General features: G+C 63.3%; 105 protein-coding genes, 1 pseudogene and 1 riboswitch (2 of these 107 running past the window's edge). Of the genes and pseudogenes, 40 read left to right on the forward strand and 66 right to left on the reverse strand.

What is annotated here, in order from left to right:
• On the forward strand, window positions 1-1,118 hold the 3' portion of the coding sequence (locus ABH939_RS13670; RefSeq protein ID WP_003941745.1) for a tripartite tricarboxylate transporter permease. Its footprint begins 265 nt before the window's first position; the window shows 1,118 of its 1,383 coding nt (coding positions 266-1,383); its start codon lies beyond the left edge, outside the window; its stop codon occupies window positions 1,116-1,118.
• Window positions 1,119-1,179: 61 nt separating this feature from the next.
• On the opposite strand, the gene ABH939_RS13675 is transcribed toward ABH939_RS13670, so the two are convergent.
• The 3 genes from ABH939_RS13675 to ABH939_RS13685 all read right to left on the reverse strand — a co-directional run bounded on the left by ABH939_RS13675 (window position 1,180) and on the right by ABH939_RS13685 (window position 4,605).
• Complete coding sequence (locus tag ABH939_RS13675; protein ID WP_404649714.1) at window positions 1,180-2,592, reverse strand: diguanylate cyclase; 1,413 nt, start codon at window positions 2,590-2,592, stop codon at window positions 1,180-1,182.
• A 187-nt stretch (window positions 2,593-2,779) separates the two neighbouring features.
• A complete protein-coding gene (gene bioD, locus ABH939_RS13680; protein WP_209447522.1) occupies window positions 2,780-3,463 on the reverse strand; it encodes a dethiobiotin synthase in 684 nt (227 codons plus the stop codon).
• Complete coding sequence (locus tag ABH939_RS13685) at window positions 3,460-4,605, reverse strand: 8-amino-7-oxononanoate synthase (RefSeq protein ID WP_064113304.1); 1,146 nt, start codon at window positions 4,603-4,605, stop codon at window positions 3,460-3,462. Before ABH939_RS13685 ends, bioD begins: the two co-directional genes overlap by 4 nt.
• 38 nt (window positions 4,606-4,643) lie before the next feature.
• Here ABH939_RS13685 and ABH939_RS13690 point away from each other — a divergent pair, with 38 nt between their 5' ends.
• From ABH939_RS13690 to ABH939_RS13710, 5 genes are all read left to right on the forward strand, one after another.
• The gene (locus ABH939_RS13690) at window positions 4,644-5,936 is read left to right on the forward strand and encodes an adenosylmethionine--8-amino-7-oxononanoate transaminase (protein WP_083058769.1); all 1,293 of its coding nucleotides are present in this window, start codon (window positions 4,644-4,646) and stop codon (window positions 5,934-5,936) included.
• Between the two features lie 57 nt (window positions 5,937-5,993).
• Window positions 5,994-8,348, forward strand: coding sequence for a glycogen debranching protein GlgX (glgX, locus tag ABH939_RS13695; RefSeq protein WP_209447523.1), 2,355 nt, complete (start codon window positions 5,994-5,996; stop codon window positions 8,346-8,348).
• A gap of 13 nt (window positions 8,349-8,361) precedes the next feature.
• Window positions 8,362-10,728, forward strand: coding sequence for a malto-oligosyltrehalose synthase (gene treY, locus ABH939_RS13700; RefSeq protein WP_209447524.1), 2,367 nt, complete (start codon window positions 8,362-8,364; stop codon window positions 10,726-10,728).
• Window positions 10,729-10,822: 94 nt separating this feature from the next.
• Window positions 10,823-11,635 (forward strand): mycofactocin-coupled SDR family oxidoreductase, encoded by an 813-nt coding sequence (locus ABH939_RS13705; RefSeq protein ID WP_007733124.1) that lies wholly within the window; start codon window positions 10,823-10,825, stop codon window positions 11,633-11,635.
• Between the two features lie 66 nt (window positions 11,636-11,701).
• Window positions 11,702-12,631 (forward strand): NADP-dependent oxidoreductase, encoded by a 930-nt coding sequence (locus ABH939_RS13710; RefSeq protein ID WP_404649715.1) that lies wholly within the window; start codon window positions 11,702-11,704, stop codon window positions 12,629-12,631.
• On the opposite strand, the gene ABH939_RS13715 is transcribed toward ABH939_RS13710, so the two are convergent.
• Window positions 12,621-13,067 (reverse strand): PaaI family thioesterase, encoded by a 447-nt coding sequence (locus tag ABH939_RS13715; protein ID WP_231915215.1) that lies wholly within the window; start codon window positions 13,065-13,067, stop codon window positions 12,621-12,623. The genes ABH939_RS13710 and ABH939_RS13715 overlap by 11 nt on opposite strands.
• 55 nt (window positions 13,068-13,122) lie before the next feature.
• On the opposite strand from ABH939_RS13715, the gene ABH939_RS13720 reads away from it, so the two are divergent.
• On the forward strand, window positions 13,123-13,716 hold the full coding sequence (locus ABH939_RS13720; RefSeq protein WP_064075431.1) for a TetR/AcrR family transcriptional regulator: 594 nt from the start codon (window positions 13,123-13,125) through the stop codon (window positions 13,714-13,716).
• A gap of 34 nt (window positions 13,717-13,750) precedes the next feature.
• Here ABH939_RS13720 and ABH939_RS13725 read toward each other — a convergent pair whose 3' ends face one another.
• Window positions 13,751-14,659, reverse strand: a complete 909-nt coding sequence (locus tag ABH939_RS13725; RefSeq protein ID WP_047270118.1) for a DMT family transporter — start codon at window positions 14,657-14,659, stop codon at window positions 13,751-13,753.
• A gap of 83 nt (window positions 14,660-14,742) precedes the next feature.
• Between ABH939_RS13725 and ABH939_RS13730 the strand changes: the two genes are divergently transcribed.
• Window positions 14,743-15,633: a LysR family transcriptional regulator gene (locus tag ABH939_RS13730; protein ID WP_042921818.1), complete on the forward strand. Its 891-nt coding sequence runs from the start codon at window positions 14,743-14,745 to the stop codon at window positions 15,631-15,633.
• A 1-nt stretch (window position 15,634) separates the two neighbouring features.
• Here the strand turns inward: ABH939_RS13730 and ABH939_RS13735 are convergent, their stop codons facing one another.
• The 3 genes from ABH939_RS13735 to ABH939_RS13745 are packed head-to-tail and all read right to left on the reverse strand — an operon-like array spanning window position 15,635 to window position 16,924.
• Window positions 15,635-15,991 (reverse strand): PLD nuclease N-terminal domain-containing protein, encoded by a 357-nt coding sequence (locus ABH939_RS13735; protein ID WP_003941757.1) that lies wholly within the window; start codon window positions 15,989-15,991, stop codon window positions 15,635-15,637.
• 57 nt (window positions 15,992-16,048) lie between these two features.
• Window positions 16,049-16,672: a TetR/AcrR family transcriptional regulator gene (locus ABH939_RS13740; protein ID WP_030537114.1), complete on the reverse strand. Its 624-nt coding sequence runs from the start codon at window positions 16,670-16,672 to the stop codon at window positions 16,049-16,051.
• Window positions 16,673-16,729: 57 nt separating this feature from the next.
• Window positions 16,730-16,924, reverse strand: coding sequence for a DUF1918 domain-containing protein (locus ABH939_RS13745; protein WP_003941743.1), 195 nt, complete (start codon window positions 16,922-16,924; stop codon window positions 16,730-16,732).
• Between the two features lie 179 nt (window positions 16,925-17,103).
• Here ABH939_RS13745 and ABH939_RS13750 point away from each other — a divergent pair, with 179 nt between their 5' ends.
• The 4 genes from ABH939_RS13750 to ABH939_RS13765 all read left to right on the forward strand — a co-directional run bounded on the left by ABH939_RS13750 (window position 17,104) and on the right by ABH939_RS13765 (window position 20,337).
• Window positions 17,104-19,116: an MFS transporter gene (locus ABH939_RS13750; protein ID WP_030537115.1), complete on the forward strand. Its 2,013-nt coding sequence runs from the start codon at window positions 17,104-17,106 to the stop codon at window positions 19,114-19,116.
• Window positions 19,117-19,168: 52 nt separating this feature from the next.
• The gene (locus ABH939_RS13755) at window positions 19,169-19,759 is read left to right on the forward strand and encodes a TetR/AcrR family transcriptional regulator (protein ID WP_003941800.1); all 591 of its coding nucleotides are present in this window, start codon (window positions 19,169-19,171) and stop codon (window positions 19,757-19,759) included.
• Window positions 19,756-19,887, forward strand: a complete 132-nt coding sequence (locus tag ABH939_RS13760) for a hypothetical protein (protein ID WP_256082667.1) — start codon at window positions 19,756-19,758, stop codon at window positions 19,885-19,887. Before ABH939_RS13755 ends, ABH939_RS13760 begins: the two co-directional genes overlap by 4 nt.
• 123 nt (window positions 19,888-20,010) lie before the next feature.
• Window positions 20,011-20,337, forward strand: a complete 327-nt coding sequence (locus ABH939_RS13765) for a VOC family protein (protein ID WP_404649756.1) — start codon at window positions 20,011-20,013, stop codon at window positions 20,335-20,337.
• Here ABH939_RS13765 and ABH939_RS13770 read toward each other — a convergent pair.
• The 4 genes and pseudogenes from ABH939_RS13770 to ABH939_RS13785 all read right to left on the reverse strand — a co-directional run.
• Window positions 20,336-20,725 (reverse strand): annotated as a pseudogene (locus tag ABH939_RS13770) (arsenate reductase ArsC); the annotation flags it as partial. The gene ABH939_RS13765 and the pseudogene ABH939_RS13770 sit on opposite strands and share 2 nt — an antisense overlap.
• Window positions 20,722-21,825 carry an ACR3 family arsenite efflux transporter gene (gene arsB, locus ABH939_RS13775; protein WP_404649716.1) on the reverse strand — a complete coding sequence of 368 codons (1,104 nt, stop codon included), beginning with the start codon at window positions 21,823-21,825 and terminating at the stop codon, window positions 20,722-20,724. The pseudogene ABH939_RS13770 and the gene arsB, both read right to left, overlap by 4 nt.
• Entirely contained in the window at window positions 21,822-22,208 is a 387-nt protein-coding gene (locus tag ABH939_RS13780) for a helix-turn-helix transcriptional regulator (RefSeq protein ID WP_003941739.1), read from the reverse strand. Before ABH939_RS13780 ends, arsB begins: the two co-directional genes overlap by 4 nt.
• A gap of 64 nt (window positions 22,209-22,272) precedes the next feature.
• Complete coding sequence (locus ABH939_RS13785) at window positions 22,273-23,157, reverse strand: metalloregulator ArsR/SmtB family transcription factor (protein ID WP_064075434.1); 885 nt, start codon at window positions 23,155-23,157, stop codon at window positions 22,273-22,275.
• A gap of 95 nt (window positions 23,158-23,252) precedes the next feature.
• Between ABH939_RS13785 and ABH939_RS13790 the strand changes: the two genes are divergently transcribed.
• Window positions 23,253-24,614, forward strand: a complete 1,362-nt coding sequence (locus tag ABH939_RS13790; protein ID WP_050655316.1) for an NAD(P)-binding domain-containing protein — start codon at window positions 23,253-23,255, stop codon at window positions 24,612-24,614.
• A gap of 69 nt (window positions 24,615-24,683) precedes the next feature.
• On the forward strand, window positions 24,684-26,405 hold the full coding sequence (gene treZ, locus ABH939_RS13795) for a malto-oligosyltrehalose trehalohydrolase (protein ID WP_063316136.1): 1,722 nt from the start codon (window positions 24,684-24,686) through the stop codon (window positions 26,403-26,405).
• 21 nt (window positions 26,406-26,426) lie between these two features.
• On the opposite strand, the gene ABH939_RS13800 is transcribed toward treZ, so the two are convergent.
• Window positions 26,427-27,968, reverse strand: coding sequence for an MFS transporter (locus tag ABH939_RS13800; protein ID WP_042452853.1), 1,542 nt, complete (start codon window positions 27,966-27,968; stop codon window positions 26,427-26,429).
• A gap of 128 nt (window positions 27,969-28,096) precedes the next feature.
• On the opposite strand from ABH939_RS13800, the gene ABH939_RS13805 reads away from it, so the two are divergent.
• On the forward strand, window positions 28,097-28,618 hold the full coding sequence (locus ABH939_RS13805) for a TetR/AcrR family transcriptional regulator (RefSeq protein WP_007733148.1): 522 nt from the start codon (window positions 28,097-28,099) through the stop codon (window positions 28,616-28,618).
• A gap of 13 nt (window positions 28,619-28,631) precedes the next feature.
• Here the strand turns inward: ABH939_RS13805 and ilvA are convergent, their stop codons facing one another.
• The 3 genes from ilvA to ABH939_RS13820 form a co-directional block, all read right to left on the reverse strand.
• The gene (gene ilvA / locus ABH939_RS13810) at window positions 28,632-29,987 is read right to left on the reverse strand and encodes a threonine ammonia-lyase IlvA (RefSeq protein WP_007733150.1); all 1,356 of its coding nucleotides are present in this window, start codon (window positions 29,985-29,987) and stop codon (window positions 28,632-28,634) included.
• A gap of 78 nt (window positions 29,988-30,065) precedes the next feature.
• Window positions 30,066-31,841 carry a pyruvate dehydrogenase gene (locus tag ABH939_RS13815; protein WP_020969844.1) on the reverse strand — a complete coding sequence of 592 codons (1,776 nt, stop codon included), beginning with the start codon at window positions 31,839-31,841 and terminating at the stop codon, window positions 30,066-30,068.
• Window positions 31,842-31,938: 97 nt separating this feature from the next.
• Window positions 31,939-32,373, reverse strand: a complete 435-nt coding sequence (locus ABH939_RS13820) for a nitroreductase family deazaflavin-dependent oxidoreductase (protein WP_003941666.1) — start codon at window positions 32,371-32,373, stop codon at window positions 31,939-31,941.
• A 186-nt stretch (window positions 32,374-32,559) separates the two neighbouring features.
• On the opposite strand from ABH939_RS13820, the gene ABH939_RS13825 reads away from it, so the two are divergent.
• Window positions 32,560-32,808, forward strand: coding sequence for a hypothetical protein (locus ABH939_RS13825; RefSeq protein ID WP_404649717.1), 249 nt, complete (start codon window positions 32,560-32,562; stop codon window positions 32,806-32,808).
• 92 nt (window positions 32,809-32,900) lie between these two features.
• Here the strand turns inward: ABH939_RS13825 and dnaE are convergent, their stop codons facing one another.
• The 5 genes from dnaE to lspA form a co-directional block, all read right to left on the reverse strand.
• Window positions 32,901-36,437, reverse strand: a complete 3,537-nt coding sequence (dnaE, locus tag ABH939_RS13830; protein WP_404649718.1) for a DNA polymerase III subunit alpha — start codon at window positions 36,435-36,437, stop codon at window positions 32,901-32,903.
• A gap of 99 nt (window positions 36,438-36,536) precedes the next feature.
• Complete coding sequence (gene rarD / locus ABH939_RS13835) at window positions 36,537-37,490, reverse strand: EamA family transporter RarD (protein ID WP_007733157.1); 954 nt, start codon at window positions 37,488-37,490, stop codon at window positions 36,537-36,539.
• On the reverse strand, window positions 37,487-38,170 hold the full coding sequence (locus tag ABH939_RS13840; protein WP_083058789.1) for a hypothetical protein: 684 nt from the start codon (window positions 38,168-38,170) through the stop codon (window positions 37,487-37,489). The genes rarD and ABH939_RS13840 overlap by 4 nt, the downstream gene beginning before the upstream one ends.
• On the reverse strand, window positions 38,167-39,093 hold the full coding sequence (locus tag ABH939_RS13845) for an RluA family pseudouridine synthase (protein WP_007733161.1): 927 nt from the start codon (window positions 39,091-39,093) through the stop codon (window positions 38,167-38,169). Before ABH939_RS13845 ends, ABH939_RS13840 begins: the two co-directional genes overlap by 4 nt.
• Window positions 39,090-39,776 carry a signal peptidase II gene (lspA, locus tag ABH939_RS13850; RefSeq protein WP_003941684.1) on the reverse strand — a complete coding sequence of 229 codons (687 nt, stop codon included), beginning with the start codon at window positions 39,774-39,776 and terminating at the stop codon, window positions 39,090-39,092. Before lspA ends, ABH939_RS13845 begins: the two co-directional genes overlap by 4 nt.
• A 68-nt stretch (window positions 39,777-39,844) precedes the next feature.
• Here lspA and ABH939_RS13855 point away from each other — a divergent pair, with 68 nt between their 5' ends.
• Both ABH939_RS13855 and ABH939_RS13860 read left to right on the forward strand, forming a co-directional pair.
• Window positions 39,845-40,771, forward strand: coding sequence for a hypothetical protein (locus ABH939_RS13855; RefSeq protein ID WP_063316140.1), 927 nt, complete (start codon window positions 39,845-39,847; stop codon window positions 40,769-40,771).
• Window positions 40,768-41,535 carry a sensor domain-containing protein gene (locus ABH939_RS13860; RefSeq protein WP_404649719.1) on the forward strand — a complete coding sequence of 256 codons (768 nt, stop codon included), beginning with the start codon at window positions 40,768-40,770 and terminating at the stop codon, window positions 41,533-41,535. The genes ABH939_RS13855 and ABH939_RS13860 overlap by 4 nt, the downstream gene beginning before the upstream one ends.
• Before the next feature lie 364 nt (window positions 41,536-41,899).
• Here ABH939_RS13860 and ABH939_RS13865 read toward each other — a convergent pair whose 3' ends face one another.
• From ABH939_RS13865 to ABH939_RS13875, 3 genes are all read right to left on the reverse strand, one after another.
• Window positions 41,900-42,550 (reverse strand): NAD(P)-binding protein, encoded by a 651-nt coding sequence (locus ABH939_RS13865; RefSeq protein ID WP_404649720.1) that lies wholly within the window; start codon window positions 42,548-42,550, stop codon window positions 41,900-41,902.
• A gap of 228 nt (window positions 42,551-42,778) precedes the next feature.
• Entirely contained in the window at window positions 42,779-44,194 is a 1,416-nt protein-coding gene (locus tag ABH939_RS13870; protein ID WP_404649721.1) for a DUF1254 domain-containing protein, read from the reverse strand.
• Window positions 44,195-44,479: 285 nt separating this feature from the next.
• Entirely contained in the window at window positions 44,480-45,421 is a 942-nt protein-coding gene (locus ABH939_RS13875) for a helix-turn-helix domain-containing protein (RefSeq protein WP_404649722.1), read from the reverse strand.
• 275 nt (window positions 45,422-45,696) lie between these two features.
• Here ABH939_RS13875 and ABH939_RS13880 point away from each other — a divergent pair, with 275 nt between their 5' ends.
• The 5 genes from ABH939_RS13880 (at window position 45,697) to ABH939_RS13900 (ending at window position 50,783) form a co-directional block, all read left to right on the forward strand.
• Window positions 45,697-47,175: an MFS transporter gene (locus ABH939_RS13880; RefSeq protein WP_391590856.1), complete on the forward strand. Its 1,479-nt coding sequence runs from the start codon at window positions 45,697-45,699 to the stop codon at window positions 47,173-47,175.
• Entirely contained in the window at window positions 47,159-47,992 is an 834-nt protein-coding gene (locus ABH939_RS13885; RefSeq protein WP_063316146.1) for an SDR family NAD(P)-dependent oxidoreductase, read from the forward strand. Before ABH939_RS13880 ends, ABH939_RS13885 begins: the two co-directional genes overlap by 17 nt.
• On the forward strand, window positions 47,989-48,351 hold the full coding sequence (locus ABH939_RS13890) for a YidH family protein (RefSeq protein ID WP_404649723.1): 363 nt from the start codon (window positions 47,989-47,991) through the stop codon (window positions 48,349-48,351). The genes ABH939_RS13885 and ABH939_RS13890 overlap by 4 nt, the downstream gene beginning before the upstream one ends.
• Window positions 48,348-48,680: a DUF202 domain-containing protein gene (locus ABH939_RS13895; protein ID WP_218694883.1), complete on the forward strand. Its 333-nt coding sequence runs from the start codon at window positions 48,348-48,350 to the stop codon at window positions 48,678-48,680. Before ABH939_RS13890 ends, ABH939_RS13895 begins: the two co-directional genes overlap by 4 nt.
• 711 nt (window positions 48,681-49,391) lie before the next feature.
• Entirely contained in the window at window positions 49,392-50,783 is a 1,392-nt protein-coding gene (locus ABH939_RS13900; RefSeq protein ID WP_042921836.1) for a glutamate decarboxylase, read from the forward strand.
• A gap of 83 nt (window positions 50,784-50,866) precedes the next feature.
• On the opposite strand, the gene ABH939_RS13905 is transcribed toward ABH939_RS13900, so the two are convergent.
• From ABH939_RS13905 to ABH939_RS14025, 25 genes are all read right to left on the reverse strand, one after another.
• Window positions 50,867-51,361, reverse strand: a complete 495-nt coding sequence (locus tag ABH939_RS13905) for a hypothetical protein (protein WP_223304502.1) — start codon at window positions 51,359-51,361, stop codon at window positions 50,867-50,869.
• 131 nt (window positions 51,362-51,492) lie between these two features.
• Window positions 51,493-52,857: a DNA polymerase IV gene (locus ABH939_RS13910; RefSeq protein WP_042452844.1), complete on the reverse strand. Its 1,365-nt coding sequence runs from the start codon at window positions 52,855-52,857 to the stop codon at window positions 51,493-51,495.
• Between the two features lie 36 nt (window positions 52,858-52,893).
• Window positions 52,894-53,232, reverse strand: coding sequence for a TfoX/Sxy family protein (locus ABH939_RS13915; RefSeq protein ID WP_073512221.1), 339 nt, complete (start codon window positions 53,230-53,232; stop codon window positions 52,894-52,896).
• 68 nt (window positions 53,233-53,300) lie between these two features.
• Window positions 53,301-56,414: an isoleucine--tRNA ligase gene (gene ileS / locus ABH939_RS13920; RefSeq protein WP_404649724.1), complete on the reverse strand. Its 3,114-nt coding sequence runs from the start codon at window positions 56,412-56,414 to the stop codon at window positions 53,301-53,303.
• A gap of 281 nt (window positions 56,415-56,695) precedes the next feature.
• Entirely contained in the window at window positions 56,696-57,010 is a 315-nt protein-coding gene (locus ABH939_RS13925; RefSeq protein WP_007733197.1) for a hypothetical protein, read from the reverse strand.
• Between the two features lie 49 nt (window positions 57,011-57,059).
• The gene (locus ABH939_RS13930; RefSeq protein ID WP_003941722.1) at window positions 57,060-57,887 is read right to left on the reverse strand and encodes a DivIVA domain-containing protein; all 828 of its coding nucleotides are present in this window, start codon (window positions 57,885-57,887) and stop codon (window positions 57,060-57,062) included.
• A gap of 126 nt (window positions 57,888-58,013) precedes the next feature.
• Window positions 58,014-58,292 carry a YggT family protein gene (locus tag ABH939_RS13935; protein WP_003941780.1) on the reverse strand — a complete coding sequence of 93 codons (279 nt, stop codon included), beginning with the start codon at window positions 58,290-58,292 and terminating at the stop codon, window positions 58,014-58,016.
• Window positions 58,293-58,481: 189 nt separating this feature from the next.
• Entirely contained in the window at window positions 58,482-59,132 is a 651-nt protein-coding gene (locus ABH939_RS13940) for a cell division protein SepF (RefSeq protein WP_003941752.1), read from the reverse strand.
• An 85-nt stretch (window positions 59,133-59,217) separates the two neighbouring features.
• Window positions 59,218-59,967, reverse strand: a complete 750-nt coding sequence (locus ABH939_RS13945) for a YggS family pyridoxal phosphate-dependent enzyme (protein WP_047270104.1) — start codon at window positions 59,965-59,967, stop codon at window positions 59,218-59,220.
• A gap of 6 nt (window positions 59,968-59,973) precedes the next feature.
• The gene (gene pgeF, locus ABH939_RS13950; protein ID WP_007733207.1) at window positions 59,974-60,741 is read right to left on the reverse strand and encodes a peptidoglycan editing factor PgeF; all 768 of its coding nucleotides are present in this window, start codon (window positions 60,739-60,741) and stop codon (window positions 59,974-59,976) included.
• A gap of 108 nt (window positions 60,742-60,849) precedes the next feature.
• Window positions 60,850-62,037, reverse strand: a complete 1,188-nt coding sequence (gene ftsZ, locus ABH939_RS13955) for a cell division protein FtsZ (RefSeq protein ID WP_003941788.1) — start codon at window positions 62,035-62,037, stop codon at window positions 60,850-60,852.
• A gap of 239 nt (window positions 62,038-62,276) precedes the next feature.
• Window positions 62,277-62,915, reverse strand: coding sequence for a cell division protein FtsQ/DivIB (locus ABH939_RS13960; RefSeq protein ID WP_007733212.1), 639 nt, complete (start codon window positions 62,913-62,915; stop codon window positions 62,277-62,279).
• Between the two features lie 164 nt (window positions 62,916-63,079).
• Window positions 63,080-64,588 (reverse strand): UDP-N-acetylmuramate--L-alanine ligase, encoded by a 1,509-nt coding sequence (gene murC / locus ABH939_RS13965; RefSeq protein WP_030537033.1) that lies wholly within the window; start codon window positions 64,586-64,588, stop codon window positions 63,080-63,082.
• On the reverse strand, window positions 64,585-65,754 hold the full coding sequence (gene murG / locus ABH939_RS13970; RefSeq protein ID WP_003941767.1) for an undecaprenyldiphospho-muramoylpentapeptide beta-N-acetylglucosaminyltransferase: 1,170 nt from the start codon (window positions 65,752-65,754) through the stop codon (window positions 64,585-64,587). The genes murC and murG overlap by 4 nt, the downstream gene beginning before the upstream one ends.
• The gene (ftsW, locus tag ABH939_RS13975) at window positions 65,751-67,229 is read right to left on the reverse strand and encodes a putative lipid II flippase FtsW (RefSeq protein ID WP_007730088.1); all 1,479 of its coding nucleotides are present in this window, start codon (window positions 67,227-67,229) and stop codon (window positions 65,751-65,753) included. The genes murG and ftsW overlap by 4 nt, the downstream gene beginning before the upstream one ends.
• Window positions 67,226-68,749: a UDP-N-acetylmuramoyl-L-alanine--D-glutamate ligase gene (gene murD / locus ABH939_RS13980; RefSeq protein ID WP_047270101.1), complete on the reverse strand. Its 1,524-nt coding sequence runs from the start codon at window positions 68,747-68,749 to the stop codon at window positions 67,226-67,228. Before murD ends, ftsW begins: the two co-directional genes overlap by 4 nt.
• Before the next feature lie 5 nt (window positions 68,750-68,754).
• Window positions 68,755-69,837 carry a phospho-N-acetylmuramoyl-pentapeptide-transferase gene (mraY, locus tag ABH939_RS13985; RefSeq protein WP_065456586.1) on the reverse strand — a complete coding sequence of 361 codons (1,083 nt, stop codon included), beginning with the start codon at window positions 69,835-69,837 and terminating at the stop codon, window positions 68,755-68,757.
• Complete coding sequence (murF, locus tag ABH939_RS13990; RefSeq protein ID WP_065456587.1) at window positions 69,834-71,387, reverse strand: UDP-N-acetylmuramoyl-tripeptide--D-alanyl-D-alanine ligase; 1,554 nt, start codon at window positions 71,385-71,387, stop codon at window positions 69,834-69,836. Before murF ends, mraY begins: the two co-directional genes overlap by 4 nt.
• Window positions 71,384-73,018, reverse strand: a complete 1,635-nt coding sequence (locus ABH939_RS13995) for a UDP-N-acetylmuramoyl-L-alanyl-D-glutamate--2,6-diaminopimelate ligase (RefSeq protein WP_065456588.1) — start codon at window positions 73,016-73,018, stop codon at window positions 71,384-71,386. The genes murF and ABH939_RS13995 overlap by 4 nt, the downstream gene beginning before the upstream one ends.
• Window positions 73,019-73,201: 183 nt before the next feature.
• A complete protein-coding gene (locus ABH939_RS14000) occupies window positions 73,202-75,076 on the reverse strand; it encodes a penicillin-binding protein 2 (protein ID WP_003941764.1) in 1,875 nt (624 codons plus the stop codon).
• Window positions 75,073-75,717: a hypothetical protein gene (locus ABH939_RS14005; RefSeq protein WP_003941715.1), complete on the reverse strand. Its 645-nt coding sequence runs from the start codon at window positions 75,715-75,717 to the stop codon at window positions 75,073-75,075. The genes ABH939_RS14000 and ABH939_RS14005 overlap by 4 nt, the downstream gene beginning before the upstream one ends.
• Window positions 75,714-76,727 (reverse strand): 16S rRNA (cytosine(1402)-N(4))-methyltransferase RsmH, encoded by a 1,014-nt coding sequence (gene rsmH / locus ABH939_RS14010; protein WP_007730079.1) that lies wholly within the window; start codon window positions 76,725-76,727, stop codon window positions 75,714-75,716. Before rsmH ends, ABH939_RS14005 begins: the two co-directional genes overlap by 4 nt.
• A gap of 190 nt (window positions 76,728-76,917) precedes the next feature.
• The gene (mraZ, locus tag ABH939_RS14015; protein WP_003941779.1) at window positions 76,918-77,349 is read right to left on the reverse strand and encodes a division/cell wall cluster transcriptional repressor MraZ; all 432 of its coding nucleotides are present in this window, start codon (window positions 77,347-77,349) and stop codon (window positions 76,918-76,920) included.
• Window positions 77,350-77,943: 594 nt separating this feature from the next.
• Window positions 77,944-78,390 (reverse strand): DUF3040 domain-containing protein, encoded by a 447-nt coding sequence (locus tag ABH939_RS14020; protein WP_404649725.1) that lies wholly within the window; start codon window positions 78,388-78,390, stop codon window positions 77,944-77,946.
• Window positions 78,391-78,627: 237 nt separating this feature from the next.
• Window positions 78,628-79,179, reverse strand: coding sequence for an SAV_6107 family HEPN domain-containing protein (locus ABH939_RS14025; protein ID WP_231783463.1), 552 nt, complete (start codon window positions 79,177-79,179; stop codon window positions 78,628-78,630).
• Window positions 79,180-79,326: 147 nt separating this feature from the next.
• Between ABH939_RS14025 and ABH939_RS14030 the strand changes: the two genes are divergently transcribed.
• The 3 genes from ABH939_RS14030 (at window position 79,327) to ABH939_RS14040 (ending at window position 82,392) form a co-directional block, all read left to right on the forward strand.
• Window positions 79,327-79,932, forward strand: coding sequence for an N-acetyltransferase (locus ABH939_RS14030; RefSeq protein WP_042452829.1), 606 nt, complete (start codon window positions 79,327-79,329; stop codon window positions 79,930-79,932).
• Window positions 79,929-81,527 carry an NAD(P)/FAD-dependent oxidoreductase gene (locus ABH939_RS14035; protein ID WP_218748054.1) on the forward strand — a complete coding sequence of 533 codons (1,599 nt, stop codon included), beginning with the start codon at window positions 79,929-79,931 and terminating at the stop codon, window positions 81,525-81,527. The genes ABH939_RS14030 and ABH939_RS14035 overlap by 4 nt, the downstream gene beginning before the upstream one ends.
• Window positions 81,528-81,597: 70 nt before the next feature.
• Window positions 81,598-82,392 (forward strand): LppM family (lipo)protein, encoded by a 795-nt coding sequence (locus ABH939_RS14040; protein ID WP_064444269.1) that lies wholly within the window; start codon window positions 81,598-81,600, stop codon window positions 82,390-82,392.
• 49 nt (window positions 82,393-82,441) lie between these two features.
• Here ABH939_RS14040 and ABH939_RS14045 read toward each other — a convergent pair whose 3' ends face one another.
• Entirely contained in the window at window positions 82,442-83,431 is a 990-nt protein-coding gene (locus tag ABH939_RS14045; RefSeq protein ID WP_003941803.1) for a methylenetetrahydrofolate reductase, read from the reverse strand.
• Window positions 83,432-83,601: 170 nt separating this feature from the next.
• Here ABH939_RS14045 and ABH939_RS14050 point away from each other — a divergent pair, with 170 nt between their 5' ends.
• From ABH939_RS14050 to ABH939_RS14065, 4 genes are all read left to right on the forward strand, one after another.
• Window positions 83,602-84,741, forward strand: coding sequence for a polyprenyl synthetase family protein (locus ABH939_RS14050; RefSeq protein WP_080712766.1), 1,140 nt, complete (start codon window positions 83,602-83,604; stop codon window positions 84,739-84,741).
• Window positions 84,742-84,743: 2 nt separating this feature from the next.
• Window positions 84,744-86,336 (forward strand): phytoene desaturase family protein, encoded by a 1,593-nt coding sequence (crtI, locus tag ABH939_RS14055; protein WP_404649726.1) that lies wholly within the window; start codon window positions 84,744-84,746, stop codon window positions 86,334-86,336.
• A 98-nt stretch (window positions 86,337-86,434) separates the two neighbouring features.
• On the forward strand, window positions 86,435-88,012 hold the full coding sequence (locus ABH939_RS14060) for an alpha-(1->6)-mannopyranosyltransferase A (RefSeq protein ID WP_003941737.1): 1,578 nt from the start codon (window positions 86,435-86,437) through the stop codon (window positions 88,010-88,012).
• A 10-nt stretch (window positions 88,013-88,022) separates the two neighbouring features.
• Window positions 88,023-88,967, forward strand: coding sequence for a phytoene/squalene synthase family protein (locus ABH939_RS14065; RefSeq protein WP_315873787.1), 945 nt, complete (start codon window positions 88,023-88,025; stop codon window positions 88,965-88,967).
• A gap of 20 nt (window positions 88,968-88,987) precedes the next feature.
• Here ABH939_RS14065 and ABH939_RS14070 read toward each other — a convergent pair whose 3' ends face one another.
• Entirely contained in the window at window positions 88,988-89,356 is a 369-nt protein-coding gene (locus tag ABH939_RS14070; RefSeq protein WP_065456591.1) for an Rv2175c family DNA-binding protein, read from the reverse strand.
• A gap of 303 nt (window positions 89,357-89,659) precedes the next feature.
• Here ABH939_RS14070 and pknB point away from each other — a divergent pair, with 303 nt between their 5' ends.
• Both pknB and ABH939_RS14080 read left to right on the forward strand, forming a co-directional pair.
• Complete coding sequence (gene pknB / locus ABH939_RS14075) at window positions 89,660-91,723, forward strand: Stk1 family PASTA domain-containing Ser/Thr kinase (protein ID WP_003941667.1); 2,064 nt, start codon at window positions 89,660-89,662, stop codon at window positions 91,721-91,723.
• A gap of 27 nt (window positions 91,724-91,750) precedes the next feature.
• Window positions 91,751-92,179: a protein-tyrosine phosphatase family protein gene (locus ABH939_RS14080; protein ID WP_404649727.1), complete on the forward strand. Its 429-nt coding sequence runs from the start codon at window positions 91,751-91,753 to the stop codon at window positions 92,177-92,179.
• An 84-nt stretch (window positions 92,180-92,263) separates the two neighbouring features.
• On the opposite strand, the gene ABH939_RS14085 is transcribed toward ABH939_RS14080, so the two are convergent.
• The 8 genes from ABH939_RS14085 to ABH939_RS14120 form a co-directional block, all read right to left on the reverse strand.
• Window positions 92,264-93,649, reverse strand: coding sequence for a class II 3-deoxy-7-phosphoheptulonate synthase (locus ABH939_RS14085; RefSeq protein ID WP_007730070.1), 1,386 nt, complete (start codon window positions 93,647-93,649; stop codon window positions 92,264-92,266).
• A gap of 90 nt (window positions 93,650-93,739) precedes the next feature.
• Window positions 93,740-94,231 carry a polyadenylate-specific 3'-exoribonuclease AS gene (locus ABH939_RS14090; protein ID WP_003941683.1) on the reverse strand — a complete coding sequence of 164 codons (492 nt, stop codon included), beginning with the start codon at window positions 94,229-94,231 and terminating at the stop codon, window positions 93,740-93,742.
• A gap of 66 nt (window positions 94,232-94,297) precedes the next feature.
• A complete protein-coding gene (locus ABH939_RS14095; RefSeq protein ID WP_058039455.1) occupies window positions 94,298-95,104 on the reverse strand; it encodes a 1-acyl-sn-glycerol-3-phosphate acyltransferase in 807 nt (268 codons plus the stop codon).
• A 94-nt stretch (window positions 95,105-95,198) separates the two neighbouring features.
• Entirely contained in the window at window positions 95,199-96,239 is a 1,041-nt protein-coding gene (locus ABH939_RS14100) for an ROK family protein (RefSeq protein WP_020969875.1), read from the reverse strand.
• Window positions 96,240-96,363: 124 nt separating this feature from the next.
• The gene (locus ABH939_RS14105; protein ID WP_042453569.1) at window positions 96,364-96,759 is read right to left on the reverse strand and encodes a hypothetical protein; all 396 of its coding nucleotides are present in this window, start codon (window positions 96,757-96,759) and stop codon (window positions 96,364-96,366) included.
• Window positions 96,756-98,006 (reverse strand): ArsA family ATPase, encoded by a 1,251-nt coding sequence (locus ABH939_RS14110; RefSeq protein ID WP_404649728.1) that lies wholly within the window; start codon window positions 98,004-98,006, stop codon window positions 96,756-96,758. The genes ABH939_RS14105 and ABH939_RS14110 overlap by 4 nt, the downstream gene beginning before the upstream one ends.
• Complete coding sequence (locus ABH939_RS14115; protein ID WP_003941701.1) at window positions 98,007-98,444, reverse strand: SRPBCC family protein; 438 nt, start codon at window positions 98,442-98,444, stop codon at window positions 98,007-98,009. It lies immediately after the preceding gene.
• 63 nt (window positions 98,445-98,507) lie between these two features.
• Window positions 98,508-98,894 carry a hypothetical protein gene (locus ABH939_RS14120; protein ID WP_003941776.1) on the reverse strand — a complete coding sequence of 129 codons (387 nt, stop codon included), beginning with the start codon at window positions 98,892-98,894 and terminating at the stop codon, window positions 98,508-98,510.
• 159 nt (window positions 98,895-99,053) lie between these two features.
• Between ABH939_RS14120 and ABH939_RS14125 the strand changes: the two genes are divergently transcribed.
• Window positions 99,054-100,865, forward strand: a complete 1,812-nt coding sequence (locus ABH939_RS14125; protein ID WP_003941777.1) for a long-chain fatty acid--CoA ligase — start codon at window positions 99,054-99,056, stop codon at window positions 100,863-100,865.
• A 96-nt stretch (window positions 100,866-100,961) separates the two neighbouring features.
• Here the strand turns inward: ABH939_RS14125 and ABH939_RS14130 are convergent, their stop codons facing one another.
• The 4 genes from ABH939_RS14130 to ABH939_RS14145 all read right to left on the reverse strand — a co-directional run bounded on the left by ABH939_RS14130 (window position 100,962) and on the right by ABH939_RS14145 (window position 105,535).
• Window positions 100,962-102,089 (reverse strand): glycosyltransferase family 4 protein, encoded by a 1,128-nt coding sequence (locus tag ABH939_RS14130; RefSeq protein ID WP_003941734.1) that lies wholly within the window; start codon window positions 102,087-102,089, stop codon window positions 100,962-100,964.
• Window positions 102,090-102,167: 78 nt separating this feature from the next.
• Entirely contained in the window at window positions 102,168-103,526 is a 1,359-nt protein-coding gene (locus ABH939_RS14135; RefSeq protein ID WP_230691661.1) for a peptidase MA family metallohydrolase, read from the reverse strand.
• 74 nt (window positions 103,527-103,600) lie between these two features.
• Window positions 103,601-104,653, reverse strand: coding sequence for a C40 family peptidase (locus ABH939_RS14140; RefSeq protein WP_003941704.1), 1,053 nt, complete (start codon window positions 104,651-104,653; stop codon window positions 103,601-103,603).
• A 324-nt stretch (window positions 104,654-104,977) separates the two neighbouring features.
• On the reverse strand, window positions 104,978-105,535 hold the full coding sequence (locus ABH939_RS14145; RefSeq protein ID WP_003941754.1) for a C40 family peptidase: 558 nt from the start codon (window positions 105,533-105,535) through the stop codon (window positions 104,978-104,980).
• 14 nt (window positions 105,536-105,549) lie between these two features.
• Window positions 105,550-105,728: riboswitch (cyclic di-AMP (ydaO/yuaA leader) on the reverse strand.
• Between the two features lie 521 nt (window positions 105,729-106,249).
• On the opposite strand from ABH939_RS14145, the gene ABH939_RS14150 reads away from it, so the two are divergent.
• The gene (locus ABH939_RS14150) at window positions 106,250-108,010 is read left to right on the forward strand and encodes a DEDD exonuclease domain-containing protein (protein WP_404649729.1); all 1,761 of its coding nucleotides are present in this window, start codon (window positions 106,250-106,252) and stop codon (window positions 108,008-108,010) included.
• Between the two features lie 78 nt (window positions 108,011-108,088).
• Window positions 108,089-108,364: an Lrp/AsnC family transcriptional regulator gene (locus tag ABH939_RS14155; protein WP_003941677.1), complete on the forward strand. Its 276-nt coding sequence runs from the start codon at window positions 108,089-108,091 to the stop codon at window positions 108,362-108,364.
• An 8-nt stretch (window positions 108,365-108,372) separates the two neighbouring features.
• Here ABH939_RS14155 and trpD read toward each other — a convergent pair whose 3' ends face one another.
• Window positions 108,373-109,464 carry an anthranilate phosphoribosyltransferase gene (gene trpD, locus ABH939_RS14160; protein ID WP_003941751.1) on the reverse strand — a complete coding sequence of 364 codons (1,092 nt, stop codon included), beginning with the start codon at window positions 109,462-109,464 and terminating at the stop codon, window positions 108,373-108,375.
• Window positions 109,465-109,603: 139 nt separating this feature from the next.
• Entirely contained in the window at window positions 109,604-110,092 is a 489-nt protein-coding gene (locus ABH939_RS14165; protein ID WP_042453564.1) for a hypothetical protein, read from the reverse strand.
• A gap of 127 nt (window positions 110,093-110,219) precedes the next feature.
• Here ABH939_RS14165 and ABH939_RS14170 point away from each other — a divergent pair, with 127 nt between their 5' ends.
• The 4 genes from ABH939_RS14170 to ABH939_RS14185 all read left to right on the forward strand — a co-directional run bounded on the left by ABH939_RS14170 (window position 110,220) and on the right by ABH939_RS14185 (window position 114,550).
• Window positions 110,220-110,831 (forward strand): heme-copper oxidase subunit III, encoded by a 612-nt coding sequence (locus ABH939_RS14170; protein WP_007730060.1) that lies wholly within the window; start codon window positions 110,220-110,222, stop codon window positions 110,829-110,831.
• 64 nt (window positions 110,832-110,895) lie between these two features.
• Window positions 110,896-111,747, forward strand: coding sequence for a cytochrome c (locus ABH939_RS14175; protein WP_003941682.1), 852 nt, complete (start codon window positions 110,896-110,898; stop codon window positions 111,745-111,747).
• Window positions 111,744-112,886 carry a ubiquinol-cytochrome c reductase iron-sulfur subunit gene (locus ABH939_RS14180; RefSeq protein WP_007730058.1) on the forward strand — a complete coding sequence of 381 codons (1,143 nt, stop codon included), beginning with the start codon at window positions 111,744-111,746 and terminating at the stop codon, window positions 112,884-112,886. The genes ABH939_RS14175 and ABH939_RS14180 overlap by 4 nt, the downstream gene beginning before the upstream one ends.
• Window positions 112,887-112,945: 59 nt before the next feature.
• Window positions 112,946-114,550 carry a cytochrome bc complex cytochrome b subunit gene (locus tag ABH939_RS14185; protein ID WP_007730057.1) on the forward strand — a complete coding sequence of 535 codons (1,605 nt, stop codon included), beginning with the start codon at window positions 112,946-112,948 and terminating at the stop codon, window positions 114,548-114,550.
• A 149-nt stretch (window positions 114,551-114,699) separates the two neighbouring features.
• Here the strand turns inward: ABH939_RS14185 and ABH939_RS14190 are convergent, their stop codons facing one another.
• Complete coding sequence (locus ABH939_RS14190; RefSeq protein ID WP_019748908.1) at window positions 114,700-114,996, reverse strand: antibiotic biosynthesis monooxygenase; 297 nt, start codon at window positions 114,994-114,996, stop codon at window positions 114,700-114,702.
• Window positions 114,997-115,062: 66 nt separating this feature from the next.
• On the opposite strand from ABH939_RS14190, the gene ABH939_RS14195 reads away from it, so the two are divergent.
• Window positions 115,063-115,343, forward strand: the 5' portion of a protein-coding gene (locus ABH939_RS14195) for a DUF3224 domain-containing protein (protein WP_404649730.1). 109 nt of this gene lie beyond the right edge of the window; only the first 281 of its 390 coding nucleotides appear in the window; it begins with the start codon at window positions 115,063-115,065; its stop codon lies off the right edge, out of view.

A 115,343-nucleotide genomic window follows, 5' to 3' on the forward strand; every position in this document is an offset into this window, starting at 1 on the left:
TGCCGGAAGCGCAGATGATGCGCTCACTCGGCATCCCGCACATCGCACTCCGCAAGGCGATCTCGGGAGCAGTGATCTCGGCGTTCGTCGCTGTGCCGGTTGCCGTTTTGTTCGCGACCATCCTCGCGCCGTTCGCGGACACCGTTCAGTCGATAGCACCGTGGCTGTTCCTGGTCGCCGCCATCGGCATCGCCTACGCCTCACCAGGCCGCTGGGCCGGGGTTGTCGCCCTCGTTCCCTTCGTCATCTTGATCCTCGGCGCCCGCGCGTTGACGTCGAATTACGATGTGTCGCTGAACATCAGCTACTTCCTTGCGATCGCAGTCGGGCCGCTGATCGCGGACCTCGCATTGACCTTGGGCCCGTCGAGCCGTAAGGACATGGAACGCAGTGAACCCAAAACCGTTGCATTGGCCCCGGACATCAAAGGATGGAAGGGATACTTCCCCAATCCTCTGAAGGTCCTCGATCGCAAGCAGATCGGTTACACCGCCGCCGCTTCCACGGTGTCGAGCGCAACCTTCGTCTTCAGCCCGGTCGCCATGACTGTTCTGATGGGTGAGCTGGTAGGTGCGCGGATCAAGAACGGCTATCACCGACTGACCACAATGGTCTCGGCGAAGAACGGTACGACGGAATCCACCTACATCGCGGAAACCCTCATCCCACTCGTCGCTTTCGGCCTTCCGCTCAGCCCGCTCGCGGCAGGCCCCGCAGCCCCTCTGTTCAACGCTCCACCGGTGTTCGAGACCAATCAGGAAACCGGAGTGATCAACAATCTCTCCACGTACCTGACGCAGTGGGAGTTCCTGCTCTACGGCCTGCTCGCTGTGGTCACGGCGACGGTCATCGCATACCCGTTTGCCATGAACTACGCGTACCGCGCTGCGTCAGCGGTGGTCAAGCACATCAGTCACGAAGCTGTGATCGCGGTGTTCACGGGACTGGTCGTGGTCATCAGCATCTGGGAGGGCGGCATCCTCGGGCTTCTGATCACCGTGACGGTCGGCCTGGTCGGTGGTCTTCTCGGGCGCCTGTTCAAGATTCACGGCGGAGTTCTTTTCATGGGTTACTACGTAGCGCTGTTCAGTGTTCCTGCCCTGATCAATCTGTTCTGAATCGGTCGACTCCACCACCACGTGCGGACCCGCAACAAACTGCGGGTCCGCACGTATTTCTTCAGCTACCGACCGTGAGCGCCACGGTTCGATTGCGGTCCAACTTCTTCGCTCGATACAACGCCTCGTCAGCGCAATCGACCAATTGCGTCAGGTCTGCGTCGCCGTGGGGTGAACACGCGACACCGATGCTGACCGTCGGCCCGAAGTCGCCCAATACTGCCGACGAATTCTCCGCTTGCGCGCGTCGAATCATCTCGGCTGTTTCGGTCGCACCCTCGAGATCGACGCCGGCCATCAGTACGACGAACTCCTCGCCGCCCAATCGGGCGAAGAGATGCTTGTCATCGAGGTGCCGCCGCACCTGATCGGCAAAACTCACCAACGCCGTATCGCCGGCACGATGACCGAGGTTGTCGTTCACCATCTTGAAGTGATCCAGATCCATCATCAGGACGCTGACCGGACGTCCAGAGTGGCGACGCGGATCGGTCGCACCCGTCACGCTGCCGCCTCGCCGCAGGAATTCGTCCCGGCGCAACGCACCGGTGAGATCGTCGTGGGTGACGGCCTGGGTGAGTGCCTCGAGCGCGCGGCGACGCTCGAGGATCACGCAGGCCACCGCGATCGGCGCTACCGCCAGCAGCGACAATCCGATCTGGACCGACGCGCTGACCGGCGAGACGCCCTCGCTGGACAATCCGAGATGGCCGTCGGCCGTCAGTACCAACGTCCAGGCAGTTGACACAGCGGTGAGCACCGACGTGACAAATACATTGGTGAGCAAGGCTGCAGTCACCAGCGCCGGCATGGCAAACGCGATCGCTCCGGCACCGCCTATCACCCACTCCAAGATGATGCAGACGGCCAGCAGCGCCGTCGGAACGACTGATCGACGCACAAGCGTGGCAACAGCTTTCGGTTCTCGATCCACTCGTCGAAGCGAAGGGAATGTCAGCACCAAGGGGACGATGGTCATGTAGTTGACGAACTCACTCGAGAACCAGAGCAACCAGCCGTCCCACCACTGCCCGCCGAACAGCACGCGGTTCGCGATTCCGCCCACGAGCGCCGCCATCGACGCGGCGGCGACAGTCATCGACACGAGATAGCCGACGGACTGAATACTGGTCAGTCGACGGTCCTCACTGTCGACCCAGCGAAAGGCGTAGAAGCCGCTCGCAACCCCGACGATGTTGGCCGCGTTGAGCCACACCGTGGACTCCCATGCCCCACCGGTGATCAGGTCGGCTCCGACATAACCGAATACGACGCAGATCCAGGTGAGCAGTGTGGCGGAACGCGGCGACCGAAAGAGGATCCCGAGTAGCAGCGCGTTCGCCGGCCAGAAGACTGCAAGCGTGCCCGGCAGACGGCTCAGAATTCCGACCAGGCACGAGACGAAGACGACTACGCCGATAAGCAGTGCGCGACGTACGGCCGATGACGACAACGACTTTTCGACCGTGCTCACCACCTACATTCGACTGACCTACTCACAATTCGACAACCACTGTCGGTGACCAAGGCGCCCCGGATGCAGGGTCGCCGCAAGACACCCGTCGAAATATACCGACCGGAATCGTACGCGAGGGACGTCGAAACCCGAGGCGCCCCACTGTGCCTTGGCTATCGATGCGGACAAATCGGATGTTACGTCGTCAGTTGGTCAAATGAAGTTCACCGAGCGTGATCGAAGCGGTGCGAGCAAACTCTCGGACACTCGCGCCTCCACTTCCGGCAGGCATTACCCCGAGAAGGGGAACACCGCTGACCGAGACCAGATCCTCGCGATTGCATTTCTCGGCGAGGTCCGGTTCCTGCGGCCACGAACCGATCACCAATCCGGCGCAGTCCACGCCGGATGCACGTAGGGCTTCCACGGTCAGTGCCGTGTGATTGAGCGTGCCCAGGCCGGACGCAACCACCAGCACCACTGGCACTGCCAGAGCCGCGGCAAGATCGCGAGCGGTGAACCCGTCGACGCCCAAGCGGACCAGCAAGCCGCCGGCGCCTTCGATCAGGGTCAAGTCGTGGGTGGTGTCCAGGTCGCGAGCAACTCGGACTACTTCGTCGAGCGCCAACAACGGCAGACCACTTCGACGGGCAGCAGTATCCGGCGCCAAAGGTTCGGGATACCGCGCCAACTCGACCAGCGTCACGCCGCCACCGGTCAGACGCTCGATCTCGGCCAGATCACCCGCACCGTCCACGTCGACGCCGGTCTGGGCCGGTTTGAGCACTGCAACCGACTTGCCCGACTGCAAGGCCACCGATGCCAATGCGGCTGTCACCACTGTTTTTCCGACGTCGGTCGACGTTCCGGTCACCAGGAAAATGCTCATGCTCGGGCTCCGGCCAATACTTCGCGCAGTACGAGAGCGATCTGCTCCATCTCGGATGCGGACAGCGTCGCTCGTGCGGTCAGACGCAGCCGTGACGTTCCTTCCGGAACCGACGGCGGGCGGAAGCAACCGACATGCAACCCCTGATCCCGGCACGCCGACGCGGCATCGAACGCCCGCTGCGGATCACCGAGAACGACTGAGACGACAGCAGATTCAGGCGACGGAGCACCGGTGACGTCCGCCAACTCGGATGCCCGGGCCAGGACGTCGAGCGCTCGCGTCGGCTCACGCTGGAGTACGGCGAGTGCAGCCCTGGCCGCGCCTACGGCGGCCGGTGCGAGACCGGTGTCGAAGATGAACGTTCTTGCCGCGTCGATGAGATGCGCGCGGATCTTGTTGTCACCGAGCACAACTCCGCCCTGGCTGGCGAGCGACTTGGACAGTGTTGCCGTCACGACGACGTCGGGTTCACCGGCCAGGCCAGACTCGTGGACGAGTCCACGTCCACCGGCACCGCGCACACCGATGCCATGCGCCTCGTCGACCAACAGGATCGCCCCGTACTCGCGGCACACCTGATGCATCTGCCGCAGTGGCGCGAGGTCTCCGTCGGCACTGAAGACCGAATCGGTGACGACCAGCGCTCGCTCTTCCACTCTGCTGCGCAACGTGTCGGCGAGAAAGCCCACGTCCGAATGCGGAGCAACGGCGACCCGAGCACGTGACAGGCGGCAGGCATCCACCAGCGAGGCATGCGATCCCGCATCGGAGACGATCAACGACCCTGGACCCGAGAGCGCCGTCACCGCGCCGAGATTGGCTGTGTAACCGGAGGAGAAGACAAGTCCGGAGTCCGCCCCGACGAACTCGGCCAGTTCGACTTCGAGCAGTTCGTGTTCGGTGGTGGTGCCGGTGACCAGACGCGAGCCCGTGGCGCCCGCGCCCCAACGGCGCAGAGCCGCCGTGGCACCCTCGATCACATCGGGGTGCCGCACGAGTCCGAGGTAATCGTTCGACGCCAGGTCGATCAACGGGGAGTCGACCGTGCGAGGACGGAGTTCGCGACGCAGTCCAGCGGCCCTGCGGTCCGCTTCGACGGCCGTCAGCCAATTCAGCGAGGTGTTCACTTTTCCGACCATACTTGAACACCGTTCAACTCAATGGTTAGGGTGCATCCGTGCTCACAACCGGACTTGATCCTCATGACGTCTCCGCCATCGATGCCGATGTCCTCTGGCATCCGTACGGATCGTTTCCCGCGTCGACTCGTCCGCTGATCGTCGACTCTGCGCAGGGGGCTACCCTGACGCTCTCCGACGGCCGCCGATTGGTCGACGGGATGAGCTCGTGGTGGGCCGCCATTCACGGCTACCGCAATCCCGTGCTCGACACCGCCGCCGCACGGCAGCTCGGCAAAATGAGCCATGTCATGTTCGGCGGACTGACGCACGAACCCGCCGCTCGCCTCGGGCGACTGCTCGTCGACATCACACCACCTCACCTCGACAAGGTGTTCCTCTCCGACTCCGGTTCGGTGGCCGTCGAAGTCGCAGTGAAGATGTGCCTGCAGTACTGGCGGAGCCTCGGAAAGCCGTCGAAGAATCGTTTGATGACCTGGCGCGGCGGATACCACGGTGACACCTTCACCCCCATGAGCGTCTGCGATCCCGACGGCGGCATGCATACTCTCTGGACCGACGTCCTGCGCCCTCAGGTCTTCGCGCAGGCTCCCCCGGCGGGCTATCTCCCCGAATACGTGCAGGAGTTGGAATCGCTCTTGGCCGAGCATCACGAGCACCTCGCAGCGGTGATCGTGGAACCAGTGGTCCAAGGTGCCGGCGGAATGCGTTTCCACGATCCCGCGTACCTGATCGACCTGCGTAACCTCTGCGACAAGTACCAAGTCCTCCTGGTCTTCGACGAAATCGCGACCGGATTCGGACGCACCGGAGAATTGTTCGCCGCCGATCACGCCGGCGTCAGTCCCGACGTCATGTGCGTCGGCAAGGCACTGACCGGCGGGTACATGAGTCTGGCGGCAACGCTGTGCACCACGGAGATCGCGGAGACCATCACTGCCGGTGAGGGCGGCGGGCTGATGCACGGCCCCACCTTCATGGGCAATCCACTCGCGTGCGCCGTCGCGGTGGCGTCGACCGAACTTCTGCTTGCGATGGACTGGCGGCGTGACGTCGCAACCCTCGAACGTGGCCTCGCTCGAGGCCTCGCCGAAGCCGTCACAATTCCCGGGGTCGTCGACGTCCGCGTCAAAGGCGGAATCGGAGTGATCGAACTCGAACAGCCGGTCGACATGCAGAGCGCGACCGATGCAGCCGTCGACGCCGGCGTCTGGCTCCGGCCGTTCCGCAACCTCGTGTACGCGATGCCTCCGTACCTGTGTTCGGAGGCAGAGGTGGAACAGATCACAGCCGGAATGCTTGCAACCGCCCGCAGCCAGGCGAAACGGTGATCGGCACCGTAGACAGTCGACGAGATTCGATCGGCTGCACCCGATAGGGTCTGATTCATGGATCAACCGCCGAGCGAGACCTCAGCCACTCCCATCCCGGTATGGCCTGGCAGTGCGTACCCACTCGGTGCCACCTACGACGGCGCGGGGACCAATTTCTCGCTCTTCTCCGAGGTCGCCGAGGCCGTCGAGCTGTGCCTGATCGCCAAGGACGGAACCGAAACCCGCATTCGGATGGACGAGGTCGACGGTTACGTCTGGCATGCGTACCTTCCGTCGGTATCCCCCGGCCAGCGATACGGCTACCGCGTACACGGGCCGTACGATCCGGCTGCAGGTCTGCGATGCGATCCGAGCAAGCTCCTGCTGGACCCGTACGGAAAAGCGTTCGACGGAGACTTCGACGGAGACCGTTCGCTGTTCTCGTACGACGTCGAATCGGCGGCGGACCCCGAACCTTCAGGAGACGACGAATCTCCCGCCGTGGAGCCGCAAGAGGCTACCGACGACACGAGTTCGGAAGCCGAATCGGACGAGGTGGGCCTCGAAGACGACTCGCCCACGGGCGATCAGGAATCGGACGAGATCCTCGAGCCCGAACCCTTCGAGCCCGAACCCTTCGAGCCGGAACCACTCGTCGACGAACCCGCCACCATCCCTTTCCCCCAACATGATTCGCTCGGCCATACGATGTCGACCGTCGTCATCAACCCGTTCTTCGATTGGGCGTCCGACCACTCGCCGAAGCGTCCGTATCACGAGACGGTCATCTACGAAGCGCACGTCAAGGGTATGACCGCGACGCATCCCGGAGTTCCGGAGGAATTGCGCGGCACGTACGCGGGGCTCGCTCATCCGGTGATCATCGAGCACCTCACCGATCTGGGTGTCACGGCGATCGAACTGATGCCGGTCCACCAGTTCATGCACGATCAGGTGCTTCTCGACCAAGGTCTGCGAAACTACTGGGGTTACAACACCTTCGGCTTTCTCGCTCCGCACACCGACTACTCCTCGGCCACGAAACCCGATGCGGCCGTAGCGGAATTCAAAGCCATGGTGCGCAGCTTCCACCAGGCGGGTATCGAAGTGATCCTCGACGTGGTCTACAACCACACCGCCGAGGGCAATCACATGGGGCCGACCATCAGCTTCCGCGGAATCGACAATGCCGCCTACTACCGCCTGGTCGACGGCGACGAAGAGCACTACATGGACTACACCGGAACGGGCAACAGCCTCAACGCCCGTCATCCGCATACGCTGCAATTGATCATGGACTCTCTGCGGTACTGGGTCACGGAGATGCACGTCGACGGTTTCCGCTTCGACCTCGCCTCGACACTCGCCCGTGAACTGCACGACGTGGACCGCCTTTCGGCCTTCTTCGATCTCGTGCAACAGGATCCGATCGTCAGTCAGGTGAAGCTGATCGCCGAACCGTGGGACGTCGGCGAAGGCGGTTACCAGGTCGGCAACTTCCCCGGCCTGTGGACCGAATGGAACGGCAAATACCGCGACACCGTCCGCGACTACTGGCGTGGTGAGCCGGCAACGCTGGGGGAGTTCGCCTCCCGTCTCACCGGATCCTCTGATCTCTACGAGGCCACCGGACGTCGCCCTGGCGCGAGCATCAACTTCGTCATCGCTCACGACGGTTTCACCCTGCACGACCTCGTCTCGTACAACGAGAAGCACAACGAAGCCAACGGCGAGAACAACAACGACGGCGAATCGCACAACCGATCTTGGAACTGCGGGGTCGAAGGCCCCACCGACGACCCGGAAATCCTCGAACTGCGTGGCCGTCAGAGCCGGAACATACTGGCTACGCTGATGCTCAGCCAGGGCACCCCGATGCTTGCTCACGGCGACGAGATGGGCCGAACTCAGCAGGGTAACAACAACGTTTACTGCCAGGATTCGGAACTGTCATGGATGGATTGGACTCTCGCGGAAACCAACGCCGACCTCGTCGAGTTCACCAAGCGCGCAATTGCCTTGCGCGCCAAGAACCCGGTCTTCCGGCGTCGTCGATTCTTCGAGGGGCGACCTATTCGAAGCGGCGATCAGAGTCGCGACATCGCCTGGCTCACGCCGTCTGGCGAAGAGATGACTCCGGCCGACTGGGACAGCGGTTTCGGCAAGTCGTTGGCTGTCTTTCTCAACGGTGACGCGATCCCGGAACCGAACTACCGTGGCGAGCGCGTCACCGGAGATTCGTTCCTTCTCTGCTTCAACGCCCACTACGAAGATCTCGAATTCTCCACCCCCAACGCGGACTACGCGTCGGAGTGGACCGTCGTACTCGACACCTCGGTCCCCACCGGTGAGAGCGATACCGTGATCAAAGCCGGAACAACATTGGATGTAAAAGCGCGAGCATTGACGGTACTTCGCAGAACCGCTTGAGGGAGACGTGCACATGGCCCCGATAACCAGCACCTACCGACTGCAGTTGCGACCGGATGCATTCACTCTTCGTGATGCGGCCGCACAGGTGGACTACTTCGAGGCATTGGGGGTCTCACATCTCTATCTCTCCCCCATCCTCACGGCAACGTCCGGATCGACGCACGGCTACGACGTCACCGATCCGACAACCGTGTCCGAAGGACTTGGTGGCCGCGAGGCCCTGGTGGAGCTCTCGCGCGCCGTTCGATCACGTGGGATGGGCCTGATCGTCGATCTGGTCCCCAACCATGTCGGTGTCGCCAAACCTCGCGAAAATGCTTGGTGGTGGGACGTTCTCACGCACGGGCAGTCGTCGGAGTACGCGCATTTCTTCGACATCGATTGGGCCGAGGACAACGGAGCCAACGGCGCCGACGGCAAACTCTCACTCCCGGTACTGGGCAGCCCGGACGATCTCGACGCACTGACTGTCGAGAAAGATGGCGAGGAAACACTTCTCGCGTTCTACGAGCACCGCTTCCCCATCGCTGCCGGTACTGAATTCGGATCTCCACAGGAGGTGCACTCCAGGCAGTCGTACCGACTCGTACCGTGGAACGCCGGGATCGTCAATTACCGACGGTTCTTCGCCGTCAACGAACTCGCTGCGCTGCGCCAGGAGGACCCCCAAGTCTTCGAACTCTGCCATCGGCAAGTGAAGTCGTGGGTCGACGAAGGACTGATCGACGGCGTTCGCATCGATCACCCGGACGGACTCGCGAATCCGGCGGAATATCTCGGGCGCCTGCGAGAACTGATCGGACCGGATCAGTGGCTCGTGATCGAAAAGATCCTCGGCCATACGGAACCACTCGATCCGATGCTCCCGATCGACGGCACCACCGGATACGACGCCCTCAATCAGCTGGGCGGCGTTTTCGTCGATCCCGCCGCCGAACTCGAATTGACCGAACTCTCGGCAGATCTGACCGGCGACGACGGGGACAGTGCATGGTTGCATCACACCGAACGTCAGTTCAAACGCGACACCGGGCGCGGTGACCTTGCACCGGAGGTTCGCAGGCTCGTGCGTGCAATCCGACGCGAAACCGGAAGTCGTTGCAGTGAGACCGAACTGAACGACGCAGTTGTCGTCGCGATCGCTCGGATGCCGGTGTACCGATCCGACTACAGTCCCCTCGCCGGTTTGGCCGCTCGGATCGTCGGCGACATGCACGAATTGGCTCCCGGACATGAACCATCGTTCAACGTGTTGGCGCAATCCCTGGTGAACAGCGGTGAAGCCTCAGTTCGCTTCCAGCAGGTGTGTGGCGCTGTCATGGCCAAGTCCGTCGAAGATCGACTCTTCTATCGGACGGCGCGCCTGGTCTCACGTCAGGAAGTCGGCGGCAACCCGGCATCGCTTGCCGTCTCCGTCGCCGAATTCCATCTCCACAACGCGGACCGAGCGAAGCGGTGGCCGCGCGCGATGACGAGTCTGTCCACTCACGACACCAAACGCGGCGAGGACGTGCGGGCACGGATCGGTGTTGTGTCTCAGGTGCCGACGCTGTGGGCCCGGCTGATTCGCGAGTGGGAAGACGTGTGCCCCAGCCCTGATCCGCTTACCGGATTGTTCTTGTGGCAGAACATCATCGGTGTGTGGCCGGCGGACGGCCGCTCGGCAGCCTCGGTTCCAGAGCTGCGCGAGCGTTTGCACGCCTATGCGGAGAAAGCCGTCCGCGAGTCCGGCGCCAGAACTTCCTGGAACGATCCGGACGTCGACTTCGAGTCGGCAGTGCACCGCTGGATCGACGAGGTGATCGACGGCCCGGTCGGTGATTCGGTCAGCGAATTCGTCGGCCGGATCGCGCGTCACGGCTGGTCGGACTCTCTGGGCCAAAAGCTGCTCCAACTTCTCGGGCCCGGCGTTCCCGACGTCTACCAGGGCACTGAGCTGTGGGAGGACTCGTTGGTCGATCCGGACAACCGGCGGCTTGTCGACTACGGAACGAGGCGATCACTGCTCGATTCCGGCGCCGCGCCGATCGACGCAACAGGAACCGCAAAGTTGCACCTCGTTCGCACGGCACTGACACTGCGGCGGGAGAACCCCTCGTGGTTCGATCACGGTGAGTACCGGCCGGTCTTCGCTTCAGGTTCCGGATCCGGTCATCTGGTCGGCTTCTCGCGCGGCCCGGCAGGTGATCCGCCTATGGTCGTTGCTCTGGCGACGCGACATTCGCTCAGACTCTCGTCGCACGGTTGGAGAGATACGCGAGTGGACCTGCCAGATGGCGAATGGGTCGACGCACTGAGCGGACAACCCGTCTTGTCTTCGGATGCGCGGGACATCTTCGCTGCCGGGCCATGTGCCCTGTTGACCAGGGTGCGCTGAGCGGTTTCCGCTGACTGGGCATTCACCCCCGAAAAGAACTTCGTCGCGCTAACTTCCGAAGAGCAGATCATCACCACTAGTCGGAGGTTTGAGCATGGCCGCCAGTCGATTCACCGGAAAAGTTGCCTTCATCACCGGAGCCGCCCGTGGTCAGGGGCGCGCCGAAGCTGTCCGGCTGGCAGAAGAGGGCGCAGACATCATCGCCGTCGACGCGTGTGTTCAATTCGAATCCACCTCGTATGCCGGCGCCACCGACGACGACCTGGCCGAGACAGTCGAACTGGTCAAGGCCCTGGACCGTCGAATTGTCGCTACCAAGACCGACGTTCGCGACTTCTCTGCGCTGTCCGCGGCGCTCGCGGCCGGCATCGACGAATTGGGGCGACTTGACGTCGTCGTCGCGAACGCCGGAATCTGTTCTGCCAACATGTCCTGGGAAATCACGCCCGAGCAGTGGCAGGAAACGCTCGACGTCAACCTGACCGGCGTCTTCCACACCGCCAAGGCAGCGATCCCGCACCTGATCAAGCAAGGCACCGGTGGCTCGATCATCTTCACCAGCTCCGTCGCCGGCCTGCGCGGCCTCCCCTTCCTCGGCCATTACGTCGCGAGCAAACACGGCATCACCGGTCTGGCCAAGACGATGGCCTCGGAGTTGGGGCAGTACAACATTCGGGTCAACACCATCCACCCACACGGCGTGGAAACCGGAATGCAGATGACGGACATGCGGCCGCTCATCGACGCCAACGCCCACACACTCGGTCCGATCTTCATGCAGACCTTGCCCGACCCGGTCAGCCAGCCGGAGGACATCGCCGCCGCCGTCGCGTTCCTCGGTTCCGACGAGGCCCATCACATCACCGGCATCGCGATGCCGCTCGATCTGGGCACCCTGATCCGCTGATCGAATCTTCTCGAGTTTTTCCCGTCCTCGGGGAATATCGCTTCCCCGAGGACGGTTGCGCGAGACATGACCAAAACTGTTGTAGCGCAGACGTACGGCACGCCCGAGGTCCTGAAGCTGGTGGACGTCGATTTACCGTCACCGAAATCAGGTGAAGTCCTGGTCGACGTGAAGGCGATCGGCGTCAATCCCTTCGACTTCAAGCTCTACAGCGGCGCTTTCGGCACCGACCCCGAGAAACTTCCCATCGGCCTCGGCGGCGAGGCAGCGGGCGTCGTCTCGGCTGTCGGCGACGGCGTCACAAATGTGAACGTCGGCGACGAAGTGATCGTCAGCCCCGGCAACGGCCTCTACTCCGAACAAGTAGTCGTGCCGGTCTCCTCTGTCACCGCGAAGCCCGCAGGCATCAGCTGGGAACAGGCAGCCGGCCTCCTTCTGGTCGGCGGAACTGCAGTCGACGCCCTCGACACCATTCGGGTCGGTTCCGGCGACACCGTTCTCATCCACGGCGCGTCCGGCGGCGTCGGCGCGATCGCTGTTCAGTTGGCAGTTGGTCGCGGAGCTACGGTGATCGGCACTGCGGGAGCCTCGAATCAGGATTACGTGCGCTCGCTCGGCGCCACGCCTGTGCTCTACGGCCACGGCCTCGAAGCGCGTGTCCGTGAACTCGCGCCGAACGGCGTCGATGCGGCGTTCGACATCGCCGGAACGGACGAAGCCGTCGATGCATCTCTGGCTTTGGTCACCGACAAGAGTCGCATCGTCACCATCGTCGCGTTCGGACGCGCCCAGACCGACGGCTTCGCGTCTGTCGGCGGAGGCAATCCGGCAAGTGCCGAAGCACGTTTGAAGGCTCGATCCGAGCTGGTCGAACAAGCCGGTTCCGGACATCTCACCGTGAAGATCGCCAAGACTTTCCCACTAACGGACGTCGCGCTCGCTCACACCGAGTTGCAGAGCTCCCATCCCGCCGGGAAGTTCATCCTCATTCCCTGACGTTGCTTGCGGTTCCCTGTGTCTGAGGGGCGAGTGGAACCAACAGGGTGGTGCCGAACGCGACGAGCACGGATTCGCCTTCGCGTTCGGCATGTAACTCGGCAGTGACGAACACCTGCTTGCGCCCGGCCTTGACCGAGCGCGCCGTAGCGACAAATGCGGTTCCGACGCCCGGACTCACGAAATTGACCGCGCAGTTGGACGCCGCCACGACACCTACCTGGGTGAAAGCAGCAAATCCGCACGCGGTGTCGACGAGTCCCGCCACGAGCGCAGCGTGCAGGTGTCCCGAGTACTGGCCCAGATCCTCACGCCATTCGAGCCGCAGACAAACGCGACCCGGTTCGGCCTCCGTGACTTCGAATCCGGCCCACCGGTTGAAGGCCGCCGAGGCGTTGACCGCCCGCAACTGTTCGAGCATTTCAGAATTTCCCATGTAGACCAGTCTACATAGATTGTGGTGGATCGCTGGGGTGTTTAAGCTCCAACTCGTGGCGACTCCCCCGAAACACCGCGAAGCACTCGTACGAGCTGCGGCCGATCTGTTTCGCCGCCAGGGGTATGCGGCAACGGGCCTCAACGAGATCCTCAAGTCGAGCGGGGCGCCGAAAGGTTCGCTGTACCACTACTTTCCCGGCGGCAAAGAGCAGATCGGCGAAGAGGTCGTCCGCGTCGGCGGGCAGTTGGTCACCGACACCCTGACCGAACTCGCCGACAGCCAATCGGACGCCGGGTCGCTGCTGCGCGAGTACGCGCGGTTGCTCGCCGGATGGGTGAGCGATTCGGATTTCCACGAAGGCTCGCCGATCACGACGGTGTTGTTGGAACTTGCCCCCGATTCGGAGAGCGTGACAGCCGCCGGACAGGCGGTGTATCGACAGTGGACTTCGCTACTGCGCGACACACTGATCGCGTCCGGGGTCGGACGTGCGCGAGCGGAACGGCTTGCCATCCTGGCAGTGTCCGCGCTCGAGGGCTCGCTGGTGCGGGCTCGCGTCGAACGATCCGGTCAGCCGATTCTCGATTCCCTCGGCGAGGTCGCCGACGTGTTCGACGGAGCAATCGCCGCGGCGCACTCTCGCTGAGCGAACGCGATCTGAGCGAACGGCACTCTCGGTCTCATGAAGGCGCCGAAAGGTACGTTCGCTCGGAATCGGAGGGTGGCTCAGTCGGCTTCCGGGCGCCATCCCGAGCACCACCTCGAGCACCACCGCGGGCCGCGCCGATCCCTGCGACGACGACGCACGCGATACCTGCCACGGCCAGAACACTCGGAACCTGTTGCAGCACAACCAGACCGATAAGCTGCGCGAAAGCAGGCTCGAGACTCATCAGCGTGCCGAACGCCGCCGTGGACAGCCTTCGCAACGAGACCATCTCCAGAACGAACGGCACGACGGGCAGCAAGATCGCGAGTCCGAGGCCCACGAGAATCAGATGCGGAGTCAGCCGCCCGATAGCCGAGTGGCCTACGGCAATTGTCGCGGCCAACCCGGCTACCGCCATCGACACCGCCAGCCCGTTGATCCCGGCAACCTCGTCGCCGACGCGCTGGGTGAGCAGTATGTACATCGCCCAGCAGAGCGCCGCACCGAGTGCGTACGCCACACCGACCAGATCGACTGTCCCTGCCCATGGTTCGGTGAGAAGCACGACGCCCACGCCTGCCAGAACCGGCCACAGAACGCGGCCACGCCCCCGGAGCAATGCAACCGTCAGCGGACCCAAGAATTCCAATGCGCTTGCTGTTCCCAGCGGAAGGCGCTCCACCGCTGCCATGAACAGGAGCGTCATGCCTGCGGTGACCACACCCAGAACCACGCAAGCCAGAAACGCCTTGCGAGTGAACGCCGAAGGGCGGGGCCTGACGATGATCAGAAGAATGATGCCTGCCCAGGCGAGTCGTAGCCACGCCGCTCCGTCTGCGCCGAGCTGATCGATCAGGCCCACCGACACGGCGAGCCCGAGCTGCACGCACAACATCGCCAAAACAGCCAGGCCCACTCCGGCCCGCGCTTTCGTATCCATAGCTGAATTGAACGGGAGGCCAACCGTTCGTGTCCACGCGATTTTGACCTACATTATGTTCACGATTAGTGAATGATCGAAGGATGGAAACCCGTCGACTCCATCTCCTCCTCGAACTCTCCCGCTTGGGTTCGATGCGTGCGGTCGCCGAAGCGCACAACCTCACGACGTCGACAGTGTCCCAACAACTCGCGGCCTTGACCGCGGAGACCGGTACCGCACTGATCGAGCCCGACGGTCGCCGGGTGCGGCTGACGCCGGCCGGTCAACGACTGGCCGATCATGCCGTCACCATCCTGGCAGCCGTCGATGCAGCTCGCCTGGACCTCGATCCGGACGCGGAACCGGTGGGGACCCTGCGAGTCGGCGGATTCGCAACTGCGATCAGAACCGCGATGCTCCCCGTCGCTCGAAGCCTGCAACGCAGTCACCCGCAGGTGGACGTGATGATCTACGAATACGAACCCGTCGAGGCTTTTGCACTCCTCGAACGCGACGATCTAGACCTCGCACTTACGTACGACTACAACCTTGCCCCCGCGTCGCCGAGCCCACTACTCGAAGCAATTCCGCTCTGGTCGACGCCCTGGGGACTGTGTGTTCCCGACGACGCCAAAGCTCCCGACAAGTCCACAGAATCCGGAATCGATCTCCGCGCCTTCGCCGACACGTCATGGATAGTGAACTCACGCAACACGGCAGACGAGCGCGCTGTGCGAACCCTCGCGTCGCTGGCCGGGTTCACCCCTCGGATCACTCACCAGATCGACAGTCTCGACTTGGTCGAACTCTTGATCCTCAGTGGTTACGGCGTGGGGCTGATGCCGCTCGAACGCAAGACTCGCGAAGGCGTGCGCGTCGAACCACTCGTCGATCCGCCCGTCATCCTCACTGCCTATGCGGTGACGCGTCGCGGCCGATCGTCGTGGCCGCCGCTTCGGCTCGTGTTGGACCGACTCACGGCCTACCGATAACTCACATCCGATCAGCGTCGCCGTCGCGGCGCTGCTGCTTGGCAATTCGACGCTGCTCTTCCGCCCGCTCGCGGCACTGACGCAAGAAGGCTTCGTCCGCCGCCGGATCCTGCGCAACGGCACGTCCCGGGCGCTCGTATTCGCCGTACCCGGTTGGGCCGACGTATCCGCGGGGCGCGTTCTGTCCGCGCCCGACCACCAGCCACAGAACCGATCCCAAAGTAGGAAGGAAGATGATGATCAGAATCCAGACGACCTTGGGTAGGTACTGGATGTAGGCGTCATCTCTCGTGATGGCGTCGACGATGCAGAAAATCCACAGCAACATCGTGATGAGGCCGAACAAGGCATAGGGCACGCTGGCGATTCCTCCCGAGAATAAAAAACCCTCGCCATGCTAACGAAAACAGACCAATTAGTACATTAGATTCTGGCGAATGTTGAACTCGAGCCATCCTCGGTACGCATCGACGTCCCATCCACTGACCCGACGCAATTGCTGATGAAGCTGAGGCGAGACGAAAGCGGCAAGTATGCCCGCAGCTTTCTCGAGCGAAATCTCAGGCCTCAACAAGCCATGCTCGGAGAGACCCTCGGCTATCGACATCGCATTGACGGCCGACTGATCCGACGACTCCTCGGATAGTCGACGCATGTCGGCATCCGCACCCGAGGATTCGACCGCGACCATCATCAGAGCGCCGGCACGTTCGAGCAGTCCGATGCCCTGAGCCACGATCTGGGAGACGATCCGGCGAACGTCATCGGGGTCCGAGGCCAGGTTCGGCGCGCCGAGTGGAACCTCTTCGGCATCGAGCGCCGCAGCGAGGGCCGCTTCGAAGATCTCGAGTTTCCCGCCAGGGAAGGCTGTGAACACCGTCCGATCGGCGACGCCGGCCGAGGCGGCAATCTGCTTGACGGTGGCACTGACATACCCGTCTCGAACAAACAAGGCCGTCGCCGCATCACGAATGAGTTCACGCGTTCGCTGCGCGGAAGCTTCACGCACGCGGGAGTGGTACTGGCGTCTGCCCTCCATTGCGCACACTTTAGCCGCATTCGATGCAACGACCATGCATGGAAAGAATCGTGCAGCTCAGGAGCCTTTTCCGGGGTGGTCTATCCAGCCGTCGCTACCGGGAAACACCAACGCCTCGTGGCCGTTGTCGTACCTGACCAGATAGGGAGGACCGCCGTCCTCGCCGTGCACCTCGAGAACCTCGGCAGTTACCTCCGCCTGCCCCACAACGCGCCCCTGGACGTGGAGACGGTCACCCACTTCGGCATGCATCACTCCTCCTCGCTGCCCGCTCGCGCAGGCGCAGACCAACCACTGACGTTGTTCCCGCCATGCCGACTCGGAAACCCTGGGGCGAGTTGCCGTCGTGAGAAATCGCATATTCACCGAAGGTGACAGTGACGGGTGAACAGTGGTTCACTCATGGGTGAATTCCCGTTCACCATCGCCGCGTGAAGGACCGTCTCTTGGCATTGCACTCGTCTCCGACCACTCGCCGTTCAAGTCGGCTCATTACCGCAATTCTCTGTCTTTCCGGCACCGTGGTCGCGCTGCAACAAACGATGGTCATTCCGTTGTTGCCCGATTTCCCGAAGATCCTCGGCGTCAGCGCTGACGACGCCTCCTGGCTCGTCACAGTCACGCTCCTCACGAGTGCCGTCGCCACTCCGATCGTCTCCCGCCTGGCAGACATGTTCGGAAAACGACGCATGATGCTGATCTCGATGACGATGATCGTGGTCGGATCACTGGTCGCGGCGATCGGCGGCAACTTTGTCGCCCTGCTGATCGGACGTGGTCTCCAGGGCTTCGCGATCTCGATGATCCCCGTCGGAATCAGCATCATGCGCGACGAACTGCCCAAGGAGAAGGTGGCGTCGGCAACAGCGTTGATGAGTGCCACTCTCGGAATCGGCAGCGCACTCGGGCTCCCGCTGTCCGGGTTGATCTTCGAGCATCTGGGCTGGCCCGCCATCTTCTGGCTCTCGGCGATCGTGGGCGTCCTGCTGATCATCGCGGTAGCCGTCGTCGTCCCGGAATCGAGTGTTCGTACCCGCGGCAAATTCGACTTCCTGGGCGCGGTCATGCTTTCGACAGCACTCACGGCGATCCTCCTCGCCATCTCCAAGGGCGCCCGTTGGGGATGGACGAGCGAACTGACATTGCTGATGTTCGTCATCGGAATCGTGACTCTCGCATTGTGGTTCCCTTACGAACTCCGCGTCACCCAGCCGATGGTCGATCTACGAACGTCTGCCAAGCGGCCTGTTCTGCTGACCAACGTCGCCTCGATCCTCGTCGGCTTCTCGATGTACGCGAACAACCTCTCCACCACCCAACAACTTCAGATGCCGAAGATCTCCGGCTACGGCTTCGAACTGGGCGTGATGGCGGCCGGACTGTGCATGATTCCGGCAGGCCTCGCGATGGTCTTCTTCGCGCCCGTCTCCGCGAACATCACGAAGCGATTCGGAGCCAAGATCACCCTGATCGTCGGCGGCACGGTGCTCGCGCTCGCCTACATCGCGCGAGTGTTCCTGACCGGTTCGATAGCACTGATCATCATCAGCGCGGCGGTGGTCAGCATCGGAACCGCAATCGCCTACTCCGCGATGCCGATGCTGATCATGCGATCGGTTCCGATTACCGAAACCGCGTCGGCAAACGGCCTCAATTCGCTGCTCCGCTCAGTCGGTACTTCCACGTCCAGCGCGGTGGTTGCCGCCATGCTCACTTCGATGGTCATCCCGTCCGGGCCGGGCGAGGGCCTTCCGTCGATCGACGCCTTCAAGAACATCTTCTGGCTGGCCGCCCTCGCCGCCGTGGCTGCTGCCGCTGCCGCTGCGTTCATTCCTCGCCGCGGCGCAAAACCGGAAGCGGCACTTCGCCCGGTGACCCCGGAAGGGTTCGAGCTTCCCGACGCCGCCGTGTCCGAAACGGAAATTGTGGTTGCCGGTCGTGTGATCCGGGCCGACAGCCGACCGATCCGGCAGGCCGTTGTTACCGTGATGGACATGGAGGGTCGACCGATCGACTGGAGTCGCGCCGACAACGAGGGCAACTTTTCCCTCGCCCTACCCCGGCCCGGACGGTATTTGGTAGTGACGAGTGCCGACGGCTGGTCCCCTCGGTCGCAGGTGATCGCTTTCGACAGTGCGCAATCGACGCACACCGTCGAACTCGGTGACCGCCTCACCATCTCCGGCAAGGTCGGAGTCGGCGGCCGAACAACCTCGGGAACCGTCGTCACACTCACGAAACCGACCGGCGAATTCGTCGCATCCACGGTCACCGACGGAACCGGGCACTACGGAATCGCACTTCCCACATCCGGCCGGTACATCCTGACCGCGCTGACCGAGAGCGGACACGGCACATTGGCTCGTCAGATAGCGGTCATCGCGCAGTCCACCGTCGTCGACTTCGACGTACCCGTCGATGCCGAGCCGTTGACGACAGTATGAACGCCAGTACGAGCAACCGAACGCATGGCGATCGGGTATCGAGGCGAGCGACATGAGCAGCGGCGAAGCCAGCATCCTCACAGCAGCGAAAGCCTTGTTCGCGGAACGAGGTTACGCATCGACGACCATCAAGGACATCGCGGTCGCAGCCGGCTACTCCCCTGCCCTGGTCATGAAGATCTACGGCAGCAAAGCTCGGCTGTACTCGGCTGCGATCCCGTCCGCACCTCCGATGGACGAGGATCCGAATGCCGACGCCACCGGAGACATCGGCTGTCAACTGGTCGAGAAACTTGTCGCTCGTAGAGAATCCGATGAAACCGATCCGTGGGCAATGCTCGCAGTACACGTTCACGAGGCGCCAGATCCGGCCGCCGCTCGGGCCGAGATCAAGCAACGATACGTTCACGGGATCGCGCGCCGCATCGGCGACACGGAGCCCGGTTTGGTACGCAGCCAGATCGTCGTCTCACTGCTGCTCGGACTGGCCACCGGCATGCGGACGCTCGAACTCCTCGGTGAGGATTCACTGTCGTCGGAGGATCTGATCCGGCGCTACGGAAGGCTGATTCAAATAGCCGTCGACGAAATCGAACCGGTATCCGAGCACGAATCGTTCATCAGTGACACGGTGGAGGAATGACTACTTACCGATACCTCGACGCCGACCGGAATCTCCTCGAAGAGAAAGATTTCGAAACCGAGCAGGACGCACAGGAATACCGACTCTCCGTCCTCGGTGCCGAACACATCGAGCCCACCGACGAATGACGCCTCCGCAAAGGAAGCCGAAGCAAGGCATTCTGTAGCGTCGAGACCATGCCTGTAGCTCGCTTGGGATCGATCACCCTCGATTGCAGTGATCCACAACGCCTTGCGGAATTCTGGCGAAATATGCTGGGCGGCGAAATCACGTACAACACTGAGAAGTTTGCGACCGTCAGCACAGGCGGTGGCCAGATTACCGCAATCCGCATCGACGAACACCGCCCGAGCACGTGGCCGATGACTGCAATACCGAAGCAGATTCATCTGGATTTAGTGGTCGGTGATCTGGACATCGCACAGGAGCAAGCTGTCAGCCTCGGTGCTCAAATCGGTAGCCGGCAGAACGCGCCGGAGCGTTGCCGGGTTCTACTCGATCCCGCTGGTCATCCGTTCTGTTTGTGTCTGGCGGGTCCGAATCTGTCGCCGTGGTCAATGCCTGGCGAATCTGCGTGAGTTCGTCGATCAGAGCTTGAACGCGCCGCTCGATTTCGTCACGGATCGGGCGAACTGCCTCAAGGCCCTGTCCGGCCGGGTCGTCGAGAACCCAGTCTCGGTAACTCTTGCCGGGGAAGATCGGGCACGTGTCGCCGCAGCCCATGGAGATGACGACATCCGAATCCTGGACGGCGTCGACAGTGAGGATCTTCGGAGACTGCGCTGAGATGTCGATACCGCGCTCTGCCATCGCCTCGACCGCTACCGAATTGACGGTCTCGGCGGGTGCGGATCCGGCGGAACGGACCTCGATGGCGTCACCCGCGAGATGGCTCAGGAATCCCGCGGCCATCTGAGATCGACCGGCATTGTGGACGCAGACGAACAACACCGATGGTTTGCTCATGACCTCGCTCTTTCTCGACTGGATGAAACCTCTTCGACTGCAAAGCGTTTGCGTAGAGCAAGGGAGACATAGACCAGCCCGACGAGCACCGGTACCTCGATCAGCGGGCCGACGACACCGGCAAGAGCTTGCCCCGAGGTGGCGCCGTAGGTGGCGATGGCTACCGCGATCGCGAGTTCGAAGTTGTTGCCCGCGGCGGTGAACGCCAGGGTCGTGGTGCGTTCATAGCCCAATCCGATTGCGGCGCCGAGGATGTAGCCTCCGCCCCACATGAGCGCGAAGTACGCGAGCAAGGGCAGCGCGATCCGGACGACATCCCAAGGCTGGGAGGTGATCTGTTCGCCCTGCATCGAGAAGAGCACGACGATGGTGAACAGCAGACCGTAGAGCGCCCAGGGGCTGATCTTGGGGATGAACTTGTTGTCGTACCAGTCGCGGCCTTTGGCGCGTTCGCCGAAGAAGCGGGACAGAAAACCTGCCAGCAGCGGGATACCGAGGAAGATCAGGACCGATTTCGCAATCTGCCAGGGCGAGGTGTCGATGGTGGTCTGTTCGATGCCGAGCCACCCGGGCAGGACCGAGAGGTAGAACCAACCGAGCACGGCGAACATGATCACCTGGAACACCGAATTGATGGCGACCAGCACCGCGGCGGCTTCGCGGTCTCCGCAGGCCAGGTCGTTCCAGATGATCACCATCGCGATGCACCGAGCGAGACCGACGATGATCAAACCGGTTCGGTATTCCGGCAGGTCAGGCAGAAACAGCCAGGCGAGGGCGAACATCAGCGCCGGGCCGAGAACCCAGTTCAGGAACAGGGAGCCGGCGAGGAGTTTCTTGTCCCCGGTGACTGTGTCGAGGCGGTCGAAGCGGACCTTCGCCAGGACCGGGTACATCATGATCAGCAGACCGAGGGCGATCGGTAGCGAGATGCCGTCGATCTGCACCTTGTCCAGGGCAGTGTTCACACCGGGGATCCAGCGTCCAACCAGCAGGCCGACGACCATGGCCACGCCGATCCAGACCGCCAGATAGCGGTCGAGGGTGGAGAGTTTTCCGACGACTTCGGGGTGTTCGGTGGTGGCAGCGGTGTTGCTCATGCGGTGACCTCAGCGCAAGCGTCCGCGGCACTCACGCTCGCACCTTCAACCAGCAGAACGGCGGAAAGCTGTTGCAGCGCAGCCGGAATAACCCAGTAGTACACCCAGGTCCCGCGTCGTTCACAATCGAGCAGCCCGGCCTGGCGCAACACCTTCAGGTGATGCGAGATAGTCGGCTGAGACAAGTCGAACGAGTCGGAGATGTCGCAGACGCAGGCTTCACCACCCTCGTGACTTGCCACCAAGCTGAGCAAGCGGAGACGAACCGGATCGCCGAGGGCCTTGAACATCCGAGACAAGTCGCCGGCCCAATCCTCGGTCAACGGTTCACGAACGAGCGGGGTGCAGCAAGCCTCGGAGTCCGGCAGCTCTTGATTCGACATTCTTCGATATTGACAGATATCGAATCAACGCGCAATCGGGCATCCGGTCAGCCGGATCCCGGACTCATCCCTCGGCGATCGCCGTTCGACGCTCGAGCAGAACAGTGTCGCGCCACACGCCGTCGAGTTCGGCGATCTTCTCGCGAAGGCCGACCGTTCGAAACCCGGCCGAATGATGGAGCGAGATGGAGGCACGGCTCTCCGGGAACATCGACGTCTGCAGAGTCCAGAGTCCGTCGGCGTCGGCGGCCATGACTTGCTTGCGCAACAACGCCTTTCCGACGCCACGACCACGCATGCCGTCCGCAACGTACACGGAGTTCTCGGCAACCCCGCGGTAGCAGTCACGCTCGGAAACCGGACTCAACGCAGCCCATCCGACAACAACACCCCCGATAGTCGCCACCCATCGATGCTGCGGCAGCCACCGTTCGTGGAGATGCTCACGCGAGGGGACCTCAGCGGCAAAGGTGGCATTTCGGGTGTCGATACCCTCGCCGTAAATACGGCGAACCGCATCCCAGTCGTCGTCGATCATGGCCCGGACAGAGACATCGTCGGGCAAATCACTCGGGCAGCACGGACGCGGAGCAAGGACTCCCATCACCACATCCGCCGCCTGCGGCAAGGCAACGCAACACGTCGGACTCATCGCGACGACCGTGCTCGTCCCTTCCTTACGCATGGTCACAAAACCCACATCGGCGAGCTTGCGCAGGTGGTGCGACACCGTCGGTTGCCCGATCCCCAACGCCTCGGCGAGCGCTCCGACGGTAATACCACCGACCGCGCTCGCTACCCGGTGAAGCAATCGGACGCGCATCGGCTCGGCAAGGCAGGCGAACCACTGCGCGTAGGTATCGGCATCGCCCTGCGCGAGGACGGAAGAACGGATCTGATCCGGGTCCGAATCTCCGACTCGTACCGTCGGAGTCTGCAGCGAAGTCATCTCTCCACTATATCGACAGCTGTCGATGGTTGCTTATATTGATGATCGTCGATACAGTTCCCGTAGATCGATAATCGTCGATGAAAGGCACGAAAATGAACCCCCTACCCGTTGTCGTGATCGGGGCCGGCCCGATCGGCCTGGCAGCCGCAGCAGAACTGCGCGAGCGCGGACTCACACCCCTTGTATTCGAGCGCGGAACCACAGCCGGTGCTGCGATCTCCGAGTGGAATCACGTTCGACTGTTCTCCCGGTGGTCCGAACTCGTCTCCCCCGCCGCGCGGCGACTCCTCGACCAGAATGGATGGAGCTCACCCGACGGGCAGACCTATCCGACCGGCCGGCAATGGCGCGAGCTCTACCTCGAACCACTCGCCTCGGCCCTCGCCGACCTGGTCCAGTTCGACACCGAGGTGATCGGCGTCGCTCGACGCGGACGTGACCTGGTCGTCGACGCCGGACGCGACAGCGAACCCCTCTCGATTCACCTGCGCCGCCGTGACGGAACCGAGGATCGGATGTTCGCCCAGGCCGTTGTGGATGCGTCCGGCACCTGGGGCACCCCCAACCCGCTCGGTGGTGAAGGGCTTCCTGCACTCGGCGAAGGCGCTGTGGGTACTGCGATCCGGTACCGGGTTCCCGATCTCGACGATCCGGCAGTGCGGGCACAGTTCGCCGGAACGCACACCGTCATCGCAGGTAGTGGCCACTCCGCGCTGACGGCGATCGTTGCGCTGTCAGGGTTGGCGGAGCAGGCTCCGAGCACCCGCATCACCTGGGCGGTCCGCCGAGGAAACATCGGCTCTGCATTCGGAGGCGGCGACGCTGACGAACTGCCCGCGCGCGGCGCCCTGGGCTTGCGTGCAAAGAAGGCCGTCGAGGATGGCCTGTTGAGAGTCGTCACCGGCTTCCGCACCGCAGAGGTGACAACTACCCCTTCGGGACAACTCATACTCGCCTCCGATGCGGGTGATCGCATCGAGAACGTGGACAACGTCATAACGCTGACCGGCTTCCGCCCCGATCTGTCCTGGCTCTCGGAAATTCGACTCGGCCTCGACCCGGTCTTACAAGCACCGGTCGAGCTTGCTCCGCTGATCGACCCGAACGTCCACTCGTGCGGCACCGTTTACCCGCATGGCGCGAAGGAGCTTCGCCATCCGGAGCCGGGGGTGTACTTGGCTGGAATGAAAAGCTACGGCCGAGCACCCACCTTCCTGGCGATGACCGGCTACGAGCAGGTTCGCAGCATCGCAGCCGAGCTCGCCGGCGATCACGAAGCAGCGGCCCGCGTCGAGTTGGTCCTTCCGGAGACCGGAGTCTGCGGCGGCGCAGGCATTTTCGACGAACCTGACACAGCAGAAACCGACACAGGGAAAGCCGAGGGCGGATGCTGCAGCGCCCCCGCTCCGAAACTGATCACGCTGTCTGCACCGTCCGGCAACACCTGCGGATAGAAACAGTCCTTGACGACGGAACCAGCCCGCCGGGCTGCCACATCCGGCCGAACAAGGCATGCTGATCGTGTGCATACATTCGAGGTCTGGGCGCCCACACCGGAATCGGTCCGGGTCGAAGTCGACGGCATCACGCACGAGATGGACCGGACCGACGACGGGTGGTGGCGCGCCGAGGTCGACTGCGACAACCGCGCTCGCTACGGCTTTGTCGTCGACGGTGAAACACTCCCGGATCCGCGTTCACCACGCCAGCCCGAAGGCGTGCATCTCCGCTCCCAGTTGCATCAGCTCGACGAGGCGTCCTGGACCGACTCTCAGTGGACCGGACGACAACTCCCAGGATCATCGGTCTACGAACTGCACATCGGAACGTTCACCCCCGAAGGAACATTCGACGCCGCGATCGAACGTCTCGATCACCTGGTAGACCTCGGCGTCGGCTTCGTGGAAATCATGCCGGTCAACGGCTTCAACGGAACTCACAACTGGGGCTACGACGGTGTGCTCTGGTACACGGTCCACGAGATCTACGGTGGCCCGGACGGATTGCAACGCTTGGTGAATGCGGCCCACGAACGCGGACTCGGCGTGATTCTTGACGTGGTCTACAACCACCTGGGCCCGTCGGGCAACTACCTCGAAAAGTTCGGCCCCTACATTGCCGATGGAGCGAACACCTGGGGCCGAACGATCAACATCGGCGGTCCGCAGTCGGGCGAGGTTCGCGAGTACATCATCGGGAATGCCCTGCGATGGATGCGCGATTTCCACATCGACGGTCTACGCCTCGACGCCGTCCACGCGTTGGTCGATCACACCGGAACGCACATCCTCGAGGAACTCGCCGTCCGAACGGAAACACTGTCGGCTCATCTGGGTCGACCGCTCACGTTGATCGCCGAAAGCGATCTCAACGACGCCACTCTGATCACGCCACGAGCGGCCGGCGGGTTCGGCTTGGACGCGCAGTGGGACGACGACATCCACCACACCATTCACACGGCCGTGTCCGGCGAACGCCAGGGTTATTACGCCGACTTCGGATCCTTGGAATCCCTTGCAAATACATTGCGGCGCGGTTTCTTCCACGCCGGAACGTATTCCTCGTTCCGTGGACGGGTTCACGGCCGGCCGATCGACATCACGCATCAGCCCGCCAGCGCCCTGCTCGCATACACGTGCACCCACGATCAGATCGGCAACCGCGCGATCGGGGACCGCCCGAGCGCCTATCTGACGCCAGGACAATTGGCGATCAAGGCGGCGCTGGTCCTGCTATCGCCGTACACGCCGATGCTGTTCATGGGCGAGGAATGGGGAGCGACCACTCCGTTCCAGTTCTTCACCTCGCATCCGGAACCGGAACTCGGCGAGGCCACTGCCAAAGGCCGCAAAGCGGAGTTCGCGGCGCACGGCTGGAACAGTGACGACATTCCGGATCCGCAAGACCCACAGACATTTCTGCGATCGAAACTGGACTGGGACGAGCGAGACGACGAGACACGCGCTCGCGTCCTGGCCTGCTATCGCGATCTACTTGCCCTGCGCAGGAAGCGAATCGAGATCACCGACCCTTGGCTGGGGCACCTGCACGTCGACTACGACGAGGACGACCAGTGGATCACCCTGCGCCGCGGCGCATTACAGATCGTGTGCAATCTGGGAACGGACGCGGCCTCGGTCCCGGCCGGCGGAACCCCCATCCTCTGGTGGGATCCGCCGACACAGGACGAGACCGCGTCCGCAACCGCCGTGCCGGGGCACTCGTTCGTCGTACTCGAAAGCTGACTAACTCTCGAGATTCCGGTATTAACGCTTCGCGTTCTCTGGTGTACTCCGCAGCATCCTCAACACCAATGCGGCACTGACGAACAGAACCAAAGCTGTTGCACCGGCAGCAACGTGCATACCGTCGACAAACGCCGACTTCGCGGAATCGGCAAGCACCGAACCGAGTTCACCAGGTAGGTACGTTGCTTCCTGCAGGGCACCGCCGAGTGTGCCCTGTGCAGCGTGCGCCTGATCTGCTTCGAGCATCGAGGTGTCGATTCCCTTGCGGAAGATCGCCATCACCACGCTGCCCAGGATCGCCACGCCGAGCGCGATGCCGAGTTCGTACGCGGTCTCCGACACAGCGGAAGCAGCGCCGGCGCGTTCGGGTTCCACCGAACTGACCACGAGATCCGATGTCAACGTCAACGCGACACCGACACCAGCACCGGCCAGACCGAAGCCGATCACGAACATCAACGGGCCGCTGTCGACGCCGAGCGCGAGCAGCATCGCAGCACCGATACCGGCAACCGCGAGGCCCGCGCTGAGCACGTGAGACACCGACCACCGGCGAATCAACCAGGCTGCCGCAACCGCGGTGAATGCGCTGAGCAACATACCCGGGAGCATCAGCAGGCCGGCGTCGAGCGCCGAGTTACCCAGCACCAACTGCAGGTACTGCGAGCCGAAGAACAGGACACCTGCCAGCGCGAAGATCGAGAGCAGGTTGGTGATGACGGCGGTGGAGAACGACGCGTTGGCAAACAGCTTCAGATCCAACATCGGATCCTTCAGCATCCGCTGACGACGCACGAACACGTAACCCGCCGCGAGACCAACGAGGCCGATCACCAGCAACGTGATGCTGACGCCGTGCACCACGGATTCCTTGACCGCGTACACCAGCGGCAACATGGTCGCCATCGACAGACCAGCGCTGATGAGGTCGAATCGACCCGGATTGGGGTCCTTCGACTCCGGGATCAGGATCGGGCCGAGTACAACCAGCGCGATCATGACCGGAATGTTGATCAAGAAGACCGAACCCCACCAGAAGTGCTCGAGCAACCAACCACCGACCAACGGGCCGGCCGCGGTACCGCCACCGGCCATCGCGCCCCAGACACCGATCGCCTCGGTGCGCTGACGCGGGTTGACGAAGATCGTGCGGATCAGACCGAGGGTGGCAGGCATCAGCGTTGCACCGGAAATACCCTGCAGCACGCGGGCGGCAATGAGCATCTCGGGACTGACAGCGAGAGCGGCGATGATCGAGGCGAGACCGAAGCCGACTGCGCCGATCAGGAGCAGTTTTCGCCTACCGATCCGGTCGCCGAGCGTACCCATGGTGATGAGCAGACCGGCGAGCACGAACGAATAGACGTCGATGATCCACAGCAACTGCGTGCTGCTCGGTTCGAGGTCGGCGCTGATGAACGGAAGCGCAAGATCGAGCACCGTGCCGTCGACTGCGATGAGCAACACAGCAAAGGCAAGGACTATCAAGCCCGCCCAGTCACGCTTTGTCGCCCGAACCTCGTCGGGATTGATTGCAGACGTATCTGCCGACACTGACATTGCTCCCCTGCGACTTTCTCTGAGTTCTTTCGAAAAGACTTCACTGCACCGTCCAGCCGGTACAGTAGGTCTACGGTAACAGTGAACCGTCCGAGCGGTAAAGTTATTTCCGGGTAGGGTCACATCACATGGCTGCCGACACTCGCGATCGAATTCTCGACGCACTGGAGAAGCTGCTGCTGGTCAGCGGCGTCGCCCAAGTCACGCTCGAAGGCGTTGCCGCCGAAGCCGGGGTTTCCAAGGGCGGACTTCTCTATCACTTCCCCAGCAAGGAAGCACTGCTCGCGGCGATGGTCCGCAGACTCGGAGAACGCTCGGATCAGCAACTCGAAGACGCCGTAGCAGGCGGTACGACGGTCACCGAGTTCTATCTGCAGATCCCCGATGCGAACGAAAGCGAAGAACTCTCACTCTTCCGGTCGATCATCGCGGCACTGAGAACAGTCGACGGACAACACGACGAAATCCAGAAAGCCGTCACACATGTGATGCGGAGCTGGGACAAGGGCCTTCAGACCGAGATCGCCGACCCTGTGCAGGCCGAGATCATCCGACTCGTCGGCGACGGCCTGTATTTGGCGGCGATGCTCGGGCTCCCCCAGCCGGATCCCGAACTGCATCGACAGGTGGTCGAGCGACTGCGGCCCTGACCGGGGGCGTCTCTTACGTCAGATAGCGGTACGCCGGGCTTCCCGGCTCGAGCCTCTCGGACTGCATCGGCGCGCGCTCCATCCGCTCGAGTAACGCCGCCAACCCGTCGGCGGAACCGAGTTCGATACCCACCAACGCGGCACCCGTCTCGCGATTGTTTCGCTTGACGTACTCGAACAGCGCGATGTCGTCGTCCGGCCCGAGCACGTCCGAGAGAAAGCGACGGAGCGCTCCCGGTTCCTGCGGAAAGTCGACCAGGAAGTAGTGCTTGAGCCCGAGGTGAACGAGCGAACGCTCGAGGATTTCGCCGTAACGAGAGACGTCGTTGTTGCCACCGGAGATCAGGCACACGACGGTCGAACCCGGCTCGAACGTCAAATTCTGAAGTGCCGCAACGGAAAGCGCTCCCGCGGGTTCGGCGATGATGCCCTCGCTCTGATACAGCTCGAGCATCGCCGTGCAGATAGCGCCCTCGTCGATCTGATTGACGACAAACGATCCCGAACCGGACCGTGTCTGAAGTTGACGAGCCACGAGCGGCAACGACGCGTGCGACACCACGGCGGCACCCAGACGTGAGACGACCTCGTAGGGAACATCGCCGATCCTCTTGACCGCTGCGCCGTCGACAAATGGATCGACGTCGGGAAGAGTCACCGGGCCCCCGGCAACAAGAGCGGCCGTCATTGACGCCGCACCGGACGGCTCGATCCCGACGATCGACGTCTTGGGCGACCGTTCGTGCAGGTAGGTGGCGATGCCCGCAATGCAACCGCCGCCGCCGACCGGCACGACGATCGTGTCGAGAGGGGCGTCCAATTGCGTGAGAATCTCCGCTGCGATGGTTCCTTGCCCCGCAGCGGTGCGCACGTCGTCGAACGGGGGAACCATGGTTGCGCCGGTTTCGGCTACGTCCTCGGCGGCCGCAGCAGCTGCGGCGTCATAGGTCTCACCGATCATGAACAGTTCGACAAACGCTCCACCGTGCGCGCGGATGCGATCACGCTTCTGCTTGGGGGTATTGGCCGGAACGTAGATCCGACCCTTGATCTGCATCGTTCGGCACGCGAAAGCAACACCCTGCGCATGGTTACCGGCACTGGCAGTCACTACGCCGGCACCGCGTTCGGCCTCGTTGAGCTGAGCGATCAGGTTGTACGCGCCACGAATCTTGTACGAACGAACGCCCTGGAGGTCCTCACGCTTGAGATACACGTGTGCCCCGGTCAACGCCGAAAGACGATCGCTGTACTGCAGGGGCGTCGCCGCAATGACGTGCTGAATTCGCTCGATGGCCGCGTCGATCTCCTGCGCGTCGAGCGCGGGGACGGTGGACTTCGTTACTACGACATCGGGCGAGTTAGACACCCCGCCATTTTCGCACGTCGGAGATCAACCTTCCCACCACCCCGCCCCGCATGGTCTGCGAGGCAGGGTGGCGGTAGGTCAGCCGCGCGGATCCAACTGTGAGGGACGTGGCACGTTCCGCAGATTCGACTTGGCCATCTGTACTGCCTCGCCGACGCCGCCGTTCATCACCATCTTCGACATCGCCAAAGCGAAGCCCTTCATCTGACCACCGGTGATGGTGGGCGGCAACGACAATGCCAGCGGATCGGTCACCAGATCAACCAAGGCCGGACCGTCGTGATCGAGCGCGGCGCGTAGGCCCGCTTCGATATCCGCGGGATTCTCGATTCGGCGCGAAAAGATACCGAGCGCAGCAGCAACCGCCGCGTAGTCGACCGCGGGCACGTCGACCCCGAAATCCGGAAGGCCGTCGACCAGCATCTCGAGCTTGACCATTCCGAGCGTCGAGTTGTTGAACACCACGATCTTGACCGGCAACTTGTACATCGCGACGGTGACCAACTCACCGAGCAGCATCGACAATCCACCGTCGCCCGACACCGAGATGACCTGACGCCCCGGACTCGACCATGCAGCACCCATCGCGTGTGGGAGCGCATTGGACATCGATCCGTGCAGCGCCGAGGAGATGAAGCGTCTCGATCCGTTCGGATTGAGATAGCGCGCCGTCCACACGTTGCACATCCCGGTGTCGGCGGTGAAGATTGCGTCGTCGGCTGCCAGATCGTCCAAGATCGAGGCCGCATACTCGGGGTGAATCGGCGTGCGCTGCTTGACCGGATCCGTATATGCACCAACCACTTTGGTCATCAGAGTGTTGTGCTTGGCGAGCGTGTCCTCCAGGAACCCGCGGTCGGTCTTTCGATCGAGCTGCGGAATCAGTGCGCTCAAGGTGCTCGCGACGTCGCCGTGCACAGCCAGGTCCAGGCTGGTTCGACGCCCCAACCGCTCGGCCGCGATGTCGATCTGAGCGGTACGAACGTCGTCGGGCAAGAACTGATCGTAGGGAAAGTCCGTACCGATCAGGAGCAGGAGATCGGCGCCGTGGATACCGTCGTGCGCCGCACCGTAACCGAGCAATCCGGTCATCCCGACGTCGTATGGATTGTCGTACTGGATCCATTCCTTGCCACGCAGTGAATGCCCGATGGGAGCGCCGACGGTTTCGGCCAACGCCAGAACCTCCGCGCGCGCATCTCGCACGCCCGCGCCGGCGAAGATCGCAACCTTACGCGAGCCGTTGATCACATCTGCCAACGCCTTGACGTCACCGGCATCCGGAACGACTGTCGGCCTTCGGGTTTCGACGAGCGTCGGCGGGGTGCCTTCTGCCGGACAATCGGCGATGTCCCCGGGAAGCACGATCACCGAGACGCCGTTTCGAGCCACCGAATGCTGAATCGCCGACTGCACCACGCGAGGTGATTGGACTGCCGTGCTGACGAGTTCGGTGTAACTCGAACATTCGATGAAGATCCGCTCGGGATGCGTTTCCTGAAAGTAGCCCATTCCGATCTGGGCGCTGGGGATGTGCGAGGCGATCGCGAGGACCGGCGCGCCCGAACGATGAGCGTCGTACAGGCCGTTGATCAGGTGAAGGTTTCCGGGACCGCAGGATCCGGCACACACTGCGAGTTTTCCGGTGATCTGGGCATCCGCTGCGGCCGCAAAGGCGGCTGCTTCCTCATGCCGGACGTGTATCCAATCGATTCCGCCCTTCTCGGAACCACCGGTGCGACGAACCGCATCGACGATGGGATTGAGACTGTCACCGACAATGCCGTAGATCCGACTGACACCCGCGTCAACGAGCTGCTGAACCAATTGATCTGCAACGGTTTTCGGACTCATCAGACCTCCATGACACACTCACGGGAGTCGGGATCGCCGACCCCCGGGAGTGACGATTTACTTGTGATTGATGCAGCGCTTCTTGTGGAATGCGGGGTTACTTGGGTTCGAGCACGAACACCGGAATCTCACGATCGGTCTTCGTCTGATAATCGGCGTAGTCGGGGTACGCAGCGACAGCGCGCTCCCACCAGACCGCCTTCTCGTCGCCGGTGACTTCCCGAGCAACCAGGTCGAAGACCTGCGTCGCGTCACGCAGCGTGACGTGCGGGTCGGCTTTGACGTTGTAGTACCAGACCGGATTCTTCGGGGCGCCACCGAGCGAAGCCACAACGGCATACGAACCGTCGTGCTCGACCCGCATCAGCGGCGTCTTCCTGACCTTGCCGGACTTTGCCCCGATGGTCGTGAGAACGACGACGGGCATGCCGTTCATGTCGTTTCCCTCGGTGCCACCGGAGTTCTCGATGCGTGCGACCTGATCGGCGGCCCACGACGCTGGACTGGGTTCGTACTCACCTGTGATTGGCATGTGTACCAGTGAACACCCACTCGAGCACCTTGGCCACCGAACCACGCCGACCAGGCCTGTCGCCCGCGCACTCCCCTGGTTGATCGATTAAGTGAGCAGCCGATCAATAAAGTTCGCTTGCCCGAACTCTCATCTCTGGCTACTCTGAAACCACAGCTTCGAACAGCCGTATCGGAAAGGGACGAGATGACCACCGCAGATATCTCCACTCGCGAATCACGCCCCTCCCCCGACTGCCCCTCCCCCGACTATTGCGTCGATCTGGCCGGAACTCGGTGGCCGCTGTACAAGATCGAAGCTCTCGTGGTCGGGTTCGTGCTGTTCGTCGTCGCCGGTGCCGTCACGCAGTCGATGCAGGTGGCCGTACTGACTGCCGCAACGGCCGCTGTAGTCACGTGGTGGGTACGGCGCGTGCACTACTCACGCACCACCTGATCACCGCACTCCCCCGAACTCCCGCGAACCACGAAGGGACCTTGCTGCATCAGCAGCAAGGTCCCTTCGTTCGGTTCAGGTCCGCTCGGCGGTCAGACCGTCAGGCAACTCGGTCCGAGCAAAGCCTTCAGGTCGCCCATCAGTGCCGAGGACGGTTCGACCCGAAGGACGTCGTCGACCTTCCACAAGCTGATTTCGGTTCCGCCGATCAGTCGGACATGGACATCGGACGTCCCCGGATGCCTGGTCAACACCTGCTTGAGAGCACTGAGCTTGTCCTTGGTGCATTGCCGAAGCGGCAGCGAGACCGACAGCGGACGCGCAACCCCGATCGCCGAAATATCAGGTACCGCAAGGTCGTTGCCGATCAGTGACATCCGATCGTCTCGGATCGAGACGCGAGCCTTGACCAACACAATGGCATCCTCGGCGATGTCCATTCCGTACACGGCGTACGCCTGTGGGAAGAACAGCACCTCGATTCCACCCACGAGATCTTCGAGCTGCACGATGCACCAGGTCAGACCGTTCTTGTTGACCCGGCGGTCCACCGAGGCGATGATGCCGCCGAGAGTTACCTGGGCACCGTCCTGGACGCCGCCTTCCAGTATCGCGGCGATGGACGTGTCGGACTGCTGGCGAAGAATGTGCTCGACGCCGTTGAGCGGGTGACCGGAAACGTACAGCCCCAGCATCTCTCGTTCGAGCGCCAGGCGATGCTTGGATTCCCACTCTTCGTCAGGAATCTTGACGTCGAACACCGAGGTGATCGACTCGTCCGCCTCGGCACCGCCGAAGAGGTCGAACTGTCCGATCGCCTCCGCCTTCTTGGTGCTCATCACGGAATCGATGGCGTCGGCATGAACCAACATCAGGCCCTTGCGCGGATGACCCAACGAGTCGAAAGCACCGGCCTTGATGAGCGATTCGGTGACCTTCTTGTTGCAAGCCATCGCGTCGATCTTGCCGAGATAGTCGGAGAAATCGGTGAACTTCGACTTCTCGGTGCGCGCCTTGATGATCGAGGCGACGACGTTGGCGCCGACGTTACGCACCGACCCCATACCGAAACGGATGTCGTCACCGACGGTCGCGAAGTCGACTCGCGATTCGTTGACGTCCGGTGGGAGAACGGTGATGCCCAACTTGCGGCAGTCTGCGAGGTAGATCGCGGACTTGTCCTTGTCGTCACCGACGGAGGTCAGCAGACCCGCCATGTACTCGGCCGGGTAGTTCGCCTTGAGGTACGCAGTCCAGTACGACACGAGTCCGTAGCCGGCGGAGTGCGACTTGTTGAACGCGTAGCCGGCGAAGGGAAGGACCGTGTCCCACAGCGCCTTGATGGCGGCTTCGCTGAAGTTGTTGTCCAACATGCCCTGCCGGAAGCCGGCGTAGGCCTTTTCCAGCTCGGACAGCTTCTTCTTACCCATGGCGCGACGCAGCAAGTCGGCCTGACCCAGGGTATACCCGGCCACCTTCTGCGCCAGTTGCATGATCTGCTCCTGGTAGATGATCAGGCCGTAGGTCTCCGAGAGGATCTCCGCGAGCGGCTCCTCCAATTCGGGGTGAATCGGCTTGACGTCTTCCAAGGCGTTCTTGCGCTTGGCGTACGAGATGTGGGCGTCCACACCCATCGGTCCCGGTCGATACAGCGCCAAGGCGGCGACGATGTCGCCGAATCCGGTGGGCTGCATCAGTTTCAGCAACTCGCGCATACCGCCGCCGTCGAGCTGGAACACACCGAGAGTGTCGCCGCGGGCGAGCAGTTCGTATGTTGCCGCATCGTCCATCGGCAAAGTGTCGAGGTCGAGGTCGATGCCGCGGTTGGCTTTGATGTTCTCGAGCGTGTCGCCGATGACCGTGAGGTTTCGCAGACCGAGGAAGTCCATCTTGAGCAGGCCGATGGCTTCACACGAGGGGTAGTCCCACCCGGTGATGATTGCGCCGTCCTGGGCGCGCTTCCAGACCGGGATTGCGTCGGTGAGCGGTTCGGACGACATGATGACCGCGCAGGCGTGCACACCGGCGTTACGGATCAGCCCCTCCAGACCCACCGCAGTCTTGTAGATCTTCGCGACGTCCGGGCTGGAGTCGATGAGTGCTCGAACCTCGACGGCCTCCTTGTACCGCTCGTGCTTCGGATCGGTGATACCGGAGACAGAGATGTCCTTGGCCATGATGGGCGGCGGGAGTGCCTTGGTGATCTGATCGGCGATGGCGAAGCCCGGCTTGCCGAACTGGACGCGAGCCGAGTCCTTGATGGCAGCCTTGGTCTTGATGGTGCCGAAGGTGATGACCTGGGCGACCTTGTCGTTGCCCCACTTGTCCGTCGCGTAGCGAACCATCTCGCCGCGACGGCGATCATCGAAGTCGATATCGATATCGGGCATGGACACACGCTCGGGGTTGAGGAATCGCTCGAACAGCAACCCGTACGGGATGGGGTCGATGTTGGTGATACCCATCGCGTAGGCCACCAACGAACCGGCAGCCGATCCACGGCCGGGCCCGACACGGATCCCGACGTCCTTGGCGTGGTTGATCAGGTCGCCGACCACGAGGAAGTAGGCCGGGAAGCCCATTTCGTTGATGACGCCGATCTCGTAGTCGGCGCGGGCGAGGTACTCCTGCGGCGGTCCGCTCGGGAAGCGGCGATCGAGTCCGCGCATCACCTCGGCGCGCAGGAAGGTCTGCTGCGTGTGTCCCTCCGGGACCGGGAAGATCGGCATGCGGTCGTGGAACGCCCACACGTCCTCGTACGACTGCACACGCTCGCCGATGGCAACGGTGTTGTCGCATGCCCCCGGTACCTCGTTGTCCCAGATGGCGCGCATCTCGGCAGCGGACTTGAGGTAGTAGCCGTCGCCGTCGAACTTGAAGCGAGTGGGGTCGGAGAGCGTCTTGCCGGTCTGAATGCAGAGCAGCGCCTCGTGATTCTCGGCGGCGTCCTTGGTGACGTAATGGCAGTCGTTGGTGGCAAGTGGCGGAATACCGAGTTGCTTGCCGATGTCGAGCAGACCCTCTCGCACACGGCGCTCGATCGAGAGACCGTGATCCATCAGTTCGAGGAAGAAGTTGTCCGGGCCCCAGATCTCCTGCCACTTCGCGGCAGCTTCGAGAGCCTCGCGATCGTGGCCGAGACGAAGGCGGGTCTGGATCTCACCGGACGGGCAGCCCGTGGTGGCGATGATGCCCTCGGCGTGCGCGGCGATGAGCTCCTCGTCCATGCGAGGCCACTTGCCGAGCTGTCCCTCGATGGACGCGAGAGAAGACAGCTTGAAGAGGTTTCGGAGTCCGGTCGCGTTCTCGGCCACCATCGTCATGTGCGTGTACGCACCGCTACCGGAGACGTCGTCGGACTTCTGGCTGCGATCGCCCCACAGAACTCGCTTGGTGTTGAAGCGAGACTCGGGTGCGATGTAGGCCTCGATGCCGATGATCGGCTTGATGCCGGCGCTCTTTGCCTCGTTGTAGAACTGGCTGGCGCCGTACATGTTTCCGTGGTCGGTCATGCCGACTGCGGTCATTTCGAGACGAGCGGCCTCCTCGAACATGGCGCCGACCTTGGCCGCACCGTCGAGCATCGAGTACTCGGTGTGATTGTGAAGATGTACGAACGAGTCAGCCACGTGCGCCTCTCTGAAGGTCTGGGAGCGAGATCGAGTGTATGCCGCGCTGCCGACACGACCGGCGACCGACGTAGCGGAATCGCCGTGCGCCGCCTCCGGTCACGTGACCGGAACCTCGGGTTCGGCGCTCGACCTCACCGAACGCCGCGAACGTCGACCGGCGACGAAGGTGTCTGTCGTGAAGATCACCAGTGCAGCCCAGATCAGAACAAAGCCGATCCAGCGTGAGGCCGGCATGTCCTCGTGCATGACGGCCACACCCCACGCCATCTGGAGCGCCGGGGTGAGGTACTGCAGCATGCCCATCGTCGCCAACGGAACTCTCTGAGCGGCGACGCCGAACAGGAGCAGCGGCAGCGCGGTGACCGGGCCGGCGGCAAGCAGCAACAGGCTGTGCCCGGTACCGCTGCTGATGAATGCACCGGCCCCGGTCAGGCCGAGAAACACGAGATAGCCGACCGCGAACGGTGCGGCAACGACTCCCTCGGCAGTCAAACTGGTTCGAGGATCGAGCGGAACCACCTTCTTGACCAACCCATAGGTGGCAAACGAGCCGGCGAGCAGCAAAGCGACGATCGGAGGTTTCCCGAAGTCGACCGTGATCACCACAACTGCCGTGGCAGCGAGAACGAGCGCGGCGATCTGGGCGGGACGCAATCGTTCGCGGAAGATCACGACGCCGAGCAGAACGGTGACCAGCGGGTTGATGAAGTACCCGAGAGCCGCCTCCACGACGCGGCCTGACACCACGGCATAGATGTACGTTCCCCAGTTCACGGCGATCGCGGCTGACGCCGCGGTCACCAGCAGCCAGGTGCGTGCGCTGATTCCGCGAAGCGATCCGAGGCGGCCGGCAAAGGCCAACACGATCAGCATCAACAGAAGGGTCCACACCACCCGGTGCGCAAGGATCTCGACCGGATCGGCGAAGTCGAGTAATCCGAAGAAGGCCGGGAACGTTCCCCACAACAGGAAAGCCGCCACACCGTAGAAGATCCCCGAGGACGAACGGGACTCAGCGCGTTCGTCCTTGTTCACAGAACCGGAGTTCACGGGACCGGTCCGTCGTCGGGGCCGGGAGCAACGACGTCCACGTACTCCGGCAGCAAGGGACGGACGGCTGCCAACCACGGCGAGGCGTCGGACGGCAACGCTTCCACTGCACGGACGTTCGAGTCATGTTCGATCGCTTCGAGTCCTTCGGGAGTAGCTCGCACCAGCACGCCCACCGCGCAGGCGCACCCGGCGGACAATTGCTTCGCCGACGCGAGCGCCACCTGTTGCTGGCGATCGGTGTCGCCGCCGAGCGAGACCAGTCGCGTGGCTGCAACACCGGGCGATCTGCGCACTGCTTCGTCGTTGTCGGGAACGGGCACCGACATGAGCGGCGTCTGGACGCGCTCGATCGGAACTCGGAACATGACCCTGGACACGCGAACGCCCGAGACCTCAGCGCCCGGCACCTGAACACTGCTGGTCGACGTGATGACCTCGCCGACGGTGAGTGCCTTCGTGAACGAGACCAACGCCCACACCGGCCCGTCGACCGACGCAACAGAATCTCGCGCTCGGTCGAGGTAGTCCGGGACAGCTTCCCCACTGTCCGGACCCAGAGTGTCCGTCCGGATCGGCGGGGTCGGCACGGGATTCGCGAACCCCACGCCCACCACCGCCGCCACACCGACCACCAGCGCGACGACGGCCAGCGCGGGGGTAAGCCCGCGCGGTGTCATGAGGACCGGAGAACTTCGAGTGCGTGTTCGAGATCCTTCGGGTACTTGCTCTTGATCTCGACCCAGCGACCGTCCGCCGGATGTGCGAATCCAAGAGACACGGCGTGCAGCCACTGGCGCTCGAGGCCGAGCCTTTCGGCAAGTCGAGGGTCCGCGCCGTAGGTCAGGTCGCCGCAGCACGGATGGCGCAACGCCGAAAAGTGGACACGGATCTGGTGTGTGCGACCGGTTTCGAGGTGCACGTCCAGCAGACTCGCTGCCTGGAACGCCTCGATGGTGTCGTAGTGAGTGACGCTGGGCTTGCCGTCGGCCGTGACCGTGAATCGCCAGTCGTTCCCGTGATGGCGTCCGATGGGCGCGTCGATCGTTCCGCTGCTCGGGTCGGGGTGTCCCTGCACGAGAGCGTGGTAGCGCTTGTCGATGGTCCGCTGCTTGAAAGCGCGCTTGAGCAACGTGTACGCGCGCTCGGATGTGGCAACCACCATGACACCCGACGTTCCGACGTCCAGGCGGTGGACGATGCCCTGACGCTCATGGGCACCGGACGTCGAGATGCGGAAACCGGCCGCGGCAAGTCCGCCGATGACGGTCGGTCCCGTCCACCCGACGCTGGCGTGCGCGGCAACTCCGACGGGCTTGTCGACTGCCACGACGTCGTCGTCGGCGTAGAGGATCTCCATTCCCTCGACCGGTGTCGCTTCGATGGTCAGGGGCCGCGGCGGTTCGGGCAGGACTACCTCGAGCCACGACCCTGCGGTCAGACGATCGGACTTGCCGACGGCCACACCGTCGACGAGTACCGAGCCTTCTTCCGCGAGTGTCGCGACCACGGTGCGCGAGAGTCCGAGAAGGCGCGCGAGGCCGGCATCGACGCGCATGGCATCGAGACCGTCGGGCACGGGCATCGAACGGGATTCCCTCACTTGGTTTCTCCCTCGGCTGCAGCCTTCGATTCGGTGAGCTTCTTGTCGTCCGCCTTGTGATCACGCAGGCGTTCACCGTTGGGTTCGAAGCCGAACAGTGTCAGGACGACGAGCAGAATCGCGCCACAGACGATCGCGGAATCCGCGATGTTGAACACCGGCCACCAGCCGACGGAGACGAAATCCACCACATGTCCGCGCATGATTCCGGGAGAGCGGAAGAATCGGTCGACGAGGTTACCCAGCGCGCCGCCGAGAACGAGGCCGAGACCGAGCGCCCACCACGGTGATCGGAGCGTGCGACCGATCTTGATCACACCGATGACCACACCGATTGCGACGAGAGTGAGGATCCACGTCATCGACGTCGCCATCGAGAACGCTGCCCCCGGATTGCGCACCATCGTGAATGTGACCACGTCACCGATGATTTCGATCGGCTGCCCCGGTTTGACCGCGGCGACTGCCCACACCTTCGTGAGAATGTCCGAGAGCAGGATGACAGCGGCGATGGCAATGAGCATGGTCAGCCGGCGGGGCTTTTCGACCGGCGCAACCGCCAGGTCACCGTCTTCCGATTTCACGGCTTCCGGTTTCACGGTTTCGGGCTCGTCGGCCTTCGAGATTTCGGTAATCGGCTGATCCTCCGCGTTGACATCTCGGTCTGGGTGGTCTGTACTCACGCAACCATCATCCCTCATGTTCACCGCACCGGGTCACGCACTCTGCAACTGCGGCTAGCCTGGAGCGCGTGCCACTGCTGTCCACGACCGGCCGACGCGTTCCGTTCGCCCTCGCTGCCCTCGCTCTCACCACCGTTCTCACCGCTTGCGGCGGTTCGGATCAACCTCCGAACACCCCGACCTCCTCGCCGAGTGAGGTGACTGTTCCGGTGACCGCCGCGACGGTCGAAGTTCTCGAGGCGGGAAGCGAGCCGCGCGAGGTTTTGCGTACGAACTTGCCTGTCGGCACCACGCAGACGGCGACGCTCGTCACCCAGGCCGTCGTGAGTCAGCAGATCGATCAACAACCGGCGCAGGATTTCTCTTCGCCGGAGATCACGATCCCGCTCTCGGCAAACGTGACCGCTGACGATCCCACCGCAGTCGTAGACCTCACGCTGTCGTCGATGACCTCGCCCGATGCAACGCTGCAGGCTGCGCTGAGCGGGGCCGACGGGTCTGCGGCCGGATTGTCGGTCACGGATTCGGGCGCCATCACCGCCCTACGGTTGAAGCCCTCCGCCAACTCGGCCAATGCTGCCCGCGCTGCAATCGAACAAGCGCTGGGCCAAGCGGTCTACCGGACCGTCGCACTCCCCGACGCTCCGGTCGGTGTCGGCGCACGTTGGGTGGTTCGGCAGCAAGTCAGCAGCGAAATCCTGCTCGATCAGACAACCACCGTCACGCTCACCGCGCGCGAGGGCAATCGGCTTTCGCTCGCGGTGGACGTATCGCAGACCCCGCAGAGCCCGGTCTGGAACCTGGCCGGTGACGCCGGAACGCTGAACATCGATCAGTACGTCATGGCCGGCTCCGGAAACCTCACCGTCGACCTCTCACTCCCCTTGCCGATCGACGGACAGATGACCGTCGGCGGCGACCAGGCATACGGCGACCCGGACAGCTCCTCGGTGATCCGGCAGACCATCTCCAACAGCATTCGGTGGGAATCGTGACACGCCGGTCGCTTCTCGCACTTGGTCTGACCGCAACGGCGGCACTGTTCGTCGTGACCGGTTGCGGCTCGGACGACTCGCCTGGTGCCGACACGACTACGCAGGTTTCCGCCCCACAGGTCGGCTTGGCGCCGTTCACGGCTGCTCCGGCCGCACCGCTGAGCGGGGCGCCTCTCGACCGTGACGGCCTGCAACGAGCCGCGCTCACCCTGTCCGAGCTACCTGCCGACTTCGACGTAGTTCCCGACCCGGTCGACGACCTCGGCCTCGCACCGGCGCCGGAGAATTCGGAGGCGGACAAGTCGAGCACCGACCCCGCCGTCTGCGCCCAGGTTCTGGCGCCGATAGCCACCCAGGCTCCCGGATCGGTCGCCGACCTCTCCGACATGTTCACCGGCCCCGATTTCACGAGCATCGATCAGGACTCTGCTTCGTACGCCGACGGCACCGCGGCAGCAGCAGCTTTCGAGAAACTTCAGACCACGCTGGCTGGGTGTGCGGAGTATTCGGGAACCGATGCCGACGGAACGACAATCACCTATCGCGTCGGCGGAGCGTCGGACCCGAACATCGGCGATGCGTCTTTCGCTTTCCGAATCATCACGGAGAGTGGCGGTTTCACCTTGGTTGCCGACGCGATCGTGGCCGCAGTCGGGACGACGTTGACTCAGCTGTCCGCGACGGCGCCGAGTCCGATCGCCCCCGATGTTCTCCACTCGATGGCATCGGCCGCCGCAGATCTCCTGCGCGCCCAGTCACCGTAAACAGTTCGGCCGGAAACACTCTCGCGAACCTCCGGACTATGTTCTTGTGAATGGAATTGCCTCGCTGACGCTTCTGTGGTCTGTCAGCGCTCGGAAGATCGCTGTCTTCGGCCTTGGAACACGAAAAGGACGGCGGCGTTCGCAGAGCGCCGACAGCCGTCGATTCCGTTCCGTTCACCGGCACCCTGGCGAGCGTGCGAATGCATCTACGACCGCAGTGAACAGCACCGTCTCGAACATCTACGCCGAGCAGGGAATGTCAATTGGTGACGGCCACCGCGCCCGCGTCGACCGACTGGCCGTTAAGGCTCGCAAAATATCGGCTCGATGTCCGCACGCGCCGGCGTATCGAGATCAGGGTGCCTCATTCGGCAGGCGTCATTATGCACACGTGCTCACGCTCGGCGAATCCGCGGCCGGCGGCGTACAGCTCGCCAACCTGGGTACGGGCCCATGCCTCGACCTGTTCCGTCTCCGGCTCGTGTACCCAGTAGATCGCAAGGTACGAACCGTCCGCGATCTCGGCCGCGACCGGTCCGCTCGCCGGGAAGCGCAGGTCTTTGAGTCGCATCGGCGCCACCCAACGGCGACCTGCGAACCAGCCTGGACCGATCATGCAGCCCGAGTAGATATGCTCAGTCGGGATGTAACCGGTCTCTTCCAGGTAAGGCAGGTAGACGTACGACTCGACGTCACAGCGCACACCCGGGTACCGATTCCAATACCAGGTGCCGCCGAAGTCCGTTGCGACATCAAGAATCTTGAAGTTGGTGACACCGACTTTCTTCAGTTCGACGCCAGCACTGATACCCATGAAGCCGGCGCCGACGATGAGCACGTCGAGATCGGCGGTCAACGGCGGTGCGGTGCGAGAATCGCTCGCATTCGGATCGCTGTCGAACGATGCGAAAGTACCTTCGAAATCAATCGCCTGAACGGTGTCGGCCCCGGTATTCGGCAGACGTTTGTCGCGCTCGGCCGCGTACTTCTCCCGAAACGATTCGAGATCTTCCACCTTCCGTTGTGATACCCAGAGGTGCGGATCTTCTCGCACAGGTTGCCTTCGACAGTCGCGGAACCGATACGGTCCGGCAGATTTCCACTACTGCCGGACCGCCTCGGCACTGGGTCCGGCTCGCATCATGGATCCGACTCAACTTGTACACCAACTCAATTCATACACAGACAGTCGATGAAAGAGTGGCCATTCGCGCCTACGAAGGCGGGGACCGGAACCCGAGGGTCATGCCCCCGCGCGCACCACCGGGGGCATCGGATAGGTGCCGTCGATCAGCTGCGCCAGGGGGCCGTAGAAGCGAGCCGCAATCTGGAAGCCATCCGTCGCGGAGACAGGAAGCCAATTCCTGGCAAGATCAGAATCAGAGGGTCGCTCAGCCTGGAGGTAGAACGTCAACTTCCCGTCCCGAACGGCGTATTCTCCGGCTCGCGCGAGGTAACTCGTTGCGCTGTAACGGTTCTCAGAGTTTTCGATAAAGTAGCCCTGAGAGTCGTATACCGGGAGCTCCCAGAACTCGGTGACCGGCGGCAAATCCTCCACGTCAAATGTAATGGTGTAGCAGTTCGCACCATCGAGAGGGAAACCCTCGGCGTCGTCGAACAGGTAACCAATTGTGTGGGACTGAAAGGGCACTGGGGTGCCCCACGCCACGTCGTTAGCACCAGCTTTGGCACGGTAGTCGAGATCGTCGTAGAAAAGGCTGGATTGCAACTTCCACCCGCTCATATCCACCTGCGTCTTCTCGAATGCCTGCCTGGCATCGGTCCGCGCCCGCGCGAATCCGCGATCGATCATCTCGCGCTGTTCATCGGTGATCTGCGAGGGGTCGAAGCAAGTCCCCGGACGCAACCCGAGCCGAGCGAGATTCGCGAGGGCTTCCCGCTCCTTTACCGAATCCGACCGGCGAGTCATGGAAGGATCGTTGATTACCAAACTCAGGAGCTGTAGATAGTCGATCGCGGTCATCGACTTTCCGATGTCGGCAATCAGGTCCATCCGCGGAAACGTGGCGTAGTCGGACTTGACAATTGGCTGATCCACGAGGTCCGGAACGCGGCCACCGCCGGCGTGCCACAGCGAAAGTGGAGCCGCGCGGACGCCCGTCACCGCGGCCCGTGCACCGGCCAGGTCCTGCTCAGTTCGACTCGTCACTGCCACGCGAATAGTGAGCACGAATGCATCGGACGGTGATCGCACGACCTCAGTGCCAGCGAACCCGGCAGGTAGGAGGCCTCTCCACCTCGGACCAACGATCACGTATCGCTGCGGCCCATTTCCGGTGAATTGCGATCCGGCCATGAAGAACCAGTCAATGTTCGGGCCAAGTGCCTGAATACTCCAGTACCGACCGTCAGCTACGCCCGGAGCTTCGATGACGACCGGATCGTTCGACAAGTCGAACATCCCACCGGAATAGAGCGTCGAGGCATTTACTGTCGTGGCGATGCGAACCTTGGCGTCGAACAAATCGAGGATCGGCTGGAGACGATTGAGCCCGCGATATGCCGGCTGCCCCTCCAAACCCGTGTAGACGTGCCGCAATTCGTAAAACCCGGCAAGATGTATGCCCCAGTCGAAGGCATCGGCGATCAGATCGCTGACATCGTCGACACTCAAAGACTGGTCGATCATGGTGGTCATCAAGGAACTCCTCGGGAGTCGTTACGTGTCAGTGAGATTCGCTCGACGCAAAGCCCCACACATCGCCGAAGAGACGTCGGCGACAGCCTCCTCGCACGGCCGCAGCCTTAGCGTCGATACGCCTCACACAAATTGCGTCCCAGAACTGAACGACCCGGGCAGTGCGGCGACCGGGAGCAATCGGACTCGGGCGCCGCAACTTCCATTGACGGTCTAAATATCGACCAGCACGGTCGGATATGGGAACGGATTGAGGTTACAAGCCAATTCCTGATCAGTCAACGGTCAATGTCCGCGGCCGGCAAAGGGATTGCGGCCACCGACGTCGGATGTCACCGCGTCGGCCACCTGTTTCAGTGCCAACGCTCGGTTGGCGATTTCAAGGTTGCTGATCTCGCCGCCGACGTAGACGGTCAAAACGAGAGACTGGTGACCGTCCGCGTCGAAGGTCGGGGCCGCTACCAGGCTGACTGGGTGTTTTCCAGCGGAAGCGCGAACCGCTTCCCCGAGGAATCTCCGCTCGCCCAGACTCGACACCAGGTCACCGACAAGCTCGAGTACGGCAGGCGGCACGTCGTGCGCAGCAACCCCGGCCATCAGCCGGTGCAACCGCTGAACGGTCGGCGAGAGGTTCTCAACCAGATATCCTTCCGCCCGGCACTCGGCGGCCATCAGCCGGATGTGTTCGAAGTCTGTCCCGACAGCCAGCGCGGACTCGCTCCGCAGCCAACGTTCCAGCTCCTCGTCCGGTTCCCACAGCATGAACATGAGCCCCAGCGGCGGCGCGAACGGATACACGTCGCCGACACTGGCCGGCGGCTCGACGCCCGGGGGCGCGACCATCTCGAGAACCATGACATTGTCGCCAACCACGGCCGATGCCATACAGATAGCGCTGAACTGCTCACTCAGGCCCTCGAGACGGTCGCGCACCATCGAGCCCAGCGCAAAATCGCGCTGGGCCGCCCGCCCGGCCGAGACCAATGCTGGCCCAAGCCCGTAAGACTTGGTCTGTGTGTCACGAATGAGATATCCGCACGCGGTCAGTTCGGTCACGATGCCGAGACAGGTCGGTTTGGTGATTTCGCATCGGCGCGCAAGCTCTGAAAGACCGAAGCGCTTCCCCTGGTTACGCACCAAAAAGTCGATAACCCGCACTACGCGCGCAGTGGGCGGCGACACGACCTCCCTGCCTGCCGAGCGGTCCACCACTTCGGAATCAACCATTGACCAATCCTTCCCAAGGCACTTACAGTAACGCGCATCACCTTACCGCATCGGTCGATATTTCGACCAATTGCGACACAACCTTGATACGCGCACTCCGTGCTACCAAAGTCCCTCACGGCCGACATCGCCGAATGTTCCGGGTCCGCGGACTCATGGATCGACGTTCAAATCGCCACGAAACCACAACTCAAGGAAACGAGACTGTCGTGACTCGACCTACCCCCCCACCGCCGCAACAACGCCGAGCGCCTGAACGATCAACCAAATACTATGTGGGCCTGTTGATCTCGATCGTTCTACTGTTCGAAGTCGCTCCCCTCGAATACAGCATGGTGTACCCATCACTGCGATACATGGCGGCCGAATTCAACACTCCTGACATCGGCTGGGTGGTGACCATCCTCGGTCTTGTCGGGGTCGTCAGCTTGCCGATCATCGGCAAGCTCGGAGACATCTACGGCAAGAAGCGCATGCTGATGATCGTCGCCGGCATATTCGCCATCGGAACGCTGACCTGCGCCCTCGCCCCGACCTTTCCGATTCTGCTGCTCGGGCGCGCCCTCGAGGCCGCGAGCGTCGGCATGACCCCGCTCGCTTACGGCCTCATCCGCGATGTCTTCCCACGACGCATGATCCCCGTGGCCCTGTCGGCAGTGTCCACCGGCATCGGATTCAACGGTATCGCCGGCCCGCTCATCGGCGGCTACCTCTCGACCGAGTTCGGTTACCGCGCAATCTTCTGGTTCCTCCTCGCCTATGTCGCCGTCATCGCCCCGGCGGTCTATTTCACCGCGCCGGAATCGCCGCTGCGCCTGTCCCACCAGCTCGACTGGGTAGGCGCGGGCCTGCTGGGCGGCGGATCATTGCTGCTGATGCTCTCCATCAACCAGGGTCGCTCTTGGGGATGGGACTCACCAAAGACGCTGATTGCGTTCGCGGTCTCTGCGGTCCTGATCGCGGTGTTCGTCCTCTACGAATTGCACACCACGCAACCTCTGATCGACATGCGGGTGCTGTGGGCGCGTGCCATGCGCAGCACGATGCTCGCAAGCTTACTCGGCTCATTCGCTATCGGTGGATACGCGTTCGCGTTGCCACTGATGCTCATGACGCCACGGGTTGACGGCATCTCTTACGGGTTCGGGCTCACTGCCTTCGCCTTCGCGCTGTGGACTCTCCCACATGGCATCCTCGCCATGGCGAGCGGCCCCCTGGCCGGACTGCTCGCGCGCAGCAGTGGCCCCCGGGCGAGCCTCATCGTCGCCATGACCGCGATCATGATCAGCCTGAGCCTGCTGGCCTTTGTGCACGACCAACAGTGGCAGATCATCACACTGGTCGCCATCTTCGGCGTCGGCCAGGGATTCTTCTACGCAGCCAGCGCCAACCTTGTCGTCGAAGCGGTACCGCCATCTCAGACGGGGGCGAACGCCGGCGTACTCGGCTCCAGCAACAGCCTCGGCGCTGCATTCGGCGTCACCATCCTCAGCGCGATCCTCTCCGCGCACATTTGGTCCTTCGACCAAGGCACACGCCAGATCATTTACACGGATGCGGGATTCACCTACGTCTTCCTACTACTCGGTGCACTCGGCGCCATCGGTCTCATAGTGGCGTTCACGATGAGTCACGGACGCGCCCCCGCCTCCGGCGGAGCAACGATTGGCGCGAATACTGCACGTCCTGCCGCCGCGACAATACCGGTCAAGCAACAGTCCCCCACGGAGGCCACAAGTGACTATCACGCATGACAAGTTCTCCGGCGGCACCGCCGTCATCACCGGCGCGGCATCCGGAATCGGCGAGGGGCTCGCACGACACGCGGCCTCCATCGGAATGAACGTGGTGTTAGCGGACATCGACATGCCCCGGGCCGAACAACTCGCGGCCGAACTGTCAACGGCAGCCACCGAGGCCACTGCGGTCCAGACGGACGTCAGTGACCCGTCGTCGGTGGAGGGGCTGGCCCGGGCCGCGTACGAGCGGTTCGGCTCTGTCCGATTGCTCGTCAACAACGCCGGGATCGAGGCCCCTGGCCTATTTTGGGAGGTTCCGATAGACCGCTGGCAGCGGTTGCTGTCGATAAATGTGGGCGGTGTGCTCAACGGGGTCCACGCATTCCTCCCACGAATGATCGCGTCTGGCGAGGAGGCATACGTGCTCAATCTCAGCTCTATCGGTGGCCTCAGCGCGGGCGCACTGCAATCGCCATATCTCACGAGTAAGCACGCGGTGCTAGCCCTGACCGAGACGCTCTACCTGGACGTGAAGACCGTCGGCGCTCCCATTCAGGTATCGGCAGTGCTCCCGGGCGCGGTACGGACCCAGATCTATTCAGGTGCGTCAGCCAGCGGCCTGGCCGGTGAAGCGCTTCGCGAGCAACTCGACCGGTACCTCGGCCAGGGCCTGACACCCGAGCAGGCTGCAGAGAGCATCTTCGCTCAGCTCGCGAAAGGCGCATTCTGGATCGGCACACAGCCGGAGGTCCTCGAGGCCTTCGCCGCATATCACGCGGATCATCTCACGAAGCTCACCCCGCCGGCCCCCTTCGTCGCCGTCGCCAAATGAGACCGTTCTGGTGCCCCGGTGCGTTCCGGGTCGGCGAAGACCCGGACCCTCGATTCACCCTGGCCAACGAACGCACATTCCTCGCCTGGATCCGGACCGCCCTGGCTTTGGTTGCCGCCGCCGTCGGCTTCGAGGCATTCGGCTCCGAGATGGTTGGCCCCACCGTTCACGCCACCCTGGTAGTTGGCGTGTTGACTGGGTCAACCATGCTGTCTGTCAGTGCATTTCATCGATGGATCGCGGTCGAACGCGCTTTGCGGTTGGGGCGAAGCCTCCCAGTCCCTGCGTTCGCAGGCATCGCCGCGGGGCTTGTACTGGGATCCGCGCTGACGTTGTTGATGGTCGAGGTGACGCGGTGACACCCCTTCAACCCACACATGCCGACCGAGGGCTACAGCCAGAACGGACCACGATGGCATGGGTTCGGACTGGTACCTCCTTGGCTACGGCGGCGCTGATCTACCTGCGCTATGTCCCCGGCCCAACAGTCGCAATCGGTATTCTCGGGGGAAGCACGCTGATCGGTGCAGTCGGCATTATTGCAATCAGTCACCGAGGGCACCGCCGCAGATCCGACGATTTCGGGATCGGCCGCAGCTTCCCGGGGCCAACACGAAATTCAGCGCTGGTGTTGCTGGTCGCCACCTTGGCCATCAGCGCCGGGATCTTGGTGCTCGCCAGCCTGTGAATCGATGATGCTCCACGACCAAGCACGGCGCCCTGAACGCAATTTCACCAAAGGAGCCGAGCGCCGAGGCCAGGCGCCCCCGACACCCGAATCACCAAACCTCCAAAGTTCGACGGTTTTCGAAGATGTGGAATCCGCTGGCGGACAGGCTCACCGGCGATCAGGTCGCCGCGGGACAGACATGCGAACTCGCTCGCTGCACTGACGAGCGATGGGCAGGATCCTGTCGGCCGAAGGGTGTTTGCCGACAGGATCCGGCCCGAAGCTTCACTCGCGCTGTCGCAACTCGCGTTCGATCGTGCCTGCGTACCTCCAGCCACGAAATCTCCCGGGTGACGCTACTAAGACCGTCGGAGTCGCGGTGACTCTGCGAATTCATGTCAACCCGTGGATCGCTCCAGGAGGCAAGCCATCTGCGATCCGGCCCTTTCGTCGCAGTTGCGATCAGCGAAACAGAAGTCCGTCCTCGATTGCGGCGCGGCGGGCGCAGGGCCTCTGATTCTCGCCTGTCCTTGCCTCGCATCGTAGGCCCACTCATGATTGTCACCACCGTGTGTTCTTTCGCCGCTTTCTACGATGTGTGCAGACTAGGACTTCAGACCGGATACTTGATTGATCATGGACCCTTTGACAACTGCCCGTCCACACTGAACGGTGAGAGTAGGTACGAAACAGACCAACGCGACACACTGATGTGAGGAGCCAGAGTTCATGCCGGAACCCAGAAGGTCAGATCACACCGATTACGTAGCCGTCAATCCGATCTTCTCGAGGCCTGGCGAGGATTCGGTTGCATCGAAGTACACACTCGAACCCGACGGCATGCTTCCCGAGACCGCGTATCAGATCGTCCACGACGAAACGATGCTCGACGGCAATGCGCGGCTCAATCTCGCGACGTTCGTCAGCACGTGGATGGACGATCACGCCACCAAACTGTATGCCGAGTCGTTCGACAAGAACATGATCGACAAGGACGAGTATCCGCAGACCGCCGCGATCGAAACCTATTGCTGGCGTATCCTTGCCGACCTCTGGCACTCACCCTCCCCCAAGGACGCAATCGGCACCTCGACGATCGGTTCGTCCGAAGCCTGCATGCTCGGCGGCCTGGCGATGAAACGACGCTGGCAGCACGCACGAAAAGCCGCGGGCAAGTCCACCGAAAAGCCAAATCTCATCATGAGTTCCGCGGTCCAGGTGTGCTGGGAGAAGTTCTGCAACTACTGGGACGTCGAAGCGCGTTACGTGCCGATCAGCGAGGAACACCGGACCCTCGACGGTCACGATCTGGACAAGTACGTCGACGAGAACACCATCGGCGTCGTCGCGATCATGGGCGTCACCTACACCGGGATGTACGAGCCGGTCCTGGAAATCTCGAAGGCACTCGACGCGATCCAGGCGAAGACGGGACTCGACGTCCCCATCCACGTCGACGGCGCTTCCGGTGCGATGATCGCCCCGTTCCTACAGCCCGAACTCGAATGGGATTTCCGACTCCCACGCGTGCACTCCATCAACACCTCGGCGCACAAGTACGGACTCGTCTACCCCGGCCTCGGCTGGGTGGTCTGGCGATCGCAGGATCTACTTCCCGACGACCTCGTCTTCAAGGTGAGCTACCTCGGCGGCAGTATGCCGACCTTCGCACTGAACTTCTCGCGACCCGGCGCTCAGGTGATCTTGCAGTTCTACTTGTTCCTGCGTCTCGGCCACGACGGCTATCGCGCGATCCAGCAGTCCTCCCAGGACGTGGCGAAATTTCTCGCCGAAGGAATCGGGAAACTCGACGCGTTCGAACTGTGGAACGACGGTTCCGACATCCCGGTCTTCGCGTGGCGCCTCGCCGAGGGGCACACGTCCAACTGGACGCTGTACGACCTCTCGGACCGGTTGCGAGGCAAGGGCTGGTTGGTGCCGGCCTACCCCATGCCGGACGATCTCGCGGATCTGACAGTGCAGCGCATCGTGGTTCGTAACGGACTGAGCATGGACCTGGCGGCCAATCTGCTGCGCATCATCGAAGAGGAAACCGCGTTCCTCGACGAACTGGACAGCCCGATGCCGCGGCCGCGCGTCACCGAGGGATTCCATCACTGACGTCGCTTACCGCGTGAAGAGCGGCCGCCCACTCCCCTTCGGGAGTCGGCGGCCGCTCTGGTGTTTCAGGTGTTACCGAGAGATCAAGCAGCGCAAGCCGGCGAGGTCAGACCTGCAACGCCGACGATCTGGCAAGCGGTGGTCTTCGAGAGCTTCCAGACGCCGTCTTCGTAGACGAACGACGCCTGCAGGCCCTGCTGCAGCGGCTGGCCGTTGACGACGATGTTCAGCGAAGCTGCTGCCGTCTCGCTGCCTGTGTCGGTGACCGGGTCGAGGATCTCGACCTGCGCGCCGGCAGCCTTGGCGGCAGCAGCGACCTGGTTGATGAGCTCGGGATCAGCCTCGGCGCCCTGGACGAGGTTGACCTTGTCTGCGGCCGGAACGGTTTCGTCGAGTGCCTGGGCGACCTTGGCGTTGAGCTCAGGGGCGGTCGGCAACGCGACCGGCGCATCTGTCGAGTCCGAGGCCGTCGTGGTCGTCGTGGTCTTCGACGTCGTGGTGGGCGAGTCGGTCTTGTCATCCGAGCCACAAGCGGTCATCGTCAGGGCTGCTGCGATCGCCACGGCTGCAACGGTCATCTTCTGAAGCTTCAACTTCTCAGTCCTATCCATTCGGGTGTTCACATTCGAGCGTCAGTCGAACATCGTGCTTGCTCGAGGATCGTCGACAACATTACCCAACGGTAAGCGGAAAAAGTCTAAGGACATCCTCAGAGAAGGCTGTCGACCGCATCTGCTACCTCGAGCACCTCATCGGATTCGGCAAAGGTTTTGGCGATTCCCGTTCCGCTGGAACGGGTTTCGAAGCGAACGGTGACCACACCGTGCCCGGCGCCCTGCACCCAACCGTGTCCGTATTCTGGATGCTTCACGTCCAAACCGGGGTGCCAGTAGCGCTGAGGCACGCGTGCGGCCACCGGAACGTCGAGTTCAGCCTCATCGAGGGCGCCCGTGAGAGTCTCGACCGGATAGCCGGGAACATCCTGATCCAACTCGGGAAAAAGTGATCCTTGCCGAACGGTGGACAAACCGGCGAATCCCACACCGACCAGGCGAATCGGCCCCAATTCCTGTGGATCGATGACCTGTTTCTGCGCAGTCGCGATGAGGATTTGGCGGTCGATGGTGGCAAACGGCAGCGTCACGGATCGAGTCAAGATACTCATATCGGACTTCTTGAGCTTCAGTACGACGGTGCGAGCAGCTCTTCCGTCCTTCTCCAGCCTGGAAAATGCTGCACGACCACTACTTTCGACGGCGGCGCGCAGTTGCGCCATCGTGACGATGTCTGCGGCGAACGTGGATTCCGCGCTGATCTGCTTGGATTCGGCACGCTCGGCGACCGGCCGATCGTCGATCCCCTGTGCGAGCCGATGCAACCCCGGACCGACAGTGGTTCCCAGTATCGACGCCACCTCCGCTATGGGAGTGCGGGCAAACCCACCGATGGTTTCGATGCCGAGACGCTTGAGCTTTTCCTCGGCGACGGGACCGATCCCCCAGAGCTTTCGCACCGGCAGTGGATCGAGCAACTCGTGCTGCATCCCGGGAGGAATCACTGCGACGCCGTCGGGCTTTGCCAGTCCCGACGCGATCTTGGCGACCTGCTTACCTGCGCCGGCCCCGATCGAAGCGACCAACCCGGTCTCGGCTTTGATCAACGCCCGCAGGTCCTCACAAAACGCGCGGACCTCGTCGGCGCCGACTCCGGCCAACTCCACTGGTTCGCCGAAGGCCTCGTCCACCGACAGTTGCTCGAGGATCGGCATACGAAGGCGCAACGCGTCGAAGGTGCGTTTACTCAGAACCGAATACAACGACATCCGCGGTGGCAATACCACCGCTCCACCACCGACCATCCGGCGTGCTTGATGCATCGGCATTGCCGATCGCGCACCGAAAACTCTCGCTTCGTAACTTGCCCCGGCCACCACCCCGCGCCCGCCCAAGCCGCCGACCAGCACCGGGCGACCTCGCAGAGTGGGACGCGTCAACTGCTCGGCGGAAGCGAAAAACGCATCCATGTCGAGATGCAGCACCCACCTACGACTTCGTGTGGGATCACCTTGATTCATCGGGCGTTACGGTTCTCTCAAAAGTAGGTGCAGAATTTACGTCCGCGCCTTCTTCTTCGGCGACTTCTTCTTCGGCAGGGGCAATACGTCGGCAGTCCGTTGAATGAAGGCGTGCAGGTGATCGAGGTCCTGCAACCGTTCCTCCGTCACCCGGTAATAATCCTTCGCTCCCGGGTACGGCGGAGCCAGATCGGCCTCTGATCCGAACTCCGTACTGACCTCCGTGGGTTTGACGAACAGGACGTCTCCGCAGATCAAGCCCACGATCTTCTCGTCGCAATACACTCCGTACTCGCCGAACATCGCCCTTGCCCGCACGTCGAGCGGTTCCAACTGCTCGAGAATGCGCGCCACGGTTTCCTTGCTCGTACTCATGAGAGCAAACTACTCCGGCACCCCGACATACAGACATTCATCGGAGAGCCGGAGTAGTCGCGTCAGTACTAGACCTTCGTGATTGCGGCGCGGATACCGTCACCGAGATCGACGGCGTCGTCTCCCGCTTCACCCACAGAGAAGGAGGTGGCCAGAACCTCACCGGCGATCAATTCGCGATGACGCTCCGCCCACTCCTTGCAGTCCTGCGGAACCTCGAGCACGACGTTGATCCGGTCCGAGACGTCCAAACCGGCAGCACGGCGCGCATCCTGCAACTGACGGATACGGTCCTTGGCCCATCCCTCGGCTTCAAGTTCCTCCGTCACAGCGGAATCGAGTACGACCAGTCCCGCACCGTCCGGCAGTGCAGCCGTCGAATCCGGCTCGGCCGCAACCAGTTTCTGCGTGTACTCCTCGGGCAGCAGTTCGATGCCCGCCGCAACCACGACGCCGTCCGCGTTCTCGGTCCAGTCGCCCGCCTTGACCGCCTTGATGACAGTCTGAACGGACTTGCCCAGACGCGGTCCTGCAGCACGCGCATTGACCGCGATCTCGAAGCGCCCGTGCACGTCGACGTCATCGGTCAGATCGACCTTCTTGACGTTGACCTCGTCGGCGATCAGTCCGAGGAACGGACGCAGACGCTCGGCATCCGGCGCCGCAACCGTGACCTCGGGCAGCGGAAGACGAACTCGCAGATTCTGTGCCTTGCGCAGGCTCAGCACCGTGGAGCACACGGTCCGGACGTCGTCCATCGCCGCTACCAGGTCGGGGTTCGCGGGGAGCTCCGACGCCTCGGGCCAATCAGCCAGGTGAACCGAGCGCTCCCCGGTCAACCCTCGCCAGATCACCTCGGACACCAACGGCAACAGCGGCGCAGCGAGACGCGTCACGACCTCGAGCACGGTGTGCAGGGTGTCGATCGCGTCGCGATCCTCGTCCCAGAACCGCGAACGCGACCGTCGCACATACCAGTTGGTGAGTGCGTCACAGAACAACCGAAGCTCGTCGCACGCGCCGGCGATGTCGTTGACCTCGAGGGCCTCGGTGATCACGTCGCGGGTGGTAGCGAGCTTGGCCAGGATGTACTGATCGAGGATGTTCTCCGAGTCGGTACGCCACACACCGGATTCCGGGGCGTACAACTGCAGGAAGCTCCAGGCGTTCCACAGCGGGAGCAATGCCTGACGCACACCTTCGCGGATGCCCTGCTCGGTCACGATGAGGTTTCCGCCGCGCAAGATCGGCGAAGACATCAGGAACCAGCGCATGGCATCGCTGCCGTCGCGGTTGAACACCTCCTTCACGTCCGGGTAGTTGCCCTTGGACTTGCTCATCTTGAGTCCGTCGTCGCCGAGCACGATGCCGTGCGCAGCAACGGTTTTGAACGCCGGACGATCGAAGAGTGCGGTGGCCAGCACGTGCAGCGTGTAGAACCAGCCGCGAGTCTGCCCGTTGTACTCGACGATGAAATCGCCCGGGAAATGACCCTCGAACCATTCACGGTTCTCGAATGGGTAGTGCACCTGCGCGTACGGCATCGAACCGGATTCGAACCAGCAGTCGAGCACCTCGGGAACGCGGCGCATCATCGACTTCCCGGTTGGGTCGTCGGGGTTCGGGCGGACCAGGTCGTCGATCATCGGGCGATGCAGATCGGTCGGACGCACACCGAAGTCTGCCTCCAACTGATCGAGCGATCCGTAGACGTCCGTACGCGGGTACTGCGGATCGTCCGAGACCCACACCGGGATCGGGCTGCCCCAGTAGCGGTTTCGGCTGATGTTCCAGTCGCGTGCACCTTCGAGCCACTTGCCGAACTGGCCGTCACGGATGTGCTCGGGCACCCACGTGATGTCCTTGTTCAGCTCGACCATGCGATCGCGGAACTTGGTGACCGCGACGAACCACGAGGGAACCGCCATGTAGATGAGCGGCTGCCCACTGCGCCAACTGTGCGGGTACGAGTGCTCGATCGTCTCGTGCCGCAGCAGCTTTCCGGCAGCCTTGAGGTCCTTGATGATGACCGGGTTGGCGTCGAACACCATCAAGCCCTCGTACGGCGGAACCATCGAGGTGAACTTTCCACCCGGATCGAGCGGCTGCACGACCTCGATACCGTTGGCCGTGGCGACATCCATATCCTCCTCACCGAAAGCCGGTGCGAGGTGGACGATTCCGGTTCCGGAATCGGTTGTCACGTAGTCGGCCGAAAGCACGACGTGCGCGTTCGGATGTCCGAGGAAGAAGTCGAACGGCGGTACGTACGACAGTCCGACCAGCTCGGCGCCCTTGTGACGGGAAACGACCTCGGGGTCCTCCCCCAGCTCACGTGCGTAGTGAGCAACCCGTGCTTCCGCGAGCACGTACCGCTTTCCGTCCTCGCCGAGCACCTGGACGTAGTCGACCTCGGGATGAACCGCAGTGGCCAAGTTGGACGGCAGTGTCCACGGAGTCGTGGTCCAGATGATCGCGTTTGCGCCGTCCAATGGTGAACCCGGAGCGACCAGCGGCATGTCGACCGTGACTGCAGGATCCTGACGCATCTTGTACGCGTCGTCGAGACGAGTCTCTTGATTGGACAGCGGAGTCTGCTCGTACCAGCTGTAGGGCAGCACGCGGAAGCCCTGATAGATCAGGCCCTTGTCGTGCAGCTCCTTGAAGGCCCACATGACGGACTCCATGAAGTCGACGTCCAGGGTCTTGTAGTCGTTGTCGAAGTCGACCCAACGTGCCTGGCGGGTGACGTAGTCGCGCCACTCGTCGGTGTACTTGAGCACCGAGGCCTTGCAGTACTCGTTGAACTTGGCCAGACCCATGACTTCGATCTCGGCCTTGTCCTTGATGCCGAGTTGCTTCTCCGCTTCGAGTTCTGCGGGCAGTCCGTGGCAGTCCCAGCCGAAGCGTCGCTCGACCTTGCGTCCACGCATGGTCTGGAAGCGCGGCACCAGGTCCTTGACGTACCCCGTCAGCAGGTGACCGTAATGCGGCAAGCCGTTTGCGAAGGGCGGTCCGTCGTAGAAAACGAACTCTTCGCTGCCGTCCCGATTGGAAACCGACGCACGGAAGGTGTCGTCGTCGTCCCACTGTTTCAGGACTTTCTGTTCCAGTTCGGGGAACTTGACTCCGGTGTCGGCGGGGACACCGTAGTCGACTTTGGGATACCCGTTACTCGCCATGGCGATCTCCTCGTGCCAGTCGGACTCGGCACGGGGACGACGTGGCGCTTGTGCGCCGACACCGCGGTACCACCCCGTTTGCACCCCGTAGATCCGCGCTTGGATCCCGAGGTGCCACTCGATCGAGCTGTGACGGGCTCACCCGTTCGGTTCTACTGAGTTCTGGGCGCCTGAAGCGACAAGAACCGTTCTTCCGAAAGCTCCCCGGTGATTGCCGGATCACAGCCTGGTATTCGTGTTGGACAGTCTAATACTCGTCCTGGACCTTGTCGGAACTCGCCCTAGGACTTGTCGGGGCCACCCGGCGACTCGCCATGATTTCTCTGATTGTCATCGTTGGCGGTGGCTGCATCGTCGATCGACGAATTCGAGGAACTCTCGACTCGACCGTAAGGCGACGACATTCCGCTGCCCGATGCCGGGTCATCCAACGAAGGAACCGCCTTCCTGCTGGTCAGCGCACTGACCAGCAGGAGGACGGCACCTGCTACACAAATCGCGATACATGCCCACGCCCAGATCAACGACCCTGTGGTCAGGGCGACGATCAGGAGAGCGAAACCAACTCCCGCGAGAACCAACGTCACGACCAGCACGTATCAACCTTTGTCCGGTCCGATAGCTGAGCCGACGGGGCGCTCTCGGTCAGCTGTTTCCCTTGGCGAAGGACGGGCTGTAGGAATCCTGTCCACCGTCGACCGGAACGGCCGAGCCGCGCTGTTCGAGCTCTTCGAGCTGCGATTCCAGGTAGGACTTCAGGCGCACCCGGTACTCGCGTTCGAACGTCTTGAGCTGCTCGATACGGCCCTCGAGGACCGAACGCTGCTGGTTGATGGTCGCCATGATTTCGGTGTGCTTCTTCTCGGCGTCCGCCTTGAGAGCGTCTGCCTTCTCCTGAGCCTGGCGAAGCTGGGTCTCGGAGCGAGTCTGAGCGTCGGTGAGCATTGCCTCCGACTTGTTGCGCGCATCCGCGATCATGCCGTCAGCCTTGCTGCGAGCCTCGCTCATGAGCTGCTCGGAGTTGGTGCGGGCACTGCCGAGCAGCTGCTCGGACTCGGTCTTGGCATCGTTGGTGAGGCGATCCGCCATCTCCTGAGCCAGTCCGAGGACCTTTGCGGCCTGCATGTGGGTGTCGCCACTCTGCGGCGCTGCAACGGCAGCGGCGGCGGGAACCGGCGCTGCAACAGGTGCAGGCTTGGGCGGTTCGACGACCCGAGCGGGCTCCGGCTTGGGCTGCGCTGCGACGGGTGCTGCCTGCTGAGCAGGTGCCGGCGACTTCTTGGCAGCCGCGAGCTCCTGATCCAGCTCACCTACGCGCTGGCGCAGGTCCGCATTCTCTTCGATGAGCTGCGACAGCGCCTGCTCGACGAGGTCGAGGAATGCGTCGACCTCGTCCTCGTTGTAGCCACGCTTGCCGATAGGCGGCTTGCTGAACGCAACGTTGTGCACGTCAGCTGGAGTCAGTTGCGGCATGGAAGGATCCCTTCACGCGTCATTTGGCGGTCTAGCAAGCATTCAGTTGCAACACAGTCTACGTAGTGGCGAACCACTGGATGAGTTATGGCATCCATTCTGGCACACCACTAACTCGGACTGCGCTCAGCGAACAACCGACATCAGGATGATGACGATGAAAAGCAAGACCATGATGGATAGATCCAAGCGAACTCCACCGAGGTTGATCGGGGGGATCAACCTGCGGAGCAGTTTCACCGGAGGATCGGTGATCGTAAAAATGGTTTCGAGAATGACTGCGACCAATCCGGTCGGTCGCCAATCTCTGGCAAACGAACGAACGAACTCGACGATCACTCTGCCGATCAGCAACAGCCAGAAGACAACCAGCACCAGATAGATCACAGAGAGAAGCGCGTCCACACCCTCACTCTGCCTGACTTCTGCGGTGTGTCCAAAACAGACACACCGCAGCAATTCCGGAACCGGTCCGCATCGAGTCCGTCTTGTAACGGCCGGCGATGGGTCCGAATGCGGCGTCCGCCGAGGCGGGCCGCCGTTCGAATGTGCTCACGTCACCCCTGCTCAGGGGCCGGACTGCGGTCGAGACCATCATTTCTGGCTGTAGAAACCCGTCTCGGCGATCCGACGGCGCTCCTCGGCGGAAACGTCGATGTCGGCCGGTGAGAGAAGAAACACTTTGGTGGCTACCTTGTCGAAAGAACCACGCAATGCGAACGCCAGGCCGGCCGCGAAATCGACCAGACGCTTCGCGTCGGCGTTGCTCATGTCGACCAGATCCATGATGACGGGAGTGCCGTCCCGGAACCGCTCACCGATCGTGCGGGCCTCTGCGTAGCTCTGCGGACGCAGTGTCGTGATCTTGGCGAGCGGGCCGCCGTCGTCGACAACCGGCGCACGTCGCGCTTCGGGTCGCTCTGCGCGCGCGTCGACCGCGAGGTTGCCACGGCTTGCCGGGCGCGGCGCCATCGCCGGGCGGCTGCTGCGGCTGGGAACGGTGTCGACGCGGGGCCGAGAATCGTAGCGATCGAACTCCGCGTCCTCTTCGTCACGACGACTGGGCGCGTAGCTCGCCTTCGAGAAGGCAGGTTCGACGAACTCGCGGTCGTCGCGCTCGGCATAGCCGTCGTGACTACGACGGGGTGCGCGGCGAGCCTGATCGGGCTCCTCCACGTATTCGTCCTCGTAGTCATCGAGGGGAACCATGCCGAAGTAAGCCTTGAACTTATGCAGGTTGCTCATTGATCGACCTTCCTTGGCGCGGCGGAATCAATCCGACTGCGACCGGTCGCAGCGGTGTGGACGGGTTGGGCGATCACCTGAGCGATCACCTCGAGATTACTGGTCGTGAGCCGAGCAGTGCGGTTCCGACACGCACGCAGGTTGATCCGTGGCGCACTGCAGCCTCCAGATCGCCGGTCATGCCGGCCGAGAGTTCGGTTGCCCGGGGATGCGATTCGAGGATCAAAAGATGTGCCCTGCGGAGGATTTCGAACTGCTCGTCCGGATCTGATCCAAGCGGCGGGACGGCCATCAGTCCCGCGAATTCGAGACCTTCGGCTGATTCGATCCGCTCGGCGAGAGGCGTTAGCTCGCCCGTCGGAACTCCGCCACGCGCGGGGTCTCCGTCGAGACTTACCTGGATGAGCGCCCGGAGCGGCTTCGTGCGCTCACCGTCCGACAAAGCACTCAGCGCAGCCCGATCGAGTGCATCGGCCAGTCGCGCACTGTCCACCGAGTGAATTGCATAGGCCCACTTCGCTACCGATCGAGCTTTGTTGCGCTGCAACTGTCCGATCATGTGCCAGCGAACCGGATCATCGATCGCGCCCGTCTGTGCAGCGCCGTCGAAGTCCGCGACCTTCTCCACTGCTTCCTGCTCACGCGACTCACCGAATTCACGGCAACCCAGTTCGTACAGAATTCGAGCGTCGGACGCCGGAAAGAATTTGGTCACCGGCAGCAGTGCTACGTCGGAAACCTCGCGACCGGCGGCAAGGCAGGCGGCCGCCAATCGCGCCCTCACCGAGTCGAGTGCCGTCGATATTTCTGTCAGCCGCATTTCCGTCTCGCGCATTTCTGCCTAGACGGTTTCCTGCGCTGCGGGCGCTTCCATCCAGATCACTGCAGCTTGACGCCCGGTCAGAGATTCTCGGCGATGACTGAACAACGCGCGATCCTCGATCGTGCACCGCGGGTCCTCGGCGACACCGGACACACCCGCGGCGAGCAACTGCTTACGCAGTCCCGCACGCAGATCGAGCCCCGGCGTGCCCTTCTCGGTGCGAGTTGCACTGCCCGGCAAGTGCTTTTCCACGTCCGCGCGCATCGCAGCGGGAACCTCGTACTGGCGTCCGCTCGCAGCCGGACCGAGGAAGGCGCCGATACGCGAAACGTCCGCGCCCTGACGCACCATCTCCGCGAGGACGCGCGGGACGATACCGATGCGGGCACCGATCCGTCCGGCATGAACGGCCGCGATCACACCGGCCTCCTCGTCGGAGAGCAGAACGGGAACACAATCTGCACTGAGGGTGGCGAGCGCCAGGCCGGGAACAGTGGTGACCAGAGCATCCGTCACCGGAATCACTTCGTCGGTCGGTTCCGTCACGACAGTGACGTTGCGCGAATGGATTTGTTCCATCCACACGAGATGGTCAGGCTCGACGCCTATTTCGCGTGCCAGACGTCGGCGATTCGCATCGACGGCTGCCGGATCGTCTCCGACGTGATCGCCGAGATTGAACGACTCGTACGGTGACGCGGAAACACCACCGGCTCGGCTGGTCACGACGCGGCGAATGCGGGTGCGGGTGGTCGACTTCTCGGTACTCAAGATAAGTGTGCTCACAAACGTCGAAAGTTGTCGTCCGGCTCAGACGTGACCGGACATCCAGTCAAGAACAGGGTACCCAGAAATTCCGGGCACCCTGTTCTCGAAACTGTTTGTAGCCCTACGTCAGCGACGCATGAAGACCGGCACGTCGACGTCGTCGTCGCCCTCGTCTTCCTGGACCGGCGCATGGCGGGGGCCACCGATCGGAGGCAAGCTGCCCGAACCGGTGGTCTCGCGCGCTGCGGAAATCGGCTGCTCGCCAGCAGGTTCGGCGGCCACCGGTGACCGGCCGACCTCACCCGCGCGCCCGGCGCCGATAGCTCCACGTCCCTGCGCGGTCGACTCCACGGGACGACGAGCCGGAGCTCCTCCGTCGAATCCCGCAGCGATGACCGTCACACGAACCTCGTCACCGAGTGAATCGTCGATGACCGTTCCGAAAATGATGTTGGCGTCGATGTGGGCAGCTTCCTGCACCAGCGAAGCCGCCTCGTTGATCTCGAACAGGCCCAGATCGCTACCGCCGGCGATCGACAGAAGCACGCCGCGGGCGCCTTCCATCGAAGCTTCGAGGAGCGGGGAATTGATCGCGGATTCCGCCGCCTTGATCGCGCGTCCCTCACCCCGCGAGGAACCGATTCCCATCAACGCACTACCGGCACCGGACATGACACCCTTGACGTCCGCGAAGTCGACGTTGATCAGACCCGGAGTGGTGATGAGGTCGGTGATGCCCTGGACGCCGTTGAGGAGAACCTCGTCCGCGCTGCGGAACGCGTCCATCAGGCTGACGGCCGCGTCACCCAGCTGGAGCAGGCGATCGTTGGGAATGACGATCAGCGTGTCGCAGGACTCGCGGAGCGCCTGGATTCCGGTATCCGCCTGTCCCCCACGACGCTTGCCCTCGAAAGAGAACGGTCGCGTCACGACACCGACGGTGAGTGCGCCCAGCTTCCGGGCGATGCTTGCCACGACAGGGGCACCACCGGTTCCGGTGCCACCGCCCTCGCCTGCGGTCACGAACACCATGTCGGCGCCCTTGATGACCTCTTCGATCTCGTCCTTGTGATCTTCGGCTGCCTTGCGACCCACTTCCGGGTCGGCACCGGCGCCGAGGCCACGGGTCAATTCACGACCGACGTCGAGCTTGACGTCGGCGTCACTCATCAGAAGGGCTTGCGCGTCCGTGTTGACCGCGATGAACTCGACTCCCTTGAGTCCCTGTTCGATCATGCGGTTGACTGCGTTCACGCCGCCGCCGCCGATGCCGACGACCTTGATTACGGCGAGGTAGTTGTGCGGGGGCGTCATCGGCTCTCGCCTTCCGTGTCGTGTTTCACGCTGCTTGTCAGTGCTGCTGTCTTTGTTACTGCTGTTTTTGTAGCTTCATGCTCTTCGAGAACAACCCTAAACCTCAACCACAGGGTTAGAGTTATGTCAAGTATTCGATCTGAAACGAAACGCTATGCACCGTCGTCGCGTTCCGCCATTAGGCGCGCCGAGACACACCGAAGTATTTGCTGCGCACTGACGCACGGCTGCACCGTGCGCTATCGGACCGTCGGCAGATCGGGACTGGACACGTCGTACGTCTGCCCCGGTTGGGTCAACAGCGGAAGCGTCACAGCAGCCTTACGATCCGAGTGCTCGACACCGCCCCAGTTTACGACGCGACCGTCGAGCAGAGTCAGCGTGACACTCGAAATCGACCGAGCGGCAACCTCTCCCACTTGAAATCTCAGATCCGGCGGCAACACCGACAACACCTCGAGCGCGGCAAGCGTCGGCTCGTCGTTCCACCCGGGCGTCGGTGTCACCAGACGCGGAACCCCGGGCGGCGGGACGCCCATCTCGAAGTCGACGCCCTTCTCGTCCAGCAGGTGTGCACCCTCAGGTGAGTCGACGAAGACGACCGGTACCCGTTCGGTGACGGTGACGCGGATAGTCGACGGATACATCCGCTGCACACGAGCCGAGGCCACCTTCGGAATCGTCGCCACACGTGCGGCGGCGGCGCCGGTGTCTACCCGCATCAACGGCTGACCGGTCGGTACGGCCAGGAGCGAAAGGATCTGTTCCTCACTGACGGTCGTCGCACCGAGAACTTCGGTGCCCCGGACCGAGAGCACCGGAGACAACCAAGCCGTCAACGCAATTCCCACCACCAGCACGATTGCCAGCGGTGCCACGATCAGCGGTCGCTTGAACCACTTACGAGTCGGTGTGGGTTCGGGAGCCGGCTCCGTCGACCGCGTCGAGTATCGCGATTCGGTGCGAGTACTGCGCCGACGCGTACTGGTGGCTTGTCTGGCTCGAGGATCTCGACGCCCGCGCCGACTTCGTGCGTCGGGTGTCATCGCGGCGCGGGATGCGGCGCCGAACGCAAAGCATCGAGGATCTGTTTGCCGAGCATGGTCACGTCACCGGCACCCATCGTGATGACGATGTCGCCGGGGTGAGCCAACGCCGCCACCTGCTTCGGCGCCTGTGACAGATCCGGTTGATAGTGAACAGGTTTCGTGACCGACTGAGCGACCAGCGCACCACTGACGCCCGGCATCGGCTCTTCGCGAGCGCCGTAGACATCGAGAACGACAACCTCGTCGGCCAAGTCCAGCGCCTGCGCGAACTCCTCGGCAAACGCGGCGGTGCGTGAATAGAGATGAGGTTGGAAGACCACGATCACGCGTCCGGCTGCCGAATTGGTCGACGACGAATCGTCCTCCGGTCGAACCAGATCCGCCGCCGCGCCGAGAACCGCACGAACTTCGGTCGGATGGTGGGCGTAGTCGTCGAACACCCGGACACCACGCTCGCGGCCGGTGAACTGGAACCGGCGGTGTACGCCACCGAATCCGGCGAGCCCCTCGACGATCTCCTCCGTCTCGGCGCCGGCGTCACGGGCAGCCAGTAGAGCCGCAAGTGCGTTGAGCGCCATGTGACGACCCGGCACTGCCATTCGCACGGTTCGCGCGGCGCTCTCGCCCGCCAGGTGGAACTGCAGGACTCCCCCGACGTCGTGCGCATGGAAGCCCAGTAGTCGGACTCCGACCTCGACACCGTCGACAGGCTCGAAGGCGGTGCCCGCCTCCACTTCCTGCGCGTCTGCCGATCCGTAACCGAGTACCCGGATGTCCGAACGGCCCGAGGCCACGATTCGCTTCGCGAGATCCGCCGATCCCGGGTCGTCGAGGCAAGCAATCAAGAGCCCACCCGGACGCAACTTGTCGACAAAATCGTCGAACACCTTCACATACGCTTCGACACTCCCGAAATAGTCGAGGTGATCGGCCTCGATGTTGGTCACGACGATCACGTTGGGGTCGTACTGCAGCAGCGACCCGTCACTCTCGTCCGCCTCCGCGACAAAGACGTCACCGCTGCCGTGATGGGCATTCGTTCCCGCTTCGTTGAGTTCGCCGCCAACGGCGAACGAAGGGTCGAAACCACAGTGCTGCAGGGCGACCACGAGCATCGACGTTGTCGACGTCTTGCCGTGTGTACCCGAAACCAGGAACGTGCGATTGCCCTGCATCAGTGATGCAAGGACAGCCGGACGAAGAATCACCGGGATTCCGCGGCGAGCGGCCTCGACGAGTTCCGGGTTGTCCTTCGGGATAGCCGCGTGCGTCGTGACGACGACGGTCGGACCACCCGGCAGCAGGTCGAGAGCATCGGCGTCGTGGCCGATCCGGACCTGTGCCCCGCGTGCACGAAGCGCCAGGACTCCTCGGCTCTCCTTGGCGTCCGAACCCGAGACAAGGCCCCCGCGGGAAAGCAGAATTCGAGCGATGCCGGACATACCGGCACCGCCGATTCCGACCATGTGTACTCGCTCGAGGTGGGCGGGCAGCGCGGTCATCGGTTTCCCCTTGCGTTTTCCTGGACGGCGTTTTCCTTTGCCGCGATGTCGAGCACGATCCGTGCGATCTCGGTTGCCGCGGTGCGGTGCCCGACGTTGGCAGCACCACTGCTCATCTTGTCGAGGCGCGCGCTGTCGCTCAGCATCGGGACGACGGTACCGGCGACGAACGTCGGCGTGAGCTCGTTGTCGGAGACGATGATCGCACCGCCCGCTGCGACAACGGGTTTCGCGTTGAGTTCCTGCTCACCATTGCCGTGCGGCAACGGAACGTAGACGGCCGGAAGCCCGACCGCCGAGACCTCGGCGACCGTCATCGCGCCCGAACGACAGATAGTCGCGTCGGCTGCGGCATACGCGAGATCCATCCGCGAAAGATAGGGAACAGCCACATACGGTGCCGTCTCCGAGTACTGCGTGACTTCGAGAGAGTTCTTGGGTCCGTGTGCGTGAAGGACCGAGATCCCGGCCTTCGCCAGTTCTTCCGCTGCTCCGGACACCGCGTCGTTGAGCGACTTCGCGCCTTGCGATCCGCCGAAGACGAGCAGAACGGGACCGTCCTGAGGTAGTCCGAAGTACTCGCGAGCTTGCGAGCGGAGTCCCGCTCGATCGAAATTGGCGATCGACGCGCGAACCGGGATGCCAACGATCTCGGCGTCCTGATCGCCGCGGTTCTTCACACCTGACCCCGGAACCGCGGCAAGCACCCGCGTCGCCAGGCGAGCACCGATCTTGTTCGCGATGCCGGCACTGGCGTTCGCCTCGTGGATGACGATCGGAATCTTGCGGCGGCGCCGAAGAACACCGCCACGTGCGGCAAGATACGCCGGAAGCGCGACGTAACCACCGAAACCGACGATCACGTCGGCGTCGACGGAATCGAGTACCTCACGGGTCTTGCGCACCGAGGCGAGGATGCGTGTCGGCAGTTTGACGAGATCCATCGTGGGCTTACGAGGAAGCGGAACCGGGGGAATGAGCTCGAGCGTGTACCCGCGAGCCGGCACCAAGGTGGTTTCGAGACCACGCGCCGTCCCGAGCGCAGTGATTCTGGTGTCGGGCGCAGCGGCCTTGACCGCGTCCGCGACAGCAAGTGCGGGTTCGATGTGACCAGCCGTGCCTCCCCCTGCCACCACTACCGACAGAGCCGATTTGTTGCCGCTCACCTACGAATTCCTCGCTCTCGAACTTCTCGTGGATCTTGTGCCCTACGTGTCGGCGCCTGCCGACGCTGACCATTCTGCCCTCCCGCGGTGCGCTTCCGTGACCCAGCGGCCGCACCTCGGTTGGAATCCGAGGAAGGGCGAGCACCTTGATCTGCCCGCTTGCGTCGATCGCCCGTCTCGATCGCGCGCCGGCCGTCGCGTCCGCGTGCCGGTTCGATCTGCCGTGCGGGCTTCGGTCGACGGATCGGCCGGCCCCCTGACGGCGGGTGGTACAGCACGGGCTTCGGCAGTCTGAGCAACTTCGAGATCTTGCCGTCCTGCCCGGAGTTCAGAGCGGCAACTGCTTCGGGCTCGTGGCGCGCTGCATTGGCGATGACACCGAACATGAACAATGTGATCGCCAAGGACGAACCGCCGGCGGAGACCAAGGGCAACTGGAGTCCGGTCACCGGCAGCAGTCCGATGACGTAACCGATGTTGATCATTGCCTGGCCGACGATCCAGGTAGTTGCAGTGGCCGACAGGAGCCGCCAGAACGGATCGATGCTGCGGGCTGCGATCCGCAATCCCGTGTAGACGAATACAGCGAACAAACCGATCACCACTGCGCAGCCGACAAATCCCAACTCTTCGCCGATGATCGCGAAGATGAAGTCGTTGTGCGCGTTGGGTAGGTAGTTCCACTTGGCGACGCTCTGACCGAGTCCGCGTCCGAAAAGGCCCCCGTCGGCGAGCGAATACAAAGCCTGCTTGGCCTGATAGTTGTTGCCCTGCAGGTCGTCGCTCTTGTTGAAGAAGGCTTGAACTCGATCGGAACGATAACCGGCCGTCATCGCCAGCACGCCCGCCACGACGACGCCCGTCACCGCGATCGAGCCGAAGAGCTTCAGTGGCAGCCCACCGAACCACAGCAGGGCCCCGACGATGATTCCCAATGCGATGGTCGTACTGAGGTTCGGTTGCGCGACGACCAGCGCGAAGACCAGCATTGCTGCGGGCACGAGCGGAATCAGGATCGACTTCACGGATCGGTCGTCCGGCCGCCTCGAAGCCAACAGATGGGCGCCCCAGATCGCCAACGCGACCTTCATGATTTCCGAGGGCTGCACCGAGAACCCGCCGACGTTGAACCAGCGACGCGCGCCCTGCGCTTCTGTGCCGATTCCCGGAATCAGGACGAGTACCAGCATGATCAGCACGACGACGAACAGCGGAAACGAATACTGCCGGAGCACTCTCGCCGGGATCCGCAGCGCGACGTAGAAGAGCACAGCTCCGAGAATCGCGAAGATCAACTGCTGGGTGAACAACGAATACGCCGAGCCACCGGACACGTACTGCTCGACGCTCGACGCCGACAGAACCATCACGAGCCCCAAGACAGTCAACATCGTGGCAATCGTCACCACCAGGTGGAACGACGCCAACGGCCGCGCCAACCAGGCACCGATTCGGGTCTTGGGACCCTTGGTCATAGCAAGTTCCCGGCTTGGCCAGGCGAATCCGTGAACGGATCGGGTAATGCGGCGACGGCGGCGGCGAAGCTGTCACCACGATGTCCGTAGCTGGCGAACATGTCCAAGGACGCGGCGGCCGGGGCGAGTACAACTGCATCACCGGGGGACGCCAACTCGGCAGCTTCGACTACCACTGCGGCCATGACGGCATCCGCGTCGGCACCCGACGGCAGCCGGATGGTGAGAGTCGAGTTGCTGCTGTTTTCGCTCACCACTGCATCGTCCCCCGACATCACGTGCACCACGGGAACATCGGGCGCGTGTCGCGCGAGCGCGTCCTCGATCACACCAGCGTCACGCCCGAGAAGGACAGCGCCGGAGAGTCGAGGGCCGACTTCGCTCACCAATTGGTCGACGCTGGCTCCCTTGAGCAGACCGCCTGCAACCCAGACGACGCGATCGTGCGCGAGTATCGACGGTCGGGCTGCGTGCGGATTGGTGGCCTTGGAGTCGTCGATGTACACAACGGACCCGACACGGCCGACCAGCGCCCCTCGGTGTGGGCCGACCTTGTGTGCGGCCAGACCGCGTTCGACGACGTCTGCCTCGAATCCGAGTGCCCGCGCCAACGCGGCGGCGGCCAGCGCGTCCATGACGCCTGCCGGGCCGGCGGGATCTATCGACGCTGCTTCGGCCAAGCGGACGTGATCGCCGAATGCGTTGTCCACGAGGTGTCCCGCTTCGACACCCAGTTCTCCTTCGCCCGGTTCACCCAATCTGAACCCGGTGACAATGTCTGCAGTTGCGCGAGTTCCCAGTTCGGAAGCGATCGCGTCATCGAGGCCGACCACCGCGACCTTTCCGCTCAGCGCCCGCGACTTGGCCTCGGCGTACGCGCTCATTCCGCCGTGCCAGTCGAGGTGATCCTCGGCGACGTTGAGGACCACGCCGGCATCCGGACGCACCGAAGGCGCCCAGTGCAATTGGAAGGACGACAGTTCGACAGCGAGGTACTCCACGCGCGGCGACGTCTCGGCGAGTGCGTCGAGTATCGGCAGCCCGATGTTTCCGCAGGCTCGGCCGACAACTCCGGCGGCGTCGAGAATCGAGGCCAGCATCGACGTCGTCGTGGTCTTTCCGTTCGTCCCCGTCACGACGAGCCATTTACGGGGTGTGCCGAAGTGCCCGCTGTGGTCGACGCGCCAGGAGAACTCGACGTCTCCCCAGATGGGAATCCCGTGACCGGCGGCGGCTGCAAGGATCGGTGCATCCGGCCGAAAGCCCGGACTGGTGACTACGAGCCCGTACTCGGTGATCGAATCCGGAGCATCCTCGATCGAGGTGGTGGTCACCATGTCCGCGCCGAGCTCCGCGCAGCGCTCCGCGAAGTCCAAGGTCGAATCGGCAACCGTCACGACAGCACCGAGGGCGACGAGAGGTTCGATGGTCGCTTGACCGGACACCCGCCCACCGGCGACCAGCACTCGCGTACCGCGGAGCCAGGACAGGTCGTTCTCGGAATCCGCTGAGCTGGTCATGGTTTTCAGCCTCCGAGCGCTGCGAGGTATTCGCTGTAGAAGAGTGCCAATCCGATAGCCGACGCAATAGCCGCCAGCAACCAGAATCTGATGATGACTGTGGTTTCAGCCCACCCGGCGAGTTCGAAGTGGTGATGGAACGGCGCCATTCGGAACACCCGCCGTCGGCTGGACCGGAACACCGCTACCTGGATCACCACCGACGCGGCCTCCGCGACGAACAGTGCACCGATGACAACCATCAACAGTTCCGTGCTGGTGGTGATCGACAATCCGGCGAGCATGCCGCCGAGGGCAAGTGAACCGGTGTCGCCCATGAAGATCTTGGCGGGTGCGGCATTCCACCAGAGGAATCCGATGCACGCGCCGGCGCCGGCCGCGCAGAGCACCGCGAGGTCGAGCGGGTCTCGGACGTCGTAGCAACCCTTGCCGGGATTCGTCTCGCACGAGTAGCGGAACTGCCAGAACGTGATGATGACGTAGGCGCCGAGAACGAAACTCATCGCACCGGCGGCCAATCCGTCGAGGCCGTCGGTCAGGTTGACGGCATTGGACCAGGCGCTGACCAGTAGGTAGCAGAAGGCGATGAAGACCACGGACCCGAGTGAGACGGTGGCGATGTCGCGCACGTACGACAGATGAACACTGCCCGGAGTCAGCCCGTCGTCACCGCGGAACTGAAGGGCCAGGATTCCGAAGGCAATGGCAGCGACGAACTGTCCGACCAGCTTCGCTGTCTTGTTCAGTCCCAGATTGCGCTGCTTGCGGATCTTGATGAAGTCGTCGAGGAAACCGACTCCACCGAGCGCGGTGGTCAGACCGAGTACCAGTAGGCCGGACGCCGATGGCCCCTCCGCGTTGTTCATGCCGAGACCGATGAGGTGTGAGCCGAGATAGCCGGCCCAGATTCCGGTCAGGATCGCGACGCCGCCCATCGTGGGAGTGCCGCGCTTGGCCTGGTGACTGGCTGGACCTTCGGTTCGGATCTCCTGCCCGAAACCTTGTTTCGAGAACGCCTTGATCAGGATCGGCGTGAGCATGATGGAGACCGCCAGCGCGATGCCTGCGGCGAGAAGAATCTGGATCACTGCGAATCCCCGCCGTTCTCGCCGTCGGTGTTCTCGCTGTCGGTGTTGGGCGTTGCAGCCAGTATCGCTTCGGCGACCGTCCACAGTTCCACCGACTTGGACGCCTTCACCAGGACGAGATCGCCCGGTTCGAGTTCCGCTTCGAGAATGGCGATTGCCGCAGCTGCGTCGGGCACGACGACGGACTCGTCACCCCACGACCCCTCCATCACCGCACCTTGATGCATCGCACGCGAGGTGCGGCCCGTTCCGACGACGATCAACTTGCTGACATCGAGTCTGACGGCCAGGCGACCGATCGCGTCGTGCTCGACAACTGATTCCGGTCCGAGCTCACCCATCTCTCCGAGCACAGCCCAGCTACGGCGACCGAAGTGCCGATCCGATCGCGCCATGGACACCAACGCTTTGAGGGCGGCGCGCATGGAATCGGGATTGGCGTTGTAACTGTCGTTGACGACGGTGACGCCGTCGGCGCGCTCGGTGACTTCCATCCGCCTCGCGGACGCTGCCTTCGTGCCCTCGAGGACACGTGCGATGTCTGCAACCGCGAGGCCGTTCTCGAGTGCGACGGCCGCCGCGGCCAGGGCGTTGCTCACGTGGTGTTCGCCGTGAACGGCCAGGCGAATACGTGCAGAACCCTGTGAACAGTTCAGTGTGAAGGAAGCCCTGGCCTGGTCGTCGACAACCACGTCGGTCGCCCGAACGTCGCAGTCTTCCGACTGGCCGACGAATACGATCCGGGCCTTGGTTCGACTCGCCATTGCGGCGACCATGCGGTCGTCGGCGTTGAGGACCGCAACTCCACCGTCGGCTGCCGACGGGAGTGCTTCCACCAGTTCACCTTTGGCGACCGCGATCGCTTCACGCGAACCGAACTCACCGAGATGGGCAGTGCCCACATTGAGAACTACGCCGATCTTCGGCGGCGCGATCTTCGTCAGTTCGCCGACATGACCGACCCCACGGGCCGACATCTCGAGAACGAGGAAGCGGGTCTTCTCGTCGGCGCGGAGCACTGTCCACGGCAGACCCAATTCGTTGTTGAACGACCCGGGGGGCGCAACCACCTCGCCGCACTCGCGCAGCAGCGCTGCTATCAGATCCTTGGTCGAGGTCTTGCCGGCAGAACCGGTGACACCGACCAGCGTCAGTCCACCATCGGCCGGTGTGCCATCAGTTGCCAGTTCGTCGACGACTGCTCGGGCCAGAAGGCCGAGGGCATGCAGGACCGCGGCTCCGGACCCGTCGGTGTCGTGTTCGAGCAGCATCACTGCACTGGGACCGTCGTTCGGCACCGATGGAACGACGATTGCCGGAACTCCGACCGGCCGCGCCGCGAGCACCGCCACAGCGCCCGCTGCCACCGCCGCTTCCGCGTGATCATGACCGTCGACACGCGCTCCGGGTAGGGCGAGGAAGAGCCCACCTGGAGCTACTTTGCGCGAATCGAATTCGACGGTTCCAGTCACCTGCGTCGACGAATCGTCGACGTCGTGCAGGGTTCCTCCGACGATCTCGGCGATCCGAGAGAGCGTCATCGGGATCATTGCTTGCCTCCATGTGCTGTGTTGATCGCGAATCGGCCGATCATTTCGCCCAACACCTCGCGGTCGTCGAACGGGTGTTTGACCCCGTCGATTTCTTGACCTACTTCGTGGCCTTTGCCTGCCACCAGGACGACATCTCCTGGCTGTGCCCACCGGACTGCTTGCTCGATCGCGGCGGCCCGGTCCCCCACTTCGCGAACCTCGCCGCGTTCGGATTCGGGCACGTCCGTGGCGCCTTGCATCACCGAAGCGCGAATCTTCGCCGGATCCTCGGTGCGTGGGTTGTCGTCGGTGACGATCAGCAGGTCTGCGCCACGCGCACCCGCTTCACCCATCAGTGCCCGTTTGCCGGCGTCGCGATCCCCGCCTGCGCCGACCACCACGGCAACGCGACCGGGAACCTGGTTGCGCAGCGTGGCGATCACAGCTTCGAGCGCTGCCGGTTTGTGCGCGTAGTCGACCACGGCGAGAAAGCTCTGCCCCCGGTCGATCCGCTGAACTCGCCCCGGGACGTCCACGGTCCCGAGCGCTCGAACAGCCGCGTCCGGGTCGAGGCCCGCAGCAAAACTGACGGTCAACGCCAGTGCAGCGTTGGCCACGTTGTATCGCCCGGGGAGCCGAAGTGAGACCGGCCACGATTGTCCGTCCGGCCCGACCAACTCGAAGGTCTGCGAGCCGTCCTCGGCAACCTCGACTGCGCCGACCGTCCACTCGGCCTCGGCCGTCGAGGTCGAGACCGTGGTCACCGCGTCGCTCTCGTCGGTCGCGGCCAACTCGGCCATCCGTCGACCCCACACGTCGTCGACGCAGACGACCGCATGCTCGGCTCGCACAGTCGACTCAGGATCGAACAACCGAGCCTTGGCCTGGAAGTACTCCTCGAAGTCCCGATGGAAATCCAGGTGGTCCTGCGAAAGATTGGTGAACGCGCCGATGTCGAAGCGGATGCCGTCGACGCGTCCGAGAGCGAGAGCGTGACTGGAGACCTCCATGACGACGGTATCGATCCCCTGCTCTGCCATCACGGCGAACAGAGCATGCAGTTGCGGAGCTTCCGGCGTGGTCAGAGCGCTGGGCACCCGGCGGCCGTCGATTCGAGTCTCGATGGTCCCGACCAGGCCGGGCTTGCGGCCGGCTCCGGCAATCGCAGCTTCGAGCAAGTACGACGTCGTGGTCTTGCCCGATGTACCGGTAATGCCGACGACCTGCATCTTCTCCGAGGGCCGGCCGTAGATTTCCGCGGAGATCTCACCGAGCACATCCCGCGGGTTCGGATGAACGAGAACTGGGACGGACCGGTCAGGCGCCTTGTCCGCGGCCTCGATCAGTTCGAGGCCGGCCTCGTCGGTCAAGATCGCGGTCGCACCGCGCCCCAGAGCGTCGACGGCGAACTGAGCGCCATGGGTCCGTGCACCGGGCAGAGCGGCGAAGAGGTCATCGGTCACGATTCCCTGCGCACGCAGGTCGACGCCCTTGACGACGACCTCCGAGGACTGTGATCCCGGTTGCCCCAGCCATTCGAGGCGAGCCCCGGACAGTTCGGAGAGCGCCGTGATCGCGGTAGCAACCGGTTGTGTCGGACGCGTCCCGGGAGCGCCGTCCGAGTTCGACGATTGCAAACGATTCGGCACTGTCACTCGACTCCTGGCAATTGTCGTTGTTCTATCGCGGTCGTTGTCTATGGCGGTCGTTGTCTATGGCGGTCGCAACGCAAGCAAAGTTCGGCGCACTGCGATGAATGAGGTTACTGCGACGTTTGAGATTACCGTGTCCGGGATTCACCCGAAGACCGTGTCGAAACCGACACACCGCAATCAGTCCGCCTGCAACACCAACTTGCGACCGGGGTCCGGCGACATCGGGACGCTGTCACGCTGGAGCATCCACGACGCGATGTTGTGGAACAACGGTGCCGCCGACTGACCGCCGCCGCCGTCCACGCCGCGAACCGGTGCGTCGAGCATGATTCCGATCACGAATCGAGGATTGTCCGCAGGCGCGATTCCCGCGAAGGTGATCCAGTAGTTGGAGTTGGAGTAGCACTTGCACGCGGGATCCACCTGCTGCGCGGTCCCGGTCTTTCCACTGACCTGGTATCCCTCGACGCCCGCGGCAACACCGGTTCCTCGTTGGTTGCCGGTGTCTTCCTGAGTGACCGACCGGAACATGTCCCGAACAGTCGCCGCTGTCTGGGCGCTGACCACCTCGACGCCCTCGGGCTGCGGCGTCTCGGTCCGCGTGCCGGAAGAGTCGACAGTCGACTTCACGATCCGCGGAGGAATTCGCACGCCGTCGTTGGCAATGGCCTGGTACATCCCGGTCATCTGCAGGGTTGTCATCGAGAGACCCTGCCCGATCGGCAGGTTCGCGAAGGTTCCGCCGGACCACTGGTCGCGACTCGGAACGCTGCCCGCGCTCTCGCCGGGAAGTCCGACGTCGGTGCGTTGTCCGAGGCCGAACCTGTTCAGCATGTCTGCGTAGCGATCCTCGCCCACTCGCTGAGCGAGCATCAAGGTGCCGACGTTCGAGGACTTTCCGAATACACCGGTAGAGGTGTACGGGGCCACACCGTGATCCCACGCGTCCTTGACTGTGGCACCGGACATCGTGATGCTGCCCGGGACCTGCAGAACTTCGTCCGGAGTTGTCTTACCGTCCTCGATGGCCGCTGCTGCGGTGACGATCTTGTTCACCGATCCGGGCTCGAACGGCGTACTGACCGACGGATTGCCCATTTCGGCTGTCGGCGCGTTCTTGTCGATGCCGATTGCGGGGTTGAAGGTGCTGTCGTTGGACATGGCCAACACCTGTCCCGTCTTGGAGTCCATGACCACAACCGAAGCGTTCTTTGCGCCCGACTTGTCCTTGGCGATCTGGACCTGCTGCTGAACGTAGAACTGGAGGTCCGAATCGATGGTCAGCTCGACACCCGAACCGTTGACTGCCGGTTGCTTGTCACGCCAGCTACCGGGGATCACAGCGCCGTCGGAACCGCGGTCGTACGTTTCGGATCCATCGGTTCCGGCGAGCGTGGAGTCCATCGAATCTTCGAGACCGAGCAAACCGTGCCCGTCCCAGCCGGTCGCGCCGACGAGATTCGCGGCCAGAGAGCCACCGGGGTACTCGCGAATGTCCTGACGCTCGAGGCCGACCTCCCGGAACTTGTCCGAGATCTCGGCAGCAACCGCCGGATCCACGCTGCGCGCGAGGTACGTGAAAGTCTCGTTGCTGTTCATCTTCTGAAGCAGATCTTTTTCCGGAACGGTATCGCCGAGCTTGGCGTGGATTCCGGCGGCGATCTCGGCGAGGCGATCGCTCACTTCCGGCGCCTGCTTGTCACCCTCGGCGCCCTGCTCGATGCTCTTGGCGCGCGCTTCCTCGAGTTCCTTGCGTACCCGCACCGGCTGGAAAGTCAGCGCCTTGGCTTCCATGGTGAAGGCGAGGGGGTTTCCGTTGCGATCGGTTATCGAGCCACGTACAGCCGGATCGACCTGCGTCGTGGTTCGTTGATTGGCAGATTCCGCAGCCAGACTCGGCGCGTCGATTCCCTGAATCCACAAGAGCTGCAATGCCGCAACGGCGAGCGCACCACACATGGTGATACGACCGACTCGCTGACGAAACGGAAATGAGGCGGTGGCCGAGCGGCGCGGACGCCGACCGGGGTTGTTACGGGAGTTCTGACTCACCGACGTTCCTCAGGCGGAGCAGGCACCGCCGTCGTGGTGGCGGGTGCTGTCGTCGTGGGGATCACAGGAACCAATTGTTCACTCTGCGCGAGGTTTCGCGTGTTATTCGGAACGCTCGGCGTGGCTCCGGGAGCAACCGGCGTTGTGGTGCGCGGGGGTGTCGCAGTCGGTGCGGGCACCGATGTGGGCGCATCGAGCGGCGGCATAGCTCCGGCAGTCGCGGGAGTCGGCGTTCCGACGACCTCGACCGAACCGTCCGGATGAACTACCAGTCGTGCAGGGTCCTTGGCGGGGACCATGCCGAGAGCGCTTGCCTGATTTGCCAACTCCGGAGCCGAGTTACGCGACTGGAAGTCACGTTCGAGCGCTGCTTTCTGCTCGACCAAAGACTGGTTGTATGCACGTGCATCACTGAGTTGGTACGAATCCTCGGCAGCGCGAGTGGTCAGCAGCAGAGTCACCGCGAGACCGATGGACAGAAGTCCGATGACGGAGGCCACGAACGGCACTCTCCCCTTGAGCATCGCCCGAGGAGAGATAGACGGGCCGGCAGCAGCGACAGTTCCGGTCCGGCCTGCCGCCCGTGCGGTGCGCTTGTCGTATGCACGTTGCGCTGCACCGGATTTGCCCTGACGACTCATGCCCGCCTCCTGGAAATGCGTTCTGCGGCACGCAAACGCACCGGAGCTGATCGTGGGTTCTCTTCGATTTCCTGCTCTGACGCACGTTCTGCGCCACGGGTGAGAATGCGGAACTCCGGTCCCATACCCGGCAACTCGACCGGTAGTCCTTCAGGACTGGTGGACTTCGAGCGGGGAACCAACTCCGCCTTCACAACTCGATCCTCGAGCGACTGGTAGGACATGAACACCACTCGCCCACCGACTGCCAGTGCGTCGAGCCCGGCAGGAACGGCTGCACGAAGCGAATCCAACTCGGCATTGACTTCGATCCGCAGCGCTTGGAAGGTGCGCTTGGCCGGGTGTCCCCCCGTACGCCGCGTGGCTGCCGGGATTGTTCGGTACAGCAATTCGACCAGAGCTGCACTGGTGGTGAAGGGTTCACGCTCACGCTGCCGAAGGATCTCGGACGCAATCTTTCCCGCGAACCGTTCTTCGCCGTACGTGCTCAGAATGCGAGCAAGGTCGCCGTGACTGTAGGTGTTCAGGACCTCTGCCGCGGTCAGCCCGACCGTCTGATCCATCCGCATGTCGAGAGGAGCGTCGATCGAGTACGCAAAACCTCGGTCGGCTTCGTCCAACTGCATCGACGACACACCCAGATCGAAAAGGATCGCGTGAACCGACTCCGTCGACGGTAGACCTGCCTGTTCGAGCGCGTCCTCGATCCCGTCATACGTGGTGTGCACGAACGTCGTTCGGTCCGCGAATGGCGCCAGACGCTCGGAAGCGATCCGGAGTGCGTTGGTGTCGCGATCGAGACCGATGAGGTGAAGGCCCGGGTACTTGCCCAGGAAGAATTCGGAGTGGCCACCGAGCCCCAACGTCGCATCGATCATGTATGCGCCCGCTCCACCGTCACCGACGGCGGTGATGGCAGGGCCGAGAAGATCGTCGGCGCGGTGCAGAAGTACAGGGACGTGCGCGAAGCCATCGGCATCCGAGGGTTCGTTCACCTCGTGATCCACCATGATTGCTCCGGCTCCTACTTTCATGATTTCCGATGACTTTTCGAAAAGGTGCTGACTTTCCGAGAAGGCGATGACTGTTCGAGAAGGCGAATGCTTCGAGGTCCCTGCCCGAAGGAGAACCTGGCGCTGGGGAAGTGCGTCAGGGTCTTTCCGGGCAGAGGCCTCGCGGCATTCGCCGGGGGCTCTTCGCCTAGACGATCTCGCTGAGAGATTCGCCTGTTGCCTGCGAATAGTCCTCTTCGTTGTCTCCGAGATACCTCTCCCAGGCTGCTAGATCCCAGATCTCGAGGTAATCGACGGAGCCGGTCACTACGCATTCCTTGGACAGGTTTGCGTAACGCCGATGATCAGCCGAGAGGGTGATTCGCCCCTGGGCATCGGCGTGCTGTTCATCTGTGCCGGCGGCCAGGGCACGGACATACGCCCGAGCTGCCGGATCATTGCGTGGAGCTGCCGCTGCCTTTCGAGCAAGCTTGACGAACTCGTCCCGGGGGTAGATGGCGAGGCTGTGATCCTGACTCTTGGTGATCATCAATCCTCCTGCCAGTTCGTCTCGGAACTTTGCCGGCAACGTGAGCCGACCTTTGTCGTCGAGCTTCGGCGTGAAGGTACCGAGGAACACTCGACACCTCCTGCGAGCTTGCGCTGAAACCCTCCCTATCGAGCGGATCGTGCTTCAGCTCTCCGCCCGAACCCACAGTACCCCACTTTCCCCCACAAACAAGGAGCACATGGTCCCTATTCAGCATCATTTGCTGATAAATAGCAGGTCAGCGCAGGTGGGGAGACGTGGGGGAAATTTGTAACCGTGTCCCGGCCCACACCGCCGTCAGATCGACCCTTTACGCCACGATCTGTTGCTCCCCCACACAAAATCGCAGTACAAGCGCGGTTTTCGAATAGACGTGAGCGGGACGAGGTCTGGTCGTGCGTTGCAGTTCGACCAGGGTGGAGGAAAGTGGAGGGCCGAGTGGAGCGAAGTGGAGGAAGCCCGCGGGCATGCCCTGAGGCAGCAGGAGTGGCGAGTGATTCGCTCGCACGTCACTGATTCACTCGATGGATTGCCGGCGCACACGTACAACACCCACAGCAACGGCGTGTGGCGGTCGGCAACCTTGGTTGCCGACCGCCACACGTGTGATCGTCCGTGCCCTGAAGAGGGCGTCACGTCCGAACTGCATCACTCTCGAAGTACGCCCGAAGAAGGGCGGGAGAGCTAGTCCTGCTCGAACCTGCGTTTGAATCGATCTTCCATCCGCGACGAGAATCCGCCGCCGGACTTCCGGCCGCGTCCCCGCCCGGATCCGCCGGCACTACCCCTACCCGGCGGACCGGAGGGATGATTGCCACCTTCGGAAGCGGAGTCGGCGGCCGGCGCAGACTTACGTCCACCACCCCAGAGGAACAACACCCCTGCGCCGAACATGAACAAGAAACCGAACAGGCTGATGATCGGAAAACCGCCCGGCTTGAGCGGGAGTGCAACCCCCGCGATCAGCAGGACCAGACCCAGCACGAATAGAGCCGCTGCTTGGAACCGCCGTCCACTCGACGGCGCCCGCATACGGCCGCCCCTCACATTGGAGGCGAACTTGGGGTCTTCGGCATAGAGAGCGCTCTCGATCTGATCGAGCATGCGCTGCTCGTGCTCGGAGAGTGGCACGGTACCTCCCCCGGCACTGGAAGTTTGGCAACCACCCCACGGTGTGAGGCGGCGGGTAATCAAGTTGGACGATTACCTGTTTTCATAATACGAGCAGTTTAGGTCTCGGACCACCAACTCCGGGTACGAGTTCCGCCACAAGCGTACGTATTCGTGCCGAAGGGCCCCGATTCGGCTCCATTTGCCTGTGCGGACCAGGAAATTCCCCGGAAACAACTGCCGACACGGACCATTTGTTCACGACGCTCGCAAATGCTCGGACGCGTCCTGACCGATGAAATCTTCGACCGCCGTGAGAAAACGGCCGACCTCGGCGAAGAATGCGTCGGAATCGGAGTCCGTGATCACGATCGACACGCCGGTTTCCACGGCCGCACGCGTAGCGGACCACCCTGCGAAGAATTTCGACCACGCTCCGAACGCGGGCGCTGCGGCGTCCATCAGAACCCACGCGTTTCCACTTCGCTTGCGCTTCGAGCCGGCACCGGCAGGAGCTGCGGCCAACACTGCCCCGGCACCACGTAGGGCCGCCAGGTAGGCACACCGGAACCGGTCGGCAGGATCGCCCGCCCCAATCGCTTCCTCGAGAAGCGCATCCGCCTTCCGGAGCAGCCCCCACGCCACACCGGACTTTCCCACTCGAGCAGTGCGGTGGCTGGCGTCCGTCGCGCCGAAGGACCGCCTCGCCGACATCGGCAATCGAGAAATTGCGGCATCCGACGGACTCGACAACTCGGCAGGAAGAGTTCGTTGGCACTTCACACGTTCAGGCTTCACACGCTCGGACATCGGGGCACCTCCTGCACCGTGAGGATCCAAGACCAGGTGGGCCGGAGATGCCCGCTTCCCTTCGGGCATCTCCGGATCACCCACATCGAACATCTGTTCGACCTATTCAATATAACTGCACCCACCGACACGCCGTCAAGAGAAGAGGTGAGACCGGTCGACCCGCAGATCGCCTGGACACCACATACGGTCGACCTCGATCGCGCAGAATTCGCGAGTCGACTCCACGAGGCACTGGCCGTGTACGTCACCGCGATGGACTATCCGCGAGGAACCGAGTTCCATCGCGCACCGATGTGGCAGGAGCACGCGAACCGGCCTGGCTGGAAGGCAGTCGGCGCTTTGGCGGTTCCTCAGCAACCGTCACACGAAAATCTGCCGCTGGTGGGGATCGCTTACGGGTATCGCGGGAGCCCGGACCAGTGGTGGCATCAACAGGTACTGCACGGGCTTCGGCGCTCGGGTCGTCCCCAGAGCGAGATCGACGCGATTCTGAGCGACTACTTCGAACTCACCGAACTCCACGTGCATCCGAACGGACAAGGTCACCGGTTGGGCGAATCGCTCTTGCGTCACCTCCTCGTCGATCGACCCGAACGCAGTGTTCTGTTGTCGACACCCGAGGTGTACGACGAGGACAACCGAGCCTGGCGGCTGTACCGTCGCCTCGGCTTTTGTGACGTGCTCCGCAGATTTCGTTTTGCCGGCGACAACCGGCCGTTCGCAGTCCTCGGCCGTGGACTCCCGCTGTGAGCGCGCTTCTCGACGCCGTCGTCGTCGGCTCCGGACACAACGCGCTCGTATCGGCCGCCTACCTCGCACGCGAGGGTTGGTCGGTCGAGGTTCTGGAGAAGGACACGGTTCTCGGCGGCGCCGTCTCGACCGTCGAGCGATTTCCCGGATACAAGGTGGACCGGGGGTCGTCGGCACACCTCATGATCCGACACAGCGGCATCATCGAGGAACTCGGACTCGGCGCGCACGGACTGCGCTACATCGACTGTGACCCGTGGGCGTTCGCGCCGCCCGCCCCGGGCACCGACGGGCCGGGCATCGTGTTTCACCGCGACCTCGACGCAACCTGCTGGTCCATCGAACGAGCATGCGGGACAAAGGACGCCGACTCCTACCGGCGATTCGTCGCGGTCTGGTCGGAGCGCAGTCGACATGTCATGAAAGCGTTTTCCGCACCGCCCACCGGATCGAACCTGATCGGTGCGTTCGGAGGTCTCGCCACCGCACGCGGCAACAGCGAACTGTCTCGGCAGTTCCTCGCGCCTGGCGACGCACTGCTCGACGAGTATTTCGACAGTGAGGCACTCAAAGCAGCGCTTGCGTGGTTCGGCGCCCAGTCCGGGCCTGCGATGTCGGAACCGGGAACCGCTCCGATGGTCGGCTTCGCGGCCCTCATGCACGTCTTGCCGCCAGGGCGAGCAGTCGGTGGAAGCGGCGCACTGAGTGCTGCGTTGGCCTCCCGGATGGCTGTCGACGGCGCCACGGTCGCGCTCGGTGACGGCGTGACGTCGATCCGTCGAAACTCGAGTCACTGGACCGCCACAACCGAGAGCGGTCGAGAAGTTCACGCTCGCAAGGTAATCGCCGGGTGCCACATCCTGACCACGCTCGACCTCCTGGGCCGAGGGGGCTTCGACCGAACCACGCTCGATCACTGGCGGCGGAAAATCAGGGTCGGCCCCGGCATCGGCGCGGTACTTCGACTGGCGACATCCGCGCTTCCGTCGTACCGCGGCGACGCCACGACACGGGAAAGTACCTCGGGATTGCAATTACTCGTCTCCGATCGCGCACACTTGCGCACTGCACACGGCGCAGCACTGGCGGGGGAACTTCCTCCTCGCCCTGCGGTTCTCGGAATGAGTTTCAGCGGAATCGATCCCACGATCGCCCCGGCCGGGCGGCATCAGGTGACACTGTGGTCGCAGTGGCAGCCGTATCGCCTCAGCGGACATCGCGATTGGGCATCGGTCGCCGAGGCGGAGGCCGACCGGATCGTCGGCGAGATGGAGGCTTTCGCACCCGGGTTCGCCGATTCCGTCCTCGACCGATTCATTCAGACTCCCCGGGACATCGAGTCGGAATTGGGAATGATCGGCGGAAATGTCATGCACGTCGAGATGTCACTCGATCAGATGATGTTGTGGCGACCGCTTCCGGAACTGTCCGGCCATCGCGTTCCGGGAGCAGACGGGTTGTATCTGACCGGAGCATCGACTCATCCCGGTGGCGGTGTGTCCGGAGCCAGCGGTCGCAGTGCGGCTCGAATCGCACTGTCGGACAGCCGCCAGGGCGCGACTCGTCGTTGGATGCGTCGTTCGAGCAGGTCGTGAAGGTCACCCGCCGAACTTCACCCGCCGACACGCCCCCGCCTCGATGACTGGCTACGCCACGGCTGGCACGATGACCACTGTGCAACAGTCCACCGATCCCGCCGCCAAGCCGACCAGTCGGAAACGTTTCCTGACGGTTGCCGCGCTCGCCCTCATGCTTGTTCCCTTGCTTGCCGGGTGCATCCGCGTGCAGGTGTCGATGGGAGTGTCCGCGAACGATCGTGTGACCGGACAGGTGGTAGCTGCCGCTATTCCGGCGAACGAGGCGGACAAGGGTCCGCAGCTGACCCCACCTTCGTCGCTCGAGGACAAGATACGGGTTCAGGAGTACAAGAAGGACGGGTACGTCGGCAGCCAGGCGTTCTTCAGCGACTTGTCCTTCGGTGACGTCGCCCAACTGGGCTCCATGTACGCCGAGGGGTCCGGGTCGTTCCAGATCACCCTCAAGCGATCCGGGGACACCGTCACGCTCGACGGCAAGGCAGACCTGAAGACGGTTCCAACTCAGGGCGCCGACGTCCAGGTCAGCATCGCCTTCCCGGCACGGGTCGGCACGACCAACGGAACACGAGACGGCGATTCCCGGGTGTCGTGGACCTTGCCCGCCGGCGAGGTGTCGACAATGCGCGCCGAGGTCAACTACGCGGACCCAAGCACCCGAAGCTTCGCCGGGTGGGCAGGAATCATGGCCGGGCTGGCGCTCGGTGTCGCGATTGTCGTCGGTGCGATGGCCTGGATGGCGCGCAATCGAGCACCGATCAAGCGCGCGCCCGCCGCGAAAGCACCGGTCATGAAGACGCCTGTCACGAAATCACCTGCCAGCAAGCAAGCTGACAACAAGAATCCGAAAAACACCACGAAGTAGCGCCTGGCGATTGCCCCACTCGATTGTCGTCGAGCGGGGCAACCGGAGATCAGACGGCTTGTGCTGTCCCGACCGAAGTGTCGGGAGTGAGACCGAGTCGCTCGAGGACCTCACTGGTGGCGCGCGCAAAGTTCAACGTGATGAAGTGCAGGCACGGAGCGCCTTCGGCGATCAACCGCTCACCCATCTCGGTGGCCAGATCGATGCCGAGTTCGCGGACCGCTGCACGGTTCTCGTCCGGACCGCTTCCGGCCGCGGCGTCGAATCGACGCTCGAGAGCGGGGGGCAACGACGAGCCCGAGAGCTCGAGCATGCGCCGCACCGAGCGCAGCGACGTCACCGGCATGATCTCCGGGATGATCGGCTTGGCGCCCTGTTCTGCGTCGTACGCACTCACCCGGTCACGAAGACGCAGGTAGTCCTCCACGTCGAAGAACATCTGTGTGATCGAGTACTCTGCGCCGGCACGCAACTTCGACACCAGGTACTTCGTGTCGTATGCCAAGTCCGGAGCGCGGTAGTGCCCCTCGGGGAACGATGCGACGCCGACGTGGAAGTCGCCCAGGTCACGGACCATCCGCACGAGTTCCTCGGCGTACTCGACGCCTTCGGGATGCTTCTTCCACTCGCCGAGCGGATCGCCGGGCGGATCGCCGCGCAATACGAGGATGTTGCTGATCCCACGATCGGCGTAGGCACCGACCATGGCGCGAAGTTCTTCGGTGCTGTGCGAGACAGCAGTCAGGTGAGCAACCGGCAGCAGGGTCGTCTCTTCGGCAAGTTCGCCGGTGACACGCACCGTACGATCGCGCGTCGAGCCACCTGCGCCGTAGGTCATCGAGACGAACGCCGGTCCGAGCCGCTCGAAGGTACGCACCGCACGCCACAGGCGCGCTTCGGCGTCCGCGTCACGCGGCGGCGAAAACTCGACCGAGAACGGAATACGGCTACCTGTCGAGGAAGCGATCCGATCGACGATCGACGGTGTTCGGGTGGCCCATCCCTCGCTGGAGCGGCCCCTGACTGGATCGAATGTCACCGGTCAAGCATATGTTTTCCAGCTGCAAACAAGCTCATCGCCCAGGACTGCGTATCCCGAATGTCAGGATCACGCAGTTCACGGCCCGACCCGCCGTTGATTCCAACCCCCACTAAGCTGGGCTCCAAGCTCGCTTCCGTGTAACCATCCGGCGCGAGAACATACCGATCTTGGAGGCCACCCTGTCCGCAGGAACCGCGCGCGTTGGACAGAGTTCGACCAACACCGCACCGCATCCGACCTCACTCGAACTGCCAGGTCTGTTCGAAGCAGCGCTCCGCGACTTCTTCGCTTCACGCCGCGAACTCGTCTCGAACATCGGCGGTGGATACGAGGAGGCCGTCAGCACCCTCGAGGCCTTCGTCCTGCGCGGAGGAAAGCGCGTCCGACCGTCGTTCGCCTGGACGGGATGGCTCGGCGCCGGAGGCGACCCGAACGGTAAGGACGCAGACGCGGTGATTCGTGCGTGCGCCGCCCTCGAACTGGTGCAGGCCTGCGCGCTCGTCCACGACGACATCATCGACGCATCCACGACCAGGCGCGGCTTCCCGACCGTTCATGTCGAATTCGAGGACCAGCACCGAGACGAGGAGTGGAGCGGCGATTCCGCGCACTTCGGCGAGGCCGTCGCCATTCTTCTCGGCGACCTGGCCTTGGCCTGGGCGGACGACATGATCCGAGAATCCGGGATCAGCCCCGAGGCGGCCGCACGTGTCAGCCCGGTCTGGTCGGCAATGCGCACCGAGGTGCTCGGTGGCCAATTCCTCGACATCAGCAATGAAGCCCGAGGCGACGAGACCGTCGAGGCAGCCATGCGGGTCAACCGCTACAAGACCGCCGCGTACACGATCGAACGCCCACTGCACCTCGGCGCCGCGCTGTTCGGTGCGGACGCCGAGTTGGTCGATGCCTACCGGACCTTCGGCACGGACATCGGTATCGCCTTCCAACTTCGCGACGACCTGCTCGGTGTCTTCGGAGATCCGTCCGTCACGGGCAAACCGTCGGGCGACGATCTCATCGCCGGTAAGCGAACTGTCCTGTTCGCGATGGCGCTTGCCCGCGCCGACGCCGCAGATCCGGCGGCAGCAGAACTGCTCCGCAACGGAATCGGCACGCAGCTGACCGACACCGAGGTCGACACTCTGCGCCAGGTGATCACCGATCTGGGCGCCGTCACCGACGTCGAAACGCAGATCGACACCCTCGTCGAGGCAGCTGCGAACGCCCTCGACTCGAGCACGGCAACGGCAGAGTCCAAGGCTCGCCTGACCGACATGGCGATCGCGGCCACGAAGCGAAGCTACTGACCGTGGCACACGTGCACCGCACTCGAACCGTCAGCTCGCCGACCGATCGAGTCGTGATCGTCGGCGCGGGACTTGCCGGACTGTCTGCGGGGTTGTATCTGCGTGGCGCCGGCCGCGACGTCACGATTCTCGAGAGCAACAGCTCGGTCGGTGGGCGAGTCGGTGTCTACCAGGGCAATGACTACAGCATCGACAACGGCGCAACGGTGCTCACGATGCCCGAACTCGTCGAAGACGCCCTTGCGGCCGTCGGCGCCGACCCAGCCTCGACAAACCCCAAATTCGTTGTGCACAAGCTCGATCCGACGTACCACGCGCGATTCGCAGACGGCACCGCTCTCGATGTCCACGCCGACCCAGAAGACATGGCTGCCGAAGTCTCCCGTGTCTGCGGGCCGGAAGAAGCGCAGCGATACCGTGCGTTGCGGCGATGGCTGAACCGGATCTTCGACGCGGAATTCGACCGCTTCATGGACGCCGACTTCGATTCTCCCCTCGGACTGGTCAATTCGCGTGACGCAGTCAAAGATCTGAGCCGGCTCGTCGCACTGGGAGGATTCGGGAAACTGGGCGGGCAGGTGGATCGCAAGATCCGCGACCCTCGCCTCCGGCGGATCTTCACCTTCCAAGCGCTGTATGCGGGCGTTGCTCCGTCTCGGGCCCTCGCGGTGTACGGGGCGATCGCTCACATGGACACCTCACTCGGCGTCTACTTCCCCGAGGGCGGGATGCGCACGATCGCCGAGTCGATGGCCGACGCCTTCACCGAGGCCGGCGGAATTCTGCATCTCGGCCGCACTGTCGAACGCCTCGAGGTAAGCGATCGGCGCGTGCACACCGTTCACACACGCGACGGCGAGCGCTTCGACTGTGACGCCGCCGTCCTCACTCCCGACATGGCCGTCACGGACTCGCTCTTGCGCCCGCATACGCGATTGCGTCCGCGCCCGGTGCGTACATCGCCGTCCGCTGTCGTGATTCACGGCACTGTTTCCTCCGCGGTCGCCGACGAATGGCCCGCGCAGCGACACCACATGATCGACTTCGGCGAGGCGTGGAAGCGTACCTTCGCCGAGATCACGGCACGCCGCGGCCGCGGGCGACTGATGAGTGATCCGTCACTGCTCGTCACCCGACCGGCACAGACCGATCCGAGCCTGGCCTTCTCGCGAGACGGCCGGATCCGTGAACCGCTGTCAGTCCTCGCGCCGTGCCCGAATCTGGACAGTGCAAGGCTCGACTGGTCGACTCTCGGCCCGGCCTACGTGCGTGAAATCATCCTCACGCTGCAAGAACGTGGCTACACGGGACTGGTCGAAGGGTTCGAGATCGATCACGTCGACACCCCGCAGACCTGGCTCGAGAAGGGCATGGCCGCGGGTAGCCCGTTCGCAGCGGCACACACCTTCACCCAGACGGGGCCGTTCCGACGCAAGAACCTCGCCCGCGGCTTCGACAACGTCGTTCTCGCCGGATCGGGAACCGTTCCGGGGGTGGGAGTACCGACCGTTCTGCTGTCCGGACGGCTCGCCGCCGAACGTATTACCGGTACACGCGAGCGAGCCAGCGCGGTGGGCACTCGTGCGAGCAACTAAACTGGCCCCTCGTAACCGACCATTCATCCACGATTCACCGACTCGGGCGCTGCACGCGCCGATCGACACCGATCTCCTCGGGGGAGGAACCTGCACCGATGACGTCCTCTGCCGCAGCCACTGAAAGACCGTGGCACCTAAGGGCCGCCAATTTCCTTCGGACTCCCGAAGGTCACAGTGCACTGCTCGGCTTCTTCGGCGCAGTCATGATCACTTTCGGCGGATTCGGTGCCGGTAGCGTCCGGCGCCAAGATCCGCTGCTCGAGTCGATGCATCTGTCCTGGCTCCGTTTCGGACACGGATCGATTCTGTCGGCGGCCATCGTCTGGATCGGTGTCCTGTGCATGATCGCCGCCTGGGTTCGACTGGGCCGCTCAACTCTGCGCGGTGACGTCTCGTTGCGCGGCCTGCGCTACGTCGTCCCGGTCTGGACGTTTCCGCTGCTGTTCGCGGTGCCCATGTTCAGCCGTGACGCCTACTCCTACCTGGCGCAAGGCGCGTTGTTGCGCAACGGCTTCGACCCGTATGCCGTCGGCCCCGTCGTCAATCCGGGAATCCTGCTCGACAACGTCTCAAACGTGTGGACGACGACAACTACCCCGTACGGTCCGGTTCACCTTCTCCTTGCCGACGCCATCGTTCGGCTGACCGGTGAGAACGTCATCGCCGGCACGATGCTGTTGCGGATCACGATGCTCCCCGGACTCGCCCTGATGATGTGGGCCGTTCCCCATCTCGCGACGAAGCTCGGCGGAAACACCTCGATCGCCCTGTGGCTCGCAGTACTCAATCCCCTCGTCCTGATCCACCTGATCGGCGGCGTTCACAACGAGATGCTCATGGTCGGCCTCATGGCCGCAGGCATTGCGCTCGCTCTCGAACGCAAGCACCTCTTCGGCATCGGGCTGATCGCGCTCGCCGTCGCGATCAAGGCAACCGCAGGCGTCGCACTTCCCTTCATAGTCTGGATCTGGATGATCCACGAGCGGGAGGACGCCGCAGCGGCCGGGCGAGAACCGGCGTCACCGATCCGATCGTTCGTCAAAACGGCCGGCGCAGGTTTCGCGGTGTTCGTGGCGGTACTCGGATCCACCTCACTGATCGCCGGAGTCGGCCTCGGCTGGACGACGGCACTCTCCGGTTCGGCAAAGATCATCAACTGGCTCTCGCTGCCCACGATCGTGGCGCACATCGGAACCATGGCAACCTCCTGGTTCGCCGGCGACCATTTCAACGACATCCTCGAAGTCTCCCGGACCATCTCGGCGGTTGTGTTGATCGCGATCATCGCCGTCGTGTGGTGGCGCTACCGCAAGACCGAGCGCGACGCCGTCATGGGCATCGTGATCGTGATGGTCGCCATCGTCGTTCTGTCCCCCGCAGCACTCCCCTGGTACTACTCCTGGCCACTGGCAGTAGCTGCCGGTTTCGCAATGTCGCCGACGACTCTCGCCGTACTGACCGGGCTGTCCACCTGGCTGATGCTGGTGTTCCAGCCGGACGGATCGATCGGCCTGTACACCTTCCCGCACGTGGCTCTGGCCATCGTCGCTGCCGTGATCGCGGCGATGTCCTTGCAGACGGAAGACCCACTGCGACTTCGTGGACGCAAACACGAGAAACCGATCGAAATGACGTCAGCCGCCTCGGCGCCCTCGACGTCAGGATCTGCGTGATCCGCGTGTCATGAACGCACTGCCTGCGTCCTATGAATTCTGCGAGGACGTGACGAGGGAACACGGCCGAACGTACTTTCTGGCCACCCGGTTGTTGCCCGTACCTCGACGCCGCGCAGTTCACGCACTCTACGCATTTGCTCGCGTCGTCGACGACATCGTGGACGAACCCTCGGGTCCGCATGAACGAGGCACGGTGCTCGCCGACGTCGAACGTGCAGCCGTCAACGCACTCGACAACCCCACTGCGACAGGTGGCTTCCCGTCGACGGTTCCCCTCGACCTGACACGCGTACTCCCGGCCTTCGCGGATGCTGTGAAGACGTTCGACATCCCGCGCGCATATTTCGACGCCTTCTTCGAGTCCATGCGGATGGACGCCCCCGACACGGCGAAGTTTCGACCCGTTTACAACACGATGGACGAACTCAGCGAGTACATGTACGGCTCTGCCGTCGTCATCGGTTTGCAGATGCTCCCGATTCTCGGAGTGAGCGTTCCGCAGCAGGAAGCTGTAGTGCCCGCGTCGAATCTCGGTGAGGCGTTTCAGCTGACCAACTTCATCCGCGACGTCGGTGAAGACCTCGACCGGGGACGTCTGTATCTCCCGGCGGGCGAGTTCGCCGCATTCGGGGTCGACATCGAGATGCTCGAACATGGGCGAAGAACCGAAACGGTGGACGCTCGGGTCAAGCGCGCGCTGGCACACTTCATCGCCGTGACGCGCGGGCGGTATCGGACCGCCGAATCCGGCATCCCGATGCTCGACCGACGGGTCCAGCCGTCGATCCGCACGGCTTTCGTGTTGTACGGAGCAATTCTCGATCAGGTCGAGCGCGCCGACTTCCGGATACTGCATCGACGTGTGTCCGTCCCAGGACGCACGCGACTTCGAGTCGCTGCGCCGGGTCTCGTCCGGTCGGCCACCTACGCGGCAAAAAACCGCATGCGGTGAGTTGTCAGAAGGCCGGCATCTCAGAAAGCCATGGCCTGCGCGCGGCGGATGATCTCACGCGCGAGATCACCATGCAGTGCGTCCACCGGGCGCCCCGGGAGGGAATCGTCGGCCAGGAACAACCAGCGGAGGATTTCGATGTCGGTGTAACCGCCGTCGTGCAGCACCGCCAGCAGACCGGGCAGCCACTTGACGATCTGGCCGTCCTCGCCGAAGAACACTTCGGGGACACCGAGAACGCCATGCCGCTTGACTGCGATGATCTTGTGATCGCGAAGCAACTGGTGAACCTTGCTCACCGGCAACCCGACGTTCTTCGCCACATCCACCAGCTGGAACAGGGAAACCGAAGAATCCAGGACATCATCACAATAAGGAATCGCGCTCACCGCGAGAAGTTTATCCGGTCCGGCGAGCCCGCTGTGTACCGCCCGGTGCAGTGCTCGAAACTGCCGCTCCGCTCAGGTCACAGCGCTCTGTGACGTTCTCGAGACTTCCGCGTCGGTATCGCTGGCTACGATGGACGGGATGCGGCGTATCAGTAACCGGGATTTCGCGGTGGATGTAAATGGGCGCCCTCACTGCGGGAGCCAGTACGCGGTAAACAACCACCCACATGCCGACAGCTACCACCTAGACCGCAAGCACGCAGATCGCAAGCACGGAGGAATAGTCATTACGGAGGTCGAGGGTTGATCGGCGAAATGCTCGAGCGCCGCTATCGAGTGGACGCACCGATCGCGCGCGGCGGTATGTCGACCGTGTATCGAGGCCTCGATACACGGTTGGATCGACCTGTCGCGATCAAGGTGATGGATCCGCAATTCGCCGGCGATCCAGCGTTCCTGACTCGTTTCGAGTTCGAAGCCCGGGCCGTGGCCCGACTCAAGCATCCGGCCCTTGTGGCCGTCTACGACCAAGGCAGCGATCGCAATCACGTGTTCCTCGTGATGGAACTCGTCGACGGTGGAACCTTGCGTGAACTCCTTCGTGAGCGCGGACCGATGCCGCCACACGCAGTCGCTGCAGTCGTGGCACCTGTCCTGGACGCGTTGGCGGTGGCGCATCGAGCGGGACTGGTTCACCGTGACGTCAAACCCGAGAACATCTTGATCTCGGACACCGGCGAAGTGAAGATCGCCGACTTCGGATTGGTGCGTGCAGCTGCGGCAGCAACCACCACCTCCAACAGCGTGATCCTCGGCACCGCGGCCTATCTGTCGCCGGAACAGGTGACGTCAGGAATTGCCGACACTCGAAGCGACGTCTACTCCACCGGCGTGTTGATGTTCGAACTTCTCACCGGTACAACACCGTTCACCGGCGATACGTCACTCTCCATCGCCTACCAACGCATCCACGACGATGTCCCGCGCCCAGGTTCACGTATCCCCGGTGTACCGGCGCAGTTCGATCGTCTGGTTGCCGAAGCCACTCACCGCGAGCCCGCACATCGTTTCGCCGACGCCGGTGAGATGGCAGCTGCACTTCGCAGTGTGAGCGAGCAACTGGAACTTCCGTCATACCGCGTTCCCGCTCCGCGTCGAAGCGCCCAGCACCAGAGCGCGCAAGTTGCCCCGGCCCGGCCACAACCGGCGCCTGCGCCTCCCACGGAGGTACACCCGAACTCTGCTGCGCGCCCGAACCCTGCTGCCACGACGGTATTGGCGTCCGGCGTGGCCCCGGCTGTGGCAGCCACCACGGCGCTCGGCACGGGCTCTCCTCCCCCTGGCGGTATCCAGCACACTCGCGCGGTCACCGCACAAACTGCTCGTCCGGCGACGGTCGACGGCGACTCGGATTTCGACGACGGTTCCGATTTCGGCGACGACCACCCGGGGCACGACGATCCGCATGCTCATTTTGTCGAGGCACGTCGTAAATCGCGACGAGCCACCCTGATCTGGCTGCTCGTCATCGCGGTCCTCGCGCTCGCGTTGGGCTTCGGCGGATGGTGGATGGGCTCGGGCCGCTATACAGCTGTTCCCTCGATCGACGGGCTGACCAAGGACACTGCGGTCACCGCTCTGCAGGACGCCGGGCTCTCCCCCGACGTCCAGGGTCAGTACTCCGACGCCCAACCCATCGACACGGTGATCGGGACGGACCCGGCCTCCGGCTCGAGGGTTACCAAAGGCTCGACCGTCGCGCTGCTGACTTCGCTCGGGCGTCCGACTGTCCCGCCCATTCCGGCCGGCGGCGACGTCTCGGCCCTGGGCGCACAACTCGCCGACCGCACTCTCGTCGCGGTCGACGGCGGGGACACATTCAGCTCCAAGATCCCGATCGGCGGCGTGGCCGCGCTCGACCCGGCACCGGGAACCGAAGTTGCCGTGGGCTCCTCGGTCAAGGTCATCACATCCAAAGGGTCACCGCCCGTGGACATTCCCGATGTGAAGGGCATGTCCGAGAACGCTGCGCGCGCCGCCCTCGACAAGGTAGGCATCTCAGTCAGCACCACCAGAACAACGTTCGACGACGCCGTCGAGGGCGGTAGCGTGATCGGCACCGATCCCGCAGTCGGGTCCTCCGTCAACGCCGGCACCTCCGTGGTTCTGCTCATCTCCGATTCCGTCAAGGTTCCCTCGCTGATCGGCCGCTCCGTCTCTTCAGCACGCGAAGAACTCGGCCGCCTCGGCCTCGAGATCACCGTGCGTCAGCTCACCCAGAACGACAGCTCGGTCATCATCAGCCAGAGCGTCAAGAACGACCTCGTTGCCAAGGGCACCGACATCAGCGTCGTCGCAATTCCCTGACAGTCCGCTTCGGCCTAATCTGAATTCATGGCCACGTGGGAACCCGAGAGCATTGGGATACTCGACTTGCCGTCGGGGAGATCGATTCGGGGTCGAGGACTCCGCAGTCCACTTCCTTCCGGACCTCTCCCCACCTTCGGCGTCTATCTGACCGGCAAAGAACCTCCCGACACCGAGTGGGAGTCGGAGTGGGTCCGCTGGCGAGATTTCTGGTTGCCGAGCGATCCCGATGCGCTGCGCAGGGCCTTGCACGAAGTGTGGGTGCGCTCGGAAACCGAAAGAGTCGAGATCGCGTGCGGTGGTGGATACGGCCGCACCGGAACAGCGTTGGCCGCTCTTGCCGTCATGGACGGAGTGCCCAGTAAGGACGCCACCGCGTACGTTCGCGCACGTTACTCACCTCGCGCCGTCGAAATGCCCTGGCAGCGCCGATTCGTCACACGATTCACGCAATAGCGAACGCCCCCACCTGCGCGAGCGGGTGAGGGCGTTTGCCGAAAATCAATGCCGGGCGCGAATCAGCTTCGGCGAAGCAAGGTTTCAGCCTCGCAGCATCTCGGCCACGAGGAACGCGAGCTCCAACGACTGTTGGGTGTTCAATCGGGGGTCGCACGCCGTCTCGTAGCGACCGCCGAGATCGAGGTCGGAGATGTCCTGCGCGCCGCCGAGGCACTCGGTGACGTTCTCACCGGTCAGCTCGACGTGGATGCCACCCGGATGCGTGCCGAGACCGTTGTGGACCTCGAAGAATCCCTGAACCTCGTCGACGATGCGGTCGAAGTGGCGCGTCTTGTACCCGGTGGAGGCTTCGTGGGTGTTGCCGTGCATCGGATCGCACTGCCAGATGACCTGGTGACCGGTGGCTTGGACCTTCTCGATGATCGCCGGCAGCAGGTCGCGGACCTTGCCGTTGCCCATGCGCGAGATCAGAGTCAGACGACCCGGCTTGTTGGTGGGGTCGAGACGCTCGACGTATTCCACCGCCATTTCCGGCGTCGTGCTCGGGCCGATCTTGAGGCCGATCGGGTTGGACACCAACTCGGCGAAGGCGATGTGCGCGCCGTCGAGCTGACGAGTGCGGTCACCGATCCAGAGGAAGTGAGCCGACAGGTCGTAGAGCTTGGGGTGATCGCTGTCGTTGTCGAGACGCAGCATCGCGCGCTCGTAGTCGAGAACCAGGGCCTCGTGGCTGGCAAAGATCTGTGCCTGGTGCAGGCTCGGATCGGTGACGCCACACGCGTTCATGAACTGCAGGCCGCGGTCGATCTCGGCTGCCAGTTGCTCGTAGCGTGCGCCCGCGGGAGACGCTGCGACGAATTCGCGGTTCCAATCGTGCACCTTGTGCAGGTCGGCCATGCCGGCGCCGGTGAGTGCGCGAACCAGGTTCATCGCGGCGCTGGCGTTGGCGTATGCACGCACCAGTCGCGAAGGATCGTGGGCGCGGACTGCCTCGTCGGCGACGAGCGAGTTGATCATGTCGCCGCGGTAGGACTTCAGACCCAACGAGTCGATGTCGGCCGAGCGCGGTTTGGCGTACTGGCCGGCGATGCGAGCGACCTTGACGACCGGCATCGAGGAACCGTAGGTGAGCACGACGGCCATCTGCAGCAACGTGCGGATGTTTCCCTTGATGTGCGGCTCGGTGTTGTCCGCGAAGGTCTCGGCGCAGTCACCGCCCTGGAGCAGAAATGCCTCACCACGCGCGACCTGCGCGAGACGCTCTTGCAGCGCCTCGACCTCGCTGGCCACCGTGATGGGAGGCACGCTCTCGAGCACAGTCCGCATGGCGGCCGCCTGGTCAGCGGGCCACGAGGGCTGCTGAGCAGCGGGCTTCGCGAGCGCCTCGTCGAGCTGCTTACGCAGTCCGGCAGGCAGCGGCGGGAGTTCGGGCAAGCGGTCGATCGGCACGTCGACAGTCCAGTTCACCTCTACAGGATATTCGCTCGCTCGTCGGCGCGTCACACAGGCTCTCGATCGCAGCCCAATCGGAACACTTCCCGCGCACCGAAACCTGGGTCAGCGAAGTGACCGTGCAGCCGAAATGGCGTCGAACTTCACGAGGTTGTGCCTGGCGTCGGCAAGTGCGTCGTGTGCGTCGGCGGGCGCCGACGGGAGGGCAGGACTGCCGTTGTCTTCCCAGAACTGTCGGAGTTCGCGGGTGTACCGCGGCATCGACTGCGGTAGTTCGGTCATATCGCCCCACAACTGGCACAGCGCGACGTGGTCGTAGGCGGCGACCCACGCCCAGAGCTCCGGAACCACCATCGGCCGCGGAACGAAGAATTTCAGAAGATCGTCGCGGATCTTCTCGCGTGATTTCCACAGCGGCGACGAAGGCTGCGGCAACTTCGGCAGCACGTTCTTGCGCACCCAACTACCGGCACGGGCGGGATCGAACTCCGTCGAAACCGCGTAGTACTCTCGGCCGTCCTCACAGACAACGCCGATGGACACGAGATCGATGGTTCGACCGTCTTCGATGAATTCACAGTCGTAGAAGTAGCGCACGTCCGAAAACTATGCCGCACGCGCAGGCTCTGGAGCCAATGCGCGTGCGGCCGGTGTGGGAAATCTCTAGCTGGCTTGTGCGTCCGGGAGCGAATCCTTGTCGGTCTTCGCGGATTCCTTCGACTCGGCCGAGGCCACGAGATCGACAACCGACTCGCCGCCTTCCGCCGGAACGTCGATGGCAGCTTCGGGTTTCGTGGGCGCCTGGTTCTTGAGGCTTGCCGCGTAGATGTCCACGTACTCCTGGCCGGAGAGTTTCATCAGCTTGTACATCACCTCGTCGGTCACAGCGCGCTCGACGAAGCGGTTTCCGCCCATGCCTTCGAAGCGGGAGAAATCGATGGGTTCGCCGACGATCACGGTGACCTTGGCGGGACGCCACATCCGTGAGCCGATCGGATTCATCTTGTCGGTGCCGACCATCGCTACCGGGATCACCTTGACGCCCGATTCAAGTGCGAGGCGCGCCATTCCGGTCTTGCCCTTGTAGAGGCGACCGTCAGGCGAGCGCGTCCCCTCGGGGTAGATACCCAGCAGGCTGCCCGAACCGAGGACCTTGAGACCGGCGTTGAGTGCATCCTGCGCCGCGTCTGCACCGGTTCGGTCGATGGGGACCTGACCGACCGCGGTGAAGAACCACTTCTGGAAAGCGCCCTTCAGACCGGAACCGGTGAAGTACTCACTCTTGGCAAGGAACGTGATGCGGCGGTTGACGCGAAGCGGAAGGTAGAACGAGTCCAGAACCGCCTGGTGATTGCTGGCCAGAATGGCCGCCCCGTCAGTCGGAATGTTCTCGTGACCCTTGACCGTCGGACGCCCGAGCAGCCAGAGAATCGGCCCCAGCAACACATACTTGAAGAGCCAATACCACACGGCGTCCCTCCCATTCACAGCTGAATTTCGCTGAGTACGACCTTACTGCCGACCGGTAACCCCCGCTACACACGCCCCTGCAGGATCGACCCGATCACAGTCCGGCAGACGTGGTTCCAGCGCCGTCGACCCCACCGAGATCCTGAGGCACTACCGATCGGGCCAATGCGGCGGCGCCGACCATGCCCGCAGCTTCGCCCAGCTGAGCGGAACGGATGCGGGCCAGTGGGCGGTGCTTCGCCCCGGTCAACAATGTCGCGTACTGCTCGCGGGCGTCGTCGAGAAACAGTGGGGCAGAACTCGCGACGCCGCCGGCGATCACGACCAGATCGGGATCGTAGACGTCACCGACCATGGCCAGACCCACGGCCAGCCAACGGGTGAACTCGGCGATCGTTGCCAGCGCGAGTGGGTCACCGTCCTGCGCGGCGTTGGCGATCCGGCGACCGGTGAGCGAACCAGGATCCACCGCAACCTCACGCGCCAGGACCGTCGACGCGGCCGGGTCGGCGGCAAGCAGTTCGATTGCCGTGTCGACGAGCGCCGTTCCGCTGCAATAGCGCTCCCAACACCCACGTTTGCCACACGCGCACTGACGCCCGCCCGGAACGACCTGGATGTGGCCCAGTTCGGGGGCGACGCCGTGACTCCCCCGGTACAGCTCACCGTTGATCAGCAGCGCTCCACCGATTCCGGTCCCGATTGCCACCATCACGACATTGCGGCCACCTGCGGCCGCGCCGAATCGGTGCTCCGCGAACGCCGCTGCATTGGCGTCGTGTTCGAGAACGACCGGCAAGCCGAGCCGCTTGCTCAAGTCACTTCCGACCGGCGCGTCCACCCATGGCAAGTGCGGAGCGAACCGAACCGAGCTTCGATCGGAGGTGATGAAGCCGGCGACCGCCAACCCCACGGCCGATACCTCATGCCTGGTGACCAATTCGCGCACGACGCGATCGAGACCGTCTTCGAGTGCCCTGGCCGACTGCGGGGTCGGGGCTTGAATCATCTCGAGCACTTGTCCGTCGACGTCCACGACGGAGGCCCTGATACTCGTCCCGCCGACGTCGATGCCGACCGTCAAGATGTCGTCCATGGTGGAGTCGGAGACCGCTTTCAAGCGGCGCGCGCTCATCGCGACGATTCCCGCGCGAGCGGCGTCCGCTGGAGTGCGCACCCTGAATCGGTGCCTCGTGCGTCGGTGACCATTGTGTCGATTGTGCTCATCTCGGGCCGTTCGCTCTACCCGGGGTACTGAGTCAGTCCTTGACCGTCACGTTGATCGGGACAAATGCCGCCGTGCGAGTTCGCTCCGCACCTGGCGTCGTCGGACCGCCGTCCGGTCCACGATCGGGACCTGACGGCCCCCCGAGAAACTCGTCGAGAATCTCACGAAGCAACGCAAGGAATGCTGCTGCTTGACCCGCGAGGAATGCCAACAGTTCGTGGTGCTCACCGCGAACCAGTGCGGCGAGGGCGCACACCGGGCACCAGCTGCAGCCGGTGAACACCGGCTGCGTGTCCGTGGACGCCGAGTCACTCGCAACGTCTGCCGTCGCTGCTGCGGCCTTCTGCAGCACCGGTTCCAGGCGCGTCAGAACGGTTTCCGCCAGCGCGCGAAACTCCGCGACGAGGCGCTCGTGCTCTTCGCTCATACCGGCCACACCGCGGGATCCGGGCTGAACCGGATGATCAGGTAACTGCCGTCCAACTCCGCCCCGTTCACGACACAACGACGCAGCACCGACGCCAAACGAACTCTGCGTCGTACGCCGTCTGCTCCCACCAGCACATCGTCCTCCACCCGGCCCAACGACAACGACGACGGATCCACGAGCGGAAGGTACATCCGCATCACGTACACCGAATCGACTCCGGTCCCGGACTCCAACGACACCACGATGTTGTCCGCGGTACCGACGGTGCCCGAATCCGTGCCCGTTCCACCCTCGAACGTGGCCGCGATCTCGCCCAGAGCGGCCAACCCTACCGGTTCGGCGCAAGCGCGTTCGACCGTTGTGACGGACATTCCATCGGTTGATCCACGCAGTTCGTCCACGACGAGTGCCTGAGCCGCCCGGATCGACGCGAGCCACTGCGCCGCCGGTGAATCGTCGACACCCTTCCCGGCGGACGAGTTGAACTGCGGGACAAGGTTGTTGACCACAATCCCGTCAACTCGCAACCCGGCCAGAGCCAGCCCGGACAACGTCCGACGAGTCGCCGCGACCGACACGCCGTCGGCCGACGTCACCACACGCACGCCGGTGTTCTCCCGATCCGAGAGGTGAACCGCGATCCGATCCACCGACGCGAGCACGCGTTCGACGACGGACACGAGCAGGAGCAGCCGCATGTCCGTACCTGTCACAGCGACCATCCGCCTGTGCCGCGGCCACAATCGCTCGAGATACTCCGACACCATCGACGGCGAGCCGAGTATCCGCAGCGCTTCGGCTGCGGCCGGACAGTCCACGATCACGAGGTCGTAGTCGCCGCTGTCCGAGAAGTCGACGATCTCGGCGAGCCCGAGGATGTCTTGGATGCCCAGAGATCCCGTCAACTCTTCCGGTTCCAAGCCCTCGAACGACGAACCGTGTTCGTGATCTCCCGCTCCGAAAGTTCCTGCAGCGTCGATCAACCCCGACAATCCTCGAAACTTGTCCTCGAGGAGCGCTGACGTGTCGAGTTGCCGGACGTCGAGACGCTCGGTGAGAGATGTGGTCGTTCGCGGATTCGGCACGCCCAGGACGTCTGCAAGAGAACCTGCCTGATCGATCGACACGAGCAGCACTCTCGCCCCATCGGTCGCAGCCGACACAGCAGTCGCTGCGGCAAGCGTCGTCGTGCCTACTCCGCCGTTACCGACGAACAGTTGGACGCGCGATCGTTGCTCCGGCACTCAGCCCTCGACTCGCTTCTTCAGTTCCTTCAGAGCTGTGTCGGTGATGATCTTCTCGGCCTTGCGCTTGAACAGTCCGATCATCGGAATCGTCAGGTCGACCGTCAACTCGTAGGTGACCGACGTGGTGCCGTTCGGGCCGGGCTCGAGTGTGTACGAACCGAATTGGGACTTCTGAATCTCGCCCGAGATCAGCTCCCAACTCACCGCCATACCGTCCGGTGCCCACGAATACTGCAGTTCGTAGGTGTCCTTCACCATCCCCGCGTCGAGGACGAAACGTACTCGGTCCGCGCGGCCACCCTGTCCCGGCGCCGTCACCTCGACCGACTTCGCCGCGGCCACCCACTCGGGGTACCGCTCGAAATCGGCGATGACGTCCATCACGGCGTCGGCAGGAGCGTCGATGCTGATCAACCCCTTGGTCTTCTCGGCCATACGACTGCGCTACCTTCCTTCGTCAAAAGTCCAGAACCTGCACAACGTGCAGTGCTTCGATTATCAGTCCGGTGCTACTCCGGCGGCACGTCCCGCTTCGAGTTCGCGCTTGAGCTGGAACGACATGACCTTGCCGTCGACCCGACGCTTCCGGTTCATCCCGGCGAGGTCGAGGGTCGCCAGATCGGACGGCGATACGCCGACCGGCTCACAGTGCAGGAAGTAGTGCGCGATCGTCCCGTCCATGACCGGTTCGAGCCACACCTCCATGGTGCCGACCAGCTGACCGGACACTCCCCAACGGAATCCTGCGGGACCGCGATCTTCCCGGACTTCGAGCTCGAGATCACTGAACCAGCGACGCCACTGCGCGCGCGAGGACAACAGTTCGGCGACCCGCTCGGGCGGGGCGGCGATGAAAGTCTGGTCTGCGACCTGAATGCTGCTCACCGAAGTAGCTTCACATATCGCGTCCGCGAGGCGTCGAGGGGTGTCGCAAGACTACATACCGGACAGACTGTAAGCCTGGCCACAACTGCGTCGGACATGCGACTACAGTAGGAGACGAAAACCCTACTCGTCAGTATTTCGCAGTGTCGGAGGTATTTCGTGCCTGAGTTCAGCGCACCCCAGACGTTCACCATTCCCGAGGATGCCTCCGCGGTCGACTCGGTCTTCGCCTTCGCGAAGACGAAGCCGGCGGCGGTTGTCTACAAGCGCAAAGTCGGAAATGCATGGGTCGATGTCACTGCAGGCGATTTCGCCGCTCAGGTGACTGCCGTCGCCAAGGGCCTGATCGCGATCGGAGTCGAGCAGGGCGATCGCGTCGGCCTCATGTCGGCGACTCGCTTCGAATGGCCACTCGTCGACTACGCCATCTGGGCGGCCGGCGGCGTGACGGTTCCGATCTACGAAACCTCCGCAGCCGAGCAGGTTCGCTGGATTCTCGAGGACTCCGAAGCAATCGACCTCATCGTCGAGAATGACGCACATGCCGCGACCGTGAAAGACGTCGCCGCGGCCGCCCCCGCGCTGCGCACGGTCTACCAGATCGATGCCGCGGCAGGCGGTAAAGGTGTTGTCGAGGAATTGACCGCACTGGGCGCCGACATCTCCGACGAGGACGTCCACGCCCGCGTCGCGGCACTGAAGGCATCCGATCCCGCGACCCTGATCTACACGTCGGGCACCACGGGCCGACCCAAGGGCTGCCAGCTGACGCACTCCAACCTGATTGCCGAGTCGAAGGGCATCCTCGACTCCAACCTCGGCACGCTGCTCAAGACTCCTGGCGTCCGCACGCTGATGTTCTTGCCGCTCGCGCACGTTCTCGCTCGCGCAGTCAGCATCGCGTCGTTCGACGCCGGTGCAGCGCTGGGGCACACGAGTGACATCCCGAACCTCGTTCCGACGTTCGGCGAGTTCAAGCCCGACTTCATCCTCTCGGTGCCGCGCGTGTTCGAGAAGGTCTACAACAGCGCACGCGCCAAGGCGCACGGCGACGGCAAGGGAAAGATCTTCGACGCGGCCGCAGACACCGCCGTCGCGTGGAGCGAGGCGCAGGACAAGGGCGGCGCCGGCATCGTTCTCAAGGCCAAGCACGCTCTCTTCGACAAGCTCGTGTACTCGAAGCTGCGCGCAGCGCTCGGCGGGCAGTGCCAGCTGGCCATTTCCGGTGGTGCACCTCTGGGCGCTCGACTCGGCCACTTCTTCCGCGGTATCGGCGTCACGATCTACGAGGGCTACGGACTGACCGAAACCACCGCGGCCTTCGCCGTCAACACCATCGGCGCACAGAAGGTCGGTTCTGTCGGAAAGCCGTTGGCCGGCAACTCCGTTCGTATCGCAGAAGACGGCGAAATCCTCCTCTCGGGACCGGTGGTCTTCACCGGCTACTGGCGCAACGAGAAGGCCACCGCCGAGTCGATCGAGAACGGCTGGTTCCACACCGGCGACCTCGGCACCGTCGACAAGGACGGCTACATCACCATCACCGGCCGCAAGAAGGAAATCATCGTCACGGCAGGCGGCAAGAACGTCTCCCCCGCTCAGCTCGAAGATTCCCTTCGCGCGCACCCGCTGATCAGCCAGGCCATCGTGGTCGGCGACCAGAAGCCTTTCATCGGCGCCCTCATCACCATCGACGCCGAAGCTCTTCCCGCCTGGAACGAGCGCAACAACAAGGCCGCAGGAACCACAGCGGCCGACCTGGTTTCGGACGGCGAACTGGTCGGCGAAATCCAGGACGCCATCGACGAGGCCAACAAGCTCGTCTCACACGCCGAGGCGATCAAGAAGTTCCGCATTCTTCCGGTCGACTTCTCCGAGGACACAGGCGAACTCACGCCCACGATGAAGCTCAAGCGCAACGTCGTGCACGAGAGCTTTGCCGCCGACATCGAAAAGATCTACGCCAAGTAGTCTTTCGCCGATCAGTCCTCTGCCGACACGAACGTGCCGACATGAACAGCCCGCACCGAATTCGGTGCGGGCCGTTCGCGTTCGAGTCCCGTTTGCTCAGCCGAGGAGATTACGCAGTTTGGAAGCGAGCGTGTCCCACTTCCAGTCTTCGGCAACCCATGCCCGGCCGGCTGCTCCCATCGCGGCCGCGCGATCACGATCGGACAGCACCTCGATCACGGATTCGGCGACGTCGCGAACAGAGGTGCCGTCGACCACGAGCCCGGTCTTGTTCTGCTGCACCGTTTCCGGAGCGCCACCACTGCGCCCGGCGATGACCGGCACACCGGTAGCCGAGGCCTCGAGGTAGACGATTCCCAGTCCTTCGACGTCCAATCCGGCGCCTCGGGTACGGCACGGCATGGCGAACACGTCGGCGATCGTGTGGTGCGCCGCCAACTCTGCGGCGGGCACCGTGCCCGTGAAGACGACGTGATCGTCCATCCCGGTCTTACGCGCCAATTGGCGGAGATGGTCCTCGTACGGCCCACCTCCGACGATCACCAGTACCGCCCCGTCAATGCTCTTGCGTACGGTCGGCAGCGCCTTGATGAGCATGTCCTGCCCCTTGCGTGGCACGAGCCGCGACAGGCACAGGATCGTGGGCCGCTCGCCCAGCCCGTATCGCTTACGCAGTTCCGCGCGGGCGACCGAGTCCGGGTGGAACACTGACGTGTCCACTCCGGAAGGAAGGTGCTCGAGCGCCGCTTGCGGGCCGAAGGCCGCCGAGAACCGCCCACGGGTGTATTTGCTGACGAACGTCACCGCATCGGTGTGGTCACCGATCACACGCAACGACTGCCGCGCACCGGGAATCATCGACCATCCGACCTCGTGGCCGTGAGTACTCGCGATCACTCGGCTCGCTCCGGCGCGTCGAACAACCGGTGCCAACAACGCCAACGGTGCTGCCGCACCGAACCAGACCGACTCGCAGTCGTGCTTCTTGACCAACTTCGCGGCTCGACGAGCGACAAAAGGCGACGGCAGCATCAGCGTCGTCGGGTGCCGAACGACCTCGAAAGGCTGTGCCGCATCGAACTTCTTGTGCGAGTCGCCCCGCCACCGCGGTGCGTACACCACCAACTTGTCCGGCGGCAGATGCCCGGCGAACGTGTGGAGATAGGACTGGATACCTCCGGGGCGAGGAGGAAAATCGTTGGTCACCAAGAGGGTCCGGCGCATCCGTCCACCGTAGGGCACTCGGTGCTTCAAACGTGCGAAGGGCACCTCGCCGCTGCAATCGACCCAGCCGCGAACCGCTCAGCCCAGATGGCTGTTGGTCCAGTCGACCCATCCGGCTCGCAGTTCCTCGGTTCCGACGCCAACGACCGCTCGGATCCGCGAATCGAGGTCTTCGGCAGTCATCTTTCCGGAGGCGAGAGCGCGAAAGAGGTCGGTCAGCTTTGCTTCTCCGAATCGATCGGCGATATACGCGTTGATCGACCACGCCGATTCGTACGCCAGTGAACTCACGACCGGTACACCGCTGAACTGCGTGTCGTCCGGAAACTCGGTCGGAGTATCGCCGGAGCGTACCGCTGCCGCCAGAGTCGGCGCGATCTCACCCCAGGCCCGCGAGGATCCACGGTTTCCCGCGTATTCGGCAAACCCTTCCAATACCCACATCGGCGACCCGTCACGGGTTTTCGATCGGGCGGCTATGTGCATCAGTTCGTGGCGCAACACCGTTCGCCTGGTGATGTCGGTCAACCTCGAAGCCGCGGCAGGCGAGAAGACCACCCGCTGGCCGCTCACGTCGGAAGACCCGTCCGCCGTCGCATCCGCGACCGACACTGCGGCAATCGAAGCGCCGTCGTGATGGGAGCCGACCAGTGCGGTGAATTCCTCAGCGGACCCCGCCACCATGAGCACCGCGCGCTCGGACCACCACGGCCCCCACAACTGCGTCGTGTTCTCGATGGCTGAGTCCACATCGGCAGCCAAAGCGTCGACGAACGCCTGCTGACCCGGGTGGCCGATCACCAGCGCGTTACCCGCAGAATTCTCGGCGACGGCAAGCGGGCCGAAGTCCCAGGGACCGTTCCAGGATTCGCCCGCCGTTCGGGCGCCGTCCAGTCCGACGATCGACCCGTCCGCAAGAACCGACCACTGATCGCCGCGTTTCGCGAGTGTCATGGACACTGCCTTGCGCGTGGGCAATGCGTCGACGCCGTCGAGGGCGTACCGCAACAGAACTTGCGCATTCCATACTTCGACGTCTCCGCCCGGCGCACCGGTTCGCGGCGCCGGAGTCAGGCCGCCGCTGGGAATCTCGTATCCCCAGTCGGAGAATTCGAGCGCTCCCGCTGCAGTGGCTCGTCGAACTTCCGCCTCGAGCACACCGGGTGCGGCGGAACTGTCGACGAACTTCGCCAGCCCCGACGGATCGTCGGACATCTGAGCCGCGGCCCATGCATCGAGAAAGCTCTGGACTTGAGCGCTGCGTTCCGCGTCCTGTTCGGCGGCGGCGTTTTCGTCGGAATCGGACCTGTTCGTCAGGAAGATCGTCAGGCCCAGAACGAGCACCACGGCTACACCGAGCGCCACGAGGGCCGGATACTCCCAACGGCGTGGTCGATCTGCGCCGACGTCGGGCGTCGTCATCGGTTCAGTCGGCACGGTGCCGAGTGTAGGAGAACTCGACTCGACGCTTCACGGCGGCTGGCCACACGCCACTCAGGCGCAGCAAGCCGTCAGTAACGACGCGCAGTGGAGAACTCCATGCCTGCCATCGACTGGACCTTCACCGGTACGCCGAACGTCGACGCATGCAGAATGTTTCCGTCGCCGGCGTAGATGCCGACATGCGAGTTGTCGCTGTAGAACGTCACGACGTCGCCGGGCTGTAGTTGGTCCCTCGACACCGGTACACCGCCCTGCGCCTGCGCTTGGCTCGATCGCGGCAGAGTCTTTCCGATCTGCTTGTAGGCCCACACCACCAGACCTGAGCAGTCGAACTCGTTCGGGCCGGTCGCACCCCAGACGTACGGGTCACCGATCCGCGTGAGGCCTGCCTGCAGAGCAGCAGCACCCGAGCCAGGGGTCAAGTTAGCCAGAATTTTGCTGAGATCGACATCCGGCGGGAAAGGCGTACCGCTCAGTTGGTTACGTTCGTCGTCGGTGAGATTCTGGAAGGCTTTGGTCACGTCGGCGATCTGCGTCTGCAGTTCACTCTGCTTGCGCTGCAAATCGTCACTGAGTGCGCGGGCTTGATCGGCGGCGGTTCGCGCTTCTTCGGCCGATCGCTTCGATGCTTCCGAGGCGGCACGCGCATCGGCAGTGGCTTGGTTGAACTGAGAGACCTGTACTGCCGCGTCGTTGGAAATCACGTCGAGCGCAGACATCTGGTCGAGCAACTGCTGCGGCGAGTCGCTCACCATCAACGCAAAGAGGCGATTGGTTCGCGCACCCTGGTAATTCGCTGTGGCAATACGGTTTACCGCCGGCGCGAACTCGGCGACGCGCGCCGAAGCCGCGTCGAGAAGACCCTGATCGGCTGCCGATCGCACGTCCGCATCATTCGCGACTGCCAGCTTCGCGTCGAGGTCGATCTGCGCGTTGTGCAGCGCTTCGTTGGTCTGCTCGGAAACCCGGGAGAGTTCACCGAGCTTGTCGAGCGCCTCGGTGGGGTTGGTGATGACGGGGTCGGCACCGGCCTGCATCGAAGGCCCTGCAACGAGTCCGAACGCCAGCACTCCCACTGTCAATGCGGCCCGTACTCGACTGTTGTTTTTCGATGAAACCACGGAATGCAACTCTCCGTCTCGGTGAAGCGACGCCGACCGGGACCGGTCGACGATCTGTTAGCTGGCTGTCAACTATCCACAGTACCTGTCTCGGCCGCGCAATGTCTCGATAAGGTTACGGAACGGCATACGTTTGTGTCTACTCGCCGGTAGGCGTGTCGGGGTGAAGTACCGGGCGAATTGTCGCGAAACGAAAATGTGGGCCCCGAATCGAAGATTCGAGGCCCACATTCGAAGATCCGGAGCTCCCCCGAGCTCCGCCGCATCACAGCGGCGGATCGTTCCGACTGCCTACCGGAGACAGCCGTCGAGCGTGTTCAGAAATCAGTAACGGCGAGCGCCGTCGTACGGCATCGAGGACACCGGAGCGAGCTTCACGGGCTGACCAGCGGTCGACGCGTGGATGACATTGCCGTTACCGGCGTAGATGCCCGAATGCGATCCGCCGTAGAAGGAGATCACGTCGCCGACCTGAAGATCGGACTGTGCGACGGCAACGCCGGCTGCAGCCTGGTCGTAGCTCGTGCGAGGCAGGTTGAGACCGGCCTGCTTGTATGCCCACTGAACGAGACCGGAGCAGTCGAATGCGTCCGGGCCGGCTGCGCCGTACACGTACGGGGAGCCCAGCTTGCTCTCTGCGGCGCGAACTGCCTGCTCACCAACACTGGAGATGGGAGCGGCCGGTGCAGCCGGTGCGATGTCGGTGATGCCCGGAATGACCGGCAACTGAGGAATAGAAACACCCGGAACCTCGAACGTGCCGACGCCGGGGATGGTGATGGGGTCTGCCGAGGCAGGTGCAGCGGTTGCAGCGAATGCTCCGACTGCGAGCGCGCCGGCTACTGCCAACTGCGCTGAACGCTTGAAACTCTGTGACGCCACTTAAGGGGTGCTCCATTTCTTCCATTCATCCGCCGACCGAGTTAGCTGACGGGTTCGGGCTGGGAAGATCAGCCCTACCCGCGTGGTCTGCAGCGATCCTGCGTGCTGCACCCCAGGCGGGATTCACCCCAGTGGAAACTTGGGTTCCCGGTTCGGGTTCCTCGCGGAGATCCCGATTAGGCGGTTCCTGACGATGCCGGTCCTGTTTGGTCCGGCAAGACTTCGTTAGGTCTCAGGAAGGTTACGAAATGATCGCGACGATGTCGACCGCTTCGTGACAATCGCGCCCGATTCGCCGGAAATCGTGGTGCCGCGCCCGCGATACGCCCGGCGGGTCACGGGGAGATAACAACAGGTCGGTTCGGCGACCCACTCCTGGACGTCAAACCCGCGCCCGCTACCCACTGCCAAGGCTCACCAAACCCGACAATCCGATCTTCCATGCAGTTCAACGATGATTACTTGAAACTAGAACCTGTTCCGATCACGGACGCGGTTTCAGCCGTCGACAGACGCACCGAAGACCCCTCGACTCGCCCTACTCACAAGTAGGCGCGCGTCCACATTCGCGAGTTCCCACCGCAAGTGTGATCCTCGTCTCTCCTACTTTTGTCGGGCGTTCATCCACCGATTTCGCAATGGAAGTCCGTGCGGGTCGGATTCCGTGTCTGCACTCTCGAATTCGTGTCGGGGGGTACTTCTACTGTCTGCGGTGTGAGTCCCGCCTCGGCCCGAGAATTTCCGTCTCCGCCCCCGTTCTCCGACGGGGAGAAGTTCGACGTCGGGCGGCAACTGAGCTTCGACGAACTGGACTCACCGCTGAGCGAGACAACATTTGTCGTCGTCGACCTCGAGACCACAGGGGGCAGCGCCGACCAGGACTCCATCACCGAGATCGGCGCCGTCAAGATCCGCGGCGGCGAGGTACTGGGCGAAATGGCAACACTCGTCGACCCCGGCCGGTCGATTCCGCCGTACATAGTCGAACTGACCGGAATCACCACAGCCATGCTGATCGGTGCACCTCCCATCGAACGTGTCCTGCCTGCTTTTCTCGAGTTCGCCGAGGGCGCAGTGCTGGTGGCACACAACGCGCCGTTCGACATCGGCTTCCTCAAAGCAGCGGCGTCACGCAGCGCGCGCCCGTGGCCTGCGTTCCGTGTCCTGTGCACCGTCAAACTCGCCCGGCGCGTACTCACACGCGACGAAGCACCTTCGGTGAAGCTCTCCGCACTCGCCCATCTCTTCCAAGTGACCACCCAGCCGACGCACCGGGCTCTCGACGACGCGCGTGCGACCGTCGACGTCCTCCACGGACTGATCGACAGGGTCGGAAACCAGGGTGTCCACAGTTACAGCGAACTAGTCGACTACCTGCCCAACATTTCCTCGCATCAACGGGCCAAACGGTCCTTCGCCGCAAACCTGCCGCGAAGCCCCGGTGTCTACCTTTTCCGCGGTCCTTCCGACGAAGCCCTCTACATAGGAACTGCTACCGACCTTCGACGCCGCGTCCGCAACTACTTCACCGGTTCGGAGACCCGCGGCCGGATGAAGGAAATGGTCGCGCTGGCCACCCGCGTGGACCATGTCGAGTGCGCGCACGCTCTCGAGGCCGGGGTGCGTGAACTACGACTGCTGAGCGCGCATGCGCCGCCGTACAACCGTCGCTCCAAGTTTCCCAAGCGAGGTTGGTGGATCACCCTCACCGACGAGGCGTTTCCGAGACTGTCCGTGGTTCGCACGCCCACGGCCGATTCGATCGGCCCGTTCACCTCTCGCGCCGACGCAGTCGACGTCGCCGACACCGTCGCAGAGTTCAGTCGTCTGCGCACGTGTACCAAGCGTCTCGGACGCGGCGCCGTTCACGGCCCTGACTGCCCCGCTCGCGAACTGGGGGCGTGTCCAGCCTCCTGGACCCCGGAAATCAACGCAGAGGACTACGCGGCCGCCCCTGAGGCCGTGCGTGGATTCTTCCGAGGAACCAACGACGCTCCCCTCCAACAGATGCAGGCCCGGATCGACGAGCTGTCCGCACACGCGTTGTTCGAGAATGCTGCTCGTCTGCGTGACCGAACGGTCGCAGTCGCCACCGCAGTGCGGCGCACTCAGCGACTCGCTGCAGTCGCGGCGATCGAACAACTCGTTCTCGCCCGCCCCACCGGAGACGGCGGCTGGGAGCTGTCGGTGATCCGGTCCGGGCGTCTCGCGTCCGCCGGGCTCGCCAGACGTGGGACTCACCCGATGCCCGTCGTCGACGCCATCACCGCGGCGGCCGAAACCGTCCTACCGGACGACGCCCCGTTCCGCGGCGCGTCACCCGAAGAACTGGGACTGATCGCAAGGTGGCTCTCGTCGGACGGTGTCCGAATCGTGTCGGCGACGTCCGGATACGTCGAACCTGTGAGCGGCGCCGGCAAGTGGGAAGCCTGGTGCCGACTCGCCCGAGCCGGAACCGAATCCGAACATCGATGACGTAACGGCGGGGCGGCACCCCTAAGCTCGATCGAAACCACCGGGTCATCACAACCCGCAGGGAAATCGAGGAGAGAAATGATCAACGCCATCGTCATGATTCACGCCGAGTCCGCTCGGATCCCGGAAACCGCGCAGGCCGTCGCCGACCTGTCCGGAGTGACCGAGGTCTACTCGTGCGCAGGTGACGTCGATTTGATCGCCATCGTGAAAGTGCGTGACCACGCCCAGATCGCCGATGTGGTCACCGGAGGAATCAACAAGGTGCCCGGCGTTCTCCGAACCGCCACACACATTGCGTTCCAGTCATTCTCCAGCGCAGACGTCGAGGCCGGTTTCTCGCTGGGTGAATAGCCCCTCGATCAGGCTTGGTCGGCCAGCTCGGCGGTGAGCGCCGCCCACTTGTGAAGCAGTTCAGCGCCCGCGCCGCTGTCGATCGCGGCAGCGGCTGCAGTCATCCCGGCAGAGATCGCACTCTCGAGATCGTCGCCGACACCGTTGAATGCCGCGATGGCTGCTCCCGCGTTCAGCAGGACCGCGTCCCGGACCGGCCCCTTCTGCCCGGAAAGTAGCGTTCTGGCGACGGTGGCGTTGATTTCGGCGTCGCCTCCACGCAACTCTTCGAGAGGAACGCGGTCGATTCCGAGGTCACGCGGATCCAGCGTGACAGTTCGCACACTTCCACCCCCGACGATGTGAACCGTCGACGTCGTCGATGTGGTCAGTTCGTCCAGTCCGTCGTCTCCCCGTACCACCAACGCCGAATTGCCGCGCTGCGCAAGGACTCCCGCGACGACCGAGATCAGTTTCGGAAATGCGCACCCGATCAGCCCGGCACGCGGACGAGCCGGATTGGTCAGTGGACCGAGCACGTTGAATGCCGTCGGAATGCCGATTTCCTTGCGAGGCACCGCCGCAAAGCGCAGTGCGGGATGGAAGACCGGCGCGAAACAAAAGCCGATGCCGACCTCTTCGACACACCTCGCAACCTGCTCCGGCCCGAGGTTGATGCGAACGCCGAGCGCCTCGAGCACGTCGGCGCCACCGCTCTTGGACGAAGCAGCGCGGTTGCCGTGCTTGACAACTCGCACACCGGACGCGGCAACCACGATCGAGGCCATCGTCGAGATGTTCACCGTGTTGGAGCGGTCACCACCCGTGCCGACGATGTCGACGACGTCGGAATCGACCGGCACGCGCCTGGAGTGTTCGAGCATCGCGGCGGCGAGCCCTTCCAACTCCGCGGGGGTTTCGCCCTTCATCTTCAGACCGACCCCGAAAGCAGCGATCTGAGCGGAGGTGGCGTTGTCCGACATGATCTCGCCCATCGCCCAGCGACTGTCGGCTTCCGACAAGTCACTGCCGTCCGTGAGCAAACCGAGAATCATCGGCCAGGACCGCACCACTGCACTCGAATCGACGTTCACGGCGTTGGATGCGTCGGTGCCGGCCATAGTGCCTTGGTCCCCTGTCGTTCAAGTGGGCTGGATTTCGAGCTGTCGTTTCGAGCTGTCGTTTCGCGCTGCCATTTTGTGCTGCCGATGACCCTCGCAGCCTAGTCAGTGAGGTAACGAGGAAACCGAATAGGGCCGCTCAGGACTTTCTGCGACCGCGTTTGGGCGGCGCCTCCACAAGTATCGGGGGCTGGAGCGCGTCCCACCCGGCGACCGAACCACCGAGTCGCTGCGCCAGACCGGCCATTCGTGACCGCTCCTGGGAGCAATGCAGGGCGTCAAGCACCTGGACACGCTCGAAGACGACGCGAACCGAATTCTCGACCACCGGAGTCACGTCCTCGGGCCGACTCGAGCCTCGCACATATCCGTCCTGGGCGACGATGCTCTCGGCATCGGCTACCGAGCCCTCCGGGAGGTCGAGATGATGCCGCAGAACCACTTCGGACTCCGCCCTGAACTCCGGCTCGGTGGAGGCGGCACGTTCGAGAGCCGTCGAGCTCGCCTCGGCGTCGTCGAAGCCTTCGGCAACGACGACCAGATCCGACCGCCCTGCATCGAGCGGTGTCGGAATCTTCGTGCCGAAAATTCTCAGGAACCACGGTCTACTCTTGTGTGTAGCTGCCATCGCGCCAGCATATTCCGACCACGCCACCAGCGCGTTCGCCGCCCGATCCCGCGAACTCGAGCCGAGCGACGCGCCGATGGTGGACCCGAGTGGTCGTCTCTTACGACGAAGCGTCATACTTCTGTCTGTGACGAGCGCAGTAGGGACTTCAGGATCGGCAATCACCCAACGCGTGCACTCGCTGAACCGGCCGAATATGGTCAGCGTTGGCACCATCGTGTGGTTGTCAAGTGAGCTCATGTTCTTCGCAGGGCTCTTTGCCATGTACTTCGTGGCACGAGCTCAGGCGAACGGAAATTGGCCGCCGGAGCCAACCGAATTGAACCTGTATCTGGCCGTGCCGGTGACCTTGGTGCTTATCGCATCTTCGTTCACCTGCCAGATGGGTGTCTTCGCGGCTGAGCGTGGCGACGTCTTCGGACTTCGTCGCTGGTACACCATCACCTTGGTCATGGGGGCGTTCTTCGTCGCCGGCCAGGGTTACGAGTACTACCACCTCGTGCACGAGGGCACCACGATTTCGAGCAGCGTGTACGGCTCGGTGTTCTACATGACCACCGGCTTCCACGGTCTGCACGTCATCGGCGGTCTCATCGCCTTCGTCTTCTTGATCGCACGTACCCGGGTCAGCAAGTTCACGCCCGCCCAGGCCACCGCCGCGATCGTTGTTTCGTACTACTGGCACTTTGTCGACATCGTGTGGATCGCGCTGTTTGCCACGATTTATTTCATCCGTTAATCAGCTGTACGCCCCAGGCAGCCCCTGACGTCCAGTTCCGTCCCGACATACCAAAGGGATACAGATGAGTTCATCCCCCCCTCCCGCATCCGATAACTCAGCGAATGCCGCGAAGTCGCGTCGCCAGCGGAAAATCCGCCGGCGCGTCACTGGCGCGCTCGTATTGATGATGGGATTGATCAGCGCAGGTTTCCTCGCTTCGGCGTTGACACCAGCTCCGCAGGTTGCGACCGCCAGTGACGATTCAGCAGCCCTGATTCGTGAAGGCAAGCAGCTGTACGACACGTCATGCATCACGTGCCACGGCGCGAACTTGCAGGGCGTGCAGGACCGCGGTCCCAGCCTCATCGGCGTCGGCGAAGCAGCCGTGTACTTCCAGGTCTCCTCTGGTCGTATGCCGGCAGCTCGCAACGAGGCCCAGGCTGCACGCAAGGACCCCAAGTTCGATGCTGCGCAGACCGACGCCCTCGGCGCTTTCATCCAGGCCAACGGCGGCGGCCCGACGCTCATCCGCGACGAGAACGGCGAAATCGCCCAGTCCTCGCTGCGCGGTGGCGACGTCGGACGCGGCAGTGAGCTCTTCCGGCTCAACTGCGCGTCGTGCCACAACTTCACCGGCCGCGGTGGCGCACTGTCCTCGGGCAAGTACGCCCCGGTCCTGGATCCGGCCAGCGAGCAGCAGATCTACGCTGCCATGGTTACCGGTCCCCAGAACATGCCGAAGTTCTCGGATCGTCAGCTGACGATCGAGGAGAAGAAGGACATCATCGCCTACGTCAAGTCGTCGGGCGAGTCGAAGGACCCCGGTGGGTACGGGCTCGGTGGCCTCGGTCCGGCCTCTGAGGGTCTCGCCATGTGGGCCGTCGGAATCATCGCTGTCGTCGGTGCAGCATTGTGGATCGGAGCAAGGTCATGAGCGACGCTGGCCAGCATGGCGGCGATACGCCTAAGAAGTACACAGATGAAGAGCTCGACGCGATGTCACGCGACGACCTGGTCAAGCTGGGTACCAATCTCGATGGCGTCGATGTCGTCTACCGCCGTGATCGTTGGTCGGTAAAGGGCACCAGGGCGGAAAAGCGCGCCGAGCGCAACGTCGCCTTCTGGTTCGGCCTCGCCGGCGTTTCGGCGATCGCGTTCATCGCGATCTACCTGTTCTGGCCCTGGGAGTACGCAGGCGCCGGTGACGAGAACTACGGCAAGTACAGCCTGTACACCCCGCTGATCGGCTTGACCATGGGTCTGGCGATCCTCGGCGTCGGCATCGGTGCCGTTCAGTTCACGAAGAAGTTCATCCCCGAAGAGGTCTCGATCCAGGACCGCCACGACGGTGGTTCCACCGAGGTCGATCGTCGCACGATCGTCGCCGAGCTCGGCGACACCCTCGAGACGTCCACCCTCCCCCGCCGCAAGGCCATCAAGCGCAGCTTGATGTTCGGCGGCGGCGCACTCGGCGTCATGATGGTCATGCCCCTCGGCGGACTCATCAAGAACCCGTGGGCCAAGGGCGACGACTCACCTCTGTGGGTGTCCGGCTGGACCCCGAACTACCCGGGCGAGACCATCTACCTGCGTCGTGACACCGGCCGTCCCGAGGACATCGTCCTCGTTCGCCCGGAAGATCTCGATGCCGGTTCGATGGAAACGGTCTTCCCGTTCCGCGAGTCCGACCGTGGCGACGAGCACGCTCTGCTCGCAGCACTGCGCGGCATTCGTAACTCGGTGATGCTCATCCGCCTCCGCACGGAAGACACCGCGCGTGTCACCAAGCGTAAGGGCCAGGAAAGCTTCAACTACGGCGATTACTTCGCCTACTCGAAGATCTGCACCCACCTGGGTTGCCCCACCTCGCTCTACGAACAGCAGAGCAACCGTATTCTGTGCCCCTGCCACCAGTCGCAGTTCGACGCACTGACCTACGGCAAGCCGATCTTCGGTCCCGCTGCTCGCGCACTTCCGCAGTTGCCTATTACAGTGAACGAAGAGGGCTTCCTGGTCGCCGACGGTGACTTCATCGAAGCACTCGGCCCGGCATTTTGGGAGCGTCGACCGTGACCACAACAACAACCAAACCGTCCAAGATCAGCGCGGCAGCGGCTGGACAAGCGGAGGCTATGGACTCCCGCTACCACCTCGCCGCAGGCATGCGCCGGCAGATCAACAAGGTCTTCCCGACGCACTGGTCCTTCATGCTCGGCGAGATCGCGCTCTACAGCTTCGTGATCCTGCTGATCTCCGGAGTGTTCCTGACGCTGTTCTTCGATCCGTCGATGGCACACGTCGTCTACCAGGGCGCATACCAGCCGCTTCGCGGTGTCACGATGTCTCGCGCCTACGAGACGACCCTGAACATCTCCTTCGAGGTACGCGGCGGTCTCTTCGTTCGCCAGATTCACCACTGGGCTGCACTGATGTTCGCGGCGTCGATCATCGTTCACCTCGCTCGCATCTTCTTCACCGGCGCCTTCCGTCGCCCACGTGAAGCGAACTGGGTCATCGGCTGCCTGCTGCTCATCCTGGCGATGTTCGAAGGCTTCTTCGGTTACACCATCCCCGACGACCTGCTCTCGGGCACCGGCCTCCGCGCCGCCTTCGGTGGTATCACGATGAGTATCCCGATCGTCGGTACCTGGATGCACTGGCTGATCTTCGACGGCGACTTCCCCGGCGACCTCATCATCCCGCGTCTCTACGTCGCTCACGTGCTGCTGTTCCCGGGCATCATCCTGGCTCTGATCGCCGGCCACCTCGCGTTGGTCTGGTACCAGAAGCACACGCAGTTCCCCGGCCCCGGCCGTACGGAACAGAACGTCGTCGGCGTGCGCATCCTCCCGGTCTTCGCGATGAAGGGTGGCGCGTTCTTCGCCATGACCTTCGGCGTGCTCGCACTGCTCGGTGGTCTGTTCCAGATCAACCCCGTGTGGAACATCGGTCCGTACAACCCGTCACAGGTCTCGGCAGGTTCCCAGCCCGATATCTACATGATGTGGACGGACGGCCTTGCTCGACTGTGGCCGGCGTGGGAGATCTACCTGTTCAACCGGTACACGATCCCTGCAGTGTTCGCCGTCGCCCTGATCATGGGCCTCGTCTTCGCACTGTTGATCGCGTACCCGTGGATCGAGAAGCGTCTCACCGGAGACGACGCTCACCACAACATCCTGCAGCGCCCGCGCGACGTGCCGGTCCGTACCGCTATCGGTGCGATGTCCATCGCGTTCTACCTGGTGCTCACGATCTCCTGCATCAACGACATCATCGCGTACCACCTGCACATCTCGCTGAACGCAATGACGTGGATCGGCCGTATCGGCATGGTCATCCTTCCGCCCATCGCGTACTTCGTGACGTACCGGTTCTGCATCGGCCTGCAGCGCAGTGACCGTGCAGTCCTCGAACACGGCATCGAGACCGGCATCATCAAGCGGATGCCGAACGGCCAGTACATCGAGATCCACCAGCCGCTCGGCCCCGTCGACGAGCACGGACACCCGATCCCGCTCGAGTACCAGGGTGCTGCTGTCCCGAAGAAGATGAACAAGCTCGGCCTCGCCGGCAAGCCCGGTAGCGGTAGCCTGATCACCGCTGACCCAGTCGAGGAGAGCGAGGCTCTCGAAGCCGCTCATCACGAAGCTGAGCACGAGCAGCTTCAGATCCTTCTGGACTACCAGAACCGAACCAACGGCAAGTCCGATGGTTCCAGTGGAGAACTCCACTAAGAACGTCAGTTGACCAGTGAGGCCCCGAACCGGATTCCGGTTCGGGGCCTCACTCGTTCTCTGAGCGATTCAGTATGGACAACCTCCAAGTGGGCACCACTCCCCCGGTTCGTTGTCCGAGCGCCGACAACAGCAGGCACTACGCTTTGCTAGACCTCGAGCACAGTCGAATAGTGCTCCACCGTCGGGAACGGCTCGTAGAAGTGATGGAGAAGTTCTCGCCACTTCTCGTATCCTGGCGACTTACGGAACCCGATGGTGTGTGACTCCACGTCTTCCCACTCGACCAGCAGGAGATATCGCTCCGGTGATTCCAGGCAGTGCGAGAGCCGCAGCCTGATGAATCCGGGAACCTCGGAGATGATGGTTCGGGCCACGTCGAATGCGGCCTCGAAACGCGCTGACTGCGACGGATCGACCTGCAGGACGGCATGTTCGAGAATCATCTACCGAGTGTTGCACGTTCTCGGGAGTCCCCTCGAGGCGTTGTCGCCTGGTGAGATACTCGGACCATGACATCCCATGCACGCGGCACCTTCGAGATCGATCTTCGCCCCGCCGATCCTGAGCTCTCCGGACGCGTCGGACGCTTCGAGTTCGACAAGACGTTCATCGGCGGCGTCGAAGGCACGTCGTCCGGCCTGATGCTGTCCGCGGGCGATCCGACAGCCGATGCAGCGGGCTATGTCGCTTTGGAGTTTGTCACGGGGCAGGTCGACGAAGCTGTGGGATCGTTCGCCCTGCAGCAGTTCGGTCAGATGATCGACGGAACGCAGAAGCTTCTGTACGAGAT

Source organism: Rhodococcus sp. 27YEA6 (assembly GCF_044908235.1).
Classification (GTDB): domain Bacteria; phylum Actinomycetota; class Actinomycetes; order Mycobacteriales; family Mycobacteriaceae; genus Rhodococcus_F; species Rhodococcus_F qingshengii.

Coding starts and splice junctions, on each gene's coding strand:
- bioD (WP_209447522.1), bottom strand. CDS start 3,463: ATGAGCATTTTCCTGGTGACCGGAACGTCGACCGACGTCGGAAAAACA.
- ABH939_RS13685 (WP_064113304.1), bottom strand. CDS start 4,605: ATGGTCGGAAAAGTGAACACCTCGCTGAATTGGCTGACGGCCGTCGAA.
- glgX (WP_209447523.1), top strand. CDS start 5,994: ATGGATCAACCGCCGAGCGAGACCTCAGCCACTCCCATCCCGGTATGG.
- treY (WP_209447524.1), top strand. CDS start 8,362: ATGGCCCCGATAACCAGCACCTACCGACTGCAGTTGCGACCGGATGCA.
- ABH939_RS13705 (WP_007733124.1), top strand. CDS start 10,823: ATGGCCGCCAGTCGATTCACCGGAAAAGTTGCCTTCATCACCGGAGCC.
- ABH939_RS13710 (WP_404649715.1), top strand. CDS start 11,702: ATGACCAAAACTGTTGTAGCGCAGACGTACGGCACGCCCGAGGTCCTG.
- ABH939_RS13715 (WP_231915215.1), bottom strand. CDS start 13,067: ATGGGAAATTCTGAAATGCTCGAACAGTTGCGGGCGGTCAACGCCTCG.
- ABH939_RS13725 (WP_047270118.1), bottom strand. CDS start 14,659: ATGGATACGAAAGCGCGGGCCGGAGTGGGCCTGGCTGTTTTGGCGATG.
- ABH939_RS13730 (WP_042921818.1), top strand. CDS start 14,743: ATGGAAACCCGTCGACTCCATCTCCTCCTCGAACTCTCCCGCTTGGGT.
- ABH939_RS13740 (WP_030537114.1), bottom strand. CDS start 16,672: ATGGAGGGCAGACGCCAGTACCACTCCCGCGTGCGTGAAGCTTCCGCG.
- ABH939_RS13745 (WP_003941743.1), bottom strand. CDS start 16,924: ATGCATGCCGAAGTGGGTGACCGTCTCCACGTCCAGGGGCGCGTTGTG.
- ABH939_RS13755 (WP_003941800.1), top strand. CDS start 19,169: ATGAGCAGCGGCGAAGCCAGCATCCTCACAGCAGCGAAAGCCTTGTTC.
- ABH939_RS13760 (WP_256082667.1), top strand. CDS start 19,756: ATGACTACTTACCGATACCTCGACGCCGACCGGAATCTCCTCGAAGAG.
- ABH939_RS13765 (WP_404649756.1), top strand. CDS start 20,011: ATGCTGGGCGGCGAAATCACGTACAACACTGAGAAGTTTGCGACCGTC.
- arsB (WP_404649716.1), bottom strand. CDS start 21,825: ATGAGCAACACCGCTGCCACCACCGAACACCCCGAAGTCGTCGGAAAA.
- ABH939_RS13780 (WP_003941739.1), bottom strand. CDS start 22,208: ATGTCGAATCAAGAGCTGCCGGACTCCGAGGCTTGCTGCACCCCGCTC.
- ABH939_RS13785 (WP_064075434.1), bottom strand. CDS start 23,157: ATGACTTCGCTGCAGACTCCGACGGTACGAGTCGGAGATTCGGACCCG.
- ABH939_RS13790 (WP_050655316.1), top strand. CDS start 23,253: ATGAACCCCCTACCCGTTGTCGTGATCGGGGCCGGCCCGATCGGCCTG.
- ABH939_RS13800 (WP_042452853.1), bottom strand. CDS start 27,968: ATGTCAGTGTCGGCAGATACGTCTGCAATCAATCCCGACGAGGTTCGG.
- ABH939_RS13805 (WP_007733148.1), top strand. CDS start 28,097: ATGGCTGCCGACACTCGCGATCGAATTCTCGACGCACTGGAGAAGCTG.
- ABH939_RS13815 (WP_020969844.1), bottom strand. CDS start 31,841: ATGAGTCCGAAAACCGTTGCAGATCAATTGGTTCAGCAGCTCGTTGAC.
- ABH939_RS13820 (WP_003941666.1), bottom strand. CDS start 32,373: ATGCCAATCACAGGTGAGTACGAACCCAGTCCAGCGTCGTGGGCCGCC.
- ABH939_RS13825 (WP_404649717.1), top strand. CDS start 32,560: ATGACCACCGCAGATATCTCCACTCGCGAATCACGCCCCTCCCCCGAC.
- ABH939_RS13840 (WP_083058789.1), bottom strand. CDS start 38,170: ATGACACCGCGCGGGCTTACCCCCGCGCTGGCCGTCGTCGCGCTGGTG.
- ABH939_RS13870 (WP_404649721.1), bottom strand. CDS start 44,194: ATGACCACCATGATCGACCAGTCTTTGAGTGTCGACGATGTCAGCGAT.
- ABH939_RS13875 (WP_404649722.1), bottom strand. CDS start 45,421: ATGGTTGATTCCGAAGTGGTGGACCGCTCGGCAGGCAGGGAGGTCGTG.
- ABH939_RS13890 (WP_404649723.1), top strand. CDS start 47,989: ATGAGACCGTTCTGGTGCCCCGGTGCGTTCCGGGTCGGCGAAGACCCG.
- ABH939_RS13900 (WP_042921836.1), top strand. CDS start 49,392: ATGCCGGAACCCAGAAGGTCAGATCACACCGATTACGTAGCCGTCAAT.
- ABH939_RS13905 (WP_223304502.1), bottom strand. CDS start 51,361: ATGACCGTTGCAGCCGTGGCGATCGCAGCAGCCCTGACGATGACCGCT.
- ABH939_RS13910 (WP_042452844.1), bottom strand. CDS start 52,857: ATGAATCAAGGTGATCCCACACGAAGTCGTAGGTGGGTGCTGCATCTC.
- ABH939_RS13915 (WP_073512221.1), bottom strand. CDS start 53,232: ATGAGTACGAGCAAGGAAACCGTGGCGCGCATTCTCGAGCAGTTGGAA.
- ileS (WP_404649724.1), bottom strand. CDS start 56,414: ATGGCGAGTAACGGGTATCCCAAAGTCGACTACGGTGTCCCCGCCGAC.
- ABH939_RS13930 (WP_003941722.1), bottom strand. CDS start 57,887: ATGCCGCAACTGACTCCAGCTGACGTGCACAACGTTGCGTTCAGCAAG.
- ABH939_RS13940 (WP_003941752.1), bottom strand. CDS start 59,132: ATGAGCAACCTGCATAAGTTCAAGGCTTACTTCGGCATGGTTCCCCTC.
- ABH939_RS13945 (WP_047270104.1), bottom strand. CDS start 59,967: ATGCGCGAGACGGAAATGCGGCTGACAGAAATATCGACGGCACTCGAC.
- ftsZ (WP_003941788.1), bottom strand. CDS start 62,037: ATGACGCCCCCGCACAACTACCTCGCCGTAATCAAGGTCGTCGGCATC.
- murC (WP_030537033.1), bottom strand. CDS start 64,588: ATGACCGCGCTGCCCGCCCACCTCGAGCGAGTACACATGGTCGGAATC.
- ftsW (WP_007730088.1), bottom strand. CDS start 67,229: ATGACCAAGGGTCCCAAGACCCGAATCGGTGCCTGGTTGGCGCGGCCG.
- murD (WP_047270101.1), bottom strand. CDS start 68,749: ATGACCAGCTCAGCGGATTCCGAGAACGACCTGTCCTGGCTCCGCGGT.
- murF (WP_065456587.1), bottom strand. CDS start 71,387: ATGATCCCGATGACGCTCTCTCGGATCGCCGAGATCGTCGGAGGAACC.
- ABH939_RS14005 (WP_003941715.1), bottom strand. CDS start 75,717: ATGAGTCGTCAGGGCAAATCCGGTGCAGCGCAACGTGCATACGACAAG.
- rsmH (WP_007730079.1), bottom strand. CDS start 76,727: ATGGTGGATCACGAGGTGAACGAACCCTCGGATGCCGATGGCTTCGCG.
- ABH939_RS14025 (WP_231783463.1), bottom strand. CDS start 79,179: ATGTCCGAGCGTGTGAAGCCTGAACGTGTGAAGTGCCAACGAACTCTT.
- ABH939_RS14040 (WP_064444269.1), top strand. CDS start 81,598: ATGACCACTGTGCAACAGTCCACCGATCCCGCCGCCAAGCCGACCAGT.
- ABH939_RS14060 (WP_003941737.1), top strand. CDS start 86,435: ATGACGTCCTCTGCCGCAGCCACTGAAAGACCGTGGCACCTAAGGGCC.
- ABH939_RS14065 (WP_315873787.1), top strand. CDS start 88,023: ATGAACGCACTGCCTGCGTCCTATGAATTCTGCGAGGACGTGACGAGG.
- ABH939_RS14080 (WP_404649727.1), top strand. CDS start 91,751: ATGGCCACGTGGGAACCCGAGAGCATTGGGATACTCGACTTGCCGTCG.
- ABH939_RS14100 (WP_020969875.1), bottom strand. CDS start 96,239: ATGAGCGCGCGCCGCTTGAAAGCGGTCTCCGACTCCACCATGGACGAC.
- ABH939_RS14105 (WP_042453569.1), bottom strand. CDS start 96,759: ATGAGCGAAGAGCACGAGCGCCTCGTCGCGGAGTTTCGCGCGCTGGCG.
- ABH939_RS14115 (WP_003941701.1), bottom strand. CDS start 98,444: ATGGCCGAGAAGACCAAGGGGTTGATCAGCATCGACGCTCCTGCCGAC.
- ABH939_RS14130 (WP_003941734.1), bottom strand. CDS start 102,089: ATGCGCCGGACCCTCTTGGTGACCAACGATTTTCCTCCTCGCCCCGGA.
- ABH939_RS14155 (WP_003941677.1), top strand. CDS start 108,089: ATGATCAACGCCATCGTCATGATTCACGCCGAGTCCGCTCGGATCCCG.
- trpD (WP_003941751.1), bottom strand. CDS start 109,464: ATGGCCGGCACCGACGCATCCAACGCCGTGAACGTCGATTCGAGTGCA.
- ABH939_RS14165 (WP_042453564.1), bottom strand. CDS start 110,092: ATGGCAGCTACACACAAGAGTAGACCGTGGTTCCTGAGAATTTTCGGC.
- ABH939_RS14175 (WP_003941682.1), top strand. CDS start 110,896: ATGAGTTCATCCCCCCCTCCCGCATCCGATAACTCAGCGAATGCCGCG.
- ABH939_RS14180 (WP_007730058.1), top strand. CDS start 111,744: ATGAGCGACGCTGGCCAGCATGGCGGCGATACGCCTAAGAAGTACACA.
- ABH939_RS14185 (WP_007730057.1), top strand. CDS start 112,946: ATGGACTCCCGCTACCACCTCGCCGCAGGCATGCGCCGGCAGATCAAC.
- ABH939_RS14190 (WP_019748908.1), bottom strand. CDS start 114,996: ATGATTCTCGAACATGCCGTCCTGCAGGTCGATCCGTCGCAGTCAGCG.